A 113,198-nucleotide genomic window follows, 5' to 3' on the forward strand; every position below is an offset into this window, starting at 1 on the left:
GCCGCACGTCGCCTGACCCGCCATTTAGAACAGGCGCTGGTCCCCCAGAACAGGTAAGACGAAAACCGGTATGGATTCATTAATAAACGATATCAAACAGATGATTATCGACACGCTGAACCTTGAAGACCTTAGCCCCGATGACATAGACACCGACGCTGCGCTGTTTGGCGACGGGCTGGGACTGGACTCCATAGATGCACTGGAACTTGGTCTGGCCGTGAAAAATCGTTACGGCGTGGCGCTCTCTGCGGAGAGTGAAACCCTGCGCGCTCACTTCTTCTCTGTTGCGACGCTGGCAGCGTTCGTCAACCAACAGCGCGGCTGAAAGCGGAGACAACCTAATGATGAACAAACAAGAGATCTATCAGGAAGTGGCTTCGCTGCTCACCAGCCTGTTTGAAATTGCGCCAGAGGACATTCAGCCTGAGGCTCGTCTGTATGAAGACCTCGAACTCGACAGCATTGATGCCGTTGATATGGTGGTTCACCTGCAAAAACGCACCGGCCGCAAAATTAAGCCGGAAACCTTCCGTGCGGTGCGTACCGTGCAGGACGTGGTGGATGCCGTGGAACAACTGATGCGCGAAGACGCCTGATCCGTCGTGCCTGTTGCCACTCTTCGCCTGCTCAATCTGCTGACGCTGCTGGCCTGGCCGCTGCTGGTCTGGCTGGCACTGACCCAGCCACGCTGGCAGGGACTTTTCTGGCTGCTGGCGCTGCTGTTTGGCCTGCGCTGGCTGCAACTTCGGCGTCAGCAAAATGCCATGGGCGCGGTCATGGGCTGGCTGGCGCTGCTCGGCGCGCTGCTCTGTGTCAGCAGCCAGCTGTTACGCGCCCGGCACCTGCTGCTCTGGTATCCGGTGGCGGTCAATCTGGCGATGCTGCTGGTGTTTGGTGCCTCGCTCTGGAGCGCAATGCCGCTGGTGGAACGTCTCGCCCGGCTGCGTGAGCCGGACCTTCCTGCCGCCGCAGTGCCGTACACCCGCCGCGTCACCCAAATCTGGTGTCTGTTTTTTATCGGCAATGGCAGCATGGCGCTCTATACCTGTCTGAATGGCGATCTGCGGCTCTGGACGTTGTGGAACGGCGGCATCAGCTACCTGCTCATCGCCGCGCTGATGGGGGCCGAATGGGGAGTACGTCAGCGCATGAGGCGAAAAGGATGAGGGTGGCCGACTGGCTGACGGGAGACGACCGCGAGGTCGCCTGGCGCGGCAAACAACCGCTGATGCTCAGCGCGATGCATCGTCAGGTACGGGCGCTCAGCCAGCGCCTGATGGCACAGCCAGGCAGGCACTGGGCGCTCTGTTTTGATGACAGCTACCGTTTTTGTGTGGCGCTGCTGGCATGCTGGTACGCCGGTAAAACGCCGGTGATGCCGGGTCACAGCCGTGCCGCGCTGCTGGACGAGATGCAGCCGCGACTGGATGGCGTACTCTGCGATATACCGCTGGCGGTCACGCTGCCGCTGCTGGCATGGGATGACGCAGAAGCAGAAGGCCGGTTGCCGCCGCTGCCGGGAGCAGCAGAGCTGGTGCTCTTTACCTCGGGTTCCACCGGTACACCGCGTCAGGTGGTGAAGTCACTGGCGGTGATGGAGTTAGAGAGCCGCTGGCTAAGTGCGCTGTGGGGTGAACCGCTGCAGGGGTGCCGGATTATCGCCTCGGTCAGCCATCAGCATCTCTACGGTTTATCGTTTCGGGTTTTTCTGCCGATGATGCTCAGGCTGCCGTTTGCCGCCCAGCCGCTGTTTTACGGTGAACAGCTGGCCGGGCTTCCGCGCGACGGTCGTTATGCGTTTATCAGCAGCCCGGCCTTTTTATCGCGGCTGGACAATACGCCTGACGCCCCCGCCTGTGAACTGATTGTTTCGGCCGGTGGCGCACTGCGCGGGTCGGATGCGGACCAGGTCTGGCAGCGCTTTGGCTGTCAGGTCAGTGAAATTTACGGCAGCACCGAAACCGGCATTCTGGCCTGGCGCCAGCGCGATCGTGAGGCGACGCCGTGGCGCTGCTTCCCGGCAGTCAGGCTGGAGCAGGTGACACCCGGGCGCTGGCAGGTCTGGTCGCCGCTGATTGCCGATGACCGTGGCCTGCCACTCGACGATCGGCTGAATATGCAGCCGGACGGCGGATTTCAGCTGGCAGGACGTCACGACCGCATCGTGAAAATCGGCGATAAGCGCATCTCGTTAAGCGAGATCGAGCGCCGTCTGACTGATTTGCCGGAAATCGAGGATGCCGCAGCGCTGCTGGTGACGCGTCATGAGCGTCAGGCCATTGGCGTCGTGCTGTCGCTGAACAGCGCGCTGGATGACGCGGCGCTGCATCAGCGCAGGCAGCAGTGGAAGCGCCAGCTGCAGCGCTGGCTGGAACCGCTGGCGATACCGCGCTACTGGCGGGTTGTCGCCACCATTCCGGTCACCCCCCAAAGCAAACGCGCCTGGCCGCAAATAGAGGAACTTTTTCATGTTACCGATTGAACGCAGCCGGGTGCTGCAGGCTGACAGCGTCACGCTGACCCTGCAGATTGACGCCGGACTGTTCTGGTTCCGGGGCCATTTCCCGACCCTGCCGATTCTGCCCGGCGTGGCGCAGCTCGACTGGGTGATGCACTACGGGGTGTCACTGCTTGCACCCGGCAAACAGTTTGCCGCCATTGAAAACATTAAATTTCAGCAGCCGGTGACACCTGACTCGCTGTTACAGCTGCGTCTTGAGTGGGACGCGGCAAAATCGCGCCTGAGCTTTCGTTACAGCCTGCTGAGTGACGACGGTGAGCAGAGCGCGAGCAGCGGGAAGATCGCGCTGTGTTAAGCGCCGCGTTTTCACCCTGCGTGGTGATCCCCTGCTATAACCACGGTGCGATGATGGCGTCAGTGCTGGCGCGGCTGGCCCCCTTTAATCTGCCGGTGATCGTGGTCGATGACGGCAGCGATGCAGCCACCCGGCTTCAGCTGGCAACGCTCAACGCCCCGCAGCTCAGCCTGCTGCGGCTCGACAGCAATCAGGGCAAAGGCGCGGCGGTGATCCACGGCCTGCGGGCCGCAGCGGCACGCGGCTTCACCCATGCGGTACAGCTCGACGCGGACGGCCAGCATCAGGTGGAAGATCTGCCGCTGATGCTGGCGGAAGCGGCGCACTATCCCGAGGCGCTGATCTCCGGTCAGCCGCGCTATGACGATTCGATCCCCAAATCCCGCCTTTACGGTCGTTACATCACGCATTTCTGGGTCTGGATTGAAACGCTGTCGCTGTCCATCCGCGACAGCATGTGCGGTTTCCGGGTCTATCCGCTGGCCGCAACGTTAGCGCTGTGCGACCGACGGGCTATCGGGCAGCGCATGGATTTCGACACCGAGATCATGGTGCGGCTCTACTGGCAGGGCACCCGCAGTCGCTTTATCCCGACCCGCGTCACCTATCCCGCCAGCGGGCTGTCGCACTTTGATGCGCTCTATGACAACCTGCGTATCTCGTGGATGCACACCCGGCTCTTCTTCGGCATGCTGCCGCGCATTCCCCGTCTGCTGGCGATGCGCAAACCGCCAGCGCACTGGTCTGTGGAAACGGAGCGGCGCGGGCAGTGGGGATTACGCTTTATGCTGGCGGTCTATCGCTATGGCGGCCGGTTGCCTTTCACGCTGCTGCTCTGGCCGGTCGTGGCGGTTTACTGGCTGAGCGGTCAGCGCGCTCGCACTGCCTCCCGACAGTGGCTGGCGCAGGTGACAACCGCCGCGCAGCAGCGCCAGATTGCATTACCTCCGCGGCTGAACAGCTACCGCCATTTCCTGCGTTTCGCCGGGGCGATGCTGGATAAAGTCGCCAGCTGGCGCGGCGATCTGCGCTGGGGGCGGGATATCGATTTTGCGCCAGGGGCGGAAGCGGTGATCCGTGCGCCTGCGCCGCAGGGCAAACTGATTCTCGCTTCCCATCTTGGTGACATCGAAGCCTGTCGTGCGATGGCGCAGCAGGTCAGCGGGCTGGTGATTAATGCGCTGGTTTTTACCGACAATGCCCGGCGTTTTCGGGCCGTACTGGAAACCATCGCTCCGCAGGCGGGCGTGAATCTGATGCCGGTCAGCGATATCGGACCGGAGACGGCCATCCTGCTGCAACAGAAACTGGATGCAGGGGAATGGGTGGCGATTGTCGGCGATCGCACGGCGGTGAATCCGCAGCGCGGCGGCGAACGGCGGGTGATCTGGAGCGACTTTCTGGGCCGTGCCGCCCCCTTTCCGCAGGGACCGTTTGTGCTGGCGGCCGCGTTGCGCTGTCCGGTGCTGCTGATGTTTGCGCTGCAGCAACAGGGTAAACTGCGCATTCACTGTGAGCCGTTTGCCGATCCGCTGCTGTTGCCACGGGCGCAGCGTCAGCAGGCGCTGCAACAGGCGGTCGATCGTTACGCGGCGCGGCTGGCTCATTACGCGCTGCTGGCTCCGCTCGACTGGTTCAACTTTTTCGATTTCTGGACGCTGCCTGATCAACAGGCGCACCACAAGGAGTCTGACCATGACTGAACATCATGCTGAAGTCGTGCTGACCGTCTCATTCCACGACTGCGATCCCATGGGCGTGGTCTGGCACGGGAACTATTTCCGCTTTTTCGAAGTCGCGCGTGAAGCCCTGCTGCGCAACATTAACTACAGCTATGCCGAGATGGCCGCCAGCGGCTATGTCTGGCCGGTGGTGGACACGCGGGTCAAATATCGCCAGCCCCTGCGCTGCGAAGAGACGATTCGCGTCAGCGCACGGATTACGGAATATGAGAACCGCCTGCGCATCGACTATGAAGTGCGAAACGCAGCCGGTCAGATCACCACCAAAGCGCATACCCTGCAGGTGGCGGTTGAGCAGGAGAGTCAGGCGTTATGCTTTGTTTCGCCGGACATTTTACTGGAACGTTTAGGAGTGAAAGGATGCTGAAAATAGTGCTTACCAGCCTGCTGCTGTGGGCCAGTGCTGCCAGCGCGGTGACGCTGGATCAGCTGCAACAGCGTTTTGCCAGCCAGCCAGTCATCCGGGCAGACTTTACCCAGACGCGCACTATTGCGGGTATGCGTCAGCCGCTGGTGTCGCACGGGCAGATGCTGATCGCCCGCGAGCAGGGGTTGTGGTGGCATCAGCAGACGCCGTTTGTGATGACGCTGCTGCTGGATGACAAACGCATGGTGCAGAGCCTCAGCGGCCAGAAGCCACAGGTGATCACCGCCGACAGCAATCCGCAGATGTTCCAGTTCAACCATCTGCTGCGGGCGCTGTTTCAGGCCGATCAGAAGGTGCTGAACGAGAACTTTACGGTGGCCTTCAGCGATCGCGGCAACGGCGCCTGGACGCTGGATCTCACGCCGAAAGCTGCGCCGCTGAACAAAATTTTCAACCGTATTTCGCTGGCGGGCAATGCGTTTCTGGACAGCATTAAGCTTGATGATAAGCAGGGCGATAAAACGCTGATTCAGCTCAGCAACACCCGCATTGCGCCGCCGCAGTTAAGCGACGAGGAGCAGGCGCGTTTTGCCGGGCCGTAACGATCGGCTGCTGGCGTGGGTGTGGTTCGCGCTCTGTCTGCTGCTGGCGGTGGCGCTCGCCGTTCTGCTGCCGCGCAGCCAGCTCAACAGCAGCGTGCTGGCGCTGCTGCCGCAGCACAATCTGGGCGCGGCACCGCCTGCACTGCAGCAGGGCTTTATGCAGCGACTGGATCGCCAGATGGTGTGGCTGGTTTCACCCGGTCAGCAGGACGATCCGCAGGTCGCTGCCTGGTGGCTGGCTCAGCTGCGTGCGCTGCCTGAGCTGAAACAGGTGCAGGGCGATCTTGATGCGCAACAGCAGCAAAAGTGGGGCCGTTTTGCCTGGCAACACCGTAACGGGCTGATTGATGAGGCGACACGCAGCCGGTTGCAGAACGGCGGCGGGGCGCAGGCAGACTGGCTGCTGTCTCAGCTCTTTTCGGCCTTCTCGGGTGTCAGCAGCAAAGAGCTACAGGGCGATCCCCTGATGCTGGTGCGCGGTTCGCAGCTGGCGCTGGCCCGCAACGCCGGGCGCATGACGCTGCACGACGGCTGGCTCACCGTTAAGGATGAGCAGGGGCAGCAGTGGTATTTTCTGCATGGCGAACTGGCGAACAACGCCTTCAGCATGGCGCAAAGTCATGCGCTGGTGAAGCGGCTCAGTGCGCTGGAGCAGCAGCTTAAAAGCCGCTGGCCGCAGGCGAAACTGCTGACGCGGGGCACGGTACTGTTCAGCGACAACGCCAGCCAGCGCGCTCAGCATGACGTCAAAACGCTGGGCAGTGTGACGCTGGGTGGCGTTGTCCTGCTGGTGCTGCTGGTGTTCCGCTCACTGCGTCCGCTGTTGCTGACGGTCACGTCTGTGGCAACCGGCGCGATGGCGGGCACGGTGATGACGCTGCTTTGCTTCGGTGAACTGCATCTGATGACGCTGGTCATGAGTCTGAGTATTGTCGGCATCTCGGCAGACTACACCCTCTATTATCTCACCGAACGCATGGTTCACGGCGATCAGCAGACGGCCTGGCAAAGTCTGCGAAAAGTCCGCGGCACGCTGCTGCTGGCACTGGCGACCACCGCTATCGCCTGGCTACTGATGCTGCTGGCCCCCTTTCCGGGGCTGCGTCAGCTGGCGGTGTTTGCCGCCAGCGGCTTAACGGCTTCCTGCCTGACGGTCATTCTGATCTATCCGTGGCTGGTGCGCGGATTACCGGTGCGCCCGGTGCCGCTGATGGTGCCACTGGCACGCTGGATCGCCGCCTGGCGTCGCCAGCGCGGGCTGCGCATCGGATTACCCGTAGCGATGGCCCTGTTCGCACTGGCCGGTATCGCTCAGCTCAGGGTGGATGATGATATCGCGCATCTGCAAAGTGCGCCTGCGCAGCTGCTGGAGCAGGATCGCCAGCTGGCCACCCTGACCGGCCAGCGCGCCGATCAGACCTGGTTTGTGGTCTGGGGCGATGACGCACAGCAGACGCTGCAGCGGCTGGAAAAACTGACACCGGATCTGCATGAGGCACAGCAGCAGGGCTGGCTGCAACGCTATCGTCTGCTGCCGTTGCAGTCGCTGGCGCAGCAGCAGCAGGATCTGCAGCTGCTGAAACAGGCCACCCCGACGATTGCGGCCCGCCTGCAGCAGGCGGGCATTGCGCTTGCCGCGCCGGACCTGACTCCGATGCCGGTAACGCCGGAGGCCTGGCTGACAAGTCCGCTGAGTGAAGGGTGGCGGCTACTGTGGCTGACGCTGCCGGACGGGCGCAGTGGCGTATTGATCCCCACCAGCGGCGTAAAAAACAGTGCGGCACTTGCCGCGCTGGCTGAACGGCATCCGGGCGTCAGCTGGATCGATCGCAAAGCGAGCTACGATTCGCTGTTCAGCTTCTGGCGGAGCTTACTGAGCGGCTTACTGGCGCTGGCGCTGCTGCTGATTACCCTGAGTTTTGTGATACGGCTGGGGTTAACGGCGGGCCTGCGCAGCGCACTGCCGTCGGTGCTGTCGCTGGCGATGGCGCTGGCCACGCTGGGCTGGATCGGCGCGTCGCTGAACCTGTTTGCGCTGCTGGCGCTGATTCTGGTGCTGGGTATTGGCATCAACTACACGCTGTTTTTCAGTAACCCGCAGGGGACGCCGCTGACCTCAATGCTGGCGGTATCGCTGGCGATGATCACCACGTTACTGACGCTGGGTATGCTGGTATTCAGCAGCACCAGCGCAATCGCCAGTTTTGGCACTGTATTGTGCAGCGGCATTTTCAGCGCCTTCCTGCTGTCGCCGCTGGCGATGCGACCCACCCGATCAAGGAGTAAACGATGATCCGCGCCGCACTTATTCTGCTGACGGCTCTGCTGCTCAGCGCCTGTGCCGGACCGGCACCCGATAGCAGCCGTCCCACTGCCTGGCTGAAACCGGGTGTGAAAGTTACGCTGCCAGCGCCCGGCATCCGCCCCGCCTTTCAGCAGCAGCAGTTGCTGACCGGTCAGGTTAAAGGCCAGAGTCAGTCCCTGCTGGTGCTGCTTAGCGCCGATGAACAGCAAATCGATCTGGCCGGACTCTCCTCGGTGGGTATACGGCTGTTCAGCCTGCGCTACGACGCCAGCGGCATTCACACGCAGCAACTGATGCCGCTGCCGCAGATGCCGCCCGCCAGTCAGGTGCTGGCGGATATCATGCTCAGCTACTGGCCGCTGGCGGTGTGGCAAAAACAGCTGCCGCCAGGCTGGACGCTGCAGGATCGGGGATTAAAGCGACGTCTGATGGATGCCGATAACCAGCTGGTAACCGAAATTGATTATCTGCAACGCGGAAATCAGCGCCAGCCGATCAGCATTCAGCAGCATGCCTTTGGCTATCAGATCCGCATTCAACATCTGGACGCCTCATGATTTACATCTCTGCCATCGGCATGCTGAATGCCCTGGGTAACGACAATCAGCAGATTGTGGCGAGCCTGAAAAAGGGTGAGGCACCCGGCATGCAGCCGCGTCATGGCTGGCTGAGCGGCGATCGCACCTGCTGGCTTGGCCGGGTGGACGGCGAGCTGCCGCCGATTCCAGACGCACTGAGTGCGCACAACACCCGCAATAACCAGCTGCTGCTGGCGGCGCTGGCACAGATTCGCCCGGCGCTTGACGCGGCGATTACGCGCTATGGTGCCAGCAGAATCGCCATTGTGCTGGGGACCAGCACCTCGGGGGTGGACGAGGGCGATCAGCAGATTTGCGGCAGCCAGCCCGAATATCACTACCAGATGCAGGAGCTGGGCGATCCTTCCCGTTTTCTGGCTCACTATCTGCAGCTGGATGGCCCGGCCTATACCATCTCCACCGCCTGCTCCTCCAGCGCCCGCGCCATTATCAGCGGTGAACGGCTCATCGCGGCGGGACTGGCAGATGTGGCGCTGGTGGGCGGTGCGGACTCGCTGAGCCGGATGCCGATTAACGGCTTCGACAGTCTGGAGTCGCTCTCGGAACGCCGCTGTGCGCCATTCAGCCGCGATCGTGACGGCATCTCGATCGGCGAAGGGGCCGCGCTGATGCTGCTGACGCGCGAACCGCAGCCGCTGGCGCTGCTGGGCGTTGGCGAGTCCTCTGATGCCTGGCACATGTCCGCGCCTCACCCGCAGGGTGAGGGGGCTGAACGGGCGATGCGCATGGCGCTGCAGCAGGCGAACCTGTTGCCGCAGCAGATGGGTTATATCAATCTGCATGGCACAGCGACGCCGCTGAACGATCAGATGGAAGCCGCCGTGATAGCGCGTCTGTGCGGCAATGCGGTGCCGTGCAGCTCAACCAAACATCTGACCGGCCATACGCTCGGTGCAGCGGGGGTGTGTGAAGCCGCTCTCAGTGCGCTGATTCTGCAGGACAATCTGCCGCTGCCCGCGCAGGATTTCAGTGAGGCGGCGCAGGATGAGACGCTGCCAGATTGTGGCCTGCTGTTACAGCCGCAGCGGCTGCAACGGCCTGTCATCGCCTCTAATTCTTTCGCCTTTGGCGGTAATAACACCTGTCTGATTCTGGGACGGCCCGATCATGATTAATTCTCCCGCGGCGCTCTGGCTGCCGCACGCTACACCAATGCTGTTGCTCGATCAGCTGATCGCCGTTGATGACGAGCAGGTTCACTGTCAGGTATCGACCTGCGCCGGGGGCGTACTGACGCCATTCCTGACGCCACAGGGTGAACTGCCCGCCTGGTTTGGCGTTGAGATGATGGCGCAGACCGTAGGGGTCTGGTCGGGCTGGCATGCAAAGCAGGGCGGCGCAACTCTGATTCCGCCCGGTATGCTGCTGGGTGGGCGCGGCTGGCGGGCAGAGCAGCCCCTGTTTCCCGCCAATGCCACGCTGGATATCCGAATGACGCTGCTGGTGCGCGACGATCGCATGGGCAGCTTTGAGGGCGACATTCGTTACGGCACGCAGCGGCTTGCCAGCGGTCGCCTGAACACGTATCAACCCAATGGAGCAGAGTTACAGCAATTAATGTCACAAGGAAATCAGCCATGACAGATTCGGTATTGGTCACGGGCGCCAGTAAAGGCATAGGCCGCGCAATTGCGCTGCGTCTCGCCCAGGATGGCTATCAGGTTATTGTTCATTTCAATCGCGATCGCGCTGGCGCTGAGCAGTGCCTGCAGCAGATCGAAACCGCAGGGGGAAGCGGCCGTGTTCTGGGATTTGATGTCGCCGATCGCGCCGCAACCCGTGCGGCACTGGAGGCGGACATTGAGCAGCACGGCGCCTACTATGGCGTGGTCAGCAATGCCGGAATCACCCGTGATGCAGCGTTTCCAGCGCTGACGGATCAGGAGTGGGACAGCGTGATCCACACCAATCTCGACAGTTTTTACAACGTGATCCAGCCCTGTGTCATGCCCATGATCGGCCTGCGACGCGGCGGCCGCATCATTACCCTCTCCTCGGTCTCGGGAATAATGGGCAATCGCGGGCAGGTCAACTACAGCGCGGCAAAAGCGGGCATTATCGGTGCCACCAAAGCGCTGGCGATTGAACTGGCTAAGCGCAAAATCACCGTCAACTGCATTGCGCCAGGCCTGATTGATACCGGCATGGAAGGGCTGGAACCCCAGGTGGTCGAGGAAGCGATGAAGATCGTGCCAATGAAGCGCATGGGCGCGGCAGAAGAGGTCGCTGGCCTGGCGAGCTATCTGATGTCCGATATTGCTGGCTACGTGACGCGTCAGGTGATTTCGATTAATGGAGGCATGCTGTGATCCAGCGGGTAGTCGTAACCGGTATGGGGGGCGTGACCGCCTTTGGCGAATCCTGGGCTGAGATCTCGGCACGAATGCGTGCTGGCCGCAATGCGGTGCGCTTTATGCCGGAGTGGCAGGTTTATGACGGGCTGCACACGCTGCTGGGCGCACCCGTGGATGATTTTGTGCTGCCTGCGCACTACACCCGCAAGCGCATCCGCGCCATGGGCCGCGTGTCGCTGCTGGCAACGCGTGCGACCGAGCTGGCACTGATTCAGGCGGGCCTGATTGACCATCCGGTGCTGACCAGCGGAGAAACGGGTATCGCCTACGGTTCGTCGACCGGCAGCACCGGGCCGGTCAGCGAGTTCGCCACCATGCTGACCGAAAAGCACACCAATAATATTACCGGCACCACCTATGTGCAGATGATGCCGCACACCGCCGCTGTCAATGCCGGGCTGTTTTTTGGTCTGCGCGGGCGGGTGATCCCGACCTCCAGCGCCTGCACCTCTGGCAGTCAGGCGATTGGCTATGCCTGGGAAGCGATTCGTCATGGCTATCAGACGGTGATGGTGGCCGGGGGAGCCGAGGAACTCTGTCCGTCGGAAGCGGCAGTGTTCGATACCCTGTTTGCCACCAGCCAGCGTAACGACGCGCCGCACACCACGCCTGCCCCTTTTGATCAGCAGCGCGATGGGCTGGTGATTGGTGAAGGCGCAGGAACACTGATCCTTGAGTCGCTGGATCACGCCCTGGCGCGTGGCGCAACGATTTACGCGGAGCTCACCGGCTTCCACACCAACTGCGATGCGGCCCACATTACCCAGCCGCAGCAGGAAACGATGCAGATTTGTATCGAGCGGGCGTTGCAAAGTGCCGGTATTACGGCGTCAGAGGTCGGGTATGTGAATGCGCACGGCACGGCCACTGAGCGGGGGGACAGGGCCGAAAGCCTGGCGACGGCGGCGGTATTTGGCAACACGACGCCAGTCTCCTCGCTGAAGTCCTGGTTTGGTCATACGCTGGGGGCCTGCGGGGCGCTTGAAGCCTGGATGAGTATTGAGATGATGCGGGAAGGGTGGTTTGCACCCACGCTTAACCTGACGGAACCCGCCGCAGACGGGGGGCAGCTGGATCACATTATGGGTGAGCCGCGAGAGCTGGAGACTGACTATATCCAGAGCAATAACTTTGCGTTCGGCGGCATTAACACCTCACTGATCTTCAAACGCTGGCGCGGCGTCTGATCTCAGGCCCGTGCCGCGCGGGCACGGGTCAGTTTATTTTTCGGACGAAAGAACCGGACGATAACCCGCCTTTCCTCTACACTGTCACCTGCCGCATCCCGTCCGGCGACCCATGTTCTTCACAGGATAGTTATGTCTTTGCCCTTGCCGCCCGACGATCACGATCAGCCGATTCGCCAGTCACTTGATGATGCGCACTTTGCGATAGTAGTGCTTGCGGTGACCTCGGTAACGCTTATAATCTTTGTGCTTATGATTACGCTCTGGATGAGCTGACGCACACAGGGGATTCAACGGATTGAGTAAGGAGAAGGCGATGGACTCCGGAGATGATAAATTAATCGCAATCATTGGCTTACTGGCTGCCTGCCTGATCGGGGTGACGTTCCTGTTTACCATGGTCTGGCTCACCGACGTACGCCATCCAGCTGAACCCACACCCGACGTTCAGTCCTGTCACCCTAAAAAACCACCTTCTCAGCACGTCTGATTACGCGTCGCAAACTTGATCTGCTGACTGCGCAACACCAGCGCTAACGCTTCATGCAGGTTTCGGTTGCCATTAGGGTCGGCTAATCCCAGCAGCGGACCCGGCGAACGCCGGTCGTCGGCCCAGGCGGGATATTCCACCACCGGATAGAGCGAAATGCCCTCTACCGCAATGCCCTGATCCAGCGCCACCGCCACATTTTCACTGATCTCCTGCAGCCAGGGCGCACGTGCGTCACCCTCAGCTCCGGTTTCGGCAATCAGCATCGGGCGCTGGAAGCGCTGCCAGCACTGCGCCAGCAGAATATGCAGCGGCTCGCGCACCGGATCCTCCGGTGACATCGGCTGATCGGGGAAAAACCAGTGGTTGTCGGGGTAGTAATTCAGACCAAGGATATCCAGGCAATCTTCACTGCCGCCCAGCTCCTTATCCACGCGGCCCGCCAGCATATCCCAGGCTTCGAACTGCGCCTGATGCTGTGCATCAGCATAAGGCTTGCTGTCCGGGTTATCGGGATGATACGCGATCTGCACCAGCGGGTCGGTCAGCACAAAACGAGCTTCGGGATAGACTTCGCGAATGGCATGAATCGCCGCCAGCGAGGCGCGAACCAGCTGACGCTTCAGCTCTTTACCGCGATGTGCGGCATGGGGATTAAACCAGGCGACATCTGCCCCCGCCCATGACCAGAATGAGATTTGGTTCACCGGCGTAAAAAAGGGGCGCTCAATGCCCTGGTCGCGCATCAGTTGCGCCATTGCCCGGGCGAACCGGCTAAAATGATCAACAAATTCAGCTTTCCAGATATTCAGATGATCGGGATAACCAAAGTGCGCCAGCTCCCAGATGATCTCCATCTGCTGACGTCGTGCGGCCTCGACCATCGGCAGAAAGCTCTGCCAGTCATACTGGCCAGGCATCTTTTCAATCAGATGCCAGCGCGCACCGTCGCGGGCGGTGAGCAGGTGCTGCTCAGCCAGCGCGGCGTAATCTTTTTCCAGCAGCATATCGTGACCGCTGCTGATCACCATATCAAGCCGTTTTCCAGGCGTACGGCAGGCGGTAGAGCAGGGGAAACTGCCCTGGAAAAAGCTGCGAAACAGGCCGGGATGGTAGCGCTGGCGGGCATCTGTAAGGGATTGATGGGACATATTCCTCTCCTGCCGGACAAATGCCGGTCACAGATCGTCCGGTTAAGTCTAGACTAAAAAACGCCCGTGACGGCGCGCTCAATCGGAACAGGAGTATGGCGTCAGACGTCGGGCCGGGGAATAATAAAAATAACTGCATTTAACAGGGAATTGTCATGACCGAAGCGTTTGAGCTCTCGCAGCCATCCGAACAGACCAGCTGGCTGGAAACCCGGCTGACGCCGCAGTGTCAGCGCCATCCGGGGCTGAGCGGTGTTCATCAGCTGAGCGATGGGCTGGATGCTTTTGCTGCCCGCTATCTGCTGATGCAAAAAGCGGAACGTTCACTCGATATTCAGTATTACATCTGGCAAAACGACCTTTCCGGCCGGTTGCTGTTCAGTGCCGTACTGGAGGCTGCCCGGCGCGGCGTGAAGGTACGGCTGCTGCTGGATGACAACAATACACCCGGCCTGGACGACACGCTGGCCCAGCTCAACCGCCATCCCGGTATTGAGGTCCGGCTGTTTAACCCGTTCTCTTTTCGCACCCTGCGTGCGCTGGGCTATCTCACCGATTTTGCGCGTCTGAATCGCCGCATGCACAACAAAAGTTTTACGGTGGATGGCGTAACGACCGTGGTCGGTGGACGCAATATCGGCGACGAATATTTCGGCACCGGCAATGAACCGCTGTTTGCCGATCTCGACGTAATGGCGATTGGCCCGGTCGTGAAAGAGGTGGCCGAGGATTTTGAGCGCTACTGGCACAGTAAACCGGTATCAACGCTGCAGACGGTGCTGGATGAAGAGGCACCGGAAGAAGACAGCGTGAGTCTGCCAGCAGAATGGCGTCACAGTGAACCGGTGAAGCGCTATCTGCAACGGCTGGAACATTCATCGCTGTTGCAGGAGCTGGAAGAGGGCACGCTGGACCTGACCTGGGCAAAAGCGCGTCTGCTGAGTGATGATCCCCGCAAAGGACTGGGCAAAGCGCGTGCCAGGAGCCTGCTGCCGCAGCGGATGCTGGAGGTGATTGGCACGCCACAGCAGCAGTTCGACATCATTTCGGCCTACTTTGTCCCGACCCGCGCAGGCGTCGCCCAGCTGCTGGCGCTGAAGCGCAAAGGGGTAAAAATTGCCATTCTGACTAACTCGCTGGCGGCCAACGATGTGTCGATTGTCCATGCAGGCTATGCCAAATGGCGCAAAAAGTTGCTGCGCCACGGCATCGCGCTCTATGAGCTCAAACCGCAGGCAGGTGTGCCTGAAGCACCGCATGACCGGGGATTGACCGGTAATTCTGGCTCCAGCCTGCATGCCAAAACGTTTTCGGTTGACCAAAAGACGCTGTTTATCGGCTCGTTTAACTTCGATCCCCGTTCGGCGGTGCTGAATACCGAAATGGGGCTGGTCATTGAAAGTGCGGCGCTGGCCGGAGAAACGCATCAGCGCTTCAGCCAGTCGATGCGCGATCGGGCATGGACCCTGCGGCTGGATAAGTGGGGACGGGTCAACTGGCTGGAGTATCCGGATGAGCCGCAGCAGAAAGTGCACAAGCATGAACCCGGCTGCTCCTGGTGGCAGCGGCTGCAGGTGCGGTTAGTGTGGCGGCTGCCGATTGAGTGGCTGCTGTAAGTCTGGCGTGTTCACCGCAGCGGGCTCTCTGAGCCTGCTCGCTGGACGCAAAGCGATGAGAATGTGGTCCCATCGCCTTGAGTTGTCAGCGGTTTTCAGGCAACACCGTTAGTACGCTTATCCGGCCTGCTTGCGCTCAAACTTCCCGGAGAACAGGAACCGCAGCAGCGGAATGCGCAGGTGAATCTCATACAGCAGAAACGCAATGCCAAACACCATCAGCAGGCCAACAAAGAAGCCCAGCGTGTTGTTTTCAATGCGCGGCGTAACGTAAATGCCATACAGCAGCGTCAGCGGATGATGCACCAGATAGATAAACAGTGATGCATTGACCAGATACATGATGCGGGGCGAATGCGCGTTCAGCAGTTTGTGACCAAAGCAGAAGCAGACATTCAGCATGCAAAGTCCCATCAGCGTCGAGATAATGGCATCCAGCTCATATAACCAGCCCTCGCCACTGCTCAGACGCTGATTGGTACAGTAGGCAGCAAACAGCAGCAGTGCCCCTGTCCACATCACCGGGTTAAAACGCACAAACAGCTGCTTCAGCGGCGGATGTTTCCACGCCAGCGCCCCCAGCATAAAGAACGGCAGATAGAAAAGTGTCTGCATCACGATGATATTGAACAGACCATCCATCAGCCAGGCGGGCTGGAACATAAACACCAGACGGCGGAATACACACCAGACCAGCGCCCACGCCAGCACGCCAGCGGTAAGGGCACCCCAGCCCACCCGCGTGTAATCAATGGTGCGATGCTGATCGCGCAACCAGCGGAAGGTCACCATGCCCAGCGTCGTCAGCACCACCAGCACCACCAGGAACCACAGGTGTGAAATCAGCTCCCACATCAGGTTATTAAACTTCTGATAGGGGGTGAAACGGGGCCAGTCAGCCAGTTTATCGGTCCACGCTTTCAGCATGAAAAACTGCGGCAGCGTGATCAGCGGGACGGCGGTGAGAAGGGGGATCCCCACACGTTCCAGACGCACCTTCAGGAAGTGTCGCGGCTGGTAGCGCAGATAAAGCATGTAGGAAAAGTAGCCCGAGATGACAAAAAAGACCTGCATACGAAACGCATGAATAAAATCATTCAGCAACGTCAGCCATAACGAGGCCTCGTGGCTGTTTACTGCCCATTTCTGCGCTGAGTAAATGAGGGAAACGTGAAACGGGACCCCCAGTAACATCAGATAGGCGCGGATGGAGTCGAGGAAGTATTCACGTTCAGGTTTTACAGTACTCATAAAGTTCCAGTTCGTTTGTACGTTTGGCCAGTTTCACCCTGAAACCGGATTATGCTCAGACAAAATTCTACCTGGGATAAACCGGGTATACTATCAGTGGAATCCGTAGTGTCTAATTGTCCTAAAAGTAGCGTTAAGCCTGGCGAAATGCGGGAACAATGTTGCGCATAAGCTGTCGGAAAACCGAATAATCCTTTAAGATAAACGGGTTTGATTTAAGCACACGAAAGGGGGGGATGTGCTGACTAAAGAAAAAAATAAAGCCGGACTGATGAAGGTACGCTGGATTGGTACTGCGGTTCTGCTGGCGTTGTACGCTAATAACAGTTGGGCGTTTAACATCGATGATGTTGCAAAACAAGCCAAAGCGTTGGCAGGGAAAAGCTTCGAAGCGCCTAAAAGCAATTTACCCTCTCAATTTCGTGAAATGAAATTTGCTGATTATCAGCAGATCCAGTTTAACCACGATAAAGCGTATTGGGGAAAACTGCGCACGCCATTCAAGCTGGAGTTCTATCATCAGGGCATGTATTTCGATACCCCGGTGCAGATTAACGAAGTGACCGCCAGCGCGGTGCGCGAGATTAAATACAACCCCGATTATTTTAATTTCGGTAATGTAAAACATGACGCGGATGCAGTAAAAAACCTCGGTTTTGCCGGCTTCAAAGTGCTTTACCCTCTTAACAACAAGGGTAAAAACGATGAGATTGCCAGCTTCCTGGGGGCCAGCTACTTCCGTGTGATCGGTGCCGGTCAGGTGTATGGCCTGTCGGCGCGTGGGCTTGCTATCGATACGGCGCTGCCGTCCGGTGAAGAGTTCCCGCGTTTCAAAGAGTTCTGGATTGAACGTCCGAAGCCACAGGACAAACAGCTGGTGATCTATGCACTGCTCGATTCGCCGCGCGCGACGGGTGCGTATCGCTTTGTGCTGCATCCGGGTGAAGCGTCAACGGTTGATGTGCAGTCAAAAGTTTACCTGCGTGATAACGTCGGCAAACTGGGTATTGCACCGCTGACCAGTATGTTCCTGTTTGGTCAGAACCAGCCGTCCACCGTGAATAACTTCCGTCCGGCCCTGCACGACTCTGACGGTCTCTCCATCCACAATGGCAACGGGGAGTGGATTTGGCGTCCGCTGAATAACCCGCGTCATCTGGCGGTGAGCACTTACACCATTGAGAATCCAAAAGGGTTTGGTCTGCTGCAGCGTGGGCGTGACTTCAACAACTATCAGGATCTTGATGACCGCTACGACCTGCGTCCAAGCGGCTGGGTTGAGCCTGTCGGCGACTGGGGTAAAGGCCGGGTTGAACTGGTTGAAATCCCGACGGCAGATGAAACCAACGACAACATCGTTGCGTTCTGGACGCCAGAAACGCTGCCAGAACCTGGCAAAGAGATGAATTTCAAATATCGTCTGCACTTCTCGCGCGACGAAAACCAGCTGCACTCCAATGACACGGCCTGGGTCAAAAACACCCTGCGTTCAGCGGGTGACGTCAAGCAGTCAAATCTGGTGCGTCAGCCGGATGGCACCGTGGCCTTCACCATCGACTTCGTGGGTAAAGACATGAGCAAGATGGCGGAAAACAGTCAGGTGGCACCGCAGGTCAGCGTCGGTAAAAATGCTGATGTGGTTGAGCAGAGCGTACGTTATAACCCGGTCACCAAAGGCTGGCGTCTGGTGTTGCGTCTGCGTGTGAAAGACGCCAAACAGGCCACCGAAATGCGTGCAGCGCTGGTTAGCGGCGACAAGACATTGACGGAAACCTGGAGCTATCAGTTACCTGCCAATGAATAAATCGACTTTTACACCTCAACGTTATGTGGAATCTCTGCCGCTGGATGCGGCAGGGAAGGCCCGCCTGAGCGTCTCATTGCAGAATGCCGGCGAGTTCCACTTCATCCATGACGCGCTGGGCAGGGATGTCGCAGCCAGTGATCGCCCCGATGATGCGCCGTTAAAATCGGTCTCGTCGCGGGTCGAAATGGCCTGGCCCGATTCGCTGGCCGACGGTCAGCAGCTGGGTAAAGATTACCTCGACCGCACCACGCTGAAGGCGATGCCGAAGGTCAAACGCTCACTGATGTTCCCGGAAGCCTGGCGTACCAACCCGGTTGCCCGTGCCTGGGACTCACTGCGTGGACACAAATCGGTGCCGCGTTATGCCAATGCGGAAGAGCAGCGTGCCGAAGAGAAATGGCGTCATGTCGGTTCGATTCGCCGCTACATCCTGCTCATCCTGACCATTTTCCAGACCGTGGTCGCCACCTGGTACATGAAAAGCATTCTGCCCTATCAGGGCTGGACGCTGCTCGACCCGATGGAGATGATCAATCAGAACTGGCAGCAGTCCGTGATGCAGATCCTGCCTTATGTATTGCAGACCGGCATCCTGTTCCTGTTCGCCATCCTGTTCTGCTGGGTTTCGGCGGGTTTCTGGACCGCCCTGATGGGCTTCCTGCAACTGCTGATTGGCCGCGATAAGTACAGCATCTCCTACTCGACTGTCGGGGATGAGCCGCTGAATCCGGCCCATCGCACTGCGCTGATCATGCCAATCTGTAATGAAGACGTCGAACGTGTCTACGCGGGACTGCGTGCCACCTGGGAGTCTGTGGTGCGCACCGGTAACGCTGAACACTTCGACGTCTACATTCTCAGCGACAGTTACGACGCGGATATCGCCATTGCCGAGCAGAAAGCCTGGATGGAACTGGTGCGGGATGTTGGCGGGGCAGGCAAGATTTTCTATCGCCGTCGTCGTCGTCGCGTGAAGCGTAAAAGCGGTAACATCGATGACTTCTGCCGCCGCTGGGGCAGCAACTACAGCTATATGGTGGTGCTGGACGCCGACAGCGTCATGAGCGGAGAGTGTCTTACCGGTCTGGTGCGTATGATGGATGCGAACCCGAATGCCGGTATCATCCAGTCGTCGCCGAAAGCTTCGGGTATGGATACGCTCTATGCGCGCTGTCAGCAGTTTGCGACCCGCGTCTACGGTCCGCTGTTTACTGCCGGTCTGCACTTCTGGCAGCTGGGCGAGTCTCACTACTGGGGTCACAACGCCATTATCCGCGTGAAGCCCTTTATTGAGCACTGTGCGCTGGCACCGTTACCGGGTGAAGGCTCCTTTGCCGGTTCGATCATGTCGCATGACTTTGTTGAAGCCGCGCTGATGCGTCGTGCAGGCTGGGGCGTCTGGATTGCCTATGACCTGCCGGGTTCCTATGAAGAGCTGCCACCGAACCTGCTGGATGAGCTGAAGCGTGACCGCCGCTGGTGTCACGGTAACCTGATGAACTTCCGCCTGTTCCTGGTTAAAGGTATGCACCCGGTTCACCGTGCGGTGTTCCTGACCGGTGTCATGTCCTACCTGTCGGCACCGCTGTGGTTTATGTTCCTGGCGCTGTCTACTGCCTTGCAGGTGGTGCATACGCTGATGGAACCGACCTACTTCCTGCAACCACGGCAGCTGTTCCCGGTCTGGCCGCAGTGGCGTCCGGAGCTGGCCATCGCGCTCTTCTCAACCACGATGGTGCTGTTGTTCCTGCCGAAGATGCTGAGTGTGGTGTTGATCTGGTTTAAAGGATCAAAAGCCTACGGTGGTCCGCTGCGCCTGCTGGCTTCACTGGTGCTGGAAACGCTGTTCTCGGTGCTGCTGGCACCGGTACGTATGCTGTTCCACACGGTGTTTGTGGTCAGTGCTTTCCTTGGCTGGGAAGTGGTGTGGAACTCGCCACAGCGTGATGACGATGCGACCCCGTGGAGCGAGGCGTTCAAACGTCACGGTTCGCAGATGGCACTGGGTCTGGTGTGGGCAATTGGTATGGGACTGCTGGATCTCAACTTCCTGTGGTGGCTGGCACCGATTGTCTTCTCGCTGATCCTGTCGCCGTTTGTCTCGGTCATGTCGAGCCGGGCAACATTGGGTCTTAAGAGCAAGAAAGCGAAGCTGTTCCTGATCCCGGAAGAGTACGCACCGCCGCAGGAGCTGGTGGATACCGATCGCTATGTGCAGCTGAACCGCGAGCGTGCGCTGGAAAATGGCTTTATGCATGCCCTGTTCCATCCCGCTTTCAACGCACTGGCAACGGCCCTGGCAACATCGCGCCACAAGCAGAGTCAGTTACTGGACTATGCCCGTGACCGCCGTGTGGATCAGGCTCTGAGTGATGCCCCGGATAAACTGAACCGCGATCAGCGTCTGCAGTTAATCAGCGATCCGGTGGTGCTGGCCCGTGTTCACACCCGACTGTGGGAAAATGCGGACAAGTATCATCAGTGGGTAGAGAGTTATCAGAAACTCACGCTTAACCCTCACGCGCTGGCAAAAAACGCGTAATCTGAAAAAGCGGCAGCGATGCCGCTTTTTTTATCGGATTAAAACAGCAGCAGGATGATAAATTCAGAGCTGGCAGTCACCGCAGGCCGCGTGTGACGATTTCAACGGCTGTTCAGGGCGGGTATCAGTGGTGAAAGGGTTTTTAAAAGCAGGCGTTATGATGACGGCTGTGTTCTGTTTAAGCGGGTGCGGCAGTATTATCAGCCGTACCGTGCCCGGACAGGGGCACGGTAATCAGTATTATCCCGGCGTGCAGTGGGATGTGCGCGACAGCGGGTGGCGGGTGCTGACCATCCTTGATCTGCCCCTGTCGCTGGTGGTTGACACCCTCCTGTTACCAGTGGATGCCAGTCACGGTCCTTACGAGTAACTGCGATCGGAGTCGCTGTTATCATCCTCCCACTCTTGCGCCGCAGCTTCACCTTCTTCGGTGTCAAGCGGCGGCTCCAGCTGAAACTCGCCATCATCCCACTCATGCAGCGTATTTTCCGCTAACCACTCCTGACGCAGCTCCACTTCATCAAAGTCTGCATCAAAAATTGCCTGTGCGCCTTCACCGCTGCGGAAAGGCAGGCATTCACCCGCATCACCTTCCTCTGCCAGGAACTCAGCCTGCCACATGATATCGCCATCCTGCATCACATACTTCTGCAGGCCAAACTGGCCGATCGAGACGTCTTCTTCATCCACTTCAGGGTTGTTAGCGAGGAACTCCTCACGTGCAGCATCAATCGCTTCCTCTAACGTACTGTACATGCTCATCGCTCTTCTCCTTACGGGTTCATTGCCTACGGATTAATTTGATTTCAGTGAAGGATAGACGAAATCTGAGGGAGGGAAAGGGAAGGGCGGTGCAACTGGCGGGAAATACGTCATTTCCCGCCAGCCAGAGTCAGATCATCTTTTGCGGAAAGTGCAGAACGGGCTGAACGGACTCATGAATCACTGGTGCTGAGTAACGGATACAACATTTTATACAGGGCTTTACTTTCTTAAAATTAATTCTGGCGATCGACAGGGCCTGACTCAGATTATATAACGTGCCGATAAATATCAGATCTTCTTTATCGGGAAGACGTTTGCACCCTTTTTGATGAAGGAAATGATAATTTTCCTGATCGGTACCGATAGTAACGTAATAGTAGAGACCTTTGTTCATATAATATGTCCCGTTAGAGGTTGCTGTGTATTGTCTTTTTTATAATTTTGGCCAGAGCCGTTAAAAGCCTGACTGTTACAAACGAAATTACCGATAAGCCTGAACGACTTCAAATTCCATAACGGTCTATCAGTGCGTTAAAAAAAGCCAAAATGGAATATAAGCCCGATGAATGGACTAATTGATTGTAAAGTAAGTTGATTTTTATCAATTCATAAGCGCAGAAACACCATTAAGACCCGCTAAATAGGATTAGGCCTGGAATAAGCAATAAACAGCGCCATATAAAATTAAACACCGATTGCTGCAATATTAATTAATAAAACGCCGCAGTGAGAAAATACGGCTTCCCGCTCGGTTAATTGATTAGCGGCAGTAACGGTAAGCTGCAAGAAATAATATCCCGGACATGCTCCAGCATTAATAACTGGCCCTGCTGAAGTGCTGAAAGGATTCGTCTGTGATGAGCAACTGATTTATTAAACAGCGAGTCGGGAAAGAAAGCGCTAAATGACAGGCAGTCATTTAGCGCGAACTGATTAATAACGTGAAGGTTCACCTTCGGGACGTGTTTTAAAGCGACGGTGGAGCCACATGTACTGTTCCGGTGCCAGCAGCACGCCCTCCTCAACCACTTTATTCATCCTGGCTGCGGTTACTTCATCGCTCTCCAGCGTAAATTCACCGCTGATGTCAGGCAATATCATCAGTTCATAACCCCGGCCGCCAGGCAGACGACGCGGTACAAAAGGGATCACCGCCGGTTTACCTGTGCGGATCAGCAGATGCGTACCCACCGTCGTTGCCGCTTTTTCCACGGCAAAGAACGGCACAAAGACGCTGCTGCGGGGGCCATAATCGTGATCGGGTGCATACCAGATTATGTCGCCGTGCTTCAGGGCGCGGATCATGCCTTTGAGATCTTTACGGTCGATCATGCTTTTATTCGACCGCATCCGGCCTTTTACCTGCAGCCAGTCGATCAGTTTGTTGTCATTGGGGCGATAGACGCCAATGCCGGGATTATGGATACCAAACATGCGGGCGCCAATCTCCAGCGTCAGAAAGTGCATCCCGATGAGCAGCACGCCTCGCTGACTGTCGCGGGCCTGCTGGATATGCTCCAGACCCGAAGGCGTATGCCATTTGTTGATGCGCCAGTCCGGCCAGAACCACGCCATACCGGTTTCAATTAATCCCATGCCGACCGATTCGAAGTTGTGCTTAACCATCGCTTCCCGGTCGCTCGCCGGCATATCCGGAAACGTTAGTTCCAGATTACGCCGGGCAATATTGACGCGGCGCGTCATAAAACGCATCCCAATACGGCCAATATTGCAGCCGAGAACATAAAGCAGGGGATAGGGAAGTAGCACCAAAAGATAAAGAGAAGCGACACCCAGCCAGGTCAGCCAATAGCGCGGGTGAAGCAGTTCTCGTGAAAACTGAGGCAACTGGGTCATGTGAAGGTTAATTTTCCTGCGTCGCGCACCGTTCGGTGCTGATATCTCATTGATTTCCGCCATTGTGCCAGTTTTTATCGTGCGTATAAATATCACCGACAGAACAGGCAACGGCAGGCTGGCGTTAACCAGCCAGAGAGTGCGTAAAAAACCAGCAATCCAGAATCAATTCTGACGGTGGCCTTTGCATCCCGGTGAAATCAGGTATCATGTGCGCGCTAAATTTCTCCTATTGATAACAGGAAAGAACACCATGCCAGTGTTACATAACCTCGTTTCCAATAAAGAGCTGAAGGCGCGCATGCTGGCTGAAACCGAGCCGCGCACCACTGTCTCTTTTTATAAATATTTCCAGATTGCCGATCCCAAAGCTTTTCGTGACGCGCTCTACCTTGGCCTGACATCGCTTAAGGTCTTTGGCCGCGTCTATGTGGCGCACGAAGGGATCAATGCGCAGATCAGCGTGCCCGCCAGCCAGTATGAAAAAATGAAAGACTGGCTGTATGGCTTCGATCCGGCGCTGAACAACCTGCGAATGAATATTGCGCTTGATGATGATGGAAAATCATTCTGGGTGCTCCGTCTGAAAGTGCGCGATCGCATTGTCGCGGACGGCATCGACGACGCCAGTTTTGATGCCAGCGATGTAGGCCAATACCTGAAGGCGGCTGAAGTTAACGCCATGCTGGACGATCCTGACGCACTCTTCGTCGATATGCGTAACCATTACGAATATGAAGTGGGCCGCTTTGACAATGCGCTGGAAGTGCCTGCTGACACCTTCCGCGATCAGCTGCCGATGGCTGTTGATATGCTGCAGGATCAGAAAGGCAAAAAGATCGTGATGTACTGCACTGGCGGGATCCGCTGTGAAAAGGCCAGTGCCTGGATGCGGCATAACGGCTTCGAGGATGTTTACCACATTGAAGGCGGGATCATCGAGTATGCCCGACGTGCCCGCGAGCAGGGATTACCGGTACGCTTCAAAGGCAAAAACTTCGTCTTTGACGAGCGCATGGGTGAGCGAATCTCTGACGACGTGCTGTCGAACTGTCACCAGTGCGGTGAACCCTGCGATACCCACGTCAATTGCGTGAATGACGGCTGTCATCTGCTGTTTATTCAGTGCAAAAGCTGTGCAGAGAAGTTTGAGAACTGCTGTAGCCCGATCTGTCAGGAAGAGGCAAAACTCTCACCGGAAGAGCAGCGCGCTCGCCGGGCAGGACGTGAGAATGGCAACAAGATCTTTAACAAGTCGCGTGGCCTGTTGAACATGACCATTCCTTCGCCGCTGAAGAAATAAGCGTGGCCGCCTGAAGTCAGCTTCAGGCGGCTTGCTGTTTTACTGGCGCACACCTTCAACCGAGATCATCAGCTCAACCTTCTGCGAAGCGGGCCCCAGATCTTTAGTGATGTTGAAATCTTTCAGTGCAATTTCACCTTCTGCTTCAAAGCCTGCGCGGTAACCGCCCCACGGATCTTTTCCTTCACCCAGCATTTTCGCCTCCAGCGTCACCGGTTTAGTCACGCCATTCAGCGTGAGATCGCCGGTAATCTTCAGCTCATCACCCTCTTTCTTCACTGCAGTGGATTTGAACGTGGCCTGCGGATTTTTGCTGCTGTTCAGGAAGTCAGCGCTGCGCAGGTGCTTGTCACGTTCCGCATGATTGGTATCAACGCTGCTGGTGTTAATGGTCACGTCGACTTTATCTGCAGCTGGGTTCTTCTCATCAAAGGTGAAGCTGCCATCAAAATCTTTAAAAGTACCGTAGAGCCAGCTGTAACCCAGATGCTGAATGCGGAACTGAATAAAAGCGTGCTGGCCTTCTTTATCGATTTTGTAGTCCGCAGCGCTGGCGGTCATTGCGCCGAGCAGCAGGCTGGCACCGGTCATCGCCAGCAGGGTCTTCTTGAACATATTATTTATCCTTTTCAGAGGGTAAGGGGAATCGTAAACCTGACATCCGTTTTAAAGTGGTATCGCGATCGATAACGTGATGTTTTATGGCAGCCAGACCATGCAGCACCGACAGGAGCACCACCGTCCAGGCCAGCCAGAGATGGATGTCGCCTGCCAGGTCAGCCTGTTCGCCTGCACCGCTTAACAGCGCGGGCAGGGTAAACCAGTTAAATACGGAGATGGGTTTGCCATCGGCAGTGGAGATCAGATAGCCGCTGATTAAAATAGCCAGCAGCAGGGTATAAAGCAGCAGATGTGCCACTGCCGAACTGATGCGCACCAGTGGGGAATAACTGCTCAGCGGTTTTGGCGGCGGTGAAATAACGCGCCACAGCAGGCGAACAACCAGCGTCAGCAACAGGATGACGCCGATGCTTTTATGGATTTCCGGCGCGTCGTGATACCAGCTGTCGTAGTAACCGAGGCCGACCATCCATAATCCCAGCGCAAACATGGCATAGATTGCCAGCGCCATGGACCAGTGCAGCAGCACGGCAACCCGTCCATATTGATGAGGTGTATTACGTAACAACATGATGTGGTTTCATAAAGAAATAATATGAAATAAGCATCCACATTATGAAATATAAAAGCAATCATCCTTACGCTTCTATAAATTTAAATTTCAGGCGTGAAAAGGTTGAATAAAATGGCGGTGAGATGACCAGTATTACTGAATGAGATATTTCTGGTGGAGCATTCGTCAACGCAGAATGGCGGGAATTAACCTTACGGGCGAATTAAAATGGCATCGTTACTTCAGGAATGGTCAGATTTTGTCAGATTATGTCAGCAGGGCGGCACCAGTCTGATGCCACCCGTTATCAGAGTCAGAAACGTGAGAGACGGAAGGGGGTCAGATCAAAGGAGAACGGTTTTTGCTGCGCAAATTCCGCAGCCAGCTCGCCTAAGACGCTGGCAAATTTAAAGCCGTGTCCGCTAAGGCCGGTTATCAGCAAACGATTGGGTTCACCCGGCAGCGTATCAATAATAAAGTCTTCGTCCGGGCTGAAATCGTAGCTGCAGGCTTCGCCATGCAGACAGACGCCGACGCCGGGTAGGAACTGACGGAGGAAGCCAAAGGCTTCACTGCCATCGGCTGCCACCGCGCCAAACGGTTTACGGTCAGCTGGCTGCTGCATGACCTGCCCGCCATCATGGCGACCCACCTTCAGCGCGTTGTTATCCGCCGGGAAGCCATAGAACTGACTGCCATCTGCCATTTCAACCGTGAAGCCAGGAAACTTGTTATTCTCGCTGTAGCGGCCATCTGCCTGATACCAGGCAAAGACCTTGCGGGTAGGGGTGACCGGCAGGTCAGGGACTAACTTTCCGACCCAGGTGCCAGCGCTTATCAGCATTTTGCGGCCCCGGTAGATGCCATCCAGGGTTGTGACCTGTTGCAGGTCACCATCACGACCAATCTCTGAAACCGGGCAGTTAAACAGCTGCGCACAGCCCGCCTGCTCCGCGAGCTGGATCCAGCTGCGAACCGCCTGTTCACATTTCAGAAAACCTGACTGTGGCTCAAAGACGCCCAGATAACCCTCCGGGACGTTGATTTGCGGCCAGCGCTTACGCACTTCATTGGGCTGCATCACGTCGATATTGAGCTGCCAGCGGGTCGCGCTGTCAATAACGTTGCGGATAAAGGGAGAGTGATTCGGGGCAAGGTTAAGCACGCCGCTGCGATGCATGATGCGCTCCCCGGCGCGCTGTTCAAGCTCATCCCACAGCGTCTGCGCCCGCAGAACCAGCGGAACATAACGTTCGCCTTCACCGTAAGCGTGACGAATCAGCCGGCTCTCGCCATGGTGCGTACCCTGATTGTGGGGAGGATGGGCGCTGTCGATCATCAGTACCGATAAACCCGCCTGGGTGGCATAGTAGCCTGCCGCCGCGCCGACTGAGCCGCTGCCGACGACGATAAGATCATAAATCATGGTAACCAAGCTCTATAAGAGACAGATAATCAAAAGCATACCAGAAACAGAAACGAAAAAGGCACCCCTGAGGGCGCCTCTTTGATGCGGCAGACGTTAGTGCTTGTTAAGGTGTCGTTCTGGTTGCTCGGCTGATTCTATCTTGGCGATGCCCGCTTCGAGGATCGAGATAAACTGCCTTGCCACATCCGTTGTCAGCCAGTAGGTCGGGCCAACATCCGCTTCTTCTTCTTTTTGATCCTGCGACGACAGCGAGTGCAGGCGGATCATCATGGCGTCATAGCTATCAACGGTACTGATATCCCAGCCCACCAGTGGGTGAGTCTGTATAACATCTTTTCTTCTGTCCATTATAACCTCCTTATTACTCGTTAAACGAAGTGCATGATGAGGTTCAATGCGGCTTTTTTATTCCAATAGCGAAACAATTATAACAGTAAACCTGGATATCACTGTTTAAAAAAGGCCGTGAGTCAGCTTCTCACAGAATATTCGCGTTTGAAAGGAGGGCGTTGAAAAATAAAATGCCTGACGGGCAGGCATTTTTATCACTATTCAATGAGCAGGCAAAAAGCGGGTTGAGCCGTATAAGCGGGCTTACAGCGTCGGGGTCTCCGGCACGATGCCGCCGCCGCGCTTTTGCAGTGTATCTGCCAGACGGGCAAAGTGCTGCTGAAGCTGTTCATCATGGTTTTGATTTTGGGCTTCCAGCGACAGATTGTGCACCAGCAGCTGACTGGCACGATCGTCAAGACAGAAAATCAGACTGGAAAAGGCCGTTTCCAGCACCGTTAAACGACGCTGCTGATCACCAATCAGTGCTAACAACTCACCAAAGGTCATCGCCTCTTCCGGTTTATCAGTAGTCATGGTGTCGCACCTCCTGTTATGCGTGACGAGCGCAAGGATAGGGCATTGATCATTAAGAGTCTAGATGCAGGAGGGGGGAAGTGCGAGAGGGGAGAAAAGATAAAAAAACCGGGTGGCGACACCCGGAAAAAAAGCACAGTGGCGGTTAATCAGTAATGAACCAGTCGTCAGCGCTTTCCCACGTTTGCTGCAGGATCTCGCTGATCTGGTCGCGCGTCTCTTTTCCACCGCCCAGCACGCTGAGATTGTTGGCACTGGCATAACGAACCTTGACGTGATTGGTCGAGTCAGGGAACTGTTCATCAATGCGGCGCGATAATTCATCGCTGAGTGCTTCTATCGCACCAGCAGGAAGAGGTCGGGTATTGGATACGGTAATTTCAACGCGCATAATAGCCTCCGGTTAAGATACTGTATATATTTACAGTATTCATTTGCCGGAGGCAAGTAAAATTATGCGATACGCCAGTTCAGCGTTTCACCGGCCAGGAACGGCACCAGCGAGTGGCTGCCGAGCGCAATGGACTCTGGCACCTGCCACGGCTCACGGACCAGCGTGATCGTTCCCTCATTCAGCGGCAGACCGTAAAAACGCGGGCCATTTTCAGAGCAGAAGGCTTCAAAATGTTCCAGCGCATTCAGCTCTTCAAAAACGGTGGCGTAGGCGGGCAATGACGTCGGCGCATTGAACACCCCGGCGCAACCGCAGCTGGCCTCTTTGAGATGACGCAGATGCGGCGCGGTGTCGGTGCCTAAGAAGAAGCGCGGATGACCGCTCGCCACAACGCGGCGCAGCGCCTCCTGGTGCACATTACGCTTGAGGATCGGCAGGCAGTAAAGGTGCGGACGAATGCCGCCCACCAGCATGTGGTTACGGTTAAACATCAGATGCTGCGGGGTAATGGTCGCGCCCAGTGTCTCATCGGCACTGGCAACATACTCAGCGGCGTCCTGCGTGGTGATGTGCTCCATGACCACTTTCAGTGCCGGAAACTGGCTGCGCAGCGGCACCATCACCGTTTCGATAAACCGGGCTTCACGATCAAAGATGTCGACATGCGCATCGGTCACTTCGCCATGAATCAGCAGTGGCATACCGAGCTTCTGCATCCGCTCCAGCACGCGGGCAATCGAAGCGATGTTGGTCACGCCATGACTGGAGTTGGTGGTAGCGTGCGCCGGGTAGAGTTTGGCTGCGGTGAACAGGCCGGAAGTGAAACCGCGCTCAAGCTCATCGGGATCCAGCGAGTCGGTCAGATAGCAGGTCATCAGCGGCGTAAACGCGTGATCGGCGGGCAGTACCGCCAGAATGCGATCGCGGTACGCTTCACCTGCCGCCACGCTGGTTACCGGGGGCACAAGGTTGGGCATCACAATGGCACGACCATTCACCGCGCTGGTATAGGGCAGGACCGTTTTGAGCATCTCATCGTCACGCAGATGAATATGCCAGTCGTCAGGGCGACGCAGGGTAAGTTGCTGAGGTTGTGCTGTCATCAGTGAAGCTCCGGCAGAAGGAAAACAAAAGGCGTGTTTTGGCCGGGGTCTAAGCATAAGGATTCAGGCAACCGTTTGCACCTGCTTTTTATGCAGGCCGTGAAAATCCGCGCCGGGTGGCGCGGAAATCGGGATTATTGCGTAAAGGGGATAACCAGTTCGCCAGGCTTCACTTCCAGGCCTTTGGCGAATTTCTTCGCCAGCGATTCGCCTTTGCTGCGGTCAGCGCTGAGCATATAGGCGGGTTTTTGATCAAAGTAGCTTTTCAGCGACTGATTCAGGTAAGGTGTCAGCGTCTTCATGATGGCGGCCATTTTATCCGGGGCCACCTGGGCATCAACAATCTCCAGATCGCGCAGATAAATGGCGCCCTGCTGCGGGTCATAGACCGGCTGGGCACGCATCTTCAGCTGCATATCGGCCTGCTGCGGGCCAAACAGCGAGGTCACGTTGATTTTTGCGTTACCGGAGAGCGTCACTTTACCCGGCTCTTCACGGCCAATCTGGCTGGTCAGGTTGTTCAGCACGATGTGCGCGTTAACCAGCCCGGACACCCCAATGTCTTTCTCGTAGTTGTTGTGCTTCTGCAGCGCCTGGTTTACTTCCTGTTCGCTGATGGTGTATTGCGTCAGTTGATTACAGCCACTTAGCAGCAGCGCCATCAGCAGGGCAGTCAGCCCGAAAAAAGCCTTTTTCATCACTCTTATCCTGAATATCAGAGCCCATTACCAGGCCATAGCCTGCCTGAATGCGTGCCGGGTGTCATCAGGAAAGGGATGAGAAACGCCGCTGCGTCTCTCATCGGAGGGGGGACTAATGGGCTATGGAAGAAAGCAGATTGACCTGGGTCTGTTTAGCCATGTTATCGCGGTAGTCCGCGACCCGGCTTGGCCAGTCGATACCGGCGACCAGCGTCAGCGAGCGCAGCAGCGGGAAAAGATTAAAATCATCTTCCGACAGCTCGCCGTTGACCGCATTGGGCTGAACGATGCATTTGTCCAGCTTGCGCAAATCTTCACTGACATTTTTAATCAGGCCTGCCGAGTGACTTTTCAGCGTATCGAAATCACCGATGCTCTTTTTTTTGCTGCGGAAATAGGCCCGTGCCTCAGGGGTAGCGAATTCGGCAAATGACGCTTCAGCAATGCGTGGCAGCAGCAGTTTATTGACATAGCTGTTCATGTGACGCAACCAGTCGCTGATGGCCGGATTCAGCGCACCGGTGATCAGTGGCGCGCCATCCTGCTGATCGACGTAATGCACAATCTCCATGCTCTCAGGCATCGCGCTGCCATCCTGCTTTTGCAGAATCGGCGCCATTTTCTGCCCAATCAGCCGTTTTGGCGTCTCTTCATCGTCGTTGAGCATCACCACCAGCTCAACCGGCTTATTTTTCAGACCAAAAATCATTCGCGCTTTAACGCAGAAAGGACAGTGGTCATAGATATAAAGTTTCATCCTGATCTCCCGGACTTTACAGGTTTGATGTTTAACAGAGTGAATCAATTCATCCTGTTTTCGGGCGCGTTAAAAAGTATGGAAGAGATTACCCTGCAGGGCAAACCAGCCGGTCCGACGCGCGACCAGGGCAGGGCGAACTGACGGTTTTCGCTGCGATAACAGAGTAAAATCAACCTCTTTATGGCTAAACCGCTGTAACGTTTTACCGCAGCTCAGGCGGCGGTTATAGTGAAAGCCGGGTAATGACGGCTTTCACTAACAGCCATTGATTTCAGGAGTCAGGATGTTTGGCTATCGTTCTGCCGCGCCCAGGGTGCGATTAACGACCGATCGTCTGGTGGTCCGTCTGGTTCACGAACGTGATGCCTGGCGAATGGCAGATTACTATTCGGAAAACCGCCTGTTTTTAAAACCGTGGGAGCCGGTGCGCGACGACAGCCACTGCTACCCGTCGGGCTGGCAGGCGCGCCTCGGGCTGATTTCCGACATGCATAAGCAGGGTTCGGCCTTTTATTTCATTTTAATGGACAGCGATGAAACCGAAGTGCGGGGCGTGGCGAACTTCAGCAATGTGCTGCGCGGTTCCTTCCACGCCTGCTATCTCGGCTATTCACTGGGTGAAAAGTGGCAGGGGCAGGGGCTGATGTTCGAAGCGTTGCAGTCGGCTATCCGCTATATGCAGCGCCAGCAGCATATTCACCGCATTATGGCGAACTACATGCCGCACAATCAGCGCAGCGGCGATCTGCTGGCGCGACTCGGTTTTGAGAAAGAGGGGTACGCGAAAGACTATCTGCTGATTGACGGACGCTGGCAGGATCACGTGCTGACCGCCTTAACCCTGCGGGAATGGACGCCTGACCGGCGTGGACAATAATGAGGATGTGAGCATGAAGATGGCTTTATCGGCGCAGGCGTTGCGCGTGCTGGGCTGCCTGCTGGAGAAGCAGGTCACCACGCCGGAGCAGTATCCCCTGTCACTGAATGGCGTCGTGGTCGCCTGTAATCAGAAATCGAATCGCGAGCCGGTGATGGAGCTGAGTGAAAGCGAGGTTCAGAATCAGCTCGATCAGCTGGAAAAACGGCATCTGATCACCGGCAGCAGCGCCGCCGGACAGCGGGTGGTGAAATATGAGCAGCGTTTCTGTAACTCGGCTTTTGGCACCCTGAAGCTGAGCAGCGCAGAAGTTGCCCTGCTGACCCTGCTGCTGCTGCGCGGCCCCCAGACGCCGGGCGAACTGCGTACCCGCAGCGGGCGTCTGCACGAATTCAGTGACGTCAGCGACGTTGAGCAGACGCTGGAGGGGTTGCTGCAGCGTGACGACAGTGCCCGGGTCATCCGTCTGGTGCGTGAGCCGGGCAAGCGTGAAAGCCGTTTCATGCATCTGCTGGGTGATGAAAGCGATCAGCCACAGGCCGCTGACGCGCCGGACGAGCAGCGCGATCTGGCAGCGCGCGTCACCACGCTGGAGCAGCAGGTCGCCGCGCTTCAGGCACAACTGACTCATTTGCTGCAACCGGAGAGCTGAAATGACATTACGGATTGGCGTGGTGGGATTAGGCGGTATCGCGCAGAAAGCCTGGCTGCCGGTGCTGTCGGCGGCGACGGACTGGACGCTGGTGGGCGCATTTTCCCCGAATCAGGCCAAAGCCCGCCCGATCTGCGACAGCTATCGCATGCAATGCTTTGGCTCGCTGGATGCCTTAGCCGCAGCCTGCGACGCGGTCTTTGTCCACAGCAGCACCGCCACGCACTATGACGTGGTCAGGGCGCTGCTGCTGGCAGGAAAAGATGTCTGCGTCGACAAGCCGCTGGCTGAAACCCTGGAGCAGGCTGAGGCGCTGGTGGCGCTGGCAGAAAAGCATCAGCGTAAACTGATGGTGGCGTTTAACCGCCGCTTTGCCCCGCGCTATCAGCAGCTGCGGGCAGAGATGGCTGACGCCGCCTCTTTGCGGATCGAAAAACACCGCAGCGACAGCGTCGGGCCGCGGGATCTTCGCTTTACTCTGCTCGATGACTACCTGCATGTGGTGGACACCGCCCTCTGGCTGGGCGGCAAGCCTGTTCGCCAGATTCAGGGACGTATTGAGACCAACGAGCAGGGGCAAATGCGCTATGCCGAACACCATTTCGCTGCTGAAGGCTTAACGATCACCACCAGTATGCACCGGCGCGCAGGCAGCCAGCGTGAACGGGTGAGCGCGGTGTGTGACGGTAAGTGCATCGACATCAGCGAGATGCGCGACTGGCAGGAAGAGCGCAGTGACGGCCTGCTGATTACGCCACCCCCCGCCTGGCAGAGCCATCTGGCCCAGCGCGGTTTCAGCGGTGCGGCACGCCATTTTATCGACTGCGTGCAAAATCAGACGAAGCCTGAAACCAGCGGTGAGCAGGCCCTGATGGCGCAGCGTGTGGTGGAAAAACTGTGGCGTGAGGCGACGCAGGAATAACGCCTTGTAACACTCCGTGCTGGTCATTTCCCTCCGTGGCAGTAGACTGTCGCCGGGCACCTCGGGTGCCCGCGCTAATTCTCCTTTTTTGCCGATTCTTTTCAGGATGCGCCGTCAATTATGAATTTGTTGAAATCGCTGGCAGCGGTCAGTTCGATGACCCTGTTTTCCCGCGTACTGGGCTTTGCCCGTGATGCCATTGTGGCGCGGGTGTTTGGTGCCGGAATGGCGACCGATGCCTTCTTTGTTGCGTTTAAACTGCCCAATCTGCTACGCCGTATTTTTGCGGAAGGCGCATTTTCTCAGGCGTTTGTGCCGATTCTGGCTGAATATAAAAGCAAGCAGGGTGAAGAGGCGACGAAACTGTTTCTGGCTTACGTCTCTGGTCTGCTGACGCTGGCCCTGGCGCTGGTCACGGTAGCCGGGATGATCGCTGCGCCCTGGGTCATCATGGTCACGGCCCCGGGATTTGCCGACAGTGCCGATAAGTTTGCGCTGACCAGCTCGCTGCTGCGGGTGACGTTCCCTTACATTATGCTGATTTCGCTGGCCTCGCTGGCGGGGGCCGTACTGAACACCTGGAATCGCTTCTCGGTTCCGGCGTTTGCGCCAACCCTGCTGAATGTCAGCATGATTGGCTTTGCGCTGTTTGCTGCGCCGCACTTCCATCCCCCGGTGATGGCGCTGGCCTGGGCGGTAGTCGCGGGCGGTGTGCTGCAACTCGGCTATCAGCTTCCTCACCTGAAGAAGCTGGGAATGCTGGTGCTGCCGCGCCTGAATCTGCGTGACGCAGGCGTGTGGCGGGTCATGCGCCAGATGGGACCCGCTATTCTGGGCGTTTCCGTCAGTCAGATCTCACTGATCATCAACACCATCTTCGCCTCGTTTCTGGTTTCGGGTTCGGTTTCCTGGATGTACTACGCGGATCGCCTGATGGAGTTTCCCTCCGGTGTGCTGGGCGTGGCGCTGGGCACCATTCTGCTGCCGTCGCTGGCGAAAAGTTTTGCCAGCGGCAACCATGACGAATATTCCCGACTGATGGACTGGGGGCTGCGCCTCTGCTTCCTGCTGGCGCTGCCGAGTGCCGTGGCGCTGGGTATGCTCTCCGGCCCGCTGACCGTGGCGCTGTTCCAGTACGGTAAATTCACCGCGTTTGATGCACTGATGACGCAGCGTGCGCTGATCGCCTACTCTGTCGGACTGATGGGACTGATTGTGGTCAAGGTGCTGGCACCGGGCTTCTATTCCCGCCAGGACATTAAAACGCCGGTTAAAATTGCGATGGTCACGCTGGTTATGACGCAGCTCATGAACCTGGCGTTTATTGGTCCGCTGAAACATGCCGGTCTGTCTCTGTCGATTGGCCTGGCGGCCTGTCTGAATGCGTCGCTGCTCTACTGGCAACTGCGTAAGAAGAATATCTTTATGCCGCAGCCGGGCTGGAGCAGCTTCCTGCTCCGCCTGCTGATCGCCGTGCTGGCGATGGCCGGGGCGCTGTTTGCCATGCTGCAGTGGATGCCAGCCTGGGAACAGGGCTCAATGCTGTGGCGACTGCTGCGTCTGGCGGCGGTCTGTGCCATTGGCGGCGGGGCCTATTTCCTGGCGCTGGGGCTGCTGGGCTTCCGGCTGCGCGACTATGCGCGGCGCACGGTGGTCTGAGGCTGGTCATAAAACAAGACAATAAAAAATCCCGCGCCTGGCGGGATTTTTTTTCGCTATTTTTCGGCTCAGGCTTTACGGCTTAACGTTGCCTGACCTTTACCCATTCCATCCGGGCCATAAAAGGCCTGAGTCTGATGCGGCTTCAGCACTTCAAGTGCATTTTCGGTGTAGCGAATCTGATGCTGCAGCAGCATGCCATTATGCACATTGGCATCCTGCAGACGACGGGTATGCTGCTGAATGCTGTCCCAGCGGCGCGCCATGTCGTTCTGACCACGATAAGGTGCCGATGTCGCCTGACTCTGTTCAGCGGTGCGGCGCATCTCATCCAGATAGTTCAGCGTGCTGAGCAGCGCACTTTTATCTTCGGTGATACGCTGCAGCAGGTTGCTGTTAATGCTGCCTGCTGACAGTTGCTGCTGCTCTTCTTCCAGCACCGCTGAAAGCGACGCCAGTACGTCCTGCATCTTATCTAATGTGGTCTGCAAATTACTCATGGGAATTAATTACCCTCTAAATACGCCTTAGTGTCGGCAATCAGCGCATCGGCGATTTTGCCGGTATCCATCTTCAGTTCGCCATTGCGAATGGCGGTTTTCAGTTGTTCAACGCGTTCGACGTTAATATCTTTGCTGCTCGGTTGCATCAGCTGCGACTGTGCGCTGCTCAGGCTGACCTGGGCTGCAGCCGGGGTCGTCGCGGCTACCGGGCTGGCACTCTGACGCACTTTGGTGCTGCCAGACTCACTGCTGTCGCGGCTCTGTACGGTGCTGGCGGGTTTCAGTGGTTGCGTTCTGTCAATGCTCATATTCGGGCTCCTGTACGGTCAGGGGAAGTCTGCCACCTGAATCATAATAGCGTTATCGCTTTGTTGATTCTTCTATCGGCAACACAACGGGCTTCTTTAACACTTTACAGCGTTATAAGAATATTCCCATCCTCGCGCACTTTACCGCTGACAATCTGGCCATTTCCCATCCTTACCCGAACCGACTGCGAGCGGGCGGCGTTGTTCAGCGCTTTGCCCTCTCCGCTGGCGTCAAAGCCGTCGCCGCTGGCAATCACCATCACATTCTGACCGGCCCTGACACGCCACGGCTGACGCAGCGTGGAGGGATTAATGGGCTGTCCTGGCTGGATATCACGCAGCACCACGGCGTCGGCGACCGAGTCTGCATTCAGCAGGGCGCGGGCAGGCAGGGTATCAAGGCGACCGGTCTGCAGCGTGAAGTCACTTTCGCTGACGCTGCTGCCCTGGCTCAGCAACCGGTTCGCCACCAGATAAGAACCGGTGACCTGAACCTGTACCTGAAGATAACGGCGATTCTCATCGCAGTTTGCTGCCACGCTCATGTTACCCCATAACCGGCTGTTGCCGGGCAGGGTGAACTTCGGTGCCTCACAGGCTGGCCACTGCTCTTTGGGTGTGCGTATCACCACCACCATGCCTTCAGCATGCTGAGCATCACGGGCTTTAAAAAACTGGTTCAGTTGTGCATTCAGATCCCCGGCAGACACGGGCAGGGCGATCGCGACCAGCACGCTGGTCAGCAGGGTCAGATATCGACGCATGGTGCATTTCCTCACTGATGATGGCGACGAGTGTACCCGTTAAGAAAAATCCTCAATTGTCAAAATAGCGGTCATTTAAGGCGTTATTCAGACGATGAGCTCTTGCTTTTTCAAATTAAGCTGCGAGCTCGAAATTCTCATACGCGGAGGAAACATGCTCGACAAACTGGATGCGGCGCTGAAATTTGGTACCGAGGCCCTCAACCTGCGTGCTCAACGTCAGGAGATCCTGGCGTCAAATATTGCCAACGCCGATACCCCTGGTTATCAGGCCCGGGATATCGACTTTGCCAGCGAGCTGAGTCGGGTGATGTCCAATGGTCGTGCGGAAGGCAGCAGCATGGCGTTAAAAGTTACGTCAGCTCGCCACATTGAAGCACAGACAAACGGGGCGCCATCAATGGATATGCTTTATCGCATTCCCGATCAGCCTTCTGCCGACGGCAACACCGTAGATATGGACCGTGAGCGTACGCAGTTCGCGGATAACAGCCTGAAATATCAAACCGACCTCACCCTCATCAGTAGCCAGATCAAAGGCATGATGAGCGTGTTACAAGGGCAATAATTATGGCCTTGCTGAATATTTTTGACATTGCCGGTTCAGCGATGACCGCGCAATCACAGCGATTAAACGTCAGTGCCAGTAACCTGGCAAACGCCGACAGCGTCACCGGCCCCGATGGCAAGCCTTACGTGGCAAAGCAGGTGGTCTTCCAGACCGATGCGGCACCCGGTTCCGCCACCGGCGGCGTAAAAGTCGCACGGGTCGTGGATGATCCCACGCCTGCGAAGCTGGTCTATGACCCGGGCAACCCGATGGCCGATGCCAAAGGCTACGTGAAGATGCTGAACGTGGATGTGGTTTCTGAAAGCGTCAACACCATGTCGGCGTCACGCAGTTATCAGGCCAACGTCGAAGTGCTCAACACCGTGAAGTCGATGATGATGAAAACCCTGACGATCGGGCAATAACGGAGAAAAATTATGGCTATCGCGGTAGGCGTTAACGAAAAGCTGGACCCCACGGTCCTTAGCTCATCCAGCACCAGTGGCACCGGCAACAATGCGCAGGATCTGCAGAACCAGTTCCTGACCATGCTGGTGACGCAGTTAAAGAACCAGGATCCGACGAATCCAATGGATAACAGCCAGCTCACTACGCAGCTGGCACAGATCAATACCCTGAGCGGCATTGAGAAACTGAATACCACGCTGGGATCGATCTCCGGCCAGATCAGCACCAGCCAGTCGCTGCAAAGCTCCACGCTGATTGGGCATGGCGTCATGGTCAATGGCGGACAGATTCTGGTGGGCAACGGCACCACAACGCCATTCGGTGTTGAGCTGGCCTCAGCCTCCACCGGCGCAACCGCCACCATTAAAGATGTTAATGGCACGGTGATCGACACCGTCGATCTGGGTGCGCTGAGCGCTGGCGTGCACACCTTCTCGTGGGACGGCAAGCTGACGGATGGCTCTGTTGCACCGGATGGCAAATACAGCGTTGCGATTGCCGCAAGCAATGGCAACACACAACTGGTGGCACAACCGCTTAACTACGCCTACGTCAATGGGGTGAGTACTGCGAACAACACCACAAAACTGGATCTCGGCACCATGGGCTCCGCCACCCTTGACGACGTACGTCAGATTCTCTGATTAACCTGTAGACAGGAAACACACACATGTCATTTTCCCAAGCGGTCAGCGGCCTTGGTGCTGCTTCAAGTAACCTTGATGTCATTGGTAACAACATCGCCAACTCCGCCACGGCGGGTTTTAAATCCAGCACCATCGCGTTTGCCGATATGTTTGCCGGTTCTAACGTCGGTCTCGGCACCAAAGTTGCTGCGGTGATCCAGAACTTTAACGATGGCGCGACCACCACCACCAGTCGTGGCCTGGACGTTGCGCTGAGCGGTAACGGTTTCTTCCGTATGACCGACAGCAGCGGCGGCGTGTTCTATTCACGTAATGGCCAGTTGACCCTTGATGCCAACCGTAACCTGGTCAACACCCAGGGTCTGAACGTGACCGGTTATCCGGCCAGCGGTTCACCGGCGACCATCCAGGCGGGTGCGAACCCGGTAGCGCTGCGTATTCCTACCGAGCAGATGTCAGCCCGTGCGACCACTACTGCCGGTCTGGTGGCCAACCTGAACTCAACGGATACGTCACCTTCCGTGACCACCTTCTCGACGGCTAACGCAGACAGCTACAACAAAAAAACCACGGCAACCGTGTTCGACTCGCAGGGTAATGACCATGCGCTCGACATGTATTTCGTGAAAGACACCACCAGCAACAGCTGGACCGTGCATACCATTGATGCCAACACCGGCAGCTCAGCGGGTGACTTCAGAATGGCGTTTGACACCAGCGGTAAGCTGACCAGCGTCTCTAAACTGGCTGCAAACGGAACGGTAGCGAGCACCACGACTGACGGCACCGTCGGCCTGACGCTGAACGTGGGCGGAGCCAATGGCGCGGTAGCGAATCAGCCCATCACCCTGAGCATGCTGGGCAGCCTGCAGCAGAACACCGGCAGCACCACCTTTGGCAGCCCGACGCAGGATGGCTATGCGCCAGGCGATCTGACCAGCTACGCAATCAATGATGACGGCACCATTACCGGTACCTACTCAAACCAGAAAACCCAGCTGCTGGGTCAGATTGTCCTGGCGAGCTTCTCTAACCCTGAAGGCCTGCAGTCACAGGGCGATAACGTCTGGTCTGCATCAAGTGCATCAGGACAGGCAGCGGTCGGTCTGGCTAACACCGGTACCTTTGGTTCACTGACGGCGGGCGCACTGGAATCGTCTAACGTCGACATGAGTAAAGAGCTGGTGAACATGATCGTGGCGCAGCGTAACTATCAGGCGAATGCGCAGACCATCAAAACTCAGGACCAGATTCTCAACACGCTGGTTAACTTACGTTAATTCGCTAACAGGATTGCCATATGGATCACGCGATATATACCGCGATGGGCGCGGCCAGCCAGACGCTGGATCAGCAGGCGGTTACCGCCAGCAACCTCGCCAACGCCTCAACACCCGGTTTTCGTGCGCAGCTGAACGCGCTGCGCGCCGTGCCGGTGAGCGGCTGGTCACTGCCAACCCGTACGCTGGTCGCCGCCTCTACACCTGGTGCCGACATGAGTCAGGGTGCGATGGATTACACCGAGCGTCCGCTGGATGTGGCAGTGCAGCAGGATGGCTGGCTGGCGGTGCGTACCGCTGACGGCAGCGAAGCTTATACCCGCAACGGCAATATGCAAATCAGTCCGACCGGTACGCTGACGGTTCAGGGCAATCCTGTGATGGGCGATGGCGGTCCGATTGTGATTCCGCAGGGCACTGAAATCACCATTGCCGCTGACGGCTCGATTACCGGGCTGAATGCCGGTGATTCACCGAACGCGACGGTTCAGCTGGGCAAGCTGAAGCTGGTCAGGGCAACCGGGCAGGAGATGCAGCGCAGTGATGACGGCATGTTCCGTCCCACCGCCGCGACGCAGGCGACCCGGGGTGCCGCACTGCAGGCTGACGCCACCATGCAGGTCATGCCCGGCGTGCTGGAAGGCAGCAACGTCAAACCGGTAGAAACCATGGTCGATATGATCGCCAACGCCCGACGTTTTGAGATGCAGATGAAAGTCATCACCAACGTCGACGAAAATGAACAAAAAGCCAATCAGCTCCTGAACATGAGCTAAGGCGCGAGGATAACAACATGATTCGTTCTTTATGGATCGCTAAGACCGGTCTTGATGCGCAGCAGATGAACATGGACGTCATTGCCAACAACCTGGCAAACGTCAGCACCAACGGCTTTAAACGTTCACGTGCCGTGTTTGAAGATCTGATGTACCAGACCATGCGCCAGCCGGGCACCCAGTCATCAGAACAGACGACGCTGCCGTCGGGCCTGCAGATTGGTACCGGTGTGCGTCCGGTGACCACCGAGCGTCTGCACACCCAGGGCAACCTGTCCCAGACCAGCAACTCAAAAGATATCGCCATTAACGGCCAGGGTTATTTTCAGATTCAGATGCCGGACGGCACTTCTGCTTATACCCGTGATGGCGCGTTTCAGGTTGATCAGAACGGCCAGCTGGTGACCAACTCCGGTTTCCCGGTGCAGCCAGGCATTACCATTCCGGCCAACGCCACCAGCATTACGGTGTCGCGTGACGGTGTGGTCAGCGTGACGCAGCAGGGGCAGGCCCAGGCCGCACAGGTCGGTCAGTTAACCCTGAGCACCTTTATGAACGATGCCGGTCTCGATAGCGTGGGTGAAAACCTCTACAAGGAAACCCAGGCGTCGGGCGCACCGACAGACAGCACGCCAGGCCAGAACGGCGCGGGTCTGCTCTATCAGGGCTATACCGAAACCTCGAACGTTAACGTGGCGGAAGAGCTGGTGACCATGATCCAGACGCAGCGCGCTTACGAAATCAACAGCAAGGCGATCAGCACCTCTGATCAGATGCTGGCGAAATTAACCCAGATTTAATCCCGAACAGGGCCAGCCCGCGCTGGCCTGAGATACAGACATTAATAAGGTCGTGACACCGTGGCGAAGCAACAGATTCTCAAGCCTGGACATTGGTTAGTCGCCTCGCTGCTGCTAACTCTTAACGGATGTGCCCTGGTCCCGCGTACCCCGCTGGTCGAAGGTGCAACCACGGCGCAGCCGATGCCGTCCGCGCCACCGGTGGTAAACGGCTCTATCTTCCAGGGCGTCGCGCCACTGAACTACGGCTATCAGCCGCTGTTTGAAGATCGCCGTCCACGCAATATTGGCGATACCCTGACCATCACGCTGCAGGAAAACGTCAGCGCCAGCAAAAGCTCCTCAGCCAGTGCCAGCCGCGATGGCAGCAACAGCTTTGGTGTGAGCGGGGTGCCGACAGGTCTGGCAGGCCTGGTGGGTGCAGGTGGCGAAAAAGCCAATCTCAGCGCCGAAGGCAAAAATGATTTCGCAGGTAAAGGAGGCGCATCCGCCAATAACACCTTTACCGGCACCATTACCGTCACCGTGGATCAGGTGTTGTCAAACGGCAACCTGCACGTGGTCGGTGAAAAACAGATCGCCATTAATCAGGGCACGGAGTTCATTCGCTTCTCGGGTGTGGTCAACCCACGCACCATCAGCGCCAGTAACGCCGTGTTATCTACCGCTGTCGCCGATGCACGTATTGAGTACGTCGGAAATGGTTACATCAATGAGGCGCAGACCATGGGCTGGTTCCAGCGTTTCTTCCTGAACATCTCGCCGATGTAAGAGGTTTCAATGAAAAAGTTAACGCTGTTACGCGCCGGGCTGGCGCTGCTGCTGGGCGTCAGCCTGCTGGCAAAAGCCGATTTGATTCGTGATTTAACCACGGTACAGGGCGTACGTGATAACCAGCTGCTGGGCTACGGCCTGGTGGTGGGTCTGGACGGCACCGGTGACCAGACCACCCAGACGCCTTTTACCACGCAGACAGTGAGCAACATGCTGTCACAGCTTGGCATCACGGTTCCTGCGGGAACCAACATGCAGCTGAAAAACGTGGCGGCCGTCATGGTTACTGCCAGACTGCCCTCGTTTGCCCGTCAGGGACAGACGCTGGATGTGGTGGTCTCATCACTGGGCAACGCCAAAAGCCTGCGCGGCGGTACGCTGTTAATGACGCCGATGAAAGGGGTGGATAACCAGGTTTACGCGCTGGCGCAGGGCAACATCCTGGTAGGCGGCGCGGGCGCTTCTGCGGGCGGCAGCAGTGTTCAGGTTAACCAGCTGAACGGTGGCCGCATCACCGGCGGTGCAACGGTTGAACGTGAACTGCAGAGCAACTTTGGTTCGCAGAACACCCTCAACCTGCAGCTGAACAACGAAGATTTTTCAATGGCGCAGCGTATTGCTGATGCGATTAACGCGCGTGGCGGTTATGGCGCAGCGCAGCCGCTGGATGCCCGCACCGTGCAGATCCGCGTGTCACCAAATAATGGTGCGCAGGTGCGTCTGCTGGCTGAAATCCAGAACATTGATGTCTCGATTCCGGTTGAAGATGCCAAAGTGATCATCAACTCCCGCACCGGCTCGGTAGTCATGAACCGTGAAGTGACGCTGAACCAGTGTGCTGTGGCGCAGGGCAACCTGTCAGTGACGGTTAACCAGCAGCAGAACGTCAGCCAGCCGGATACCCCTCTGGCCGGTGGTCAGACCGTGGCGACAACGCAGACGCAGATCGATCTGCGCCAGAGCGGCGGTGCGCTGCAGCGTGTGAATGCCAGCGCTAACCTGAACAACGTCGTGCGTGCGCTGAATGCCCTGGGTGCATCACCGATTGAACTGATGTCGATTCTGCAGTCGATGCAGAGTGCCGGCTGTCTGCGTGCCAAACTGGAAATTATCTGATGGCTGATATGCAATCTGTGATGAGTGCGGCTTATGACAGCCGCTCCCTGAATGAACTGAAACACCAGGCCAGCAACGATCCGAAAGGACATGCGTTGCAGGTGGCGCGTCAGGTGGAAGGGATGTTTGTACAGATGATGCTGAAGAGTATGCGTGAGGCGTTGCCGCAGGACGGCATTATGAGCAACGAGCAGACCAAACTCTTTACCTCTATGTATGACCAGCAGATTGCGCAGGAGATGGGTAAGCGCGGCCTTGGCCTGGCGGAAACCATTGTCAAACAGATGCAGCCCGCCATCGCGCCGGATGAAAAAGCCGGTACGGTGCCGATGAAGCTGGACAACAGCTTCATCCTCAGCACCAGCGGGGCAACACCTCTGCCTGCACAGCAGCTGGAGCAGATGGTGCGTAAGGCCATGCCGCGTCTGCCGCCGGTCGCGTCACCGACCGGACTGCCGGGTGACAGCCGCGAGTTTATCGCCCAGCTGACGCAGCCAGCACAGGCGGCCAGTCAGCAGAGTGGGATTCCACATCACCTGATTCTGGCGCAGGCGGCGCTGGAGTCGGGCTGGGGCCAGCGTCAGATCCTGACCCGCGACGGCAAGCCGAGTTACAACGTGTTCGGCATTAAAGCCAGCGGCGACTGGAAAGGTGACACCACCGATATCATGACCACCGAATATGAGCAGGGTGAAGCGAAGAAAGTCCGTGCCAGCTTCAGGGTCTACAACTCCTATTTCGAGGCGCTGACCGACTACGTCAAACTCCTGACTAAAAACCCACGTTATGCGGCGGTGACGAACGCCTCCAGCGCAGAGCAGGGCGCGCAGGCGTTACAGGCGGCAGGCTATGCCACCGATCCGAAATATGCGCAAAAGCTGGTGGGAATGATTCAGCAATTCAAAAGCATGGGCGACAAAGTCGTCAAAGCGTACAGCCAGGATATTGGCGACCTGTTCTGATCATTTCGCCTCAAGTTTCACTTAAGCAAGCCGATAACATCCCTATAGCCAGAAGCGTTTTCGCCTGCTGGCGCCCACTTTGATGTCTGCCAGCCCGGTTGACGGGGAACGTAAGGAACCGAGATGTCCAGCATAATTAACTCCGCGATGAGCGGACTGAGTGCCGCGCAGGCCGCTCTGAGCACCACCAGTAACAACATTTCTAACTACACCGTGGCGGGCTATTCACGTCAGACCACGGTACTGGCGCAGGCGAACAGTACCCTTCAGGGTAATAGCTATTATGGTAATGGCGTGAATATCACCGGTGTACAACGTGAATATGATGCATTCATAGCCACACAGCTGCGGGGTGCCAGCGCGAGCTACAGTGCAGTCGACACCCAGCATACGCAGATTTCTAACATTGACGATCTGCTGTCGACCGCCACGACCAGTCTGTCGACCTCGCTGCAGGGCTTCTTTACCAACCTGCAGAACGTCGTGAGCAACGCCAACGACCCGTCAGCGCGTCAGTCGATGCTGAGCAATGCACAGGGTCTGGTTAACCAGTTCCAGACCTCCGCGCAGTACCTGAATAATATGCAGAACAGCGTCAATTCTGATGTCAGTTCCAGTGTTAAACAGATCAACACCCTCACCAGCCAGATTGCCGATCTTAACCAGCAGATTGGCAAACTGACCAACGGCAACGGTGCTACACCTAACGATCTGCTCGATAAGCGCGATCAGCTGGTCAGTACCCTGAATAACGTGGTGGGCGTCACGGTTTCTCAGCAGGATGGCGGCTATACGGTCTCGATGGCGAATGGCCTGACGCTGGTCAACGGCAACAAATCTCACGATCTGGTGGCGATGAGCGCCAGCAGCGATCCGACGCGCACCACTATTGGCTATGTCGATAAGCAGGCGGGCAACGTTGAGATCCCGGAAAAACTGATCACCACCGGCTCGCTGGGCGGTCTGCTGGCGTTCCGCACCCAGGATCTGGATCTGGCTCAGAACCAGCTGGGTCAGCTGGCGGCGGCGTTTACCACCAGCTTCAATGATGTCCATAAGCAGGGCTTTGACAGCAACGGCGACCAGGGCGTCGATTTCTTTAAAATCGGCAGCCCAACGGTGGTGAGCAACAATAAAAACAGCACCACTGCTTCTGTGACCGCTGAATGGACCGATACCAGCGCGCTGAAAGCGTCCAACTACACCGTGAGTTATGACGGCAATAACTGGACCGCAACGCGTGCCTCAGACGGTGCAGCAGTCACAATCACACAGGCTCAGGACAGCAATAATAATACTACCCTGAGCTTCGAAGGCCTGAAACTGACCGTCAGTGCTTCGCCTGCACCTGCCGCCAAAGACAGCTTCCTGGTGAAGCCGGTCCAGAATGTGATTAATGACATGTCTGTGGCCATCACCAGTGAATCGCAGGTGGCCGCTGCCAGCGCGGCTGGCGGTGAAAGTGATAACCGTAACGCGCAGAAACTGCTGAATCTGCAGGATGTGAAGCTGGTCGGCGGCAACGCCACGCTGTCACAGGCCTATGCCGCCATCGTCAGCACCGTGGGTAACAAAACCAGTTCACTGGAAACCACCGGGACCACGCAGAAAAGCGTGGTCAGTCAGCTGACCGAACGCCAGCAATCGGTCTCGGGTGTAAACCTCGATGAGGAGTACGCCAACCTGACCAAATACCAGCAATATTACATGGCAAATGCGCAGGTGCTGCAGACTGCCAGCACCGTGTTTAACGCATTGATCAATATTCGCTAAGGGCAGGAGATAACATGCGAATCAGTACAAACATGATTTTTGAACAGCAGGTGCGCGGCATTACTGACTCGCAAGCCTCCTGGCTGAAAGTGGGCGAACAGCTCTCCAGCGGTCGTCGTGTCACCAATCCTTCGGATGATCCGATTGCCGCGTCGCGCGCTGTGATATTGACCCAGACTCAGCAGCAGGGTGAACAGTATGCGCTGGCGCGCACCTTTGCCGAGCAGGGTCTGTCACTGGAAGATAATACGCTGAAGGGCGTAACCAACGGGATCATTGCGGCGCAGGGGCTGATCGTCAATGGTTCCACCGGGACGCTGAGCGACGACGACCGTGGTTCGATTGCTACCCAGCTGGAGGGTATCCGCGCCCAGTTGCTTAACCTGGCAAACAGCAAAGATGCCAACGGCCGCTATATTTTTGCCGGTTATAAAACCGACAGTGCGCCCTTTGTTGATACTGCGGGCACCGGCGTAAGCTACACAGGCGGCAACGATGCGATTACCCAGAAGGTTGACACCAGCCGTACCATGACCGTGGCGCATACCGGTGACAGCATCTTTATGTCTATCACCAGCAATGCCACTAAAGAGCCGGATGGCAGCGCCAGCGAAACCAGCGTGTTTAAGATGCTGGATAGCGCCATTGCTGCTCTGAAAGTCCCGCAGGATGATGCAGATGCCGCGACGAAAGAGACCTTCGAGGCGGCCATGGATAAAACCAACCGCGGGCTGGGCAATGCGCTGAATAATGTCTCAACCGTGGTCTCTGAGATTGGTACTCAGCTGGGTGAGATCGATACGCTGAATGCCCAGGGCGATGACCGTAAAGTGATCTACAACTCGCAGATGAGCGATCTGGTTAACGTGGATTTAACGCAGGCAGCGTCCAGCTACACCATGCAGCAGACGGCACTTCAGGCGTCTTATAAGACCTTTAGTGACATGTCGAAGATGTCACTGTTCCAGATGAATTCGTAGTCTGACCTGAAATTTTGAGCGTACTTTAACCGGATGCGCTTACTTTTTCCCACCCTCCTGCTACAGGAGGGTGGGATTTTTTTGCCTGTGATTCAGCCGCTGGCAGGGGCATATGCCATCAGGCCGGGTCGCTGCTCGCGAGAGGCTGCCCGCATGGCTTTGTTGCTTCGCCATCCTCGCTTCCCCATCACGCTATCCCGCCTTCATGCCTTCATGCCTCCGCGCTTCAGCTGCCCGGCGCTGTCATTGCGGATAGCTGACAGTTTCACGGGGGAGGCGGGTTGTTTGTCTGGCTGGAGAGAATTTCAGCCATAAAAAAACCCCGGCTTTGCCGGGGTTCCGTTCACAACAGCGTATGCGTTACGGCTTTGTTGCCGGAGCAGTCGCCTGATGCGTGGCGCTATGACCGCCCGCAGAACCGCGACCGTCGAAGGCATACGGTTCACGCACCCAGTCACTGTGCGGAGCGGGTTCAGACTGCCAGACCGGCGCAGGCGCTTTGGTCATCGGTGCAGAGGCATAATGCTTCCAGCGCGTTCCGTCATTCGGCACCGCTTCAGCAGCAGGCGCTGATGCAGCAGGCGCTGCCGCCGCTACCGGTGCTTCAGGCGCGATATCACGAGCGGCAACCGGCGCATGAGGCTCAGTGACGGGCGCTGTTTCAGCGTGGGCCGCAACCGGCGCGTTCAGCACTTCTTCGACCTCCGCTGCGATATCTTCGCTGACATCCGTGGCTGACTGCTCAGCAACCTCAGCAACGTCAGCAGGCTGTACTGTCTCAGCCGCAGGGGTCGCAGCCGGGGTTTCAGCCACTGGCTCAGCAGGAACAGCCTCAGCCGCTACAGCTTCCGCTTTCACTTCATCAGCAGCCGGAACAACGGAAGGCTGCTCGTCAACCGGGGCGTCGATAGCGCGGGTGTCGTCAGTGTTGACTACCGGCACCGGCGTGTCTGCCAGAGGCTCGGCCTGTTGCACGGGCGCTTCCTGAGCCACTGATTCAACGGCGGCAGCAACCGGCAGCGCATGGGTAGCGTCTGCGGTCTCTTCGCTGTTAAAAGCCGGTGTCTCGTGTGTCACATTCTGAACCTGCTCTTCGCTGGCCTGGCTTACCGGATAGCGAATCCAGACTTTACCGGATGCCATTTCTGGTGAGGCAGCCGCAGCGGGCAGCGGCATGGCTGACTGCGTCGGATAACGCTCATCACGGTAACGGCGACGACGCTGACCGCTGACGCGCAGATGACGTGGCGAACGGCGTGAACGACGCGGCATATTCGCGGTATCACGGTTATCTTTGTCATCCTGCTCGTCACTCTGTGAAGCCTGGAACTCAGGCTGTGGCTGAGACGCCTCAGTGAGCTGAGGCTGACGCACGTCGGCAGGCTGGGCGATATCGCTGGCGTCGGCTGACAGAGGCTGACGGTTATCATCCACACGTACCTTCTGGTTCAGCTGACGCGGCTTACGACGCGGCATGACCTGAACGCGCTCATCGTCCTGCGCCTCGATAACGTCAGTGGCCTCCGTAGCGACTGCGGTCTGCTCAGCCGCTTTGGCCGCCTCTTCACCGGTACGTTTCTCTTCCTGGCGACGACGCTGACGTTCAGCACGCTGCTCGCGGCGCTGTTGCTGCTGCTCATCACGTTGCTGACGCGCTTCTTCGCTCAGTACCGGACGCTCTTCGCGCACTTCACCAGCCTGAGACTGACGCTTGTTGCGGCGGTTATCGTTGCCATCGCGCGGCTCGCGGCTTTCACGTGGCTCGCGGCTTTCACGCGGTTCACGCGGCTCACGACTTTCGCGAGGTTCACGGCCTTCACGCGCCTGTGAATTGTCACCGTTACGCGGCGTACGCTCACGACGATTGTTGTTACGACGGTTGTTATTGTTACTGCGGCGCTCGCCACGGCTATTGCCGCTTTCCTGCTCGCTTTCAGGGGCTTTCTTCGGTTCAGCAACCTCCGCAGCCACTGGCGCAGCAGCAGGCGCTTCTTCGCCCGCGAACATTTTTTTCAGGCCACCCAGCAGACGCCCGAAGAAGCCGGTGCTGACGGTTGCAGGCGCAGCGACAGCCGGTGCAGATTTTGCTGCTGGCCGAGCGTCAGTGCGCTTCGCTTCAGGCTCAACTTCTACCGGTGCCGGAGGCGCATCAGGCATGACAAACGCGGCCAGAGCAGGCTGCTCAGGACGACGGCGCTCGGCATGTTCCTCTTCGGACGGCATGGCCATTTCAGCTTCATGCAGCTTCGGCAGGTGATAACTCAGGGTCTGCGTTTCTTCGCCTTTGCGCACGCGCAGCACGGAGTAGTGCGGGGTCTGCATCTTGTCATCAGGAACGATGATTGCCCGCACGCCGCCCTGGCGTTTTTCAATGGCGTTAACCGCTTCACGTTTTTCATTCAGCAGGTAAGAAGCAACCTGAACCGGAACAATCGCGTGAACTTCTTTGGTGTTGTCTTTCAGCGCTTCTTCTTCAATCAGACGCAGGATCGACAGCGCCAGTGACTCGTTATCACGGATGGTGCCGGTGCCGCTACAGCGTGGGCAAACGTGATGACTGGATTCACCTAACGACGGGCTAAGGCGCTGACGGGACATCTCCAGCAGACCGAAACGTGAAATGTGGCTGATCTGAATACGGGCGCGGTCCTGACGGACAGCTTCGCGCAGACGATTCTCCACGGCACGCTGATGGCGTACCGGGGTCATATCGATGTAATCGATAACGATCAGGCCGCCCAGATCGCGCAGACGCAGCTGACGTGCAATCTCATCGGCTGCTTCCAGGTTCGTGTTGAACGCCGTCTCTTCGATGTCACCGCCGCGCGTGGCGCGTGCTGAGTTGATGTCGATAGCGGTCAGCGCTTCGGTACTGTCGATAACAATCGAGCCACCGGAAGGCAGGCGGACTTCACGCTGGAAAGCGGATTCGATTTGCGATTCGATCTGGTAATGGCTGAACAGCGGGATTTCACCGGTGTAGAGCTTGATTTTGCTGCTGAAGTCCGGACGGCCCAGCGCAGCGATATGCTGACGCGCCAGTTCCAGAACTTTCGGGTTATCGATAAGGATTTCACCGATGTCCTGACGCAGATAATCGCGGAAGGCACGCACGATTACGTTGCTTTCCTGATGGATCAGGAACGGAGCAGGGCGGTTTTCAGCGGCTTTCTTGATCGCTTCCCAGTGCTTGAGGCGGAAGCTTAAGTCCCACTGCAGCGATTCGGCGGATTTGCCGACGCCCGCAGTGCGGACAATCAGGCCCATGCCTTCCGGCAGATCCAGCGCCGACAGCGCTTCTTTCAGTTCGGTACGATCGTCACCTTCGATGCGGCGAGAGATACCGCCTGCACGCGGGTTGTTCGGCATCAGCACCAGGTAGCTGCCCGCCAGAGAGATAAAGGTTGTCAGCGCAGCGCCTTTGTTGCCGCGTTCTTCTTTATCGATCTGAACAATGACTTCCTGGCCTTCACGCAGCACGTCTTTAATATTCGGACGACCATGTGCGTTGTAGCTGGAGGGGAAATATTCGCGGGAAATTTCTTTTAACGGGAGGAAACCGTGACGCTCTGCGCCATAATCGACAAACGCAGCTTCAAGGCTGGGCTCAATGCGGGTGATTTTACCTTTGTAGATGTTGGCTTTTTTCTGTTCGTGTCCAGGACTTTCGATATCCAGATCGTACAGACGCTGACCGTCAACCAGGGCAACGCGCAACTCCTCCTGCTGAGTTGCGTTTATTAACATTCTTTTCATCGTGACTTACTCGTTATTCTTTCATGAGTGATTACAGCTGCGGGCATAGTTACCCTGGACGAGTATCAACCGATGGCCCCGTGACTTTGTGCAATGTCGTCAGCCTCACGGTTGTCGACCGCGCGAGGGGCGCAAATAACGTCGGTGGCCTGTTTTTCATAAGGGAAAACAGCACCAGATAGTGGAAATGCCTGAGAGAATAAAGAAAACCCGTGCATCCCATACTGTTGTCCAGGCCGCAACCCGCAGCCCGCTAAGTGCCTGATTTCGCATTACGTCTTACGCCATTGCTGCGTGTCTGCTCAATCCGGCAAAATGACAATTTCGCTCGGTTTCTGCCCTGAAATGCTTCAGTTAAGAAACTCAGGCATTATTCCATTGCTAACCTTCATATAGCAAGGCGACTTTAGCCAGCTTGTGAAGTTTCTTTACATTTAACTTGCTAATGTGTCGGACAAAGCAGCGCTTTGCTGAAAAAGCCAGCAGAGAAGCGACCTGCCGTTACATCAGCCCCAGAGTTAAGCACAGAAAAAGGGGTGGCGCTATCAGGGGACACTAATTAGAATCGCCGCCATGAAAACAGAGAATCCCGGCGTACAGTTTGTCGCCATCACGGCTGAAAATGCCGGACAACGCATTGATAACTTTTTGCGCACCCAACTCAAGGGTGTGCCGAAAAGCATGATTTATCGCATCGTACGTAAAGGTGAGGTGCGAGTGAATAAAAAGCGCATCAAGCCCGAGTACAAGCTGGAGGAGGGGGATGAGGTTCGCATTCCGCCGGTGCGGGTCGCAGAACGTGACGAAGATGCCGTGTCACCTAAGCTGGCGAAGGTGGCTTCGCTGGCGGACGCTATCCTCTTTGAGGATGATTCTCTGCTGGTGATGAACAAGCCCTCAGGCACTGCCGTACATGGCGGCAGCGGACTCAGTTTCGGGGTGATTGAAGGGTTGCGTGCGCTGCGACCGGAAGCGCGTTTCCTGGAGCTGGTGCATCGCCTGGATCGCGATACCTCTGGCATTCTGCTGGTCGCGAAAAAGCGCTCGGCGCTGCGCTCCCTGCATGAGCAACTGCGTGAAAAGGGGATGCAGAAAGATTATCTGGCCCTGGTGCGTGGCAACTGGCCGTCACATCTGAAGGTCGTACAGGCTCCGCTGCTGAAAAATATCCTTCAGAGCGGAGAGCGTGTCGTGCGCGTCAGCAGCGAAGGTAAAGCCTCTGAAACCCGCTTCAAAGTGGAAGAGCGGTTTGAGTTTGCCACGCTGGTGAAAGCGAGTCCGGTCACCGGGCGCACCCATCAGATTCGCGTGCATACGCTGCATGCCGGGCATCCCATCGCCTTTGACGATCGTTACGGCGAACGTGACTTTGACAGTCAGCTGGCCCCAACCGGCCTGAAACGCCTGTTCCTGCACGCGGCGGCACTGACCTTTACCCATCCCGGCACCGGCGAAGTCATGCGTGTCGAAGCACCGCTGGATGATGGCCTGAAGCAGTGCCTGAATAAGCTCCGTCAGCTCAAAGCATAATGGTACTCCGGCATCAGTCCGTTAAAGGATTGATGCCGGCTTGCTGCAACATCCCGTTGAGTGCAATCAGCGGCAGCCCGACCAGCGTATTGGGATCGCGCCCCTCCAGCCGATCAAACAGACAAATCCCCAGACCTTCACTTTTGAAACTGCCTGCACACTGCAGCGGCTGCTCCTTTTCCACATACCCGGCGATTTCAGCGTCCGTTAAGGTGCGGAAATGCACCACAAAAGGCTCACAGCACTGCAGCAGTCTGCCACTGGCCGGATGGAAAAGGGCCAGGCCGGTGTAAAAGGTAATGGCCTTACCGCTGGCGGCACGCAGTTGCGCCCGCGCCTTCTCCGCCGTGTGGGGCTTACCGGTGATTGCGCCATCCAGCACGCAGACCTGATCGGAGCCAATTATCCAGTGGTCAGGCCAGGTCGTTGCCAGCGCCTGTGCTTTCGCCACGGCCAGACGCGTTACCAGCGCTTCTGCACTCTCATCGGGCTGAGGTGACTCATCAACCTCAGGTGCGGCGGTCATAAAAGGCAGGCCCAGTTTGTGCAGTAATGCCTGCCGAAAGGGCGAGGTCGAAGCTAAAAGGATCGTTGGCGTCATTTTTTTTCAATAGTGATAGCGAATTGGTGACAGTCATTTTAAACTGTGCGCCGCACTGGATGCGAATAGTGGTTGAAAGATGCTGTTTAACGGCCTTTTTCTTTGACTCTATGACATTACAAAGTTAATATGCGCGCCCTATGCAAAAGGTAAAATTACCCCTAACGCTGGACCCTGTCCGCACTGCTCAGAAGCGCCTTGATTATCAGGGTGTCTACACATCTGTACAGGTGGAGCGTGTGGCCGAGTCGGTCGTTAGTGTGGACAGTGATGTGGATTGTGCCATGTCGTTTGCGGTTGATAACCAGCGTCTGGCAGTACTGACGGGTACTGCTGAAGTACAGGTGACGTTGCGTTGTCAGCGCTGCAACCAGACCTTTCCCCATCACGTAAAAGTGAGTTATTGCTTCAGTCCTGTCTCTTCTGAAGAGCAGGCCGAGGCATTACCGGAAGCGTACGAGCCGGTCGATGTTAACGAGTTTGGTGAGATCGATCTGCTGGCGGTTGTCGAGGATGAACTGATTCTCGCGCTGCCGGTCGTTCCGGTGCACGATTCTGAACACTGTGAAGTGTCCGAGGCGGACATGGTCTTTGGCAAACTGCCTGCAGAGGCGGAGAAACCAAATCCATTTGCCGTATTAGCCAGTTTAAAGCGTAAGTAATAGGAGTAAGGTCCATGGCCGTACAACAGAATAAACCCACCCGTTCTAAGCGTGGTATGCGTCGTTCGCACGATGCGCTGACCACTGCTGCTCTGTCAGTAGATAAAGTTTCTGGCGAAACTCATCTGCGTCACCACATCACTGCGGACGGTTACTACCGCGGTCGCAAGGTTATCGTTAAGTAAGTTTCTTGCTTAGCAAGGCGATACCTTGACACGTTTGACCCTGGCGATTGATGCCATGGGCGGGGACTTCGGTCCCTGCGTGACAGTGCCTGCAGCATTGCAGGCACTGGCCTCTCATTCGGAACTATTCCTTCTTCTTGTCGGACATCCCGACACCCTCACGCCATTGCTTGCCAAAGCGGATTCCTCCCTGACGGGGCGTTTGCAGGTTATCCCTGCCGAATCGGTTATTGCAAGTGATGCGCGGCCCGCTCAGGCCATCCGGAACAGTCGCGGCAGCTCAATGCGCGTGGCACTGGAGATGGTCAAAGAGGGGCGTGCGCAGGCCTGCATCAGCGCCGGAAATACCGGTGCGCTGATGGGGCTGTCGACACTCTTATTAAAACCGCTGGATGGCATTAAACGTCCGGCGCTGATGTCTGTTTTACCGCATCAGCAACAGGGTAAAACCGTGGTGCTGGATCTGGGCGCGAATGTGGACTCAGACAGTGCAATGCTGGTGCAGTTTGCTGTGATGGGGTCGGTGATGGCTGAGCATGTGCTTGGTATTCCACGGCCCCGCGTTGCGTTGCTCAATATTGGTCATGAAGAGACCAAAGGGCTGGAAAGCATCCGCGACGCTGCGGTAATGCTGCGAGAATCACCGCAAATCAACTATATTGGTTACCTCGAAGGTAACGAGTTGCTCACCGGTAAAACGGATGTGATGGTCTGTGACGGTTTTGTCGGAAACGTCACGCTGAAGACCATGGAAGGCGTGGTAAGAATGTTTCTTTCTCTGCTGAAGTCATCAGGGGAAGCGAAAAAACGGTCATGGTGGCTGAGGTTGCTGGGGCGCTGGATTCAGAAACGTCTGGCGAAACGCTTCGGGCAACTCAACCCAGACCAGTACAATGGCGCTTGTCTGTTAGGATTGCGCGGAACAGTGATCAAAAGTCACGGCGCAGCAAATCAGCACGCCTTCGCCGTGGCGATAGAACAGGCAGAGCAGGCGGTGAGGCAGCAAATTCCCGAACGAATTGCTGCGCGCCTTGATGCTGTATTAGCCAGGAGTGACAAAGCCTAGATGTATACCAAAATTATCGGTACGGGCAGTTATCTGCCCAGCCAGGTTCGCACCAATGCCGATCTGGAAAAAATGGTGGAGACGTCGGACGAGTGGATTGTTACCCGTACCGGCATCCGTGAGCGTCGTATTGCAGCGCCTGACGAAACCGTCGCCACCATGGGATTCAGCGCGGCGCAACGCGCGCTTGAAATGGCAGGCATTGAAGCGAACGATGTTGGGCTGATTATTGTCGCCACAACCTCTTCCAGCCATGCCTTCCCCAGCTCCGCCTGCATGATCCAGCAAATGCTGGAGATCAAAGATTGCGCGGCGTTTGACCTCGCTGCTGCCTGTGCAGGTTTCACCTATGCACTGAGCGTGGCCGATCAATACATCAAAAATGGCGCGGTTAAGCATGCTCTGGTTATCGGCGCTGATGTCCTGGCGCGTGCGCTGGATCCGGAAGATCGCGGCACCATCATCCTGTTTGGTGATGGCGCGGGTGCGGTCGTGCTGGGCCAGAGTGAAGAGCAGGGCATTATCTCTACCCACCTTCATGCTGATGGTCGCTATGCGCAGCTACTGACGCTCCCGTATCAGGATCGTGCCCATCAGGATCAGCCTGCCTACGTCACCATGGCTGGCAACGAAGTCTTCAAGGTCGCCGTTACCGAACTGGCCCACATCGTTGATGAAACGCTGCAGGCAAACAATCTCGATCGTGAAATGCTGGACTGGCTGGTGCCGCATCAGGCAAACCTGCGCATTATCAGCGCTACCGCGAAAAAACTCGGCATGACCATGGATAAAGTGGTCGTCACACTGGATCGCCATGGCAATACCTCTGCGGCATCGGTGCCAAGCGCACTGGATGAAGCGGTTCGTGATGGCCGCATCAAACCCGGACACCTTATTCTGCTGGAAGCCTTTGGTGGTGGATTCACCTGGGGTTCTGCGCTGGTTCGCTTTTGATTGACAGGAACGTAAGATGACGCAATTTGCATTTGTTTTTCCGGGTCAGGGTTCACAGACCGTGGGCATGCTGACTGAATTAGCGGCGACGTATCCGCTGGTAGAAGAGACCTTCCGTGAAGCCTCTGATGCGCTGGGCTATGACCTGTGGCAGTTAGTGAGTCAGGGTCCGGCTGAAGAGCTGAACAAAACCTGGCAGACCCAGCCTGCACTGTTAGCCGCGTCAGTGGCTATTTACCGTGTCTGGCAGCAGCAGGGCGGTGAACAGCCAGCCGTAATGGCCGGTCACAGCCTGGGCGAATATTCTGCGCTGGTTTGTGCGGGTGTGATTAACTTTGCGGATGCCGTGAAGCTGGTTGAACTGCGCGGCAAACTGATGCAGGAAGCGGTGCCAGAAGGCACCGGCGCGATGCAGGCGATTATTGGCCTGGATGACGCGGCTATCCGTAAAGCCTGTGAAGAAAGTGCACAGGGCCAGGTTGTTTCACCGGTTAACTTCAACTCGCCAGGCCAGGTGGTCATTGCGGGAAACAAAGAAGCCGTTGAACGTGCAGGTGCTGCCTGCAAAGCTGCGGGCGCTAAGCGTGCGCTGCCGCTGCCGGTCAGCGTGCCTTCTCACTGCGCACTGATGAAACCCGCTGCGGATAAACTGGCGGTTGCCCTGGAGAGCATTACCTTTAATGCGCCTGCGGTGCCGGTGATCAATAACGTCGATGTGAAAGCGGAAACTGACGCTGCGGCTATCCGGCATGCGCTGGTTCGTCAGCTCTACAGCCCGGTTCGCTGGACCGAGAGCGTGGAAGCGATGGCGGCACAGGGCGTGACGCAACTGCTGGAGATGGGACCAGGCAAAGTCCTGACCGGTCTGACCAAACGTATTGTGGATAGCCTGACTGCGGCTGCCGTTAACGATACTGCATCCCTGACGGCTGCACTCGGTAAGGAATAAGAGGAAAATCATGAGCTTTGAAGGTAAAGTTGCGCTGGTTACCGGCGCGAGTCGCGGCATTGGTCGTGCGATTGCAGAAACACTGGCGGCACGGGGTGCCAAAGTGGTGGGTACTGCAACCAGCCAGAGTGGTGCCGACGCCATCAGCGCTTACCTTGGCGACAAGGGTAAAGGCCTGTTACTGAACGTGACTGACGCTGACTCAATTAACAGCGTTTTAGAGAATATTCGCGCTGAATTTGGCGAAGTGGATATTTTAGTCAATAATGCAGGCATTACGCGTGATAATCTTCTCATGCGCATGAAGGACGATGAGTGGGAGGATATCCTGGATACTAACCTCACATCGGTATTCCGTCTTTCAAAGGCGGTCCTGCGTGCCATGATGAAAAAGCGCGTGGGCCGTATCATCACCATTGGTTCCGTTGTTGGCACCATGGGTAACGCGGGTCAGGCAAACTACGCCGCAGCAAAAGCGGGTTTGATTGGCTTTAGCAAATCACTGGCGCGCGAAATCGCGTCACGTGGCATTACCGTCAACGTCGTGGCTCCAGGCTTTATTGAGACTGACATGACGCGGGCACTGAACGAAGATCAACGTTCCGGTATTTTGGCGGAAGTCCCTGCGGGTCGCTTAGGCGAAGCACAGGAAATCGCCAATGCTGTCGCATTTTTAGCCTCTGACGAAGCAGCCTACATCACAGGTGAAACGCTGCACGTCAATGGCGGAATGTACATGGTCTGATAAATCACGAAATCATTTGCTTTATTTGCGGTTAAAACCGCAAAATAACGCAAAATCGTGGTTCGACCAGCCGGGATTTTGTTGCATCTTTTTCACCATTTTATACACTACGAAAACCATCGCGAAAGCGAGTTTTGATAGGAAATTAAATAGTATGAGCGATATCGAACAACGCGTTAAGAAAATCATCAGTGAGCAGCTGGGTGTGAAAGAGGAAGAAGTCACCAACTCTGCATCTTTCGTAGAAGACCTGGGTGCCGATTCTCTTGATACCGTTGAGCTGGTGATGGCTCTGGAAGAAGAGTTTGATACTGAGATTCCAGACGAAGAAGCTGAGAAAATCACTACCGTTCAGGCAGCGATCGACTACATCAATAGCCATAAAGGCTAATGAATATCTTCAGGCGGTCGCTCGACCGCCTGATTTTTTTGTTTGTCCCACATAGTTCCCTATTTCCCCTCCCTGGAGGACGAACGTGTCTAAGCGTCGTGTAGTTGTGACTGGTCTTGGCATGTTGTCTCCTGTCGGCAATACCGTAGAGTCTACCTGGAGTGCTCTCCTTGCCGGTCAGAGCGGCATTACCCTGATCGACCATTTTGATACCAGTGCTTATGCAACCCGTTTTGCAGGTCTGGTAAGAGATTTTAATTGTGATGACTACATCTCGCGCAAAGATCAGCGCAAGATGGATGAGTTCATCCAATACGGCATTGTGGCTGGTATTCAGGCCATGCAGGACAGCGGTCTGGTTGTGACCGAGGAAAATGCAGGCCGTATGGGTGCAGCGATTGGTTCCGGCATTGGCGGTTTAGGTCTGATTGAAGAGAATCATACTTCGCTGGTCAACGGCGGTCCGCGCAAAATCAGCCCATTCTTTGTGCCTTCAACCATCGTTAACATGGTGGCGGGTCATCTGACCATCATGTATGGCCTGAAAGGCCCAAGCATCTCTATTGCGACAGCCTGTACCTCTGGCGTCCATAACATCGGTCATGCTGCACGTATCATCGCCTATAACGATGCTGACGTGATGCTGGCGGGTGGTACAGAGAAAGCCAGTACGCCATTAGGCGTCGGTGGTTTTGGTGCTGCACGTGCGCTCTCAACCCGTAACGAAAACCCGCAGGCGGCAAGCCGTCCGTGGGACAAAGATCGTGACGGTTTTGTGCTGGGCGACGGTGCCGGTATCGTGGTGCTGGAAGAGTACGAACACGCGAAAAAACGTGGCGCGAAAATTTATGCAGAAATCGTTGGTTTCGGCATGAGCAGCGACGCTTACCACATGACATCACCACCGGAAAACGGTTCAGGTGCGGCGGCAGCGATGGTTAACGCGCTGCGTGACGCTCAGCTGGATCCGGCGCAGATCGGCTATGTCAACGCACACGGCACCTCAACGCCGGCGGGTGATAAAGCAGAAGCGCAGGCGGTGAAATCAGTGTTTGGTGCGGCAGCACAAAGCGTGATGGTCAGCTCGACCAAGTCGATGACCGGTCACCTGCTGGGTGCAGCAGGCGCAGTTGAATCGATCTACTCGATTCTGGCGCTGCGCGATCAGGCCGTTCCACCGACCATTAACCTCGACAATCCGGATGAGGGCTGCGATCTCGACTTCGTGCCGCACACCGCACGTCAGGTTTCCGGCCTGGAGTATACCCTGTGTAACTCCTTCGGTTTCGGCGGTACCAACGGTTCATTGATCTTCCGTAAAGTGTAATCGTTGTTGATTGCTAAAAAGGCCCGCGATGCGGGCCTTTTTTTATCCTGCAGAATGCGCTGAAATCACAAGTCACGCGCAGGAGAGAACCATGTGGATTAACGGAATGAAACACCCGACGCTGCCCGCCAGCGATCGTGGCCTGCAGTTCGGCGACGGGTGCTTTACCACCGCCGCCGTGCATCAGGGTAAAATTGCATTGCTGAAGAGCCATATCCAGCGCCTCAAAGAGGGGTGTGAGCCGTTATGGATTAGCGGCGTTGACTGGAATCAGCTTGAGGCTGAGATGAAACAGGCTGCGCATGACCAGGCGCAGGCGGTGCTGAAAGTGATTATCAGTGCGGGCAGCGGCGGACGGGGTTATAGCCGCTCAGGCTGCGGTGAGCCGACGCGGATCGTCTCATTAGCGCCATGGCCGCAGCACTACGCCGGGTTACAGCAGCGTGGCGCTTCCCTCCGGATCAGCCCGATTCGTCTGGCGCGCAACCCGCAGTTTGCCGGTATCAAGCACCTCAATCGTCTTGAGCAGGTGATGATCCGGGCTCATCTTGACCAGACAGACGCCGACGAGGCGCTGGTGCTTGACACTGAAGGTTGGGTGGTGGAATGCTGTGCGGCCAATTTATTCTGGCGGCAGGGCAGTCACATTTTTACGCCCGATGTATCCGCCTCAGGCGTGGATGGCATTATGCGGCGAAGTCTGATGGCGCAACTTGCAACAGCAGGTCAGGCTTGTCAGGTGATAAAAAGCGAACCGGCACAGCTGCTGGCCGCCGATGAAGTGGTGATATGTAACGCGCTGATGCCGGTTCTGCCGGTCCGACAGATAGAGGCCGTACAGTTTACTGAGCGCTCGCTGTTTAATCAGTTGCACGCAAGCTGTAAAATGATAATGGATGCATCATGATTCGAAGCAAAAAAATTCTCGTCAGCCTGCTGGCGATTGTGGGTCTCGCGGCTGTGCTGAGTTACTGGCAGGTTAAGCAGTTTGCAGCTACCCCGTTGGCCATTAAGCAGGAAACAATCTACACATTGCCAGCCGGCACGGGCCGGGTCGCGCTTCAGGCGCAACTGGAAGAGAAGAAGATTATCCCACGCAGCATCTGGTTTGATGCGCTGCTGCGTCTTGAGCCGGAACTGGCAACCTTTAAAGCGGGCACCTATCGCCTGGAGCCAGCCATGACGGTGCGTTCGCTGTTACAGCTTCTGGCCAGCGGTAAAGAGGCGCAGTTCCCGGTGCGGTTTGTAGAAGGCCAGCGGCTGAAGGAGTGGCTGAGCGAGCTGCGGAAAGCGCCCTATATCCGGCATACCCTGAAAGATGATCAGTTCGCCACCCTTGCCAGCGCACTGAAAATCGGCCCTGAGCAGCTGGAGGGCAACTTTTTCCCGGACACCTACCTCTACACGGCTAATACGACCGATATGGCGCTGCTGCAGCGCGCACATGATCGGATGAAGAAAACCATCGATGAGGTGTGGCAGGGACGAGCGGATAATCTGCCCTATAAAACGCCACAGGATCTGGTGACGATGGCCTCCATCATAGAGAAGGAGACCGGCGTCAGCGAAGAGCGCGCGCGCGTTGCCTCGGTGTTTATCAATCGCCTTCGCACGGGCATGCGTTTGCAGACCGATCCCACGGTGATCTATGGCATGGGCGACAGCTATAACGGCACGCTGACCCGCAAAGATCTTGAAACGGCCAGCACTTACAATACGTATATGATTAACGGCCTGCCGCCGGGTCCGATTGCGATGCCAGGCAAAGCCTCACTGCAGGCCGCGGCCCATCCCGAGAAAACGAACTATCTCTACTTTGTTGCAGACGGCAAGGGCGGGCATACTTTTACGACCAACCTCGCCAGCCATAACAAGGCGGTGCAGGTCTACCGGCAGACGCTGAAGGAAAAAAATGCACAGTAAGTTTATCGTCATTGAAGGCCTGGAAGGCGCCGGAAAAACCACCGCGCGCGAGGCCATTGTCGCGACGCTGCGCGCCCGTGGTATCAGCGATCTGGTCTTTACCCGGGAGCCTGGCGGTACGCCGCTGGCAGAACAGTTGCGGGTGCTGGTCAAGCAGGGCATTGAGGGTGAGCAGGTCACGGATAAAGCCGAACTGCTGATGCTCTATGCGGCGCGGGTTCAGCTGGTTGAAACGGTGATTAAACCGGCACTGGCTCGTGGTGCCTGGGTCATCGGCGATCGTCACGATCTCTCCTCCCAGGCTTATCAGGGTGGCGGCCGGGGTCTGGACAGCGAGCTGATGCAAACGCTGCGCGATACGGTGTTAGGCGACTTCCGTCCCGATCTGACGCTCTATCTTGATGTCACCCCTGAGATCGGTTTGCAGCGCGCCCGTGCGCGTGGCGAGCTGGACCGTATCGAGCAGGAGTCGCTGCGCTTCTTTGAGCGCACCCGCGCCCGCTATCTGGCACTGGCCGCAGACGATCCCACCATTCTCACCATTGATGCAACCCAGTCGCTGGCAGATGTGACAGCGTCACTTCACGCGGCGCTGGACCGCTGGCTGGCGGAGCAGGCGTGATGAACTGGTATCCGTGGCTGAATCAGCCTTATCGCCAGGTGATTGGCCAGCATCAGGAGAATCGTGCGCATCATGCGCTGTTGATCCAGGCGATGCCGGGCATGGGTGATGAAGCGCTGGTCTGGGGGATGAGCCGCTGGCTGATGTGTCAGCAGCCGGATGGCCTGAAAAGTTGCGGAGAGTGCCACGGATGCCAGCTGATGCAGGCCAGCACCCATCCTGACTGGTATCGGTTAGAGGCGGAGAAGGGCAAAAGTACCCTGGGTATCGATGCGGTGCGGCAGGTGACAGAAAAAATGTATCACTTTGGTCAGCAGGGCGGCGCAAAAGTAGTCTGGCTGCCGGATGCCGCGCAGCTTTCAGAAGCGGCAGCTAACGCCCTGCTAAAAACGCTGGAAGAGCCGCCAGCCAACAGCTGGTTTTTCCTCAGCAGCCGCGATCCATCACGTCTGCTGGCCACACTGCGCAGTCGCTGCATGACGCTGCATCTGACGCCGCCCGATGAAGGACAGAGTCTGCTCTGGCTGAAGAAACACGCTTCGCACGATGAACAGATGCTGCTGGCGGCGCTGCGCCTGAGTGCGGGTGCGCCTGGGGCGGCGCTTAGCCTGCTGGAGAACGGGCCGTGGCAGGCACGGCAAAAGCTTTGCGACGCACTGCCCGCTGCGTTGCAGCAGGACATCCTGCAACTGCTGCCTGTGCTGAATGCTGACGATGCGGCAGCACGTATCGGCTGGCTGCTCTCTTTGCTGCTGGATGCGATGAAATGGCAGCAAAATGCAGGTCAGTGGCTGAGTAATATTGACCGTCAGGACGTGGTGCGGTTGCTGGCCGGATACTTTTCCGCCAGTGCCCTCAACAACAGCACCCAGGCGTGGATGCACTGCCGCGAGCAGTTACTGCATGTGGCGTCAGTAAATCGCGAATTATTGCTGACCGATCAGCTTCTGAGCTGGGCGGACAAACGCAAGCCCGCGCAGGTGAGCTAAACCTATCTGAGAGTAATTATGTTTATTGTGGATTCCCATTGCCATCTTGATGGCCTGGATTATGAAAAGAACCATCGTGACCTCGATGATGTGATCGCTAAAGCAGCGGCACGTGATGTGAAATTTATGCTGGCCATTGCCACCACGCTGCCGGGTTTCCATACCCTTAAGCGTCTGGTCGGCGATCGGAAAAATATTGCGCTCTCCTGTGGTGTGCATCCGCTGAATCAGGAAGAAGCCTATGACGTTGAGGCGTTTCGTCGGCTCTCTGCCGATCCTCAGGTGGTGGCGCTGGGTGAAACCGGCCTGGATTATCACTATCAGCCAGAGACGAAGGATCAGCAACAACGCTCGTTCCGGGAACATATTCGTACCGGTATCGCGCTGAACAAGCCGATCATCGTTCACACCCGTGATGCACGTGACGATACGCTGGCGATTCTGCGTGAAGAGCAGGTTGAACGCTGCGGCGGCGTGCTGCACTGCTTCACTGAGGATCAGCCCACCGCAGCAAAACTGCTGGATATGGGCTTTTATATCTCCTTTTCCGGTATCGTAACGTTCCGTAATGCTGAACAGTTACGTGAAGCGGCGCGTTATGTGCCGCTGGACCGGATGCTGGTGGAAACAGATTCACCTTATCTGGCCCCTGTGCCGTACCGTGGCAAAGAGAATCAGCCTGCTTATACGCGCGATGTTGCCGACTACCTGGCCGTGCTGAAAGGTGTCGATGTGGAAACGCTGGCCGCTGCCACTACGCAAAACTTCTCTACGCTGTTTCACATCCCCATGAGCCAGCTGGGCGCGTAACCGGCTTTTATTTCAGTCTCTGTAATTAATCTGTAACCTGCCTGTATGCCCCTGTTTTTTCAGACAGGGGCAGCTTTTTATTGTCAATTACCGGTGCGGATCAGTAAGAAATTTCGTAAAGTGCGCACGTGCGATTGTCGAAACGTGATAGCCATCAAAGTAACAAAACGGGATTTATTTTACCCTTCGTAATAAATCAAAAGGCGGTCACCGCCACCCCGGCAAAGAATCCTCCCTCTTTGCCACGCGCACTGCGCAAATATGCACTCATACTCAGGAGCTTCACGCTATGTTCAAAAATGCTTTTGCCAACCTTCAAAAGGTCGGTAAATCGCTGATGCTGCCGGTATCGGTTCTGCCGATTGCCGGGATTTTGTTAGGGGTCGGTTCAGCCAATTTCAGCTGGTTACCTGCGGTGGTCTCGCATGTGATGGCAGAAGCGGGCGGATCGGTGTTCGCCAACATGCCGCTGATTTTTGCAATTGGTGTGGCGCTGGGCTTTACCAACAATGACGGCGTTTCGGCGCTGGCAGCGGTAGTTGCCTATGGCATCATGGTGAAAACCATGGCGGTGGTTGCCCCGCTGGTTCTGCATTTACCGGCAGCGGAAATCGAGGCTAAACACCTTGCCGACACCGGGGTTCTGGGCGGCATTATCGCGGGCTCTATTGCCGCTTACATGTTTAACCGCTTCTATCGCATCAAGCTGCCGGAATATCTGGGCTTCTTTGCCGGTAAACGTTTTGTGCCGATTATCTCTGGCCTGGCGGCAATTGTACTGGGCGTGCTGCTCTCCTTTATCTGGCCACCAGTGGGTGCTGCCATTCAGGAGTTCTCACAGTGGGCTGCTTATCAGAACCCGGTAGTTGCCTTTGGTATTTATGGCGTCGTTGAACGCGCTCTGGTGCCGTTTGGTCTGCATCACATCTGGAACGTTCCTTTCCAGATGCAGATTGGTGAATACACCAATGCAGCCGGTCAGGTGTTCCACGGCGATATTCCACGCTATATGGCGGGTGATCCGACGGCGGGTAAACTTTCTGGCGGCTTCCTGTTCAAAATGTATGGCCTGCCAGCGGCAGCGATTGCTATCTGGCATTCAGCGAAACCTGAAAACCGTGCCAAAGTCGGCGGCATCATGATCTCAGCTGCGCTGACCTCATTCCTGACCGGTATCACCGAACCGATTGAATTCTCATTCATGTTCGTGGCCCCAATCCTGTATGTGATCCATGCACTGCTGGCAGGTCTGGCGTTCCCAATCTGTATTCTGCTCGGAATGCGTGATGGCACCAGCTTCTCACACGGTCTGATCGACTTTATCGTACTGAGTGGCAACAGCAGCAAAATCTGGCTGTTCCCGATTATCGGTATCATCTACGGTCTGGTTTACTACACCGTATTCCGTGTTCTGATCGCGAAACTGAATCTGAAAACCCCTGGCCGTGAAGAGACCAGCAGCAGCGAGCAATCTTCTGCGACCGGTACAGAGATGGCGGGCAAGCTGGTGGCCGCGTTTGGTGGTAAAGAGAACATCACTAACCTGGATGCCTGTATTACCCGTTTACGCGTTAGCGTCGCCGATGTGGCGAAAGTGGATCAGAGTGAACTGAAAAACCTCGGCGCCCGTGGCGTGGTGGTTGCCGGTTCCGGCGTTCAGGCCATCTTCGGCACCAAATCCGATAACCTGAAAACCGATATGGATGATTACATCCGCAGTATGTAATTCTTCAGCGAAATGAAAAAGCCCCGCTAAGCGGGGCTTTTTTTTTGGCTGGTGTTACAGGTAAACACGCAGATACTCAGTCAGGCAGAGCAGCGCCATCGCCTGACCATAGGGCATTGAGGTGAGAGGTACCGTGCGGTAGTAGTCCAGGTCACTGCCCATCGCAGTACCGAAGGAGACCTGTTTCAGCTCGCCATCGTCATCGATATTAGCCATCACGCCGCGCAATGCTTTTTCTGCCACTTCACGGTACTCAGCAGGCAGATAGCGCTTACGAACCCCTTTCAGAATGCCATAGGCAAACCCTGCAGTGGCAGAGGCTTCCGGGTAACTGTCAGGATCATCAAGCAGGGTGTGCCACAATCCGCTGCTGTGCTGACAGTCCTTCAGCGCTTTAACCTGCGTCTCCAGCACCTGCTGCAGGAAGCGGCGGGTAGCGTGATGCTCAGGCCAGTCCATCATCTCCAGAAAGTCGGGAATAACAATCGTTACCCAGCTGTTGCCGCGCGCCCAGCGGGCGTCAGCAAAATTATGGCGGCCGTCGAAGTTCCAGCCGTGGAACCATAAGCCGGTTTCGCGATCCATCAGATACTGCGTGTGCAGCAGGAACTGATAGCTCGCTTCCTCCACCCACTCATCGCGTTTCAGCAGCTGGCCGATTTTGGCCAGCGCCATTACGCTCATCATCAGGGTATCGTCCCAGAGCTGCTGTGTGTTTTCGTTGTTGTAGACGATGTGCTGAAGGCCGCCCTGTTCGGTGCGCGGCATCTCGTACATAACCCATTCAGCCCAGCGTTCAAGCACCGGCACCCAGGCCGGGTTACCGGTCTCTTCATAGCGGTAAGCCAGCGTCAGAAAAGGACACACGGTATTCACATTTTTGGTCGGTGTGCCTTCTGCCAGACGCTCAGTGAACCACTCATCGATGATTGCCAGTGTCTGCTGATCGCCGGTTTGCTGATAATAGTGTAACATGCCATACAGACCGATGCCATGTGTCCATTCCCAACCCGCCCAGCCTTTGGTATCAATCACCCGGCCATCGTCCAGCCGCAATAAAAATTCGCCTGTCTCATCAGTGATGTTAACCAGATTTTGTGTCAGCTTTTGAATCAGCTGTACCAGGTGGCTGCGTGGCAGCAGATGCTCAGGCTGGCACAATAATTTGCTGTGTTTAACGGGAAATACAGTCATGGTTTATTCCTGTCGTTTTAAGGTCGAGTTTAAAGAAGTGGGTAAAGAGGGATGCGCGGACAATTTTTCCGGCGCTGGCTTATTACGGTTAAGAAAGCCAATGTTGTTGTTGCCCCAGAGATTTTCGTAAGGCATGCCAGCCAGTGTTTCAACGACACCGCGCGCTTCGGGGGTGATGCTTTCCGGCACGATGCGATCTGCTTCGCGCATTTTCAGCGTCTCCTCGCGCAGGACGGTGTGGGTCTGCAGATTAAGTTTAAAGCGCAGTGATACGATAAAACCGCAGGACAGCACGGCCACTGTGCCGATGCTCAGGATCGCCAGGATAGTGTGGCTGACACCGGGGACCTGGGTTGACTGGCCAGAGACAAAGCCGGAGAGCTGCAGCACGATACCGACCAGCATGACTGCGCCAGCCTGCGATGCTTTTCGCGTCAGAGTCATGATGCCGGCAAAAATACCTTCACGACGCTGACCGGTGATGGCCTCATCGACATCTGCGATATAGGTGTAGGTGTTCCATGGCACATAGTTAATGCCGCCACGTCCCAGACCTGCCAGAGCAGAGATAACCAACAGCAGGGACATGTTGTCGTTCATACCGGCATACCACAATCCGGCATAGGAGAGCGCTGCCAGGCCAAACAGGATGGCCACCAGACGGTAGGCGGGAGCAGGCCCCATGCGGATACAGAGCGGGATCATCGCCATCACAGCAATAAACTGCAGCACGGCCATGGTGCCCATCAGGCTGGAGGCAACCTGCGCACTCTGCATCAGCACAAACACCACATACCAGGTGAAGACCGCATTAAAGACGTCCTGAGCAATATAGCCGCCGAGGTACATGCCAAGGTGCTGGCGGAAGATGCGGATACGCAAGGTTGAGGCCAGCTCAACATAGAGCCGTTGCAGATTCTGCATCAGCGTCAGCTGCTGTTTTTCCTGCTCAGCACGCCGCGACTCGGCAGAAAAATCATCGGGGTGACGTTCCCAGGTAAAGCACCACACCAGCGTGAGCACCAGTGCGCAGATCACAGAGAACACCAGGCTTGCGTAGAAAAAGGAGTCGGCATTATCTTTGCCCAGCATACCCAGTAAAATGCCGGGTAAAAATGCGGCCAGAATGGCTGACAGCTGAGCCAGACCAATACGCGCACCAGAGAACCGGGTTTTTTGTTTGAAATCGTCAGTCATTTCCGGGACCAGCGTTTCATAAGGCACCAGGATCATGGTGTAGACGATATCAAACAGCAGGTAAGTGCCGAGATACCACCAGAAATTCATGTCGCTGACCCACATCAGGCTATAACTGAATACGCAGGGTATGCCTAACAGGATGAAGAATTTGCGGCGGCCAAAGCGTTTGCCCAGCCAGGTCGAGCCAAAGTTGTCGGTAAGAAAACCCATTAGCGGGCTGACCACGGCATCCAGCACGCGGGCAGCAGCAAATATTAAGGTGGCCTGAATCGGGGTTAATCCACAGAAGGTGGTATAAAAATAGAGCAACCAGGCGGCTGTGAGCGCCGTGGTGCCTGCTCCGAGAAAATCTCCGGAACCATAGGCCAGATAGTGGCCAAGACCAATTTTACGTGAGCGCATGGCTAATGCTCCTTGATGTTATATGGCGGTATATCCCTGGTGACGCCGGACTGCTCACCCGGACTGGTTAGCAAAGTAGAGCTGACGGGGCGGTTAAACCTTCGCAATTTGGCTAACGCTGGGCCTGTAGTGGCAATCACATAAAGAAAAGGATGGCGAAATTCTAATTTATAAAACAGCGTTTCATTTTACCGGTATAGCAGAGGTTTCGCGAGCATCAGGAAAGGTGTTCTGGTGAAGAAGGAGAGGTGCTGCTGCAAAGGCAGGCGAACAATGCAAGAAAAGTGGTACTGAGGTTGAAAGAAAACAAATTTCTCCCGCATACTGATTGATTACGACTCAGGCTAAAGGAATTGCACCATGGCTGAAGAAACCATTTTTAGTAAAATTATCCGCCGCGAAATCCCCGCTGATGTGGTGTATCAGGACGAGCTGGTCACGGCCTTCCGCGACATTTCGCCCAAAGCGCCAACGCACATTTTAATCGTGCCGAATGTACTGATCCCCACGGTCAACGAGGCGGAAGCGGCGCATGAGCACGCGCTGGGACGCATGTTTACGACGGCGGCGAAAATCGCCCGGCAGGAAGGCATCGATCAAAATGGTTATCGTCTGATTGTGAACTGCAATCAACATGGTGGGCAGGAGGTTTATCACATTCATATGCATCTGCTGGGCGGCGAACCGCTGGGTCCGATGCTCTCTAACTGATAACGGAAACGTGTTATGCGATCCTGGCTCACTGGCCTGCCGATCCTGCTCTGCCTGACGGCCTGTAGCAGTGATAAACCGATGATTAATACGTCACAGTCTCTGGTGATGGAGTCCTCTGTGTTGTCGGCAGGGATCATTACCGATGAGCCGACGCTGGATGAGAACGATGGACTGAAGCGTGCCACCAGCGTGCTCTATAATCAGCGCGAAACACCGGTGATTGTGCACTATCGTTATTACTGGTATGACGACAAAGGCCTGGAAATCACCCCGCAGGAACCGGCGCAGACCGTTACCGTTCCGGCGCAGGGCAGTATTGTCGCCACATCGCAGTTGGGTAACCTGACGGCCAGCAAGGTTCGTCTTTATCTCTATCTTTAAGGATTCTCTACGTGATACGCAGTGTTAATCGTACCGGAGCGCTCCTGATGGCGCTCATTCTGACCGGCTGTGTAGTGAAACAGCAGCAGCCCGCAACGGTTGAACCGACCCAGCCAGCAGAGCCAGTGCAGCCTGTTCCGCAACCTGAACCGGTGCCGCAACCGCAGCCCCAGCCTGTACCTCAGCCACCGAAGCTGGTCACCATCAACTGGGATGCCAGCGTACAGCCGCTGGTGGCGCAGATGTTGCAGGCCGCCAGCGCCGAGCCGGGCAGCGTGCTGCTGGTTGATCGGATCAAAAACAGCACCAACGGCGCGCTGCAAAGTGAGAAAGCCACGGCGGCTATCCAGAATGCGCTGAACAACAACGGCAAATTCACGCTGGTTTCTGCCGAACAACTGGCCCAGGCCAAACAGACGCTGGGATTATCACCGGATGACAGCCTGAACTCGCGCAGTAAAGCGATTGGCCTGGCTCGCAACGTGAATGCCCAGTATGTGCTCTACAGCAACGCGCGCGGCGATGTCAAAGCACCGACTCTGCAGATGCAGCTGATGCTGGTTCAGACCGGCGAGATCATCTGGTCTGGCAACGGCATTGCACAGAATTAATCCTGCGTTCAGGCGGATGATTCAGCAGGTCACCGGCGAGCCAGAGAACGTATCGCTTACCTCGCTTGCCGGTCTGACCGGACACAGCCAGAAGATTGTCAGCCCGCGCGGCACCTTTATTGCGCGGGCGGCACCACAAACGGCTATTCCGTTTGTGGATCGGCAGCGCGAATTCCGGCTGTTACGAAAAATGCGAGACAGCGGACTGGCACCGCGGCCCGTCGCGGGCCATCGTCAGGGCATTGTGCTGACCTGGTGCGCAGGCGACGCGCTGGATGAACAATCTTTCAGCCAGCAGCGTCCGCAAATAGTGGCACTGCTGCAGCAGCTGCATCGGCAGCCGTTAACCGGCTATCGGCTGCCGTTGTTGCCGCTGTTATGGCGCTACTGGCAGCTCACGCCACAGCGGCATCACCGCTGGCTGCGGGCGCTCAGGCGTCTGACACAGCAGGGCGAACCCCGGCCACTGCGGCTTGCCCCGCTGCACATGGATCTGCATGCCGGAAATGTGATACGTGGCCCCGAAGGTCTTCGTCTGATCGACTGGGAATATGCCGCTGATGGTGATGTGGCGCTGGAGCTGGCGGCAGTTTGTGCCAGCGATCCACAGCATCAGAGCGACTGGCTGGCTGAGTACGCTGCGGCAATGCAGCTGCCGCTTCCCGCGCTGAAGCAGCAGGTCAGACGCTGGCAACCCTGGCTGCGGTTACTGATGGCCAGCTGGTATCAGCTTCGTGCAGGACAGGGTGACGATGAAACATTACACCAGCTGGCTCGACAGAGCTGGGAACAGATTTAATCGCGTTATGCAGGTGCGTAACGCTACAGGATTCAGGTCATGAGAACACATTTACCCGGCCCCCTGATGCTTGATGTCGAGGGCTATGAACTGGATGGCGAAGAGCGCGACATCCTGCAGCACCCGCTGGTAGGCGGTTTAATTTTATTTGCCCGAAACTATCACGATCCAGCCCAGCTGGCAGAACTGGTGCGGCAGATCCGCGCCGCTTCTCATACCCGGCTGGTGGTGGCGGTCGATCAGGAGGGCGGTCGCGTGCAGCGTTTCCGTGACGGTTTCACCCAACTGCCCGCGATGCAATCTTTTGCCGCTCTGCATGATGCAGAGACAGCAGGTGAAATGGCGCAGCAGGCAGGCTGGCAGATGGCGGCTGAGATGATCGCGATGGACATCGATATCAGCTTCGCGCCAGTGCTCGACATTGGTCATATCAGCGCCGCCATTGGCGACCGTTCTTTCCACGCCGATCCGGCCATCGCGCTTGCCATTGCCCGCCGCTTTATTGCGGGGATGCATGAGGCTGGCATGAAGACCACCGGCAAACATTTTCCAGGCCATGGCGCGGTCAGCGCCGATTCACATAAAGAGACGCCACGCGATCCGCGCGACGAAAAGACGCTGCGTGAGCACGACATGGCGATCTTCAGCAGGCTGATTACCGAGCAGGCGCTGGATGCCATTATGCCTGCCCATGTGATCTACACCGACGTTGACCCGCTGCCCGCCAGTGGCTCGCCATACTGGCTGAAAACCGTGTTGCGCGAGCAACTGGGCTTTGACGGCGTGATTTTCTCCGACGATCTGTCGATGGAAGGTGCCGCCGTGATGGGCAGCTATCCTGAGCGGGCGCAGCAGTCTCTTTCTGCCGGGTGTGACATGATTCTGGTTTGCAATCAGCGTCAGGGAGCCATCAGTGTGCTGGATAACCTGATCCCGGTCGGGTCCGGGCGGGTTACACAGCTGTATCATCAGGGCAGATTTACCCGCGATGAGCTGCAGGCTACGCATCGCTGGAAAAACAATGCCCAGCAACTGAGTGCACTTCAGGAACGCTGGCTGGCTCACAAAGCGTCGTGGTAGCAGTGACTGCCCGGCGCTATCACTACCCTGAGGATTATCATGATCATCTATCTGCACGGTTTTGATTCAAGTAGTCCGGGCAATCACGAAAAGGTGCTGCAACTGCAATTTATCGACCCTGATGTCAGGTTGATCAGCTACAGCACCCGTCATCCTAAACATGACATGCAGTTTCTGCTGAAAGAGACCGATAAAATGCTCACGCTGTCCGACGACGACCGTCCGCTGATCTGCGGCGTCGGGCTGGGGGGCTTCTGGTCAGAGCGTATCGGTTTTTTGTGCGGCATCCGGCAGGCGATTTTCAATCCTAACCTCTTTCCGCAGGAGAACATGGAAGGGAAGATCGACCGGCCAGAAGAGTATCAGGACATCGCCACCAAATGCGTCAGCGATTTCCGCGAGCGCAATCGCGATCGCTGTCTGACCTTTCTCTCCCGTCATGATGAGGCGCTGGACAGCCAGCGCACCGCTGATCAGCTGCATCCATTTTATGAAATCGTCTGGGACGAGACCGAAGGGCATAAATTCAAAAATATATCCCCACATCTTCAGCGGATAAAAGCTTTTAAAACATTAGGTTAAGCAGGAAAGGCATCGCAAGGTGCCTGTTTTCATTACGTAATTATCTGAGTTTTATTTTCCCGCTTTGATGTATATCAATATTCTTATGTTCTCCTTATCCCGCCATGCTATTCTGCCAGCAGATTGCGATTTTAACTTCGCCAACCCTATGTTTCTTAAGGTTTAATTTAACCTTTGGTTAACTTTTGGTTCACAATTTGAGGGGGTCTTTGTTGACTACGTCTGTTAAGAAAATTGTTATTGTCGGAGGGGGAGCGGGCGGCCTGGAAATGGCGACGCAGCTGGGCCATAAACTGGGTCGCAAAAAGAAGGCCGAGATTATCCTGGTGGATCGTAACCACAGCCATTTGTGGAAGCCGCTGCTGCATGAAGTGGCCACGGGGTCTATGGATGAAGGCATCGATGCGCTGAGCTATCTGGCTCATGCCCGCAATCACGGGTTTGAGTTCCAGCTCGGTTCGCTTACCGATATCGATCGCAGCCGCAAAGTGATCCGTCTGGCCGAAGTGCTGAATGCGCAGGGCGAAGTGCTGGTGCCAGAGCGTGAAGTGGCCTACGACCAGCTGGTCATGGCGCTGGGCAGCACCTCAAATGATTTCGGAACGCCGGGCGTCAAGGATCACTGCATCTTCCTGGATAACCCGCATCAGGCGCGTCGGTTCCACAACGAAATGCTGAACCTGTTCCTGAAATTCTCTGCCAGCGAAGGCAGGGTCGAAAAAGTTAACATCGCCATCGTGGGCGGCGGTGCAACGGGCGTTGAGCTGTCAGCGGAGTTGCACAACGCGGTGAAACAGCTGCATAGCTACGGATTCAAAGGGCTGGGCCGTGAAGCGCTGAACGTAACGCTGGTTGAAGCGGGCGAACGTATTTTGCCTGCACTGCCACCGCGTATCTCTGCGGCGGCGCACCAGGAGCTGACCAGGCTGGGCGTGCGCGTGCTGACGCAGACGATGGTCACCAGTGCTGAGCAGAACGGCCTGAACACCAAAGGCGGCGAGTTTATCGAAGCCGATCTGATGGTCTGGGCGGCGGGGATTAAAGCGCCGGACTTCCTGAAAGAGATCGGCGGGCTGGAAACCAACCGCATCAATCAGCTGGTGGTCAAAGATACGCTGCAGACCACGCTGGACGATGACATCTATGCTATTGGCGACTGCGCCTCCTGTGCCCTGCCGGGCGGGGGATTTGTGCCACCGCGTGCCCAGTCAGCACACCAGATGGCCTCACGCGCGATGGACAATATCCTGGCGCAGCGTCAAGGCAAACCGCTGAAGGCCTATGTTTATAAAGATCATGGCTCGCTGGTGTCGCTCTCCCGCTTCAGCACGGTCGGCAGCCTGATGGGTAACCTGATGCGCGGTTCGATGATGGTGGAAGGGCGCATTGCGCGTTTTGTTTACATCTCGCTCTATCGTATGCACCAGATCGCACTACACGGTTATTTTAAAACCGGCCTGATGATGCTGGTCGGCAGCATCAACCGGGTTATTCGCCCACGGCTTAAGCTGCACTAAGCCACAGCCGCTAATCGGGCAAAGTCTGAGCCTCCTCATTACTGAGGGGGCTTTTTTTTTGCACAAGACGTAAAAACAAACGCAGCTGGCGGCAGGATTCTTACCTGTTAAAACCCCCATCCGGGCAGGCTCATATTCAGTGCTTGCGGCTTCAGGTGAACGCTGACGGGTTGTCTGATTACAGACCGGTTTGTTTCGGGCCGCTACGCACGCGAATCGGGTCATTTCATCAGGTCCGGCACCACAAACGCATCAGTGAAAGCGGGCGCACAAAGCCGAATGCTTACTTTGTTTAATCTTCTGAATAATAATGAATTTATGACAGGGAGGCAGCCTGGCACCCCAGTTTGTCCGCACCTCAGAACTCTCCTAAAAACTGGCCCTGATAGCAAAGTGACCGATTTCCTCCATTTATCTGATGTTGCAATTTCGGTCCATCTGTAAAACTTCATCCCAACAAACACGGCGCGTCGCGCACGCCGGTTATACCTCACTAAACGAGGATGCTTTAGCGGCAGGAATGCGCGGTAACACTTTTCAGGAGGAACTTCCTGTGAATAAATCAATGTTAGCGGGTATCGGTATTGGTGTGGCAGCAGCGCTGGGTGTTGCTGCTGTGGCAGGCATGAACGTGTTTGATCGCGGTCCTCAATACGCTCAGGTACTGGCTGCAACGCCAATCAAAGAGAGCATCAGACAGCCCCGTCAGGAGTGCCGCAATGTCACCCTGACTCACCGTCGGGCTGTTCAGGATGAAAACCGTCTTGCTGGCTCTGTATTAGGTGCAGTGGCAGGTGGTGTGCTGGGTCACCAGTTTGGTGGCGGTCGCGGCAAGGATGTCGCGACAGTGGCAGGTGCGTTAGCGGGTGGTTATGCCGGTAATCAGGTCCAGGGCGGACTGCAGGATCGTGATACCTACACCACAACCGAACAGCGCTGCAAAACAGTTTATGACAAACAAGAGAAAAAACTGGGATATGACGTGACCTATAAAATAGGCGATCAGCAGGGCAAAATCCGTATGGAAAACGACCCCGGCACACGTATTCCACTGGATCGCAATGGTCAGCTGATTCTTAACGGCGACCAGGCGTAATTGGGCAAAGCTTTGCCGCACTGGCGGCCACACAGCACGACGTAATGAAAAAGGCGCATCTCAGGATGCGCCTTTTTTGTCACTTTTCCGCGCGTTACCAATCAACTCAGCACCGCGCGGGCAGGGCATTACGCCTGATGCTCGGCCAGTTGTGACACGAAGCCCTGCACCCAATCCATACGAATTTTTCTTTCCGACAGCTCGCGGGTAAATCGCAGGCGTGTTGGCCCATCCAGTTTCCACTGCTGCGGCTCTTTCTGCAGCAGACTGATCAGCCATGCCGGATCGACCCTGTTCTGCGGCGCAAAATCGAAATAGCCGCCTTTGTCGCTGGCTTCGATCTTACGCAGCCCCACCGCACGGGCTTTCAGGCGGATAATCGCCACGTCCAGCAGGTTACGCGCCGCGTCAGGCAGCAGGCCGAAGCGGTCAATCATCTCAACCTTCAGCTCCTGCAGCTCCTCTTCAGCCTCCGCGCTGGCAATGCGCTTGTAGAGTGAAAGACGGGTGCTGACATCCGGAATAAAGGTTTCGGGGAGCAGCGCGGGCATCCGCAGCTCTACTTCGGTCTGGTTGCTGGTGAGATCTTCGAGTGAAGGCTCGCGACCCGCTTTCAGCGCATCAACAGCATTCTCAAGCAGCTCCATGTAAAGTGTGAAGCCCAGCGTCTCCATCTGTCCGCTCTGCTCATCACCCAGCAACTCGCCAGCGCCGCGAATCTCCAGATCGTGGGTTGCCAGCGCAAAACCGGCACCCAGATCTTCCAGTGAGGCGATCGCCTCCAGGCGCTTATGTGCATCGGCGGTCATTGCCTTTGGATGTGGTGTCAACAGCCAGGCATACGCCTGATGATGCGAACGGCCGACGCGACCGCGCAGCTGATGCAGCTGCGCCAGGCCAAAGTGATCGGCCCGCTCAATGATGATGGTGTTAGCGGTCGGAATGTCGATTCCGGTTTCGATGATGGTGGTACAGACCAGCACGTTGAAACGCTGATGATGGAAATCGTTCATCACCCGTTCCAGCTCGCGCTCGCGCATCTGGCCATGACCAATCGCCACCCGCGCTTCCGGCACCAGTTCGCTGAGACGCTGCGCCGCTTTTTCAATATTTTCAACGTCGTTGTAGAGATAGTAGACCTGTCCGCCACGCAGAACCTCACGCAGGATCGCCTCACGGATCACCAGATCGTCATATTCACGGACAAAGGTTTTAACCGCTAAACGACGGGCAGGCGGCGTGGCGATTATAGACAGATCGCGCATACCGCTCATGGCCATATTCAGGGTGCGCGGGATCGGCGTAGCCGTCAGGGTAAGGATGTCCACATCGGCACGCATCGCCTTGATGCGCTCTTTGTGACGTACCCCGAACCGGTGTTCTTCATCGACAATCAGCAAACCGAGGTCGTGCCATTTCAGATCGCTCATCAGCAGCTTATGGGTGCCGATCAGGATGTCGATCTTGCCCTCGCTGGCCTGTTCCAGCACCTGCGCCTGCTCTTTGGCGGTACGGAAACGGGAAAGCATCTCAATGCGAACCGGCCAGTTGGCAAAGCGATCGCGGAAGTTATCGTAATGCTGCTGTGCCAGCAGGGTCGTCGGCACCAGCACGGCCACCTGTTTGTGGTTCTCAATGGCGAGAAACGCAGCGCGCATCGCAACTTCCGTTTTACCAAAGCCCACGTCGCCGCACACCAGGCGATCCATTGCCAGCGGCTGACACATATCGCTCAGCACGGCGTTAATTGCCTGCGCCTGATCCGGCGTGGTCTCAAACGGGAAACTTTCGCAGAACAGCTGATACTGCTCACGGTCATGCTTAAAGGCAAAACCGGTTTTTGCCGCGCGCTGGGCATAAATATCCAGCAGTTCAGCCGCCACATCACGCACTTTCTCCGCCGCTTTCTGCCGCGCACGAGACCAGGCATCGCTGCCCAGTTTGTGCAGCGGGGCGTTATCGTCGGCCCCTCCGGCATAGCGGCTGATCAGGTGCAGCGACGAAACCGGCACATACAGTTTGGCGTCGTTGGCGTATGAGAGCATCAGGTATTCCGCCTCAATGCCGCCCGCTTCGAGCGTGGTCAGGCCGATATAGCGGCCCACACCGTGCTCCAGATGCACCACCGGCTGGCCGGGATGCAGCTCCGCCAGGTTACGGATCAGGATGTCCGGGTTAATGGTGCGACGGGTATCCTGACGGCGACGGCTGACGCGCTCGCCCAGCAGATCGCTTTCGCAAATCAGCGCCCGGTTGCCCTGGGTATCAATAAAACCGCGCTCGCTGGCACCGATCATCAGACTGAAGCGATCGTCGACGGTTTCATCGAAGCGGTGCACCGGCTGAGGACGCAGTTTGATGCGCGCCAGCAGTTCCTGCAGGCTCTCGCGGCGGCCTTCACTTTCCACCGAGAAGACCACCGCCCCGCTGAAGGTCTCAATAAACTGACGCAGATGGTCGAGCGGCGCTTTCGCCTGCGCCTGAACGGTCAGGTCAGGCAGAGGGGTATAACCGAGATTGGTATTGGCGGCTTTGGCGGGCAGCACCTCATTGGTCATCTGGATACGCGGCCAGGCTTTCAGCTCGCCCATTAAGGCATCCGGACGCAGCCACAGCGTAACCGGCTCCAGCAGCGGGCGCATCGGGTCAACACGGCGGTTTTCATAACGAGCTTCGGCATCCTGCCAGAAACGGCTGGCGCTGCCTTCAAGATCGCCGCAGTTCACGATCAGGGTATTGTCAGGCAGATAGCTGAACAGGCTGGGTAACGGCTGCTCAAAAAACAGCGGCTGCCAGTATTCGATGCCCGCAGGCAGCGTGCCTTTACTGACCTGCTGATAGACGTGCTCCGACTCGCGGCGCACATCAAAAATTTCGCGCCAGCGGCTGCGGAACAGCTCAATGGCGGCTTTGTCGCTGGGAAACTCATGCGCAGGCAGCAGGTTAATCTCTGCAACCGCTTCCAGCGTACGCTGGTTATCGACGTCGAACAGGCGCAGGCTGTCGATCTCATCATCGAAAAAGTCGATGCGGTAGGGTTGCTCGCTGCCCATCGGGAACAGGTCGAGCAGGGCACCGCGCGTGGCGTATTCACCGTGCTCCATGACCTGATCAACATGACGGTAACCGGCCTGCTCAAGCTGATCGCGCAACCGGTCGCGTGACAGTTTTTGTCCCTGCTTCATCACCAGCGCATGGCCGTGCAGGAAGCTGTGCGGACAGACGCGCTGCATCAGGGTGTTCACCGGCATGATCAGCATACCGCGCTGCATCACCGGCAGCTGGTAGAGGGTCGACAGGCGCGAGGAGATAATATCCTGATGTGGTGAGAAGCTGTCATAGGGCAGCGTTTCCCAGTCGGCGAGGTGTGCTACCGGCAGATCGGTAAACTGGCGGATTTCGTCCAGCAGGCGCAGGGCGGTTTGGGTATCGGGGGTAATCATCAATACCGGACCAGCATGGCGTTCAGTAATGCTGGCACACTCTACCGCATGCGCAGCGCCGATGAGCTGACCGAGCTGACGGTGATCGCCGGATTTAACGGGCAGGGTATAACGAGTCTGTTCGGGCATGGGATCTCGGGGTTGCTCCATTTTTCCAGGACGTAATCATTCCATATTATGTCAGGGGGATCACCTTTGCGGCACAATTTTCCTGCCGCGCCGCGCTGAACCCGGAGATCGGTCAGCCATTACCGGGCGTCGGCGGTAATACAGCGGATAGAGAGAGGATAGACGGAGTCTGGCAAGGGAGCAGAGAAAACCGCCGTCGCTCTGCAGCGACGGGGTTAAACGGGCAGTTTATTTTATGGATTGCTGTGTGTAATGCATGCGCGGGCGGTCGATATTTGCCCAGGATAACTCCTGCTCAGGATGATAGCTGAGGTTACCGTCGTCCCACTTTACGTAGTAGCCGGCTGGTGCGCTTCCCTGCTCAAAGACGTTGATGATTTCGCCTCTGATTTCCCCGGATTGATGTTTAACGATACTGCCTTTGGGAAATTTCAACATGGTCGCTACCTCTATCGCTGCGCGATAAATCACCTCTTATCCTGTTACAGAGTGTAGTCTACGCGCCTGGGCGCTGGATAATCAGCCAATAAGCGATGGCTTTATCGGCTATTCCGCGGCTTTGGTCGCCAGGATAACGTCGCCTGATACAACTTTGCCGCCGACTCAGCGGGTTAGAGGTTTCATAAAGCGAGCCGCTCCTTTATCATCCCACTATCTATTTTCAGACAACGGCTTACTGGATTCCATGTATCAACCTGTCGCGCTATTTATCGGACTGCGTTACATGCGCGGACGCGCATCGGATCGCTTCGGTCGCTTTGTCTCCTGGCTCTCAACGATTGGCATTACGCTTGGCGTGCTGGCGATGGTCACCGTGTTATCGGTGATGAACGGTTTTGAGCGTGAACTCGAAGGCAATATTCTTGGCCTGATGCCACAGGCGCTGATCACCAGCGACAAAGGCAGCATTAATCCGCAACAGCAACCCGCCGATTCTCTCAACCTTAAAGGCGTCAGCCGCACCGCGCCGTTGACCACCGCCAATGTGGTGCTGCAAAGCCCTCACAGCGTCTCCGTTGGCGTCATGCTGGGCATTGAGCCGGATGAAAACGATCCGCTGACGCCGTTCCTGGTGAATACCCCGCAGAGCGTGCTGCAGGCCGGACAGTACAATGTGATCCTCGGCGAACAGCTGGCGTCGCAGCTGGGCGTAAAACGGGGCGATCAGCTGCGTCTGATGGTGCCCTCGGTCAGCCAGTTCACGCCAATGGGACGTGTGCCGAGCCAGCGTCTGTTTACCGTGGCGGGCACCTATGCCGCGAACAGTGAAGTGGATGGTTATCAGATTCTGGTCAATCTTCAGGATGCGTCGCGCGTGATGCGCTATCCGGCCGGAAATATTACCGGCTGGCGACTCTGGCTCGACAAACCGCTGTCGGTTGATAGCCTCAGTCAGCAGACATTGCCTGCGGGTCTGGTCTGGAAAGACTGGCGTGAGCGCAAAGGCGATCTCTTCCAGGCTGTGCGCATGGAGAAGAACATGATGGGCCTGCTGCTGAGCCTGATCATCGCCGTGGCCGCCTTTAACATCATCACTTCGCTGGGCCTGCTGATCATGGAGAAGCAGGGCGAAGTGGCGATTCTGCAAACCCAGGGCCTGACGCGCCGGCAGATTGTCGCGGTGTTTATGGTGCAGGGTGCCAGTGCCGGGATTATCGGCACGCTGCTCGGCACGCTGCTGGGTGTTCTGCTTGCCAGCCAGCTCAACAACTTAATGCCGGTGATCGGGCTGTTCCTTGATGGGGCCGCGTTGCCGGTTGATATTAATGTGTGGCAGGTCGTCACCATCGCCCTCAGCGCGATGATTGTGGCGCTGTTGTCTACGCTCTATCCTTCGTGGCGCGCTGCCGCCGTTCAACCTGCTGAGGCTTTACGTTATGAGTAACACTCCTTTGTTGCAGTGCCGCGACCTGTGCAAACGCTATCAGGAAGGCAGCGTGCAGACCGATGTGCTGCGCAATGTGGCTTTCAGCCTCCAGCCCGGTGAACTGACGGCGATTGTCGGCAGTTCCGGTTCCGGTAAAAGTACGCTGCTGCATCTGCTCGGCGGTCTGGATGCGCCGACGTCGGGCGACGTGGTGTTTGATGGTCAGTCACTCAATGCCATGTCTTCGTCAGCCAAAGCGGAGCTGCGTAATCGCGAGCTGGGCTTTATCTATCAGTTCCACCATCTGCTGCCAGACTTCAGCGCGCTGGAAAACGTCGCGATGCCGCTGCTGATTGGCAAAATCGCTAAAGCGGAAGTGCAGGATCGCGCCCGTGAGATGCTGGCTGCAGTCGGGCTGGACCATCGCGCCGCGCACCGGCCTTCTGAACTGTCAGGCGGCGAACGCCAGCGTGTGGCGATTGCCCGTGCGCTGGTGAACCGTCCACGTCTGGTGATGGCGGATGAGCCAACCGGTAATCTGGATGCGCGTAACGCCGACGCCATTTTTGAATTGCTGGGCGAACTGAATGTTCGTCAGGGCACCGCGTTTCTGGTCGTGACGCACGATCTGATGCTGGCAAAGCGGATGACGCGTCAGATGGAAATGCGTGATGGTCAGTTAAGCGATCAGCTCACCCTGGCAGGAGCGCTGTAATGGGTTCGTCGTTATCCCTGTTGCTGGGCCTGCGCTTTAGCCGTGGCCGCCGTCGTGGCGGCATGGTTTCGCTGATTTCGGTGATCTCCACCATCGGGATTGCGCTGGGTGTGGCGGTGCTGATTATCGGCCTCAGCGCCATGAACGGTTTTGAGCGTGAGCTGAACAACCGCATTCTGGCGGTGGTGCCGCACGGCGAGATCGAAGCCGTCAATCAGCCGTTCCAGAACTGGCAGGCAATGATTGCTCCGATTGAAAAGGTGCCCGGCATTGCGGCGGCGGCACCGTATGTGAATTTCACCGGCCTGATTGAGAGTGGAGCACGGCTGGAAGCGTTGCAGGTCAAGGGCGTTGATCCGGCCCAGGAGCCGCGCCTCAGCGCACTGCCACAGTTTGTGGCTGATAACGCCTGGTCCTCTTTTACCGCGGGTAAGCAGCAGATCATCCTGGGCGGTGGCATTGCTAAATCGCTCAATGTGAAGCAGGGCGACTGGATCACCATCATGATCCCGAACAACGAGGGTGGGAACAAACTGCTGCAGCCGAAACGTATCCGGCTGCAGGTCAGCGGTATTCTGCAACTGAGCGGCATGCTCGATCACAGCCTGGCGCTGGTGCCGCTGGCCGATGCGCAGCACTATCTGGATATGGGAGAGAGCGTGTCCGGCATCGCCCTGAAGATGACTGACCCGTTCCAGGCGGTGAAGCTGGTGCGGGATGCCGGTGAAGCCACCCGCTCCTACGTCTCCATCAGGAGCTGGATTGGCACCTACGGCTACATGTACCGCGACATTCAGATGATCCGCGCCATCATGTATCTGGCGATGGTGCTGGTGATTGGCGTCGCCTGCTTTAATATCGTCTCAACGCTGGTGATGGCGGTTAAAGATAAGAGCAGCGACATTGCGGTGCTGCGCACCCTCGGCGCGAAAGACCGGCTGATCCGCGCCATCTTTATCTGGTACGGTTTGCTGGCTGGCCTGATGGGCAGCGTCAGCGGCGTGGTTGCTGGCGTGCTGGTGGCGCTGAACCTGACCTCACTGGTGCGCGGGCTGGAATCCATTACCGGACATCATCTGCTGGCAGGCGACATCTACTTTATTGATTTTCTGCCATCGGAACTGCACTGGATTGACGTGTTCTCAGTACTGATTACCGCGATTCTGCTGAGTCTGCTGGCGAGCTGGTATCCCGCCAGACGCGCCAGCCGCATTGACCCGGCTCGGGTACTTAGCGGTCAGTGACAAAATGCGGCGCGAATCATCTTCGCGCCGCATCTGTTTAAGACCTTTGCTGTTGGGTCGTCCCCTCAGCAACCGTTACTATCGGGTGATGTTGACCCGGAATCTGTTTAGAGCGGCTCGCCGCAGCTGCTACGCCAGGAGATTTTATGCGTACACCACGTCGCCGCATACGACTTGCCCGCCTGAAGAAAACCCGGAGAAAAGTGCATCAGCGCTTTCGCCAGCGCATTTTTGAGCGCGATCGTCAGGCCGAACTGGCTGCCCATCCTCTGCCACATGTTGTGGTGCTGACCGGTGCAGGCATCTCAGCGGAGTCCGGCATCCGGACTCTCCGTGCGGCTGACGGCCTGTGGGAAGAGCACCACGTTGAAGATGTTGCCACGCCTGAAGGTTTTCAGCGCGATCCCGCGCTGGTGCAGCGCTTCTACAATGCGCGCCGTCAGCAGCTGCAGGAGGCAGAGATTCAGCCCAATGCGGCCCATCTGGCGCTGGCGGAGCTGGAGCAGGTGTTAGGCGATAATTTTCTGCTGGTCACGCAAAACATCGACAATCTGCACGAGCGTGCCGGGAACAGCCGTGTGCTGCATATGCACGGTGAACTGTTAAAAGTACGCTGTGTCACCAGCGGTCAGGTAATTGAGTGGACCGGCGATATTACCCCAGACGATCGCTGCACCTGCTGCCAGTTCCCGTCGGCGCTGCGGCCGCACGTGGTCTGGTTTGGTGAGATGCCGCTGGGCATGGAGCAAATTTATCAGGCGCTGGAACAGGCCGACTACTTTATCGCCATAGGCACCTCAGGCCATGTTTACCCGGCGGCGGGCTTTGTTCATGAAGCAAAACTGCAGGGCGCACACACCGTTGAACTCAATCTGGAGCCGAGCCAGGTGGGTAACGAATTTGCCGAACGGCATTACGGCCTGGCGAGCGAAGTCGTGCCAGCGTTTGTTCACACTCTGCTGCGCGGGCTTTACAAGTAGACGGGACGGCTATTGCCGCCCGCAGAGCGTGACCACGGCTGACCCGATTCGCTGTGAGATCAGGTATTCACAGGGAAGACGGTCAGTTCGGAAGGGGGCTTTCGCCAATCCCTTCCACCCGGTCCACACCCTTACGCACCTCATCCCTGAGGTGCGCCCGCCCGAATGCCAGCGTGTTGCGTTGTTCAGAAACCCTTTTGGCGTTTTTTTCAGGCTTATGACTTTCCTAAAGGTCATCGACAGCGCTAACCTGTCTGCCAATGATTTTACGCAACGTTGTGGCTGTCGGGTTTGTGAATAATACCGGACGGCACTTTTAAAGGATGGGATATGGAACAGTTACTTGAGCGCTTTTTAAGTTATGTGGCAGTTGAGACACAGGCTAAGCCGCTGGCGCGCCATGTGCCCAGCAGTGAAGGGCAGTGGACGCTGGCCCGTCAGTTGCAGGAAGAGCTGCTGGCACTGGGTTTTGTCGATGTCACCCTGAGCGATCACTGTTGCGTCATGGGCACGCTGCCCGCCAATGTTGACTGGCCGACGCCGGTAATCGGTTTCATCTCCCACATGGATACTTCGCCTGATTTCACAGCGAAACATGTGAATCCGCAGATCATCGAAAACTATCGCGGTGGAGATATTGCGCTGGGTAATGGCAATGAGGTTCTGTCGCCGGTCATGTTCCCGGTGCTGCACAAGCTGATTGGGCATACGCTGATTACCACCGATGGCAAAACCCTGCTGGGCGCGGATGATAAAGCGGGCATCGCTGAGATCATGACAGCGATGGCACAACTGGCTAAGAGCGATACGCCACACGGTGCGATCCGCGTCGCCTTTACCCCCGATGAAGAGATCGGTCGCGGCACCTCACACTTTGATGTGGAAGCGTTTGCCGCCGACTGGGCTTACACCATTGATGGCAGCGATCTGGGTGAGTTCGAGTATGAGAACTTCAATGCCGCCTCGGCGACGGTCAAAATTGTCGGCAATAATGTGCATCCGGGCTCTGCCAAAGGCGTGATGGTTAATGCGCTGGAGCTGGCCAACCAGTTTCATGCGGCCGTACCGGCCAGCGAAAAACCGCAGTACACCGACGGCTATCAGGGCTTCTACCATCTGCATCAGATCAAAGGCAGCGTCGAGCACGCCGAGATGCTCTATATCATTCGTGACTTTGAAACGGAGAGTTTCGAACAGCGCAAACAAACGCTGCTGCAGATTGCCGGGGAGATCAACAAAACCCTGCACCCGGACTGCTCCGTTACCGTTGAGATCACCAACAGCTATCGCAACATGCGTGAAAAGGTCGAGCCGTTCCCGCACATTATTGAACTGCCTTTGCAGGCGATGCGTGACTGCGGCATTGAACCGGTGGTGAAGCCGATTCGTGGCGGCACTGATGGTTCAGCGCTGTCGTGGAAAGGATTGCCTTGCCCGAACATCTTTACCGGTGGCTATAACTATCACGGCAAGCATGAGTTCGCGTCGCTGAATATTATGGTGAAATCCGTGGAAGTGATTGTGCGCATGTCAGAACTGGCGGCGCAGAAGAAGAATTAATGAAAAAAGGCTCTCTGCCAGCGCGGCAAGAGAGCCTGATTCAGCAACAGTGCGGCTTATTACTCTTCGCCGAAGTACCAGTAACCGGCATTGACCAGACCGGCAATCTGCGCCAGCACGGCCGGATCATCCAGCGCATCACCCAGGTCGTCAAGCGTGATGCGATAGTGACTGGCCAGCACGGCCATGACATCGGGGCGTGAACACTCAACCCGCTCACCATTAATGTAAACGGCATCACCAATCGTCAGGACGCGCAGGCCACCTAACCGGCTCAGGGCATCACCCTGTTGCAGCGCATCATAAATTTCATCAGGCTGATAAGGCGGTTCCGGTGGTGCGACATCGAGTTCGTGACGTGACTGCGAGATAAATTCCCCGAACCACTGAGTGAAATGTTCAGGCTGATTGACCACATCCAGCATCAGCTGGCGCACGCCTTCAATCTCCTGCGGCAGAATCTGCGACGGGCAATCACGTGAAGGGACATCCGGGTCGCTGAAGCGCAGACTGCCCAGCTCGTTGGCCAGGGCGTAATCCGCAAAGCCGCTGATTAACTCGCGTCCGCTGGGCGCGCGGAAACCGACGGAATAGTTCAGGGCATTTTCCAGCGAGTAGCCTTCGTGCGGGAATCCTGGTGGAATGTAGAGAATATCGCCCGGCTCCAGCTCTTCATCGATGATGGCATCGAACGGTTCAACCTGCAGCAGGTCCGGGTGCGGGCAGTGCTGCTTCAGCGGCACTTTCTCACCGACGCGCCAGCGACGGCGACCCGTACCCTGAATAATAAAGACATCATACTGATCGAAATGGGGGCCGACGCCACCGCCAGGCACGGCAAACGACACCATCAGGTCGTCGACAAGCCAGTCAGGCAGGAAGCGGAAAGGGCGCATCAGCGCGGCAGAGGGTTCATGCCAGTGATTGACCGCCTGGACCAGCAGAGACCAGTTGCTCTCTCCCAGATGATCGTAGCTCTCAAACGGGCCGTGGCTGACCTGCCATTTACCGTCCTGATGACTGACCAGGCGGCTGTCCACCTCGTTTTCCATTGCCAGTCCGGCCAGTTCATCCGGTGAAAGAGGGTCAACGAAGTTTTTAAAACCACGCTTCAGCACTACCGGGCGTTTCTGCCAGTAACGCTGAATAAAATCGGGCCAGTTAATATCGAGCTGATAGTCCATACAAGGGTTCCGCTTAGGGCTGTAAATGCCAGCTAGTATAACAGCCCGGACGGTTTTCTACTCGCGGCGATGTTCGACTTCCTGGCGCTGGAAAATCACTTCCATACGCGTGCCGCCAAGCGTGCTGCTGGTGGCGATGACGTTGCCATCGTACTGTTCCAGAATATCGCGAACCACCGCCAGACCTAATCCCTGGCCGGGGCGCAGCGTATCGACACGCTGGCCCCGCACAAACACTAAATCGCGCTTGCTCTCGGGGATACCCGGACCGTCGTCGTCAATATAAAGATGCAGCGCCTTTTCGCTCTGAAAAGCGCTGACTTCGATAAATTCCAGGCAATATTTGCAGGCATTATCCAGTACGTTGCCCAGCACTTCCATAAAGTCATTCTGGTCGCCTACAAAGGTCAGCTCTGGTGAAATATCCAGCGTTATCGCCACGCCTTTGCGCTGATAGACTTTATTGAGTGCCGAACAAAGACTGTCGAGCAGACCGGAAACGGAATGGAGATCGCGCTGCAGTGGATTGTGATCGGCCTGCATACTGGCACGGTGCAGGTAATACCCCACCTGCTGTGAGATTCGGCTGATCTGCTCCAGCATCACCGGCTCCGCCTGTTCCACCGTCAGCTCTTTACCATTGCGCAGCGATCGCAGGGTGCTCTGCAACACGGCCAGCGGCGTTTTCAGGCTGTGAGTGAGATCAGAAAGGGTGGTGCGATAGCGGGTATAACGCTGCCGCTCATTGGTCAGCAGCAGATTGAGGTTGCGCACCAGACTGCGCAACTCCTGCGGCGGATTATCCGCCAGATTCTCACGCTGACTGGTTTCAAGTTCACGCACCTGCTGTGTCAGCGCACCAATTGGTCGCAGACTCCAGTGGGCGGCCAGCCACAGCAACGGGATAATCAGTATCAGGTTAGCCGCCAGCACATAGCTGAACCACGACCAGACCACATCGGAGTGCTGCAATTCCTGCGGGATCGAGTCGACCACCACAATGGTGAGCGCGGGCAGATTGGTCGTTGCATCGTATCGGTTAACGGCGACCGAGTGGGTAAACGTATCGTTGCTGTCGTCGTCCCAGTCGTTGAGTTGTCGCTGGGCATTAAGGTTGTTGCCCATCGCCACCATGCTGGTGCGATTGCTGGTATCGATCTCGTAGAAGTCGGGCTTCAGCAGCCATTCGCGATGGATCTTTTTGCGGATCTCCGGCACGTCGCGTTGCTGCCACAGCAGCTTGCCGTGTTCATCGTAAATGAACACCAGCGTCGGGAAGTTGAGCGTCATGCGTTCCGGCTGAGCGATGGTGAGCGTGTTGTCATGCCATTGCGCTAGGGTAAAGAACAGATTGCTCTCGCCGCGCATCACCCGGTAGGTGTTTTTATCAAAACTCACGACATAGCCAATCACTGCGACCATGCCGTAAGAGAGTGAGAGGAAAAGTACTATCGCTGCGGAGGCCAGCAGAAAGCGGGCGCGCAGCGAAATAGGGCGGTAACGGTTAAACCGGGACATGGTCAGAGATCAAAGCGGTAACCCTGGCCACGCACGGTGGCGATCACGTCAGTCGGGTGCAACGCCAGAATCTTTTTGCGCAGACGGCCCATCAGTACGTCAATGGTGTGGCTTTCGCGCAGTTCAGCGTCAGGATAGAGCTGCAGCATCAGCGAATCTTTACTTACCACTTTGCCCGCGTTGCGGATCAGCGTTTCGACAATGGTGTACTCAAAGGCGGTCAGCTTCACCGGCGCTTCATTGACCGTCAGTTCACGGCGGGAAAGGTCCACCTGAAACGGGGCCATATCAATGATTTGCGAAGCATGACCGCTGTTGCGGCGCATCAGCGCCTGCAGGCGTGCCGCAACTTCTTCAATGTGAAACGGCTTGGTAACGTAGTCATCCGCACCGGCTTCCAGCGCTTCAACTTTGGCCTGCCAGCCTTCGCGGGCGGTCAGTACCAGAATCGGCTGACGCACGGCATCGCTGCGCCAGCGGCGAATCAGCGACATGCCATCTTCATCCGGCAGGCCGAGATCCACCAGCGCGATATCGGGCAGATGTTCGCGAAGAAAATAGTCGGCTTCTTTGGCGTCTTCGGCGGCATCGACCTGATGGCCCATGTCACGTAACTGGACGGCGAGATGATGGCGCAGCAGGGCATTGTCTTCAACAACCAGAACACGCATAGAAATTCCTTACACTCAGTTTGAGTCAACCTGCAGAAAGTATACGCGAAATGTATTAAACAAGATGTTAACGCAGACCGGACTGGGCCGGTCTGCGGCGGGCATTATTTCAGATCGTCAACCATCTGGATAGCGTGACCAATATAGTTTGCCGGCGTCATCTGCTTCAGACGCACTTTTTCCTCTTCCGGCAGCGCCAGGCTGTCGATAAAGGCCTGCATCCCGGCCGCATCCACACGTTTACCGCGCGTCAGCTCTTTCAGCTTCTCGTAAGGCTTCTCAATGCCATAACGGCGCATCACCGTCTGGATCGGTTCCGCCAGGACTTCCCAGTTCTGATCCAGCTCGTCCAGCAGACGGTCACGGTTCACTTCCAGCTTTGAGATGCCTTTCAGCGTCGCCTGGTAGGCGATCAGCGCATAACCCACGCCCACGCCGAGGTTACGCAGCACGGTAGAGTCGGTCAGGTCACGCTGCCAGCGTGAGACCGGCAGCTTGCTCGCCAGATGCTGCATCACTGCATTCGCCAGGCCCAGGTTGCCTTCGGAGTTTTCGAAGTCGATCGGGTTGACCTTGTGCGGCATGGTCGATGAACCAATTTCGCCCGCGATGGTTTTCTGTTTGAAATGGTTCAGCGCCACATAACCCCAGATATCGCGATCGAAATCGATCAGGATGGTGTTGAAGCGGGCGATACAGTCGAACATCTCAGCGATATAGTCGTGTGGCTCAATCTGCGTGGTGTAGGGGTTCCAGGTGATCCCCAGTGAGGTCACAAAGTTCTCGCTCAGTGCATGCCAGTCCACTTCAGGGTAGGCGGCAAGGTGGGCATTGTAGTTGCCTACTGCGCCGTTGATTTTGCCCAGCACCTCAATCTGCTTCAGCTGACGTAACTGACGTTCCAGGCGATAGGCGACGTTAGCCATCTCTTTACCCATGGTCGACGGCGTTGCTGGCTGGCCGTGGGTGCGGGAGAGCAGTGGAATGTCACGGTATTCGCTTGCCAGACCTTTCACGGCGCTGATCAACTGCTGCCAGTAAGGCAGAATGACGTCACGGCGGGCCGTTTCCAGCATCAGGGCGTGCGACAGATTGTTGATATCTTCAGAGGTGCAGGCGAAGTGAATAAATTCAGAGACGGCGTGCAGGGCAGGAATATCGGCCACTTTCTCTTTCAGGAAGTACTCAACCGCTTTGACATCATGGTTGGTGGTGCGCTCAATCGTTTTGATGCGAGCGGCATCTTCTTCTGAAAAACCGGCGACAATCGCATCAAGGAAAGCGTTTGCGTCAGCATCAAATGCAGGAACTTCCTTGATCTCTGCGATCGCGGCCAGTTTTTGTAACCAGCGAACTTCAACCTCAACGCGGAATTTCAGCAAACCGAATTCGCTGAAAATCGCACGCAGTGGGCTGACTTTATCGCCGTAACGACCATCGACAGGTGAGACGGCGGTCAGAGAGGATAATTCCATCAGTGCAACTCCTGAATCATTTAGCAGTGTTTTGCCGCACCAACTTAGTAAGTCAGTGGCAGCCGGGATAAGAGGGTTTTTGCTTCACGCAGCAAACGCTGACGCGAGAACATCAGTTGCAGTCGGCCACCACCGACCTGCTGCCACAATACGGCAGCGCGGATACCGGCTAACAGAGTGGCACGTACTTTACTCTGTACCTGCGTATTCTGCAGCACCGCAGGCGAACCGGTAACCTGAATACGCGGGCCAAGCGGGCTGATCACATCCACATAGATGGCCGCCATCGCACTGAGGATGGTGTCTGACTCCAGCTCATAATGTGCCAGCTGACGATCAAGCTGGGTGATGCGCTGCGCCAGTGTGGTCATGGCAGACTTACTGGCACTGAGCTTGCGCTCCAGCACCATCATGCTGAGCGTATAACGCGTCAGTTCGGCACCTGCACCCTGACGACTGCTGCTATTCAGCACCGCCATCAGGGTTTCGAGTCCGAGGCGCAGGTTGGCTTCATTGTTGCCAAACACCGCCAGCGTAGAGCCAGGATTAAGGTCCAGCACGCTGCGCAGTGATACCGTCAGCGCCTCGGGCTGGCAGTGACCCTGCTGAGCCAGCTGCTGCACCAGATGGGCAGACTGACAGATGCCCGCCAGCGCCAGCGTGATTTCCTGATAATTTTTCGCCACGGTTACTCCTGTTTACGCGTCATCAACGCGGGCTGAACCCGCTTACTCCGCCACGAATGGCAGGCGTTGTTCGATAATACCGCCACCGAGGCAGACGTCGCCAAGGTAAAACACCGCTGACTGGCCCGGCGTGACCGCGGCAACCGGCTCATCGAAACGCACTTCAATCCGATCGTCGCCGTGTGGAATAATCTCACAGGGAATGTCGGTCTGACGATAGCGGGTTTTCACGGTGCAGCGAAGCGGGGCGGTGACAGGCTGACGATCAACCCAGTGCAGCTGCTGCGCTATCAGGCCAACTGACATCAGGCGCGGATGATCGCCGCCCTGGGCGACAATCAGGCGGTTACGCGCCACATCTTTGTCAACCACATACCAGGGATCATCTTTGCTCTCTTTCAGGCCACCAATGCCCAGGCCTTTGCGCTGTCCCAGAGTATGGTACATCAGCCCCTGATGTTCACCGACAATCTGGCCTTCCGTTGTTTCAATTTCGCCAGGCTGAGCCGGGAGATAGCGCGCCAGGAAATCGCGGAATTTGCGCTCGCCGATAAAGCAGATGCCGGTCGAGTCTTTTTTCTTCGCGGTGATCAGGTCCAGCTGTTCGGCAATGCGGCGCACTTCCGGTTTTTCCAGTTCGCCGACCGGGAACAGACTTTGTGCAATCTGCTGATGGCTCAGGGTATAGAGGAAGTAGCTCTGGTCTTTGTTGCCATCCAGTCCGCGTAGCAGCTGGCTCTGGCCTGCCACATCGTGACGACGCACATAGTGACCGGTGGCGATGAAATCTGCGCCGAGGTCTTCAGCCGCAAACTCCAGGAACGCTTTGAATTTGATCTCTTTGTTGCAGAGGATATCGGGATTAGGCGTGCGGCCCGCTTTGTACTCTTCGAGGAAATGCTCAAAGACGTTATCCCAGTATTCCGCAGCAAAGTTAACTTTGTGCAGCTTGATACCGAGCTTGTCGCACACTGCTTGCGCATCCGCCAGATCGTCCGCGGCGGTACAATACTCCTCGCCATCGTCCTCCTCCCAGTTCTTCATGAACAGGCCTTCAACCTGATAGCCCTGCTGTTGCAGTAACCAGGCGGAAACGGAAGAATCGACGCCGCCGGACATACCGACGATCACTTTTTTCTGGCTGTTGTCAGACATGACACGCTCGCATTACGATAAAAAAACAGGCGGCGCATTCTATCATGCAGAAGGCAGGCGCGCACCCTCGTGAAACGGCCACTGGAACGGGCTGACCAGATGTAACGGGTAGCGCGTGCCCTGTTGCCACAGGCGTACGCTTTCAGCGACCAGGGGCGAACGCAGGTTAGAAGCAGTGAGAATCCGGGCTGGCGGTAACCACCAGCAGCAATCAATGTCGCTGTCCTGTGGCTGAGTGGGTGCTTTTTCCGCCAGATCCAGACCAAACAGAAAACGCACAAAAGGCGTACTGTCGGGCGCGATCCACTGATTGATGGCGAGGAAATATTGCATGGGTGCCGCAATGCCGGTCTCTTCATAGAGTTCCCGCTCTGCGGCTTCCAGCAGGGTTTCATCCGCTTCAAGATGTCCGGCAGGCTGATTCCACAACGCGCGACCGTTGATCGTCTCTTCCACCACCAGTAATTCCCCTTCAGCCTGAACCAGACAGGCGACAGTAACATGAGGTTTAAACATCACTTCTCCGCAATTGTTAACCTGAGGTTATAAAAAATCGATTTTCAGGTGGAGGCGTCGCTGAGTTCACGCCACGTACCCGGAGCCAGATCGTCAAGCGAATACGCCCCCATGGCGTAGCGAATTAAGCGCAATGTGGGAAAGCCAATATGGGCGGTCATCCGTCGCACCTGACGATTACGGCCTTCATATAACGTAATCTTCAGCCACTGCGTCGGAATGTTTTTGCGCTCACGGATGGGCGGCTGACGCGGCCACAGCCAATCGGGCTCGTCCACTTTTTCCACGCCAGCGGGCAGCGTCATGCCATCTTTCAGATTAACCCCATCCCGTAAAGGCTGCAGATCCGATGCCTGCGGCTCGCCTTCCACCTGCACATAATAAACCTTACCGGTGCGTTTACCGGGCTGCGTCAGGGCGGCCTGCAGTGCGCCATCGTTGGTCAGCACCATCAATCCTTCACTGTCGCGGTCAAGGCGACCGGCGGCATAGACTTCAGCGACGCTGACAAAATCCTTCAGGGTGCGGCGGCCCGCTTCATCGGTGAACTGAGGCAGAACGTCGAACGGTTTATTGAACAGAATGACACGGCGAGGTGTCGCTGGGCGGGCAGGGGCACGTCGCGCATCACGCGTCGGGCGGCTGAATCGTTTATCCTGGTGAATTCGTTGAGTTGTTTTTCGCATGGGCTTTGCAGTCAGAAACATTCGGCGCATTATAACGTGAAATTGCGGTGATTGGCGTGACGGAAATATTCAAGTAGTATTGACGCGCATCTTACAAATCATTAACAAACGCCCAGGAGAGGTTAATGGAAAGCAAAGTAGTAGTTCCGGCGGAAGGTCAGAAAATCACCCTGAATCAGGGCAAGCTCACAGTGCCAAACAATCCGGTCATTCCTTACATTGAGGGTGACGGTATTGGTGTTGATGTTTCCCCGGTCATGCTGAAAGTTGTCGACGCGGCGGTGAAGAAGGCCTACAACGGCGAGCGTAAGATCTCCTGGATGGAGATTTACACCGGTGAGAAGTCAGTTGAACTCTACGGTCAGGATGTCTGGCTGCCACAGGAAACGCTCGACCTTATCAAAGAGTATCGCGTAGCCATCAAAGGCCCACTGACCACGCCGGTCGGCGGCGGTATTCGTTCACTGAACGTGGCACTGCGTCAGGAGCTTGACCTTTACGTCTGCCTGCGTCCGGTACGTTACTACAAAGGCACGCCAAGCCCGGTTAAACGCCCTGAAGAGACCGACATGGTGATCTTCCGTGAAAACTCCGAAGATATCTACGCAGGTATCGAGTGGAAAGCGGGCTCTGCCGAAGCAGACAAAGTGATCAAGTTCCTGCGCGAAGAGATGGGCGTGAAGAAAATTCGCTTCCCGGAGCAGTGTGGCATCGGCGTTAAGCCGTGTTCAGAAGCGGGTACCAAACGTCTGGTGCGTGCGGCAGTGGAATACACCATCACCAACGATCGTGATTCACTGACCCTGGTTCACAAAGGCAACATCATGAAGTTCACCGAAGGCTCTTTCAAAGACTGGGGATACCAGTTAGTGAAAGACGAGTTCGGCGGCGAACTGATCGACGGCGGCCCGTGGATGAAGTTCAAAAACCCGAACACCGGCAAAGAGATCATCGTAAAAGATGTGATTGCTGATGCGTTCCTGCAACAGATCCTGCTGCGTCCGGCAGAATATGACGTTATCGCCTGTATGAACCTGAACGGCGACTACATCTCTGATGCCCTGGCGGCACAGGTTGGCGGTATCGGTATCGCACCAGGCGCTAACATCGGTGACGAGTGTGCGCTGTTCGAAGCCACCCACGGTACAGCTCCTAAGTATGCCGGTCAGGATAAAGTGAACCCAGGTTCAGTGATTCTGTCTGCAGAAATGATGCTGCGTCATCTGGAGTGGTTCGAAGCGGCTGACCTGATTGTTAAAGGTGTTGAAGGCGCTATCGCTAACAAGACCGTGACGTACGATTTCGAACGCCTGATGGATGGCGCTAAACTGCTGAAATGTTCAGAGTTTGGTGACGCGATCATCGAAAATATGTAATGTCTGCTGAGGCCAGCATAGCGTTAAACGCGATGCTGGCTTTTTTGTGCCCGCTTTTTACACTGCTTCCTTCTCACCGCGTCCTCACTCAAGTCGTGGCGTATTCAACACGACGTTCTGCTGATTCAGCAAAATACCGTGTTGCCTCTGTCCCGAATTACTCCCTCTTTTTCCTTGTAAATATTCTGCTAAATTCCTGCTCGCGACTAAGCATTTTAATATTCCTGCGAATTGCATTATCCGATGCCACGACACAAACACCGCAACCGCCTGACTGGCAGCAAAAATAACGTTACCTGATGCGCAGCCTGCACTGACTCACAATGTCGCCGTTGATCTGCTCTGCGACATGGCCTGTTAATTCCTTTTTTCGTTAGTGGCCCGGCATGTCATGTGTCTGTCCTGACGCGCTGTGTGATGCAGAAAATTCATTTTTGTAACCTGTGCCGCAAAAAAAAGAGTTACGCATGATTCGTTCATCACAGACGTGTACGCTTCTGCCCGTACACAGGGAGCGTATTATGGATGATGAAGCACTGAGTGATGCCATTGCGGCATGTCGCCTGCTGTTTGGGCAGGCTGTAATGGAAATGGTGGCTGAGGATAAGCTGGTGAACCGCGAAACTCTTTCTGAAAAAATTCAACAAATGTTTACCGACATTCACCCGGAACCGGAACCCATTATGACACTGGCTCTTAGCCTGCTCGCCACGCGCGCCGGTTGACAGTTCGCGGCGCGCGTGGCGGCGCGTTGCTGGCCCGCACCAGGGCAGCCGCCTTACAACACCATCGCGATAGTTGAACCAACCTCAATCTGCGCTGACTAATTTGCTGACTTATGCCGTTGCGTTATGGCGCCCGGAACGTTAACCGGGCGAGTCTCACTTTTTTCAGCCGGAACGGCGTAGCCTGTACACAGAGGATGTCAGAGATGCGGGTTTTAATTATTTGTCGGGATAATATTGGTGACACGTTACTGACCACGCCGCTGATCAGTGCGCTGGCGGAGTCGGGGCAGCATCAGGTTGATGTGCTGACTAACAATTATGCTGCGCCAGTGCTGCAGCATAATCCCTCTGTCCGGCAGCTCTTCTATTACACGAAATTGCATCACCGCGAGGCAGGGCAGGGACGGCTGGCCTGCGTGTTACAGCGGCTGAAGCTGATGCTGACCCTGAAAAAACAACGTTACGATGTGGTGATTCTGGCAAAAAGTCGCTGGGATCAGCATGGTCTGAAGTGGGTTAAAATCGTCCGGCCCGCCAGAGTGATTGCGCTGGGTGAGCAGTCGCATCCGCTGATAACCGATCTTTTGCCGCCGCCCAGCCAGACACCCTGTCATATCAGTGAAACCCTGTTCAGTCTGGGACGGCAGCTCAATCTCAGTGCCACCGCGCCAGGCAAACTGACACTGCGGCCGGATGCTGCGATTGCCGCCAGCCTGCGTGACACCCACGCGATTGATGCCAGCGTGCCGGTTTATGCGTTGCAAATCAGCGCCCGCAAGCCGAGCCAGCAGTGGGAGGCCGCACGGTTTGCCGGGCTGGCTGAGAAAATTGCGGCGGGTCATCCCTGCCAGATTATGCTGCTCTGGTCACCCGGCAGCCGCGATAATCCGCGTCATCCTGGCGATGATGAAAAAGCACGTGAAATCATGGCGCTCTGCCCGCACCTGCCGATTAAGGCGGTATCAACCACCAGCCTGCCGCAGCTGATTGCGGCTATGTCGTTGTGTCAGGGGCTGATAAGCAGTGATGGCGGCGCAATGCACATTGGTGCTGCGCTGGGATTACCTGTAGTGGCGCTGTTTGGCGACAGCGACCCGGCATGCTGGCATCCGTGGGGGGTAAATCATCAGGTGCTGCAACCGGCGTCGCGCAACGTCAACGCGCTGAGCAGCCGCGAGGTATATGACGCGTTCGCCCAAACCCTTATTCAGTAATCCGCTTCAGGCCAGCGTCCCCGGCTGGCTGCTTCACACAGCATGGCGACCGTCACGGGACGATACCCGCGTGGTGTAAACCACCCCGCCAGTGTAAAACCTCGCGGGTGCGCGGCCGGAAAATAGCGGGCATCATCATAATGCTCAGAGCAGACATTGAAAGTGTCAAAAAAATCGCTCATCAGAATCGCGAACTCCACCTCATTCAGCGGAAGCTGCTGCAGATGAAACCCCGCCCGATCCACTTTCCTGAACCAGCCGAGTGCGTTTGGCTGATTGTGGTATTCAATCAGCGCAATAATCGCGTGAGAAAGGTCGTTCATTACCCCACCAGTTTCGCCACGGCCTGCTCAACTTCTTCAGCCTTAATCGACGCCATCGGATGCTGTGACGCCGTTTTATCCGGACGATGGATAATAATGTGGCGATCGCTGTCCTGACAGGGTCCGGTGTAGCGCGGATTGGCGGTAGAGAACAGGCTGACCGTTGGCGTCTGTGCCGCCACGGCGATGTGCAGCGGACCGGTATCGCCGGTAACCAGCAGGTCCAGCGTGCGGATCAGGGTAATCAGGCCGCTGAGATTCGTTTTACCCGCCATCGGCGTCACACGCTGACGGTAGTGCAGCGGCAGGCTTTCGAGAAAGGCTTTCTCAAGGGGCTGTTCAGCCGCGGTACCGGTCACGATAATTTCCGCATCAGGCCAGCGGTCAAGCAAGGCGGTTGCCAGCTGGCTGAAAGAGGCCAGCGGCCAGCGGCGAATATCTTTAGAGGCGCCCAGCTGAAAACCGATGCGGCGATGGGTAGCCGTTGCAGTGGAAACGCTATTTATCTCGGGCAGATGCATGCGGGTCTGCTCTGTCTCTGCACCCAGCGCTTCAATCAGTTTCAGCTTGCGTTTGATGGTGTGGTCGTCGAAATAGCCTGAATAGTGATCAAGATATTTATTCAGCACAGGTGACTCACTGCCGTAATGATCGCGCACAATCGCCTTACTGCCGGTCAGTACCGAACTCATAATATCGTAGGGAAAATGGGCATGTAATATCACGGACAGATCAGGTTTCTGGCGACGCAGTTTGAAAAACAGCGGCAGGAAATTAGCCACTTTGTTATCCCAGATATAGATCTTATCGAACCAGTTATAACGGCTGACGAGATCCTTATTTTTCTTGCTGGAAACCAGAATAAATTTGCTGGTGGGAAAGCGATTCTTCAGACTCCAGATAGCCGGGGTATTCATCAGAAAATCGCCCAAAGCCGTGGTGGAATAAATCACCACGGTGCCGGGTGTCAGCGCTTGCAGGGCCTGCGGTTGAGTTCTGCCTGAAAATCGAGAATAAAGCGTTAAAAGTCGGTCTATCAGATAAATCTTTTTTTTCTTCACGTCTGAATTCTCTTAAACATATCAAAAATATTAACCAAAAGGTGTTGTGCATTATTAGAGAATAACCTTACGGCTAAAGTTCAATAAGGAAAATTATTTTTTATTGATTGTAGAATATTTGTTTAACCTGTTTCCACAATTTTAGTGTTGTTTATTCAGGGTATATATACAGGATTGTGTAAAAAAGGCAGGCAATCATCGAAAAGAGTGGGGAGGATTCTTATAATAATAAGATACCGGGCTTTTAATTACGGTCTTAATTACTAGCAGGTTAACGATGAGGGGGTTTATTTTACGGGCGCTATTTAATATGAAGATAACAGAAGCAAACCCCGGCACGCGGGCCGGGGCAGGGTATTACGACTGCGGCTGACCCACCGGACCTGAACCCAGGGTGCCGCCCGGTGAAGACTGGCCACTCGGTGCATGTGGACGGCCATCTGCTTTGATCGCATCACTCTTGTGCGAGCAGCCCGCCAGAGAGGTTAATGTCGCTGCAACCAGCAGCAGGGCAGGAATTGTTTTCATAAGATCACCTTGATGTTGTCAAAAGAGAACGTAATTAAGCACGGAGACTCACCGTGTGCTGGCCGGTAAGGGCTTATCTTTCAGATGTTTCTCAGCATGCGGTCAATCAACGCCAAAAAAAACGGAAGCCCGTGGCTCCCGTTCTGTTGACGTTCAGACGTATTATTTACGGCCCAGCAGGAAGCCGATGAATACGCCGACGCCTGCAGCAATGGCCAGACCGGCAACAGGATTGGACTGAACCTGATCCTTGATGCACTCAGCAGCGTCACGTGCAGCGTAGCTTGCCTGGTTGGTATAGCGACGTGCTGCGCCTTTAGCCTGATGCTCAGATGAACCGGTTGCAGCGCCCCATTGTTCCTGAACTGCGCCAGCGGCTTCTTTTACTTTATCTTCGATTTTTCCTGACATTTAATTGCTCCTTGGATTTGAGTAAGACTCTCAAAGCGTAGCAAAGATAGTGAATTCTGCACCGCCAGCGCTGAATAAGGGGCTAAAAAATCATTTCTGGCTGTTAACGGCGCTGCGTTTGCGGGCCAGCCATTTCCTGTCTAGCCTTTTGGGAAGAGAGTCACAGCCGGAGGAGAAACGATGAAACGTGATGCACTGAATGATGATGACTATGATGAAGTCTGCCGCGTGATTGGCGATGCAGTTATTGTGCTGATGGAGCGCGGTCATGACACCCGGCGTGGCGAAATCTATGACCTGCTTAAACGCACCCGCCAGCAGCGCGCCCACAGTGAACGGGATGAGCAGCGGATGCTGGATCACGCTATCCGTCTGGTTAAATCTGACGTGTAGCGAAGTGTGGAAACAGAGCGCTATTGCAGCAGCACGCCCTGAATCAGACTGGCCTCAACAATGGTAACTTCATCCATTTTCAGCGCCTGCATATACCCTTCCACCAGTAACAGGTTGCTCACGTCAGTGGCGCGGTAGTCACCCTGCAGTTCGCTGTCGCCTTTCCAGACCTGCTGCTGCGAAAGCTGACTCAAGGCCGCCAGCGTATAGCGATGAGGTTTACCCGGTAACTGATTGCGGATCGAAAAACCGTGTACGCCACCGATGCCAATTATCCTGCGATCCTTCACATCCTGTTTGATCTGAGGACTGACTTCATTGGCAGCATAAAACTGCACAAAGCGCAGCACTGACTGCCGCCAGGAGCCAATCGGATTGGGCGATTTTGCCTCCGGGCTGTTCTTCAGCACCGTCAGGATAAAGTTTTTCAGCGTCACCGAGGCCAGCCTGCCCTGATAGATATCCGCAACCGGCTTGCCCGCCTGCTGTCGCCAGGCGGTCATCTGCATGGATCCCCCTCCGATGTCCCAGACCAGCAACTGATCATCACGGATCGCCGGATCGTTAAGCGCGGCTTTCGCAGAAAGAAACCCGAGTTTCGCCTCCTGTTGCTGCGAGATAATGCTGATTTGCGCACCGCTCTGGCGCTGTAACTGTTCAATCACAGCCTGACCGTTACTGGCGTTGCGGAACACCGCCGTGGCAACCCCGCTGATTCGCTGTGGATGAAAGCGCTGTGCGTTCGCCACGAGCTGCTGCAGTGCGGCAGCACCTTCGTGGGTTATCGCCGGACTCAGCTGGTTATCCGTGGAGTGGGCTAATGCGTCGTTCCAGGCCACGGCACGCTGATCCTGATACAGCATTTTTTCGATGCGCAGCTGGCAGACATTGACGCGTGCTACCGCAATTTTGGTGGTGCCGGAACCGATATCCAGACCGGCGCGGATTTGCTGACAGCGATCGGCCTGGGCGGCAGCGGCAAAAAACAGCGAGCAGAACAGCGTAAAAACAGACAGCGCAGCAGAACGCATAGCAACTCCGGGGCAGAGGGGATCAGAGTGAACGGGCGGCGACGCAGGCCGGATAGACGCTCACCAGGAAATGGCGCAGATGATCAAAACACCATTCGGCGTCATCGGCCTGCGGACAGTAGAACTGGATGGTCATCTTCTCGTAATCGCGCTGACGCTGGCGCAGCGGCGACCAGCTCCAGTCAAGAACCGATCGGGCGTAGTTCACCAGTGTCTCTGCGGGCAGCTGGTGCTGCTGCTCCTGGCCGGTGAGGTAGCGGTAAAAGTGCGTTTCCAGCTGCAGCGCCTCCTCGTGGCCGTGCTGGGGCAGATCGGGACGAAAGGCCACATCAATGAAGCCACAGACCGCGTCTTCGCGCTGCTGCCAGTCGCAGGCCAGGGTCATAAAAAGCCCCTCCTGCAGATTGACCTCTTCGACCAGTCGGCGCAGATTCGTTGAACGGTTCAGCACCCGAATCTCTTCAAGGCGACCGGTTTCCAGCGTCAGATCAAAGCCACAGGGATTAACCGAGCCATCCGCATTGCGGGTAGCGGGGAAGGGGAAGTCGATATAACCGTTGTTATCCAGACGTTTTTCCATCGGGGAGACCTGCTGCTTGACGTTTCCTGACAATAAACCATCTGGCAGCAGGATTCATCCCTTATGGACAGGTCCAGGTGATTTGGGTGTCCTGATAAGGATTAATCAGACGGAACTGCTTATCTGACAGACGCTGCGCGTAGTAGCCTTCACGCGTCACGGAGGACGGAACATACTGAAACCGATCCAGCGACTGCAGCAGGCCGCTGTTAACGCTGACATTATCCTTGGTCACGGTGAAGCTGTTGACCAGATCAAAAATTACGCCCTGAGTCTGCCCCATCGACTGACCATAAATTGTCGAGACCTCACCCGGGCATTCCACCCCTTTCGGGCCAGATGAACATCCAGTCACCATCGCGATGAGGATAAAAATGCTGAGTCGCATCATGATTTTCTACCTGCTTCAATCCCTGGGCGTGTTGTGGCGCAGAGTCTATCCTGTTACACCCACAATATCTTAATTATAGCGGTTTCCGCTATGCTTCCTGTTTGTGATTTGTTTAATCGTTAAGCAACAGGAATGTAAAGGGGTGACTTTGCTTATCAATAAACGGTATTCTTGGCTCCTTTGCGCACCACTTAGGCAAATCCAGGGATAAATGATGAAAGAAGAAGAAGCAGGTCTAATGATTATTCGCCACGCGATTGACGTGCTGGAAGCCGATAAGAAGCAACAGGTGCTCGCCTGCTCCGCAGATATTCGTGCCGCAATGCAGGCCTACGATAGCGAAAATGCCGGGCTGGCGCTGATGTTAGTGGCCGCTGAAGTGGCAGCCGAATAATCCCTGTCCGGTCAGGCTGGCAGTCTGTCAGCCTGGCCCGATTACTTTATCTTTTCTCAACTTTCAGCTTTTTTCGCACGCCCATTCCATCTTTCAATGGTCTTAGTGACCTTTGCCTTACACCTCTCCTCGCTTATTTTCTATGTTAAGCTAAGAAAATTCTCAATGAAATCAGTGGAGACACCGCATGAAGGCAGCGTTTATTGCTTTGGGCCTGCTGGCCTGCCACGTCGCACCTGCCTGGAGCGAAACCGAATTTCAGCTTAACTGTCCCGGTCGGGCGACCATGACGGTCTCGCGTGCCGAATATGGTTTAACCACCCTGATGTGGCCGCAGGGACACTTTCAGATAGCGGCCGGTCAGCAGCGTACCCGTTTAGAGGGGGGCGATCGGGTGGCGATCACCCGTTTTCGCAATGGCGATCAGCTGATTGTGAACCAGCGCAGCCAGGCGACCTTCTTTGTTTACCGCGACAGCGATACACTGCTGCCCTGCAGCCGCAGTGAAAAACGCGATGTGGATGCGTTGAGCCTGGAGCGTTACGACGATCGTCAGCGCTCCGACACCTAGCCCCGGGAGCCACTATGCAACCTGAGATTACCGACAACGTTACCGCACTGGATCTGGATGAGGTCCGGCTGGGTCTGACAGCTTATAACAGCAAATTTGTTGAGGCGGATGAGATCAGGGCAATTGGCGTATTTATCCGGGATGAGCAGGGCAAAAAGCTGGCCGGACTGACCGGCTCGACCGCCGGTAACTGGCTGCGGATTGATATGTTGTGGGTAAGTGAGGCGCTGCGCGGGCAGGGGGCTGGCACGAAGCTGATACAGGCCGCCGAGCAGGCGGCCCGCGAGCGCGGCTGCCGCTATGCGCAGGTGGATACTGCCAGTTTTCAGGCGCGTCCGTTTTATGAAAAACTCGGCTACACCCTGCGGCTCACGCTGGGGAACTATCTGCGTCATCACCAGCGTCACTATCTGACCAAAATAATGTAATCAGAACAGCGGATTTTCACGCAAATCCAGTGGATGCTGTTCAGCTTCATCAATTGCGGCCAGCCAGCTTTGCAGCGTCACTTTTTTCCAGGAAAGATGTCCGCGCGTGGTACTCATCAGCACCACGTCGGGACGCAGCGATCGATAAAACTCCAGCGTCTGACTCAGCTCAGCGGGATTACTGTCCGGCACCAGCACGGTGATCCAGCGGTCATGCGAGCGGGTCACGGTGTCGCCAGCAAACAGATAAGTCAGCCCCAGCGGCGAAGTGTAGAGATAGCTGCAGCTGCCCGGCGTGTGGCCTGGCGTCGGCAACAGATAAAAATCCCCGAAGTGCGTTTCCTGCTGTGAAAAGGTATCGTCAGGCTCCGCAAAACGGCTGACAGGGCCTAATGACCGGCTGTGGCAATAGAGCGCGCTGCTGAAGCGCTGCTGGATCACCGCCGCACCGGGCGCGGATTCGTGCCAGTGGGTCAGATAGTGACGAATGACGCCGCCGGTATCGGCCAGCACCTCGTGATCGAGCGGATTTTCTACGCGGCCAATCAGCAGATTGCCGCGCGGATGACGCAGCATAAAGCCATGCATCATCAGGTCATTAACGGCATCTTCCACCGGAAATTCCGGGGTTGAGATCCACAAATCGTCATACAACGGCTTCAATGTCGATCTCCTGAAACGCTCTCTATTCCCGCAGGACGGGATGCCCGGTCGCCTGCAAATGGGCGTTGCCCTGGCTGACCGCTAATCGCGCGCTGGCACCCAGCGGCAGTGTTACCGTGTCAGCGGCATGACCAAAATCTAATCCACATATCACCGGCAGACCGGTGGTGTCACGCACGCGCTGCCAGACAGTACTGAAATCAAACCCATTATCATATTCCGACAGGGCCGTGCTGGTGAAGCTGCCGGTGACAATCGCCCGCTGTCGCGCCAGAATGCCGCTCTGCTGCAGCTGAATCAGCATGCGTTCAATGCGGAACGGATGCTCATTCACGTCTTCTATCACCAGAATACCGTTCTCAATCTGCGGCATCCACGGCGTGCCGATCAGTGAGCAGATCATCGCCAGATTTCCGCCCCACAGCGTCCCCTGCCACTCGCCCTGATCGGACGTTTCGCTCTGCCAGTTCACCTCTACTGTAGGTGATGTCAGTGCCTGCCAGAAGTGGTGAAGGGTAAATTCAGATAAGGTCGCGGCACCGAAATTCCCGGCCAGCATCGGCGCACTAAAGGTAATCAGGCCGACCTGCGCCAGCAGGGCCAGCTGAATGGCGGTAAAGTCGCTGTGGCCGCACAGCGCCAGCGGCTGATTCAGCAGACGACGCTGCAGACCGATGTAGTCGATAGCGTCCAGTAACCGGCTGGCCCCATAACCGCCCCGAACCGCCAGCACCACGTCGGGCAGGGTACGGAGGCTGGCAAGCTGGTTGATATCCGCCAGGCGTTCAGCATCTGTTCCGGCGAAACGCTGAAAACGGCGGGTGATCACCTGCTCGTTCTCCACCTGATGGCCCGCCGCACGCAGTCGCGCAATGCCCTGCAGCGCCGCAGGCTGATTGTGACAGTAACCGGAGGGGGAGATAAGACGAACTGAACGTGAAATCATCATACTTTCCTGCTGTTAGCGCTCATGACTGACGGCGATGATGGCGAAAACCTCTGCTGAAGTCACGGTACGCGCCACATATTCGTGTATTTAGGATAAACGGTAATTTTGCTGACAGGCTGCCTGGGTATGATAGCATTCGCCACAACCGCTACGAGACGAAAAATTGCTGAAAATCCGACACCTTATACTCTCGGCGTTACTCCTGACTGGCTGTGCCAGCGAGCCACCGCACCATGCCGTTAAGCAGCGCAACACGCCGCTAACGCAGGCACCGCCGTCCAGCGTCAATGGAACCTGGGCCATGTTTACCGAAGATGCCGCCAGTCATTATGGCGTTGATGAGAAGTTGATCAGCGCCATTATCAGTGTCGAATCGGGTGGAAATCCGGGCGTAGTGAGCCGTTCCAATGCGGTGGGGCTGATGCAGATTAAAGCCTCAACCGCCGGGCGAGAAGTCTATCGTACGCTGGGCCGTCGTGGTCAGCCGTCGAATGCCGAGTTGCGCGATCCGGCCAAAAATATTGATATCGGTACGGCCTACATCCGCATCCTGCAGAACTCCGCGCTGTCGGGCATCCGCGATCCGCTGACCCTGCGCTACGCCACCATCGTCTCCTATGCCAACGGTGCCGGTGCGCTGCTGCGAACATTTTCCCGCGACCGCGATCGGGCCATTGCGATGATCAATGCGATGTCACCGGATGAGTTCTATCAGCATGTGCAGAACAAACATCCGGCGGCGCAGGCACCGCGCTATCTGTGGAAAGTCACCACCGCTTACCGCACCATCTGACCGGATCTGATTAGGCCTGCGGCGTGAGAAGCAGTCGCGCCGTGGGATAGTCGATAATCAGCACCTTGATGTAACCGCCCAATAGCGCACCGCGAATCGCCTGCGCTTTTTCCCGTCCGCCTGCCAGCCCGACAACCTGCGGACACTGTTTCACCTGCGCCAGCTCCATTCCAATCACCGGATCTTCTTCCGCTTTCAGCACAGGCTGCCCGCAGGCGTCAAAATAGTGCAGGCAGATATCACCTACTGCGCCGCGCGCCGCCAGCGTCTGCAGCATTTTGCCATCGTAATAGTTACCAGAATTGCGCAGCAGCGCTGACGGCTCCAGATCGCCGATGCCGACAATCGCCAGATCCACCTGCTCAAATTTGCTCAGCACCTCAGCCACCTCTGCGTTGGCCGACAGGCGCTTGCGATCGCTGACCGAATGTTCAATTGACTGCGACGGCAGCAGCCAGGCGGGGCAGTTCAGCAGCGCCGCCAGATTCTGAGTCAGAATAGTGGCCTGCACGTTGCCGTTAGCCCCGACACCGCCCAGCAGCTGGATCACACCCTTGCAGGCGCTGTTAAGCGGATGCAGTGCATCTACCATCGCCCGGATCGTGCCGCTCCACGACGAAATGCCGATCAGCTCATCGTTACGCAGCCGGGTCTCCAGATAGTGCGCGGCTGCCGAACCAATCGCCTGCTTAATCTGCAATGCCGACGCCTGATCCGGGACATCCACCACAATCGCCTGCGGCAGGTTATAGGTCTGCTCAATCGCCTTTTCCAGTTCAGGGTAGACGTTGGCCGGTGGCACCACGCTGATCTTGACCACACCCTCTTTCACGCTGCGATTAAGAATGCGTGAGACAAACGACTGCGATAGGGTGAGCGACTGCGCAATCTCTGACTGCTTCAGCCCTTCGACATAGTAGAGCGTCGCAATCTTCACCATCAGTCGCTGTTCATCCTGTTTTGCCATCGGTTTTTCCCTCTCTGAATCTGCCCGGTATTGTTAACCAGGATGATCAAAATCACAACGCGGGCTAATTTGTGATCGTTTTCGCTTTTTGACGATCGCGCATTGGACGACGTATCCGCGCAGGCGCATAGTCATTATGCATATAAAATCGCGTGTGAATATATATTCAAGCGGAGAAAAATAGATGACTCGTCCTCTGATCAAACTGACCCTGCTGGCTTCGATGATCGCTTTTTCTGCCACGGCGCTTGCCGCAGAGCAGGGCCTGCTGGCGATTATCACCCCTTCCCATGACAACCCGTTTTTTAAAGCCGAGGCGGAAGGCGCGTTAGCCAAAGCCAAAGAGCTGGGTTACGCCACGCTGGTGGCCTCGCATGACGATGACGTTAACAAACAAAACCAGCTGATTGAGACCGCGATTGCGCGCAAAGCGAAAGCGATCATTCTTGATAACGCTGGCGCAGATGCCACGGTCGGGCCGGTACAGAAAGCCAAAGATGCCGGTATTCCTGCCTTCCTGATTGACCGCGAGATCAACAAAACCGGCATCGCCGTGGCGCAGATCGTCTCCAACAACTATCAGGGCGCGCAGCTGGGTGCAGAGAAATTTGCAAAGTTGCTGGGCGGTAAAGGTGAGTACGTTGAACTGCTGGGTAAAGAGTCTGACACCAACGCCGGTGTGCGATCGCAGGGCTATCACGACGTGCTGGATGATTACCCCGGCCTGAAAATGGTGGCGCAGCAGAGCGCCAACTGGAGCCAGACCGAAGCCTTCAGCCGCATGGAAACGCTGCTGCAGAAACACCCCAACATCGTGGGCGTGATCTCCGGTAATGACACCATGGCGCTGGGCGCGGAGGCCGCGCTGAAAGCCGCCGGGAAAACCTCGGTGATTGTCGTGGGATTTGACGGCAGCGATTACACCCGCGATTCCATCCTGAACAAAGGCAACATTAAAGCGACGGTGCTGCAGCCGGGCTGGGATCAGGCGCAGATGGCGGTCACGCAGGCGGACTACTACCTCAGGAACGGAAAAGCGCAGAAACAGGAGAAGCAGCTGATGGACTGCGTCCTGATTGACGACAGCAACGCCGCTAAGCTGAAAAACTTCAACCTGGCGAAATAACGATGAAACGGATGCTGGCGGTATTGATCGGTGTGGCGTTGCTCAGCGCCTGCACCGTGGTGGATCTGGATGCAGACGGTAACCCGATTCTGCCGAAAGATCCGCACGCGAAACCCAGCTATACCAACCAGACGCCGCAGCAGATTGCGGAGGAGACCTGGCAGCCGCGGGTAATAACCGCCGCGAACGGCCACGCACTGAGCTGGGCCGACATGGAGGCGAAAAGTCAGACGGTCAAACCCGGCGGGCGTGAAAGCGTCTTTGTGCGGGCCAGCGGGAAAGCCAGCGCCTTTGATGCGCAAAATCCGCGTGAACGCACGCTGACGCTGACCATCAACGGCAAACCGGTGGTAATCAACGTCGGGCCGGTGCTGCGCAGTAACGCTATCCGGGATGCCGCCGGTTTTCGTTTCGAGGAGTTCACTAATCAGGTGCAGTACGCCCAGCTGACGCGGGCGCTGAACCGTCACGCGGTGAAGCAGCTACCGCCGCTGGACGCCAGCTGGGTCAATCAACCGGTTCAGGCGCTGCTGGCGGTGAGCATCGGTCACAACAGCATTGATGATGTGGTGGCGGTTGAACTCCGGCGGGGGACGCCCTGATGAAGGATGAGATCATTCTGCGGGCCGAGCAGATATCGATGCTGTTTCCCGGCACGCTGGCGCTGGATCGCGTGGACTACCGGGTCTGGCGCGGCAAAGTTAACGTCATCATCGGTGAAAACGGGGCGGGAAAATCGACCCTGATGAAAATCCTGGCCGGGGTACAGCAGCCTACCGCCGGTTCGCTGTTCCTGAATGGCGCGCCGCTGACGCTGAGCAGCACCCGCGATGCCGCCCGGCACGGCATCGGCATGGTGCATCAGGAGCTGAACCTGTTTGAAAACCTCACGGTGGCGGAAAACCTGTTTCTGGGCCGGGAGATCCAGCGTGGGCTGGCACCCATCAATGAGGCGGAGCAGGCTCGCCGTACTGCCGCACTGATGGCGCGACTCGACCAGCCGATTTCGCCCACTGAGCGGGTCGGAAATCTCAAAGTGGGTCAGCAGCAGCTGGTGGAGATCGCGAAAGCGCTGGCGGAAGATGCAGACATCCTGATCCTCGACGAGCCGACGTCGGCGCTCAGCAAAACCGAAGTGGAGATCCTGTTCCGGGTGATCCGCGACCTGACGCAGCAGGGCGTTACCCTTATCTACATCTCCCACCGGCTGGAAGAGCTGATGGCGATTGGTGACGTCATTACCATTCTGCGCGACGGACGCTTTCAGGCGGAAGCCCCGGTCAGCACCATTGATGTGCCGTGGATCGTGCGTGAGATGCTGGGCAGTGAGCCGGTCACCACTTTCCTGCCGGATGCGCGTGAGTATGGCGCACCGGTGCTGGAAGCGCAGCATATTACCTGCATCAGCCCCAACGGCAATACGCTGGTGGATGACGTCAGTTTTCAGGTGCGTGCCGGGGAAATCGTCGGGATCTACGGACTGATGGGCGCGGGACGTACCGAGCTGTTTGAATGTCTGCTCGGCAGCCAGCGCGACTACCTCGGCAGGCTGTGGCTCGACAGCAAACCGCTGCCAGCCCGTCTGCCGACCGCCGATCGCATCCGGATGGGCATGAGCCTGGTGCCGGAAGATCGCAAACGCGCCGGGATTTTCCCGGTCTCGTCGGTGGCCAGTAATCTCACCATCGCCAGCCTGTGGCGGCGACTGTCGCACCGTTTTGCCATTGCGCATCAGGCAGAGCAGCAGGCGGTGAACCAGACGGTGGGCAAGCTGGCGATCAAAATTTCCTCGCCGGACGTCGCCATCAGCGCACTCAGCGGCGGCAATCAGCAGAAAGTGGTGATAGGCCGTGCGCTGCTGACCAATCCGCGTCTGCTGCTGCTGGATGAGCCAAGCCGCGGCATTGATGTCGGGGCCAAAGCCGAGGTGTTTCGCACTATGGTGGCGCTGTCGCAGCAGGGCATAGCCGTGCTGTTCTCCACCTCAGACCTGAAAGAGATTATGGCGGTAGCCGATCGCATCCTGGTGATGTCGGGCGGCAAACTTACGGCTGATCTTCCCCGCGACCAGGCGGAAGAGGCAGCGCTGGTGAAAGCAAGTGCGCAGGGGTTCTGAGCATGAAAAGCAATGACAGCGTCGCGCTGAACACACGTCCGGTTAAAGCGTTCAGTTCACGCGAAAGCATTCTGCTGCTGCTTCTGAAGCTGCGCACGTTTATTGCGCTGATTCTGATTGTCGGCTTCTTTGCCATCACCGTGCCGGATTTTCTTGCTACCGGCAGCCTGGTGATCATGGTGAAACATATCGCCATTAACGCCTTTCTGGCGCTGGGCATCACCTTTGTCATTATCACTGCGGGCATTGACCTGTCGATTGGGGCGACGCTGGGGCTGTGCGGCATGATCGCGGGCTGGCTGATTACCAAAGGCATTGTGCTGCCGATGTTTGGCATCGCTATTTTCCCCAGTGTCTGGGTGATTGTGCCGGTGGTGCTGTTAGTCGGCGCGCTGATTGGCGCAGGTAACGGCTGGATCATTACCCGCTACAACGTGGCCCCCTTTATCTGCACCCTTGGCACCATGTACATCCTGCGCGGCGCGGCGATGCTCACCTCCGGCGGCGAAACCTTTCCCGGTTTGCAGGGCAACCCACTGCTGGGCAACACCGGTTTCGATCGCATTGGTGCGGGAACCTTGCTCGGACTGCCGTATGCCATCTTGATGATGGTGCTGCTGGCGCTGGTGATCGCCTATATTGCGCGCCGCCTGCCGTTTGGCCGTCAGGTCTATGCCATCGGTGACAACGAGCGGGCCGCTGAACTGTCAGGCGTAAAAACCCGGCAGGTGAAAATTCTGGTCTACACCCTGTCGGGGTTCTGCGCGGCCATTGCCGGCATCGTGGTCTCCTCGCAGCTGGTCGCCAGCCATCCGGCGAACGGCACCGCGTTTGAGATGAACGCGATTGCCGCCGTGGTGCTGGGCGGCACCTCGCTGGCGGGCGGACGCGGCACGATTGTCGGCACGCTGATCGGGGCGTTTGTCATCGGCTTTCTGGCGGATGGCCTGATCATGATGGGCGTCAGTGAATTCTGGCAGATGGTGATTAAAGGGATTGTCATCATCATTGCTGTGATCATCGACCAGACGCAGAGCCGGATGCAGCAGAAGGCGGCGGTGGTGGCACAGAAAGCATTAATTGAGGAGGGCAAACCGGCGAAACCCTGATCGCGGCGGGACGTGCAGGCCGTGTTGCTGCGTGTCTCCGCACCCGGCGATGGCCTGGTGGTCAGAGTGGCAAACAGCGGGGAGTGCCTGCATATGGCACTAATTTCTGGCAGAAATTTTTTTAACTGATGTGAATATATATTCATAACCGATTTAAAATTCAGAGGTAGTGTATGAATCCTTTCAATCTTCCGGTCGAAGACCTTGAGCGTCGGGCGCGTGCTATCCGCCGCCGCATCATCCAGCTAAATGCAGGCAGCCCGGCGGGCGGTCATACCGGCGCTGACCTGTCGCAGGTGGAGATCCTCACCGCGCTCTACTTCCGCATTCTGAACTGCGCCCCGGATCGCACCGATGACGCTCAGCGTGACATTTACATCCAGTCCAAAGGACACGCGGTGGGCGGCTATTACTGCGTGCTGGCGGAGGCAGGCTATTTCCCCACCGACTGGCTGGCAACGTATCAGCATGCCGACTCCCATCTGCCCGGCCATCCGGTGCGGCAAAAAACGCCGGGCATCGAACTGAACACCGGCGCGCTGGGGCACGGGCTGCCGGTGGCGGTGGGCATCGCTATCGCGGCGAAAAAAGATAACAGTTCGCGCCGCATCTTTGTGGTCACCGGCGACGGGGAGCTGGCCGAAGGCAGCAACTGGGAGGCGGCCCTGGTCGCGGCGCATTACGGGCTCGACAACCTGATCATCATTAATGACAAGAACAAGCTGCAACTGGCGGGTGCGACCCGCGACATTATGAACACCGATCCGCTGCCGGAAAAATGGCGTGCGTTCGGGCTGGAGGTCACCGAATGCAACGGAAACGAGATGGCGGCGGTGGTCGACACCCTTGAAAACCTGCCAAAGAACGGCAAGCCGCAGGTGATCGTGGCGCATACCGAAAAGGGATTTGGTGTCTCCTTTATTCAGAGCAAAGCCGAATGGCATCACCGGGTGCCGAAAGGCGAAGAGATTGCGCTGGCACTGGAGGAACTGAAAGATGAGTAATGCACAACATTTAGCAAGCGTTATGGTCACGGCCTTTATTGACGCGGTGAATCGCGGCGTGGATCTGGTGCCGGTGGTGGCCGATTCCACCTCAACCGCCAAGATCGCCCCCTTTATCAAGGCGTTTCCCGACCGGCTGATCAATGTCGGCATCGCCGAGCAGACGCTGGTGGGCACAGCGGCCGGGCTGGCGCTGGGCGGCAAAGTTGCGGTGACCTGTAACGCCGCGCCGTTTCTGGTGTCCCGCGCCAATGAACAGGTGAAAGTTGATGTCTGTTACAACAACACCAACGTCAAACTGTTCGGGCTGAATGCCGGAGCCAGCTATGGCCCGTTAGCCAGCACCCACCACAGCATTGACGACATCGCGGTGATGCGCGGTTTCGGCAACATTGAGATCTATGCTCCTTCCTGTCCGCTGGAGTGCCGCCAGATCATTGACTATGCCCTGGAGCACGTCGGGCCGGTCTATATCCGTCTGGATGGCAAAGATCTGCCGCAGCTGCACGACGAAAGCTACCGGTTCCAGCCGGGCGCAATCGATCTGTTGCGGGAAGGCAGCGACATCGCGCTGGTGGCGATGGGCTCAACGGTTCACGAGGTGGTTCACGCTGCTGAGCAACTGGCTGAAAAGGGCATTTCAGCCGGTGTGATCGCGGTTCCATCGATTCGTCCCTGTGATACCCGACAGCTGCGCGATCTGTTAAATCACTACCCAGCGGTGATTACCGTGGAGGAGCACAACGTCAACGGCGGTGTCGGCAGTCTGGTGGCTGAAGTGCTGGCGGAAGGCGGCTGCGGCATTCCGCTGTTACGGCTCGGCATTATGGATGGCGAATATGCCATTGCAGGCGATCGCGCCTCGACCCGTGCCCATCACGGCATTGATGCCAGCAGCGTAGTTAACCGTGCAGCGCGCATCTGCGCAGGAGCATAAACATGGCGGGACCCCTGATTCTGGCGATCGACGAAGGCACCACCAACGCCAAGGCGATAGCGGTTGATCGCAGCGGCTGCGTAGTGGCACGTGGTAGCCAGAGTTTAACCTTGCAACATCCGCAGCCCGGACTGGCTGAGCAGGATCCGCTGGCGATCTGGCAGGCGGTAAAACAGGCCATGACCCACTGTCTGTCAGCCTGTGATGGGGCACCGGTTGCTGCCGTGGCAATCAGTAATCAGCGCGAGTCGGTGCTGATCTGGCAGCGGCGTGATGGTCAGCCGCTGACGCCGCTGGTGAGCTGGCAGGATCGACGCTCCGAAGCATTCTGTCGCGAGTTGCACCAGGCGGGTAAAGCGCCCCGTATCACCGGCTTAACCGGTCTGGCCGTTGATCCGATGTTCCCGGCCGCCAAGCTGACCGGGATGCTGGCCGCCATCCCTGACGGCGCAGCGCGTGCCGCCGCCGGTGAGCTCTGCATCGGCACGGTCGACAGCTGGCTCAGCTGGCAGCTCAGCGCGGGCGAGATATTTGTGACCGATCATGCCAACGCCGCCCGCACTCAGCTTTACAGCCTGCATCTTAATGACTGGGACGACGAGCTGCTGGCGCTGTTTCAGCTGCCGCGTGCCGCACTGCCGCGAATTACCGCCTCAGCCAGTGAACAGGGCGTGGTCGCGGTGAATGACATTCCCGGCTTAGCGCCCGGTACGCCGATTCTGGCCCGCATCGGTGACTCACATGCTGCGTTGCAGGCGCAGCGGCGCGGTGCGTCAGAAGTGGTGAAAGCCACCTACGGCACCGGATCGTCGCTGATGATGTCTATGGCGACGCCGCTGCTGACGGAAAATGGTCTCAGCACCACCGTGGCCTGGCATGACGGCACGCTGCGCTACGCCTTTGAAGGCAACATCACCCACACGGGTTCCGGTGCCGCCTGGCTGGGCAAACTGCTCGGCGTGCAGGATCCGCGCGAGCTGACCGCCATGGCACAGCGCTGCAACGACAATCAGGGCATCTATTTTGTTCCGGCACTCTCAGGCCTGGGCGCGCCCTGGTGGGATCTGCAGGCGCGCGGCATGGTGTGTGGACTGACGGACGCCGCCACGCCCGACGTGCTGGCGCGGGTGGCGCTGGAGTCTGTCGTCTGGCAAATCGCCGACGTCTTTTTTGCGATGGAGCAGGCCAGTGGCCAGCAGCTCCCGGCGCTCTGCGTGGATGGCAGCGCCACTGAAAATAGCTGGCTGATGCAGTTACAGGCGGATGTGTTACAGCGGCCGCTGCAGCGGGTGCCGACCGCCGAGGTCTCCGCGCTGGGCGCGGCGCTGCTGGCGGGCAAAGTGCTGGGATGGTGGCAGCAGGGCAGTGATATGCAGGCACTGCAGGGCGGCAGCATCATCATGCCGCGTGAAGAGAATGCCCAGCGTATGCAGGAAAACTATAAAGGCTGGATCGACGCGGTTGCACG

At 56.7% G+C, this 113,198-nt stretch carries 121 protein-coding genes (2 of these 121 only partly in view); 80 read left to right on the plus strand and 41 right to left on the minus strand.

The window, feature by feature from the left end:
- The 17 genes from N5J69_RS15310 to N5J69_RS15390 form a co-directional block, all read left to right on the plus strand.
- A protein-coding gene (locus tag N5J69_RS15310; protein ID WP_279771437.1) for a lysophospholipid acyltransferase family protein crosses the window boundary here: on the plus strand, positions 1-57 show its 3' portion. The gene continues 744 nt to the left of window position 1, outside the view; the window shows 57 of its 801 coding nt (coding positions 745-801); its start codon lies beyond the left edge, outside the window; it ends in the stop codon at positions 55-57.
- Positions 58-70: 13 nt separating this feature from the next.
- Positions 71-328 (plus strand): phosphopantetheine-binding protein, encoded by a 258-nt coding sequence (locus N5J69_RS15315; RefSeq protein ID WP_279771439.1) that lies wholly within the window; start codon positions 71-73, stop codon positions 326-328.
- A 16-nt stretch (positions 329-344) separates the two neighbouring features.
- On the plus strand, positions 345-599 hold the full coding sequence (locus N5J69_RS15320) for an acyl carrier protein (RefSeq protein ID WP_279771441.1): 255 nt from the start codon (positions 345-347) through the stop codon (positions 597-599).
- Positions 600-605: 6 nt separating this feature from the next.
- Positions 606-1,169: a hypothetical protein gene (locus N5J69_RS15325; RefSeq protein WP_279771442.1), complete on the plus strand. Its 564-nt coding sequence runs from the start codon at positions 606-608 to the stop codon at positions 1,167-1,169.
- Positions 1,166-2,485, plus strand: a complete 1,320-nt coding sequence (locus N5J69_RS15330) for an AMP-binding protein (protein WP_279771443.1) — start codon at positions 1,166-1,168, stop codon at positions 2,483-2,485. Before N5J69_RS15325 ends, N5J69_RS15330 begins: the two co-directional genes overlap by 4 nt.
- Positions 2,472-2,819, plus strand: coding sequence for a hydroxymyristoyl-ACP dehydratase (locus tag N5J69_RS15335; RefSeq protein WP_279771445.1), 348 nt, complete (start codon positions 2,472-2,474; stop codon positions 2,817-2,819). The genes N5J69_RS15330 and N5J69_RS15335 overlap by 14 nt, the downstream gene beginning before the upstream one ends.
- The gene (locus N5J69_RS15340) at positions 2,813-4,522 is read left to right on the plus strand and encodes a glycosyltransferase family 2 protein (protein WP_279771449.1); all 1,710 of its coding nucleotides are present in this window, start codon (positions 2,813-2,815) and stop codon (positions 4,520-4,522) included. The genes N5J69_RS15335 and N5J69_RS15340 overlap by 7 nt, the downstream gene beginning before the upstream one ends.
- On the plus strand, positions 4,515-4,928 hold the full coding sequence (locus N5J69_RS15345) for a thioesterase family protein (RefSeq protein ID WP_279771451.1): 414 nt from the start codon (positions 4,515-4,517) through the stop codon (positions 4,926-4,928). Before N5J69_RS15340 ends, N5J69_RS15345 begins: the two co-directional genes overlap by 8 nt.
- Positions 4,922-5,530, plus strand: a complete 609-nt coding sequence (locus N5J69_RS15350; protein ID WP_279771452.1) for an outer membrane lipoprotein carrier protein LolA — start codon at positions 4,922-4,924, stop codon at positions 5,528-5,530. Before N5J69_RS15345 ends, N5J69_RS15350 begins: the two co-directional genes overlap by 7 nt.
- Positions 5,517-7,823, plus strand: coding sequence for an MMPL family transporter (locus tag N5J69_RS15355; protein WP_279771453.1), 2,307 nt, complete (start codon positions 5,517-5,519; stop codon positions 7,821-7,823). The genes N5J69_RS15350 and N5J69_RS15355 overlap by 14 nt, the downstream gene beginning before the upstream one ends.
- Complete coding sequence (locus N5J69_RS15360; protein ID WP_279771454.1) at positions 7,820-8,392, plus strand: DUF3261 domain-containing protein; 573 nt, start codon at positions 7,820-7,822, stop codon at positions 8,390-8,392. Before N5J69_RS15355 ends, N5J69_RS15360 begins: the two co-directional genes overlap by 4 nt.
- On the plus strand, positions 8,389-9,549 hold the full coding sequence (locus N5J69_RS15365; RefSeq protein ID WP_279771455.1) for a beta-ketoacyl-[acyl-carrier-protein] synthase family protein: 1,161 nt from the start codon (positions 8,389-8,391) through the stop codon (positions 9,547-9,549). The genes N5J69_RS15360 and N5J69_RS15365 overlap by 4 nt, the downstream gene beginning before the upstream one ends.
- Positions 9,539-10,015, plus strand: a complete 477-nt coding sequence (locus N5J69_RS15370) for a 3-hydroxy-fatty acyl-ACP dehydratase (RefSeq protein WP_279771620.1) — start codon at positions 9,539-9,541, stop codon at positions 10,013-10,015. Before N5J69_RS15365 ends, N5J69_RS15370 begins: the two co-directional genes overlap by 11 nt.
- Positions 10,012-10,743 carry a 3-ketoacyl-ACP reductase FabG2 gene (locus N5J69_RS15375; protein WP_279771457.1) on the plus strand — a complete coding sequence of 244 codons (732 nt, stop codon included), beginning with the start codon at positions 10,012-10,014 and terminating at the stop codon, positions 10,741-10,743. Before N5J69_RS15370 ends, N5J69_RS15375 begins: the two co-directional genes overlap by 4 nt.
- Positions 10,740-11,975, plus strand: coding sequence for a beta-ketoacyl-ACP synthase (locus N5J69_RS15380; protein WP_279771459.1), 1,236 nt, complete (start codon positions 10,740-10,742; stop codon positions 11,973-11,975). Before N5J69_RS15375 ends, N5J69_RS15380 begins: the two co-directional genes overlap by 4 nt.
- Positions 11,976-12,107: 132 nt before the next feature.
- On the plus strand, positions 12,108-12,251 hold the full coding sequence (locus N5J69_RS15385; protein WP_279771461.1) for a hypothetical protein: 144 nt from the start codon (positions 12,108-12,110) through the stop codon (positions 12,249-12,251).
- A gap of 40 nt (positions 12,252-12,291) precedes the next feature.
- On the plus strand, positions 12,292-12,465 hold the full coding sequence (locus N5J69_RS15390) for a hypothetical protein (protein WP_279771463.1): 174 nt from the start codon (positions 12,292-12,294) through the stop codon (positions 12,463-12,465).
- Here N5J69_RS15390 and N5J69_RS15395 read toward each other — a convergent pair.
- The gene (locus N5J69_RS15395) at positions 12,453-13,616 is read right to left on the minus strand and encodes a beta-glucosidase (protein WP_279771464.1); all 1,164 of its coding nucleotides are present in this window, start codon (positions 13,614-13,616) and stop codon (positions 12,453-12,455) included. The two genes, N5J69_RS15390 and N5J69_RS15395, sit on opposite strands and share 13 nt — an antisense overlap.
- Before the next feature lie 155 nt (positions 13,617-13,771).
- Between N5J69_RS15395 and N5J69_RS15400 the strand changes: the two genes are divergently transcribed.
- Positions 13,772-15,232, plus strand: a complete 1,461-nt coding sequence (locus tag N5J69_RS15400; RefSeq protein WP_279771465.1) for a phospholipase D family protein — start codon at positions 13,772-13,774, stop codon at positions 15,230-15,232.
- 117 nt (positions 15,233-15,349) lie between these two features.
- Here the strand turns inward: N5J69_RS15400 and mdoC are convergent, their stop codons facing one another.
- Positions 15,350-16,483 carry a glucans biosynthesis protein MdoC gene (gene mdoC, locus N5J69_RS15405; protein WP_279771467.1) on the minus strand — a complete coding sequence of 378 codons (1,134 nt, stop codon included), beginning with the start codon at positions 16,481-16,483 and terminating at the stop codon, positions 15,350-15,352.
- A gap of 268 nt (positions 16,484-16,751) precedes the next feature.
- Between mdoC and N5J69_RS15410 the strand changes: the two genes are divergently transcribed.
- The 3 genes from N5J69_RS15410 (at position 16,752) to N5J69_RS15420 (ending at position 21,202) form a co-directional block, all read left to right on the plus strand.
- On the plus strand, positions 16,752-18,287 hold the full coding sequence (locus tag N5J69_RS15410; protein WP_279771621.1) for a glucan biosynthesis protein G: 1,536 nt from the start codon (positions 16,752-16,754) through the stop codon (positions 18,285-18,287).
- On the plus strand, positions 18,280-20,832 hold the full coding sequence (mdoH, locus tag N5J69_RS15415; protein ID WP_279771468.1) for a glucans biosynthesis glucosyltransferase MdoH: 2,553 nt from the start codon (positions 18,280-18,282) through the stop codon (positions 20,830-20,832). Before N5J69_RS15410 ends, mdoH begins: the two co-directional genes overlap by 8 nt.
- A gap of 157 nt (positions 20,833-20,989) precedes the next feature.
- Positions 20,990-21,202 (plus strand): YceK/YidQ family lipoprotein, encoded by a 213-nt coding sequence (locus tag N5J69_RS15420; protein WP_279771469.1) that lies wholly within the window; start codon positions 20,990-20,992, stop codon positions 21,200-21,202.
- Here the strand turns inward: N5J69_RS15420 and N5J69_RS15425 are convergent.
- The 3 genes from N5J69_RS15425 to N5J69_RS15435 all read right to left on the minus strand — a co-directional run bounded on the left by N5J69_RS15425 (position 21,193) and on the right by N5J69_RS15435 (position 23,454).
- Complete coding sequence (locus tag N5J69_RS15425; protein ID WP_279771470.1) at positions 21,193-21,594, minus strand: MysB family protein; 402 nt, start codon at positions 21,592-21,594, stop codon at positions 21,193-21,195. The two genes, N5J69_RS15420 and N5J69_RS15425, sit on opposite strands and share 10 nt — an antisense overlap.
- Before the next feature lie 130 nt (positions 21,595-21,724).
- Positions 21,725-21,991: a hypothetical protein gene (locus N5J69_RS15430; RefSeq protein WP_279771472.1), complete on the minus strand. Its 267-nt coding sequence runs from the start codon at positions 21,989-21,991 to the stop codon at positions 21,725-21,727.
- 539 nt (positions 21,992-22,530) lie between these two features.
- Positions 22,531-23,454, minus strand: coding sequence for a Kdo(2)-lipid IV(A) acyltransferase (locus N5J69_RS15435; RefSeq protein WP_279771474.1), 924 nt, complete (start codon positions 23,452-23,454; stop codon positions 22,531-22,533).
- Positions 23,455-23,707: 253 nt separating this feature from the next.
- Between N5J69_RS15435 and N5J69_RS15440 the strand changes: the two genes are divergently transcribed.
- Positions 23,708-24,757, plus strand: coding sequence for a rhodanese-related sulfurtransferase (locus tag N5J69_RS15440; RefSeq protein WP_279771475.1), 1,050 nt, complete (start codon positions 23,708-23,710; stop codon positions 24,755-24,757).
- Positions 24,758-24,796: 39 nt separating this feature from the next.
- Here the strand turns inward: N5J69_RS15440 and N5J69_RS15445 are convergent, their stop codons facing one another.
- The 9 genes from N5J69_RS15445 to grxB all read right to left on the minus strand — a co-directional run bounded on the left by N5J69_RS15445 (position 24,797) and on the right by grxB (position 31,182).
- Positions 24,797-25,372, minus strand: a complete 576-nt coding sequence (locus N5J69_RS15445; protein WP_279771476.1) for a YceI family protein — start codon at positions 25,370-25,372, stop codon at positions 24,797-24,799.
- Between the two features lies 1 nt (position 25,373).
- Positions 25,374-25,949 (minus strand): cytochrome b, encoded by a 576-nt coding sequence (locus tag N5J69_RS15450; RefSeq protein ID WP_279771477.1) that lies wholly within the window; start codon positions 25,947-25,949, stop codon positions 25,374-25,376.
- 295 nt (positions 25,950-26,244) lie between these two features.
- Positions 26,245-27,357 (minus strand): N-methyl-L-tryptophan oxidase, encoded by a 1,113-nt coding sequence (gene solA / locus N5J69_RS15455; RefSeq protein WP_279771478.1) that lies wholly within the window; start codon positions 27,355-27,357, stop codon positions 26,245-26,247.
- A 96-nt stretch (positions 27,358-27,453) separates the two neighbouring features.
- Entirely contained in the window at positions 27,454-27,708 is a 255-nt protein-coding gene (bssS, locus tag N5J69_RS15460) for a biofilm formation regulator BssS (RefSeq protein WP_279771479.1), read from the minus strand.
- A 246-nt stretch (positions 27,709-27,954) separates the two neighbouring features.
- On the minus strand, positions 27,955-28,227 hold the full coding sequence (locus N5J69_RS15465; RefSeq protein ID WP_279771480.1) for a hypothetical protein: 273 nt from the start codon (positions 28,225-28,227) through the stop codon (positions 27,955-27,957).
- A gap of 145 nt (positions 28,228-28,372) precedes the next feature.
- A complete protein-coding gene (gene dinI / locus N5J69_RS15470; protein ID WP_003849907.1) occupies positions 28,373-28,618 on the minus strand; it encodes a DNA damage-inducible protein I in 246 nt (81 codons plus the stop codon).
- Between the two features lie 62 nt (positions 28,619-28,680).
- On the minus strand, positions 28,681-29,724 hold the full coding sequence (pyrC, locus tag N5J69_RS15475) for a dihydroorotase (protein ID WP_279771481.1): 1,044 nt from the start codon (positions 29,722-29,724) through the stop codon (positions 28,681-28,683).
- 134 nt (positions 29,725-29,858) lie between these two features.
- Positions 29,859-30,422: a lipoprotein gene (locus tag N5J69_RS15480; RefSeq protein WP_279771482.1), complete on the minus strand. Its 564-nt coding sequence runs from the start codon at positions 30,420-30,422 to the stop codon at positions 29,859-29,861.
- 115 nt (positions 30,423-30,537) lie between these two features.
- Entirely contained in the window at positions 30,538-31,182 is a 645-nt protein-coding gene (gene grxB / locus N5J69_RS15485; protein ID WP_279771483.1) for a glutaredoxin 2, read from the minus strand.
- 286 nt (positions 31,183-31,468) lie between these two features.
- On the opposite strand from grxB, the gene rimJ reads away from it, so the two are divergent.
- The 4 genes from rimJ to murJ all read left to right on the plus strand — a co-directional run bounded on the left by rimJ (position 31,469) and on the right by murJ (position 35,295).
- Positions 31,469-32,062, plus strand: a complete 594-nt coding sequence (rimJ, locus tag N5J69_RS15490) for a ribosomal protein S5-alanine N-acetyltransferase (RefSeq protein WP_013357432.1) — start codon at positions 31,469-31,471, stop codon at positions 32,060-32,062.
- A gap of 13 nt (positions 32,063-32,075) precedes the next feature.
- A complete protein-coding gene (locus N5J69_RS15495) occupies positions 32,076-32,714 on the plus strand; it encodes a DUF480 domain-containing protein (protein WP_279771485.1) in 639 nt (212 codons plus the stop codon).
- Between the two features lies 1 nt (position 32,715).
- On the plus strand, positions 32,716-33,636 hold the full coding sequence (locus tag N5J69_RS15500) for a Gfo/Idh/MocA family oxidoreductase (RefSeq protein ID WP_279771486.1): 921 nt from the start codon (positions 32,716-32,718) through the stop codon (positions 33,634-33,636).
- 120 nt (positions 33,637-33,756) lie between these two features.
- On the plus strand, positions 33,757-35,295 hold the full coding sequence (gene murJ, locus N5J69_RS15505; protein WP_279771487.1) for a murein biosynthesis integral membrane protein MurJ: 1,539 nt from the start codon (positions 33,757-33,759) through the stop codon (positions 35,293-35,295).
- A gap of 68 nt (positions 35,296-35,363) precedes the next feature.
- On the opposite strand, the gene flgN is transcribed toward murJ, so the two are convergent.
- The 3 genes from flgN to flgA form a co-directional block, all read right to left on the minus strand.
- Complete coding sequence (gene flgN / locus N5J69_RS15510; RefSeq protein WP_279771488.1) at positions 35,364-35,795, minus strand: flagellar export chaperone FlgN; 432 nt, start codon at positions 35,793-35,795, stop codon at positions 35,364-35,366.
- Positions 35,796-35,800: 5 nt separating this feature from the next.
- Positions 35,801-36,106, minus strand: a complete 306-nt coding sequence (gene flgM, locus N5J69_RS15515) for a flagellar biosynthesis anti-sigma factor FlgM (protein WP_279771489.1) — start codon at positions 36,104-36,106, stop codon at positions 35,801-35,803.
- Between the two features lie 104 nt (positions 36,107-36,210).
- Positions 36,211-36,870, minus strand: a complete 660-nt coding sequence (gene flgA, locus N5J69_RS15520) for a flagellar basal body P-ring formation chaperone FlgA (RefSeq protein ID WP_279771490.1) — start codon at positions 36,868-36,870, stop codon at positions 36,211-36,213.
- Positions 36,871-37,024: 154 nt separating this feature from the next.
- Here flgA and flgB point away from each other — a divergent pair, with 154 nt between their 5' ends.
- The 11 genes from flgB to flgL all read left to right on the plus strand — a co-directional run bounded on the left by flgB (position 37,025) and on the right by flgL (position 46,996).
- Positions 37,025-37,438, plus strand: a complete 414-nt coding sequence (gene flgB / locus N5J69_RS15525; RefSeq protein WP_003849889.1) for a flagellar basal body rod protein FlgB — start codon at positions 37,025-37,027, stop codon at positions 37,436-37,438.
- A 2-nt stretch (positions 37,439-37,440) separates the two neighbouring features.
- Entirely contained in the window at positions 37,441-37,845 is a 405-nt protein-coding gene (gene flgC, locus N5J69_RS15530) for a flagellar basal body rod protein FlgC (protein ID WP_279771491.1), read from the plus strand.
- A 12-nt stretch (positions 37,846-37,857) separates the two neighbouring features.
- Positions 37,858-38,532 (plus strand): flagellar hook assembly protein FlgD, encoded by a 675-nt coding sequence (gene flgD / locus N5J69_RS15535; RefSeq protein ID WP_279771492.1) that lies wholly within the window; start codon positions 37,858-37,860, stop codon positions 38,530-38,532.
- 26 nt (positions 38,533-38,558) lie between these two features.
- Positions 38,559-39,815 carry a flagellar hook protein FlgE gene (flgE, locus tag N5J69_RS15540; RefSeq protein WP_279771493.1) on the plus strand — a complete coding sequence of 419 codons (1,257 nt, stop codon included), beginning with the start codon at positions 38,559-38,561 and terminating at the stop codon, positions 39,813-39,815.
- Positions 39,816-39,835: 20 nt separating this feature from the next.
- Positions 39,836-40,591 carry a flagellar basal body rod protein FlgF gene (locus N5J69_RS15545; protein WP_279771494.1) on the plus strand — a complete coding sequence of 252 codons (756 nt, stop codon included), beginning with the start codon at positions 39,836-39,838 and terminating at the stop codon, positions 40,589-40,591.
- A gap of 17 nt (positions 40,592-40,608) precedes the next feature.
- On the plus strand, positions 40,609-41,391 hold the full coding sequence (flgG, locus tag N5J69_RS15550; protein ID WP_009090877.1) for a flagellar basal-body rod protein FlgG: 783 nt from the start codon (positions 40,609-40,611) through the stop codon (positions 41,389-41,391).
- 60 nt (positions 41,392-41,451) lie between these two features.
- Entirely contained in the window at positions 41,452-42,162 is a 711-nt protein-coding gene (locus tag N5J69_RS15555; RefSeq protein WP_033732242.1) for a flagellar basal body L-ring protein FlgH, read from the plus strand.
- 9 nt (positions 42,163-42,171) lie between these two features.
- Entirely contained in the window at positions 42,172-43,281 is a 1,110-nt protein-coding gene (locus tag N5J69_RS15560; protein WP_279771496.1) for a flagellar basal body P-ring protein FlgI, read from the plus strand.
- Complete coding sequence (gene flgJ, locus N5J69_RS15565) at positions 43,281-44,243, plus strand: flagellar assembly peptidoglycan hydrolase FlgJ (protein ID WP_279771497.1); 963 nt, start codon at positions 43,281-43,283, stop codon at positions 44,241-44,243. Before N5J69_RS15560 ends, flgJ begins: the two co-directional genes overlap by 1 nt.
- A gap of 123 nt (positions 44,244-44,366) precedes the next feature.
- The gene (gene flgK, locus N5J69_RS15570; RefSeq protein ID WP_279771498.1) at positions 44,367-46,016 is read left to right on the plus strand and encodes a flagellar hook-associated protein FlgK; all 1,650 of its coding nucleotides are present in this window, start codon (positions 44,367-44,369) and stop codon (positions 46,014-46,016) included.
- A 14-nt stretch (positions 46,017-46,030) separates the two neighbouring features.
- A complete protein-coding gene (flgL, locus tag N5J69_RS15575) occupies positions 46,031-46,996 on the plus strand; it encodes a flagellar hook-associated protein FlgL (protein ID WP_279771499.1) in 966 nt (321 codons plus the stop codon).
- A gap of 360 nt (positions 46,997-47,356) precedes the next feature.
- Here the strand turns inward: flgL and rne are convergent, their stop codons facing one another.
- On the minus strand, positions 47,357-50,752 hold the full coding sequence (gene rne / locus N5J69_RS15580) for a ribonuclease E (RefSeq protein ID WP_279771500.1): 3,396 nt from the start codon (positions 50,750-50,752) through the stop codon (positions 47,357-47,359).
- Positions 50,753-51,325: 573 nt separating this feature from the next.
- Between rne and rluC the strand changes: the two genes are divergently transcribed.
- Entirely contained in the window at positions 51,326-52,282 is a 957-nt protein-coding gene (gene rluC / locus N5J69_RS15585; RefSeq protein WP_279771501.1) for a 23S rRNA pseudouridine(955/2504/2580) synthase RluC, read from the plus strand.
- Between the two features lie 13 nt (positions 52,283-52,295).
- On the opposite strand, the gene N5J69_RS15590 is transcribed toward rluC, so the two are convergent.
- Positions 52,296-52,883, minus strand: a complete 588-nt coding sequence (locus N5J69_RS15590; protein WP_279771502.1) for a nucleoside triphosphate pyrophosphatase — start codon at positions 52,881-52,883, stop codon at positions 52,296-52,298.
- A gap of 140 nt (positions 52,884-53,023) precedes the next feature.
- On the opposite strand from N5J69_RS15590, the gene yceD reads away from it, so the two are divergent.
- The 14 genes from yceD (at position 53,024) to ptsG (ending at position 65,232) form a co-directional block, all read left to right on the plus strand.
- Complete coding sequence (yceD, locus tag N5J69_RS15595; protein ID WP_008925931.1) at positions 53,024-53,545, plus strand: 23S rRNA accumulation protein YceD; 522 nt, start codon at positions 53,024-53,026, stop codon at positions 53,543-53,545.
- Positions 53,546-53,559: 14 nt separating this feature from the next.
- Positions 53,560-53,730, plus strand: a complete 171-nt coding sequence (gene rpmF, locus N5J69_RS15600; RefSeq protein ID WP_003849870.1) for a 50S ribosomal protein L32 — start codon at positions 53,560-53,562, stop codon at positions 53,728-53,730.
- 25 nt (positions 53,731-53,755) lie between these two features.
- Positions 53,756-54,796: a phosphate acyltransferase PlsX gene (plsX, locus tag N5J69_RS15605; protein ID WP_279771503.1), complete on the plus strand. Its 1,041-nt coding sequence runs from the start codon at positions 53,756-53,758 to the stop codon at positions 54,794-54,796.
- Positions 54,797-55,750: a beta-ketoacyl-ACP synthase III gene (locus tag N5J69_RS15610; protein WP_031376570.1), complete on the plus strand. Its 954-nt coding sequence runs from the start codon at positions 54,797-54,799 to the stop codon at positions 55,748-55,750.
- 16 nt (positions 55,751-55,766) lie between these two features.
- Positions 55,767-56,699: an ACP S-malonyltransferase gene (gene fabD / locus N5J69_RS15615; protein ID WP_279771505.1), complete on the plus strand. Its 933-nt coding sequence runs from the start codon at positions 55,767-55,769 to the stop codon at positions 56,697-56,699.
- A 10-nt stretch (positions 56,700-56,709) separates the two neighbouring features.
- Positions 56,710-57,444, plus strand: coding sequence for a 3-oxoacyl-ACP reductase FabG (gene fabG / locus N5J69_RS15620; protein WP_279771507.1), 735 nt, complete (start codon positions 56,710-56,712; stop codon positions 57,442-57,444).
- Between the two features lie 154 nt (positions 57,445-57,598).
- Positions 57,599-57,835 carry an acyl carrier protein gene (gene acpP / locus N5J69_RS15625; RefSeq protein WP_003849865.1) on the plus strand — a complete coding sequence of 79 codons (237 nt, stop codon included), beginning with the start codon at positions 57,599-57,601 and terminating at the stop codon, positions 57,833-57,835.
- 85 nt (positions 57,836-57,920) lie between these two features.
- Entirely contained in the window at positions 57,921-59,162 is a 1,242-nt protein-coding gene (gene fabF, locus N5J69_RS15630; protein WP_279771508.1) for a beta-ketoacyl-ACP synthase II, read from the plus strand.
- 91 nt (positions 59,163-59,253) lie between these two features.
- The gene (gene pabC, locus N5J69_RS15635; protein WP_279771509.1) at positions 59,254-60,069 is read left to right on the plus strand and encodes an aminodeoxychorismate lyase; all 816 of its coding nucleotides are present in this window, start codon (positions 59,254-59,256) and stop codon (positions 60,067-60,069) included.
- Complete coding sequence (gene yceG, locus N5J69_RS15640) at positions 60,066-61,085, plus strand: cell division protein YceG (RefSeq protein ID WP_279771510.1); 1,020 nt, start codon at positions 60,066-60,068, stop codon at positions 61,083-61,085. The genes pabC and yceG overlap by 4 nt, the downstream gene beginning before the upstream one ends.
- Positions 61,075-61,707, plus strand: coding sequence for a dTMP kinase (gene tmk, locus N5J69_RS15645; RefSeq protein ID WP_279771511.1), 633 nt, complete (start codon positions 61,075-61,077; stop codon positions 61,705-61,707). Before yceG ends, tmk begins: the two co-directional genes overlap by 11 nt.
- Positions 61,707-62,696, plus strand: coding sequence for a DNA polymerase III subunit delta' (gene holB, locus N5J69_RS15650; RefSeq protein ID WP_279771622.1), 990 nt, complete (start codon positions 61,707-61,709; stop codon positions 62,694-62,696). Before tmk ends, holB begins: the two co-directional genes overlap by 1 nt.
- An 18-nt stretch (positions 62,697-62,714) precedes the next feature.
- Entirely contained in the window at positions 62,715-63,506 is a 792-nt protein-coding gene (locus N5J69_RS15655; RefSeq protein WP_279771512.1) for a metal-dependent hydrolase, read from the plus strand.
- A gap of 289 nt (positions 63,507-63,795) precedes the next feature.
- On the plus strand, positions 63,796-65,232 hold the full coding sequence (ptsG, locus tag N5J69_RS15660) for a PTS glucose transporter subunit IIBC (RefSeq protein ID WP_279771513.1): 1,437 nt from the start codon (positions 63,796-63,798) through the stop codon (positions 65,230-65,232).
- A 54-nt stretch (positions 65,233-65,286) separates the two neighbouring features.
- Here ptsG and N5J69_RS15665 read toward each other — a convergent pair whose 3' ends face one another.
- Both N5J69_RS15665 and N5J69_RS15670 read right to left on the minus strand, forming a co-directional pair.
- Positions 65,287-66,426, minus strand: coding sequence for a glycoside hydrolase family 88 protein (locus N5J69_RS15665; protein WP_279771514.1), 1,140 nt, complete (start codon positions 66,424-66,426; stop codon positions 65,287-65,289).
- 3 nt (positions 66,427-66,429) lie between these two features.
- Positions 66,430-68,028: an MFS transporter gene (locus N5J69_RS15670; RefSeq protein WP_279771515.1), complete on the minus strand. Its 1,599-nt coding sequence runs from the start codon at positions 68,026-68,028 to the stop codon at positions 66,430-66,432.
- A 360-nt stretch (positions 68,029-68,388) separates the two neighbouring features.
- Between N5J69_RS15670 and hinT the strand changes: the two genes are divergently transcribed.
- From hinT to N5J69_RS15710, 8 genes are all read left to right on the plus strand, one after another.
- Complete coding sequence (gene hinT, locus N5J69_RS15675; RefSeq protein WP_009090851.1) at positions 68,389-68,739, plus strand: purine nucleoside phosphoramidase; 351 nt, start codon at positions 68,389-68,391, stop codon at positions 68,737-68,739.
- A gap of 15 nt (positions 68,740-68,754) precedes the next feature.
- Positions 68,755-69,123 carry a DUF1425 domain-containing protein gene (locus N5J69_RS15680; RefSeq protein WP_009090849.1) on the plus strand — a complete coding sequence of 123 codons (369 nt, stop codon included), beginning with the start codon at positions 68,755-68,757 and terminating at the stop codon, positions 69,121-69,123.
- Between the two features lie 11 nt (positions 69,124-69,134).
- Entirely contained in the window at positions 69,135-69,734 is a 600-nt protein-coding gene (gene lpoB / locus N5J69_RS15685) for a penicillin-binding protein activator LpoB (RefSeq protein ID WP_279771516.1), read from the plus strand.
- Between the two features lie 16 nt (positions 69,735-69,750).
- Entirely contained in the window at positions 69,751-70,533 is a 783-nt protein-coding gene (gene thiK, locus N5J69_RS15690) for a thiamine kinase (RefSeq protein ID WP_279771517.1), read from the plus strand.
- A 39-nt stretch (positions 70,534-70,572) separates the two neighbouring features.
- Positions 70,573-71,613 carry a beta-N-acetylhexosaminidase gene (nagZ, locus tag N5J69_RS15695; protein WP_279771518.1) on the plus strand — a complete coding sequence of 347 codons (1,041 nt, stop codon included), beginning with the start codon at positions 70,573-70,575 and terminating at the stop codon, positions 71,611-71,613.
- 39 nt (positions 71,614-71,652) lie between these two features.
- A complete protein-coding gene (gene ycfP / locus N5J69_RS15700; protein WP_279771519.1) occupies positions 71,653-72,195 on the plus strand; it encodes an alpha/beta hydrolase YcfP in 543 nt (180 codons plus the stop codon).
- A gap of 212 nt (positions 72,196-72,407) precedes the next feature.
- A complete protein-coding gene (locus tag N5J69_RS15705; RefSeq protein WP_279771520.1) occupies positions 72,408-73,712 on the plus strand; it encodes an NAD(P)/FAD-dependent oxidoreductase in 1,305 nt (434 codons plus the stop codon).
- A gap of 553 nt (positions 73,713-74,265) precedes the next feature.
- A complete protein-coding gene (locus N5J69_RS15710) occupies positions 74,266-74,808 on the plus strand; it encodes a glycine zipper 2TM domain-containing protein (RefSeq protein ID WP_033732285.1) in 543 nt (180 codons plus the stop codon).
- 128 nt (positions 74,809-74,936) lie between these two features.
- Here N5J69_RS15710 and mfd read toward each other — a convergent pair whose 3' ends face one another.
- On the minus strand, positions 74,937-78,380 hold the full coding sequence (mfd, locus tag N5J69_RS15715; protein WP_279771521.1) for a transcription-repair coupling factor: 3,444 nt from the start codon (positions 78,378-78,380) through the stop codon (positions 74,937-74,939).
- Positions 78,381-78,608: 228 nt separating this feature from the next.
- On the minus strand, positions 78,609-78,818 hold the full coding sequence (locus N5J69_RS15720) for a hypothetical protein (RefSeq protein ID WP_279771623.1): 210 nt from the start codon (positions 78,816-78,818) through the stop codon (positions 78,609-78,611).
- 247 nt (positions 78,819-79,065) lie between these two features.
- Here N5J69_RS15720 and lolC point away from each other — a divergent pair, with 247 nt between their 5' ends.
- The 5 genes from lolC (at position 79,066) to pepT (ending at position 84,746) form a co-directional block, all read left to right on the plus strand.
- Positions 79,066-80,265 (plus strand): lipoprotein-releasing ABC transporter permease subunit LolC, encoded by a 1,200-nt coding sequence (lolC, locus tag N5J69_RS15725; protein ID WP_279771522.1) that lies wholly within the window; start codon positions 79,066-79,068, stop codon positions 80,263-80,265.
- Positions 80,258-80,962, plus strand: a complete 705-nt coding sequence (gene lolD, locus N5J69_RS15730) for a lipoprotein-releasing ABC transporter ATP-binding protein LolD (protein ID WP_279771523.1) — start codon at positions 80,258-80,260, stop codon at positions 80,960-80,962. The genes lolC and lolD overlap by 8 nt, the downstream gene beginning before the upstream one ends.
- The gene (gene lolE / locus N5J69_RS15735; RefSeq protein WP_279771524.1) at positions 80,962-82,206 is read left to right on the plus strand and encodes a lipoprotein-releasing ABC transporter permease subunit LolE; all 1,245 of its coding nucleotides are present in this window, start codon (positions 80,962-80,964) and stop codon (positions 82,204-82,206) included. The genes lolD and lolE overlap by 1 nt, the downstream gene beginning before the upstream one ends.
- A gap of 146 nt (positions 82,207-82,352) precedes the next feature.
- Positions 82,353-83,186, plus strand: a complete 834-nt coding sequence (cobB, locus tag N5J69_RS15740) for a Sir2 family NAD+-dependent deacetylase (protein ID WP_279771525.1) — start codon at positions 82,353-82,355, stop codon at positions 83,184-83,186.
- 330 nt (positions 83,187-83,516) lie between these two features.
- Entirely contained in the window at positions 83,517-84,746 is a 1,230-nt protein-coding gene (gene pepT / locus N5J69_RS15745) for a peptidase T (RefSeq protein WP_279771526.1), read from the plus strand.
- Between the two features lie 59 nt (positions 84,747-84,805).
- Here pepT and N5J69_RS15750 read toward each other — a convergent pair whose 3' ends face one another.
- The 8 genes from N5J69_RS15750 to rluE all read right to left on the minus strand — a co-directional run bounded on the left by N5J69_RS15750 (position 84,806) and on the right by rluE (position 92,658).
- On the minus strand, positions 84,806-85,930 hold the full coding sequence (locus tag N5J69_RS15750; RefSeq protein WP_279771527.1) for a cupin domain-containing protein: 1,125 nt from the start codon (positions 85,928-85,930) through the stop codon (positions 84,806-84,808).
- A gap of 57 nt (positions 85,931-85,987) precedes the next feature.
- Complete coding sequence (gene phoQ, locus N5J69_RS15755) at positions 85,988-87,448, minus strand: two-component system sensor histidine kinase PhoQ (RefSeq protein WP_279771528.1); 1,461 nt, start codon at positions 87,446-87,448, stop codon at positions 85,988-85,990.
- 2 nt (positions 87,449-87,450) lie between these two features.
- On the minus strand, positions 87,451-88,119 hold the full coding sequence (phoP, locus tag N5J69_RS15760; protein WP_279771529.1) for a two-component system response regulator PhoP: 669 nt from the start codon (positions 88,117-88,119) through the stop codon (positions 87,451-87,453).
- Between the two features lie 104 nt (positions 88,120-88,223).
- Positions 88,224-89,594 (minus strand): adenylosuccinate lyase, encoded by a 1,371-nt coding sequence (gene purB / locus N5J69_RS15765; RefSeq protein ID WP_279771530.1) that lies wholly within the window; start codon positions 89,592-89,594, stop codon positions 88,224-88,226.
- A gap of 44 nt (positions 89,595-89,638) precedes the next feature.
- The gene (gene hflD / locus N5J69_RS15770) at positions 89,639-90,280 is read right to left on the minus strand and encodes a high frequency lysogenization protein HflD (RefSeq protein ID WP_279771531.1); all 642 of its coding nucleotides are present in this window, start codon (positions 90,278-90,280) and stop codon (positions 89,639-89,641) included.
- A gap of 42 nt (positions 90,281-90,322) precedes the next feature.
- Positions 90,323-91,435: a tRNA 2-thiouridine(34) synthase MnmA gene (mnmA, locus tag N5J69_RS15775; RefSeq protein WP_279771532.1), complete on the minus strand. Its 1,113-nt coding sequence runs from the start codon at positions 91,433-91,435 to the stop codon at positions 90,323-90,325.
- Positions 91,436-91,477: 42 nt separating this feature from the next.
- Positions 91,478-91,951 carry an NUDIX domain-containing protein gene (locus tag N5J69_RS15780; RefSeq protein WP_279771533.1) on the minus strand — a complete coding sequence of 158 codons (474 nt, stop codon included), beginning with the start codon at positions 91,949-91,951 and terminating at the stop codon, positions 91,478-91,480.
- 44 nt (positions 91,952-91,995) lie between these two features.
- Positions 91,996-92,658: a 23S rRNA pseudouridine(2457) synthase RluE gene (rluE, locus tag N5J69_RS15785; RefSeq protein WP_279771534.1), complete on the minus strand. Its 663-nt coding sequence runs from the start codon at positions 92,656-92,658 to the stop codon at positions 91,996-91,998.
- 104 nt (positions 92,659-92,762) lie between these two features.
- On the opposite strand from rluE, the gene icd reads away from it, so the two are divergent.
- From icd to N5J69_RS15800, 3 genes are all read left to right on the plus strand, one after another.
- Entirely contained in the window at positions 92,763-94,013 is a 1,251-nt protein-coding gene (icd, locus tag N5J69_RS15790) for an NADP-dependent isocitrate dehydrogenase (protein WP_013357495.1), read from the plus strand.
- Between the two features lie 521 nt (positions 94,014-94,534).
- Positions 94,535-94,738 carry a hypothetical protein gene (locus N5J69_RS15795; protein ID WP_279771535.1) on the plus strand — a complete coding sequence of 68 codons (204 nt, stop codon included), beginning with the start codon at positions 94,535-94,537 and terminating at the stop codon, positions 94,736-94,738.
- 206 nt (positions 94,739-94,944) lie between these two features.
- Positions 94,945-95,955 carry a glycosyltransferase family 9 protein gene (locus N5J69_RS15800; protein WP_279771536.1) on the plus strand — a complete coding sequence of 337 codons (1,011 nt, stop codon included), beginning with the start codon at positions 94,945-94,947 and terminating at the stop codon, positions 95,953-95,955.
- Here N5J69_RS15800 and N5J69_RS15805 read toward each other — a convergent pair.
- The 4 genes from N5J69_RS15805 to N5J69_RS15820 all read right to left on the minus strand — a co-directional run bounded on the left by N5J69_RS15805 (position 95,949) and on the right by N5J69_RS15820 (position 98,278).
- Positions 95,949-96,278, minus strand: a complete 330-nt coding sequence (locus N5J69_RS15805) for a DUF1493 family protein (RefSeq protein ID WP_279771537.1) — start codon at positions 96,276-96,278, stop codon at positions 95,949-95,951. The genes N5J69_RS15800 and N5J69_RS15805 overlap by 7 nt on opposite strands.
- Positions 96,278-97,339, minus strand: a complete 1,062-nt coding sequence (locus N5J69_RS15810) for a glycosyltransferase family 9 protein (protein WP_279771539.1) — start codon at positions 97,337-97,339, stop codon at positions 96,278-96,280. Before N5J69_RS15810 ends, N5J69_RS15805 begins: the two co-directional genes overlap by 1 nt.
- Positions 97,340-97,696: 357 nt before the next feature.
- A complete protein-coding gene (locus N5J69_RS15815; RefSeq protein WP_279771540.1) occupies positions 97,697-97,867 on the minus strand; it encodes a hypothetical protein in 171 nt (56 codons plus the stop codon).
- 162 nt (positions 97,868-98,029) lie between these two features.
- A complete protein-coding gene (locus tag N5J69_RS15820) occupies positions 98,030-98,278 on the minus strand; it encodes a CsbD family protein (protein ID WP_279771541.1) in 249 nt (82 codons plus the stop codon).
- 180 nt (positions 98,279-98,458) lie between these two features.
- On the opposite strand from N5J69_RS15820, the gene N5J69_RS15825 reads away from it, so the two are divergent.
- Positions 98,459-98,671, plus strand: a complete 213-nt coding sequence (locus N5J69_RS15825; RefSeq protein WP_150009627.1) for a DUF2767 family protein — start codon at positions 98,459-98,461, stop codon at positions 98,669-98,671.
- A 20-nt stretch (positions 98,672-98,691) separates the two neighbouring features.
- Here the strand turns inward: N5J69_RS15825 and N5J69_RS15830 are convergent, their stop codons facing one another.
- The 3 genes from N5J69_RS15830 to N5J69_RS15840 all read right to left on the minus strand — a co-directional run bounded on the left by N5J69_RS15830 (position 98,692) and on the right by N5J69_RS15840 (position 100,673).
- A complete protein-coding gene (locus tag N5J69_RS15830) occupies positions 98,692-99,702 on the minus strand; it encodes a phosphatase (protein WP_279771542.1) in 1,011 nt (336 codons plus the stop codon).
- 22 nt (positions 99,703-99,724) lie between these two features.
- The gene (locus N5J69_RS15835; RefSeq protein WP_279771543.1) at positions 99,725-100,282 is read right to left on the minus strand and encodes a hypothetical protein; all 558 of its coding nucleotides are present in this window, start codon (positions 100,280-100,282) and stop codon (positions 99,725-99,727) included.
- Positions 100,283-100,343: 61 nt separating this feature from the next.
- Positions 100,344-100,673: a hypothetical protein gene (locus N5J69_RS15840; protein ID WP_279771544.1), complete on the minus strand. Its 330-nt coding sequence runs from the start codon at positions 100,671-100,673 to the stop codon at positions 100,344-100,346.
- A gap of 214 nt (positions 100,674-100,887) precedes the next feature.
- Between N5J69_RS15840 and N5J69_RS15845 the strand changes: the two genes are divergently transcribed.
- The 3 genes from N5J69_RS15845 to N5J69_RS15855 all read left to right on the plus strand — a co-directional run bounded on the left by N5J69_RS15845 (position 100,888) and on the right by N5J69_RS15855 (position 102,066).
- Positions 100,888-101,067 (plus strand): hypothetical protein, encoded by a 180-nt coding sequence (locus N5J69_RS15845; RefSeq protein WP_279771545.1) that lies wholly within the window; start codon positions 100,888-100,890, stop codon positions 101,065-101,067.
- Between the two features lie 187 nt (positions 101,068-101,254).
- A complete protein-coding gene (locus tag N5J69_RS15850; RefSeq protein WP_279771546.1) occupies positions 101,255-101,638 on the plus strand; it encodes a hypothetical protein in 384 nt (127 codons plus the stop codon).
- 14 nt (positions 101,639-101,652) lie between these two features.
- On the plus strand, positions 101,653-102,066 hold the full coding sequence (locus N5J69_RS15855) for a GNAT family N-acetyltransferase (protein ID WP_279771547.1): 414 nt from the start codon (positions 101,653-101,655) through the stop codon (positions 102,064-102,066).
- Here the strand turns inward: N5J69_RS15855 and N5J69_RS15860 are convergent, their stop codons facing one another.
- Positions 102,067-102,729 (minus strand): MBL fold metallo-hydrolase, encoded by a 663-nt coding sequence (locus tag N5J69_RS15860; protein ID WP_279771548.1) that lies wholly within the window; start codon positions 102,727-102,729, stop codon positions 102,067-102,069.
- 22 nt (positions 102,730-102,751) lie between these two features.
- Entirely contained in the window at positions 102,752-103,675 is a 924-nt protein-coding gene (gene ldcA, locus N5J69_RS15865) for a muramoyltetrapeptide carboxypeptidase (RefSeq protein ID WP_279771550.1), read from the minus strand.
- Positions 103,676-103,841: 166 nt separating this feature from the next.
- Here ldcA and emtA point away from each other — a divergent pair, with 166 nt between their 5' ends.
- Positions 103,842-104,471 carry a membrane-bound lytic murein transglycosylase EmtA gene (gene emtA, locus N5J69_RS15870; protein WP_086905610.1) on the plus strand — a complete coding sequence of 210 codons (630 nt, stop codon included), beginning with the start codon at positions 103,842-103,844 and terminating at the stop codon, positions 104,469-104,471.
- A 10-nt stretch (positions 104,472-104,481) separates the two neighbouring features.
- Here the strand turns inward: emtA and N5J69_RS15875 are convergent, their stop codons facing one another.
- Positions 104,482-105,438 (minus strand): sugar-binding transcriptional regulator, encoded by a 957-nt coding sequence (locus N5J69_RS15875; RefSeq protein ID WP_279771552.1) that lies wholly within the window; start codon positions 105,436-105,438, stop codon positions 104,482-104,484.
- 184 nt (positions 105,439-105,622) lie between these two features.
- Between N5J69_RS15875 and N5J69_RS15880 the strand changes: the two genes are divergently transcribed.
- The 7 genes from N5J69_RS15880 to N5J69_RS15910 all read left to right on the plus strand — a co-directional run.
- Positions 105,623-106,564: a D-ribose ABC transporter substrate-binding protein gene (locus N5J69_RS15880; RefSeq protein WP_279771553.1), complete on the plus strand. Its 942-nt coding sequence runs from the start codon at positions 105,623-105,625 to the stop codon at positions 106,562-106,564.
- A gap of 2 nt (positions 106,565-106,566) precedes the next feature.
- Entirely contained in the window at positions 106,567-107,166 is a 600-nt protein-coding gene (locus N5J69_RS15885) for a DUF2291 family protein (protein WP_279771554.1), read from the plus strand.
- Positions 107,166-108,680: a sugar ABC transporter ATP-binding protein gene (locus N5J69_RS15890; protein WP_279771555.1), complete on the plus strand. Its 1,515-nt coding sequence runs from the start codon at positions 107,166-107,168 to the stop codon at positions 108,678-108,680. Before N5J69_RS15885 ends, N5J69_RS15890 begins: the two co-directional genes overlap by 1 nt.
- 2 nt (positions 108,681-108,682) lie before the next feature.
- Complete coding sequence (locus N5J69_RS15895) at positions 108,683-109,789, plus strand: ABC transporter permease (RefSeq protein ID WP_279771556.1); 1,107 nt, start codon at positions 108,683-108,685, stop codon at positions 109,787-109,789.
- Positions 109,790-109,962: 173 nt separating this feature from the next.
- On the plus strand, positions 109,963-110,793 hold the full coding sequence (locus N5J69_RS15900; protein WP_279771557.1) for a transketolase: 831 nt from the start codon (positions 109,963-109,965) through the stop codon (positions 110,791-110,793).
- On the plus strand, positions 110,786-111,730 hold the full coding sequence (locus N5J69_RS15905; protein ID WP_279771558.1) for a transketolase C-terminal domain-containing protein: 945 nt from the start codon (positions 110,786-110,788) through the stop codon (positions 111,728-111,730). The genes N5J69_RS15900 and N5J69_RS15905 overlap by 8 nt, the downstream gene beginning before the upstream one ends.
- Positions 111,731-111,732: 2 nt before the next feature.
- Positions 111,733-113,198, plus strand: the 5' portion of a protein-coding gene (locus tag N5J69_RS15910) for an FGGY-family carbohydrate kinase (RefSeq protein WP_279771559.1). 22 nt of this gene lie beyond the right edge of the window; 1,466 of the gene's 1,488 nt are visible here — the first part of the coding sequence; its start codon is at positions 111,733-111,735; the stop codon falls past the right edge of the window.

This window comes from Pantoea sp. GD03673, from assembly GCF_029844725.1.
Taxonomy (GTDB): domain Bacteria; phylum Pseudomonadota; class Gammaproteobacteria; order Enterobacterales; family Enterobacteriaceae; genus Pantoea.

Coding starts and splice junctions, on each gene's coding strand:
- N5J69_RS15385 (WP_279771461.1), top strand. CDS start 12,108: ATGTCTTTGCCCTTGCCGCCCGACGATCACGATCAGCCGATTCGCCAG.
- N5J69_RS15390 (WP_279771463.1), top strand. CDS start 12,292: ATGGACTCCGGAGATGATAAATTAATCGCAATCATTGGCTTACTGGCT.
- rne (WP_279771500.1), bottom strand. CDS start 50,752: ATGAAAAGAATGTTAATAAACGCAACTCAGCAGGAGGAGTTGCGCGTT.
- N5J69_RS15655 (WP_279771512.1), top strand. CDS start 62,715: ATGTTTATTGTGGATTCCCATTGCCATCTTGATGGCCTGGATTATGAA.
- purB (WP_279771530.1), bottom strand. CDS start 89,594: ATGGAATTATCCTCTCTGACCGCCGTCTCACCTGTCGATGGTCGTTAC.
- rimJ (WP_013357432.1), top strand. CDS start 31,469: ATGTTTGGCTATCGTTCTGCCGCGCCCAGGGTGCGATTAACGACCGAT.
- N5J69_RS15330 (WP_279771443.1), top strand. CDS start 1,166: ATGAGGGTGGCCGACTGGCTGACGGGAGACGACCGCGAGGTCGCCTGG.
- N5J69_RS15375 (WP_279771457.1), top strand. CDS start 10,012: ATGACAGATTCGGTATTGGTCACGGGCGCCAGTAAAGGCATAGGCCGC.
- holB (WP_279771622.1), top strand. CDS start 61,707: ATGAACTGGTATCCGTGGCTGAATCAGCCTTATCGCCAGGTGATTGGC.
- flgN (WP_279771488.1), bottom strand. CDS start 35,795: ATGAGTAATTTGCAGACCACATTAGATAAGATGCAGGACGTACTGGCG.
- ldcA (WP_279771550.1), bottom strand. CDS start 103,675: ATGATTTCACGTTCAGTTCGTCTTATCTCCCCCTCCGGTTACTGTCAC.
- grxB (WP_279771483.1), bottom strand. CDS start 31,182: ATGAAACTTTATATCTATGACCACTGTCCTTTCTGCGTTAAAGCGCGA.
- ptsG (WP_279771513.1), top strand. CDS start 63,796: ATGTTCAAAAATGCTTTTGCCAACCTTCAAAAGGTCGGTAAATCGCTG.
- N5J69_RS15805 (WP_279771537.1), bottom strand. CDS start 96,278: ATGAACGACCTTTCTCACGCGATTATTGCGCTGATTGAATACCACAAT.
- N5J69_RS15820 (WP_279771541.1), bottom strand. CDS start 98,278: ATGTCAGGAAAAATCGAAGATAAAGTAAAAGAAGCCGCTGGCGCAGTT.
- flgE (WP_279771493.1), top strand. CDS start 38,559: ATGTCATTTTCCCAAGCGGTCAGCGGCCTTGGTGCTGCTTCAAGTAAC.
- N5J69_RS15480 (WP_279771482.1), bottom strand. CDS start 30,422: ATGAAAAAGGCTTTTTTCGGGCTGACTGCCCTGCTGATGGCGCTGCTG.
- N5J69_RS15465 (WP_279771480.1), bottom strand. CDS start 28,227: ATGACTACTGATAAACCGGAAGAGGCGATGACCTTTGGTGAGTTGTTA.
- N5J69_RS15900 (WP_279771557.1), top strand. CDS start 109,963: ATGAATCCTTTCAATCTTCCGGTCGAAGACCTTGAGCGTCGGGCGCGT.
- fabD (WP_279771505.1), top strand. CDS start 55,767: ATGACGCAATTTGCATTTGTTTTTCCGGGTCAGGGTTCACAGACCGTG.
- N5J69_RS15420 (WP_279771469.1), top strand. CDS start 20,990: ATGATGACGGCTGTGTTCTGTTTAAGCGGGTGCGGCAGTATTATCAGC.
- N5J69_RS15845 (WP_279771545.1), top strand. CDS start 100,888: ATGAAAGAAGAAGAAGCAGGTCTAATGATTATTCGCCACGCGATTGAC.
- N5J69_RS15435 (WP_279771474.1), bottom strand. CDS start 23,454: ATGACCCAGTTGCCTCAGTTTTCACGAGAACTGCTTCACCCGCGCTAT.
- N5J69_RS15750 (WP_279771527.1), bottom strand. CDS start 85,930: ATGGACTATCAGCTCGATATTAACTGGCCCGATTTTATTCAGCGTTAC.
- N5J69_RS15315 (WP_279771439.1), top strand. CDS start 71: ATGGATTCATTAATAAACGATATCAAACAGATGATTATCGACACGCTG.
- N5J69_RS15665 (WP_279771514.1), bottom strand. CDS start 66,426: ATGACTGTATTTCCCGTTAAACACAGCAAATTATTGTGCCAGCCTGAG.
- ycfP (WP_279771519.1), top strand. CDS start 71,653: ATGATCATCTATCTGCACGGTTTTGATTCAAGTAGTCCGGGCAATCAC.
- mdoH (WP_279771468.1), top strand. CDS start 18,280: ATGAATAAATCGACTTTTACACCTCAACGTTATGTGGAATCTCTGCCG.
- N5J69_RS15495 (WP_279771485.1), top strand. CDS start 32,076: ATGAAGATGGCTTTATCGGCGCAGGCGTTGCGCGTGCTGGGCTGCCTG.
- N5J69_RS15890 (WP_279771555.1), top strand. CDS start 107,166: ATGAAGGATGAGATCATTCTGCGGGCCGAGCAGATATCGATGCTGTTT.
- N5J69_RS15440 (WP_279771475.1), top strand. CDS start 23,708: ATGCCAGTGTTACATAACCTCGTTTCCAATAAAGAGCTGAAGGCGCGC.
- flgK (WP_279771498.1), top strand. CDS start 44,367: ATGTCCAGCATAATTAACTCCGCGATGAGCGGACTGAGTGCCGCGCAG.
- N5J69_RS15795 (WP_279771535.1), top strand. CDS start 94,535: ATGGATGATGAAGCACTGAGTGATGCCATTGCGGCATGTCGCCTGCTG.
- N5J69_RS15365 (WP_279771455.1), top strand. CDS start 8,389: ATGATTTACATCTCTGCCATCGGCATGCTGAATGCCCTGGGTAACGAC.
- N5J69_RS15880 (WP_279771553.1), top strand. CDS start 105,623: ATGACTCGTCCTCTGATCAAACTGACCCTGCTGGCTTCGATGATCGCT.
- N5J69_RS15450 (WP_279771477.1), bottom strand. CDS start 25,949: ATGTTGTTACGTAATACACCTCATCAATATGGACGGGTTGCCGTGCTG.
- N5J69_RS15670 (WP_279771515.1), bottom strand. CDS start 68,028: ATGCGCTCACGTAAAATTGGTCTTGGCCACTATCTGGCCTATGGTTCC.
- murJ (WP_279771487.1), top strand. CDS start 33,757: ATGAATTTGTTGAAATCGCTGGCAGCGGTCAGTTCGATGACCCTGTTT.
- flgA (WP_279771490.1), bottom strand. CDS start 36,870: ATGCGTCGATATCTGACCCTGCTGACCAGCGTGCTGGTCGCGATCGCC.
- N5J69_RS15850 (WP_279771546.1), top strand. CDS start 101,255: ATGAAGGCAGCGTTTATTGCTTTGGGCCTGCTGGCCTGCCACGTCGCA.
- tmk (WP_279771511.1), top strand. CDS start 61,075: ATGCACAGTAAGTTTATCGTCATTGAAGGCCTGGAAGGCGCCGGAAAA.
- flgM (WP_279771489.1), bottom strand. CDS start 36,106: ATGAGCATTGACAGAACGCAACCACTGAAACCCGCCAGCACCGTACAG.
- pyrC (WP_279771481.1), bottom strand. CDS start 29,724: ATGACAGCACAACCTCAGCAACTTACCCTGCGTCGCCCTGACGACTGG.
- N5J69_RS15430 (WP_279771472.1), bottom strand. CDS start 21,991: ATGAACAAAGGTCTCTACTATTACGTTACTATCGGTACCGATCAGGAA.
- mnmA (WP_279771532.1), bottom strand. CDS start 91,435: ATGTCTGACAACAGCCAGAAAAAAGTGATCGTCGGTATGTCCGGCGGC.
- N5J69_RS15720 (WP_279771623.1), bottom strand. CDS start 78,818: ATGTTGAAATTTCCCAAAGGCAGTATCGTTAAACATCAATCCGGGGAA.
- N5J69_RS15610 (WP_031376570.1), top strand. CDS start 54,797: ATGTATACCAAAATTATCGGTACGGGCAGTTATCTGCCCAGCCAGGTT.
- fabG (WP_279771507.1), top strand. CDS start 56,710: ATGAGCTTTGAAGGTAAAGTTGCGCTGGTTACCGGCGCGAGTCGCGGC.
- flgD (WP_279771492.1), top strand. CDS start 37,858: ATGGCTATCGCGGTAGGCGTTAACGAAAAGCTGGACCCCACGGTCCTT.
- N5J69_RS15680 (WP_009090849.1), top strand. CDS start 68,755: ATGCGATCCTGGCTCACTGGCCTGCCGATCCTGCTCTGCCTGACGGCC.
- hinT (WP_009090851.1), top strand. CDS start 68,389: ATGGCTGAAGAAACCATTTTTAGTAAAATTATCCGCCGCGAAATCCCC.
- N5J69_RS15345 (WP_279771451.1), top strand. CDS start 4,515: ATGACTGAACATCATGCTGAAGTCGTGCTGACCGTCTCATTCCACGAC.
- N5J69_RS15875 (WP_279771552.1), bottom strand. CDS start 105,438: ATGGCAAAACAGGATGAACAGCGACTGATGGTGAAGATTGCGACGCTC.
- yceG (WP_279771510.1), top strand. CDS start 60,066: ATGATTCGAAGCAAAAAAATTCTCGTCAGCCTGCTGGCGATTGTGGGT.
- N5J69_RS15360 (WP_279771454.1), top strand. CDS start 7,820: ATGATCCGCGCCGCACTTATTCTGCTGACGGCTCTGCTGCTCAGCGCC.
- N5J69_RS15780 (WP_279771533.1), bottom strand. CDS start 91,951: ATGTTTAAACCTCATGTTACTGTCGCCTGTCTGGTTCAGGCTGAAGGG.
- N5J69_RS15885 (WP_279771554.1), top strand. CDS start 106,567: ATGAAACGGATGCTGGCGGTATTGATCGGTGTGGCGTTGCTCAGCGCC.
- N5J69_RS15445 (WP_279771476.1), bottom strand. CDS start 25,372: ATGTTCAAGAAGACCCTGCTGGCGATGACCGGTGCCAGCCTGCTGCTC.
- dinI (WP_003849907.1), bottom strand. CDS start 28,618: ATGCGCGTTGAAATTACCGTATCCAATACCCGACCTCTTCCTGCTGGT.
- N5J69_RS15395 (WP_279771464.1), bottom strand. CDS start 13,616: ATGTCCCATCAATCCCTTACAGATGCCCGCCAGCGCTACCATCCCGGC.
- mfd (WP_279771521.1), bottom strand. CDS start 78,380: ATGCCCGAACAGACTCGTTATACCCTGCCCGTTAAATCCGGCGATCAC.
- lolE (WP_279771524.1), top strand. CDS start 80,962: ATGGGTTCGTCGTTATCCCTGTTGCTGGGCCTGCGCTTTAGCCGTGGC.
- mdoC (WP_279771467.1), bottom strand. CDS start 16,483: ATGAGTACTGTAAAACCTGAACGTGAATACTTCCTCGACTCCATCCGC.
- N5J69_RS15590 (WP_279771502.1), bottom strand. CDS start 52,883: ATGACGCCAACGATCCTTTTAGCTTCGACCTCGCCCTTTCGGCAGGCA.
- bssS (WP_279771479.1), bottom strand. CDS start 27,708: ATGGACAGAAGAAAAGATGTTATACAGACTCACCCACTGGTGGGCTGG.
- cobB (WP_279771525.1), top strand. CDS start 82,353: ATGCGTACACCACGTCGCCGCATACGACTTGCCCGCCTGAAGAAAACC.
- N5J69_RS15400 (WP_279771465.1), top strand. CDS start 13,772: ATGACCGAAGCGTTTGAGCTCTCGCAGCCATCCGAACAGACCAGCTGG.
- pabC (WP_279771509.1), top strand. CDS start 59,254: ATGTGGATTAACGGAATGAAACACCCGACGCTGCCCGCCAGCGATCGT.
- phoQ (WP_279771528.1), bottom strand. CDS start 87,448: ATGTCCCGGTTTAACCGTTACCGCCCTATTTCGCTGCGCGCCCGCTTT.
- pepT (WP_279771526.1), top strand. CDS start 83,517: ATGGAACAGTTACTTGAGCGCTTTTTAAGTTATGTGGCAGTTGAGACA.
- nagZ (WP_279771518.1), top strand. CDS start 70,573: ATGAGAACACATTTACCCGGCCCCCTGATGCTTGATGTCGAGGGCTAT.
- N5J69_RS15825 (WP_150009627.1), top strand. CDS start 98,459: ATGAAACGTGATGCACTGAATGATGATGACTATGATGAAGTCTGCCGC.
- N5J69_RS15815 (WP_279771540.1), bottom strand. CDS start 97,867: ATGAAAACAATTCCTGCCCTGCTGCTGGTTGCAGCGACATTAACCTCT.
- N5J69_RS15350 (WP_279771452.1), top strand. CDS start 4,922: ATGCTGAAAATAGTGCTTACCAGCCTGCTGCTGTGGGCCAGTGCTGCC.
- icd (WP_013357495.1), top strand. CDS start 92,763: ATGGAAAGCAAAGTAGTAGTTCCGGCGGAAGGTCAGAAAATCACCCTG.
- rluC (WP_279771501.1), top strand. CDS start 51,326: ATGAAAACAGAGAATCCCGGCGTACAGTTTGTCGCCATCACGGCTGAA.
- yceD (WP_008925931.1), top strand. CDS start 53,024: ATGCAAAAGGTAAAATTACCCCTAACGCTGGACCCTGTCCGCACTGCT.
- lolC (WP_279771522.1), top strand. CDS start 79,066: ATGTATCAACCTGTCGCGCTATTTATCGGACTGCGTTACATGCGCGGA.
- N5J69_RS15800 (WP_279771536.1), top strand. CDS start 94,945: ATGCGGGTTTTAATTATTTGTCGGGATAATATTGGTGACACGTTACTG.
- N5J69_RS15545 (WP_279771494.1), top strand. CDS start 39,836: ATGGATCACGCGATATATACCGCGATGGGCGCGGCCAGCCAGACGCTG.
- N5J69_RS15830 (WP_279771542.1), bottom strand. CDS start 99,702: ATGCGTTCTGCTGCGCTGTCTGTTTTTACGCTGTTCTGCTCGCTGTTT.
- N5J69_RS15425 (WP_279771470.1), bottom strand. CDS start 21,594: ATGAGCATGTACAGTACGTTAGAGGAAGCGATTGATGCTGCACGTGAG.
- lolD (WP_279771523.1), top strand. CDS start 80,258: ATGAGTAACACTCCTTTGTTGCAGTGCCGCGACCTGTGCAAACGCTAT.
- N5J69_RS15835 (WP_279771543.1), bottom strand. CDS start 100,282: ATGGAAAAACGTCTGGATAACAACGGTTATATCGACTTCCCCTTCCCC.
- N5J69_RS15320 (WP_279771441.1), top strand. CDS start 345: ATGATGAACAAACAAGAGATCTATCAGGAAGTGGCTTCGCTGCTCACC.
- solA (WP_279771478.1), bottom strand. CDS start 27,357: ATGATTTATGATCTTATCGTCGTCGGCAGCGGCTCAGTCGGCGCGGCG.
- flgL (WP_279771499.1), top strand. CDS start 46,031: ATGCGAATCAGTACAAACATGATTTTTGAACAGCAGGTGCGCGGCATT.
- acpP (WP_003849865.1), top strand. CDS start 57,599: ATGAGCGATATCGAACAACGCGTTAAGAAAATCATCAGTGAGCAGCTG.
- flgG (WP_009090877.1), top strand. CDS start 40,609: ATGATTCGTTCTTTATGGATCGCTAAGACCGGTCTTGATGCGCAGCAG.
- rpmF (WP_003849870.1), top strand. CDS start 53,560: ATGGCCGTACAACAGAATAAACCCACCCGTTCTAAGCGTGGTATGCGT.
- rluE (WP_279771534.1), bottom strand. CDS start 92,658: ATGTTTCTGACTGCAAAGCCCATGCGAAAAACAACTCAACGAATTCAC.
- N5J69_RS15500 (WP_279771486.1), top strand. CDS start 32,716: ATGACATTACGGATTGGCGTGGTGGGATTAGGCGGTATCGCGCAGAAA.
- phoP (WP_279771529.1), bottom strand. CDS start 88,119: ATGCGTGTTCTGGTTGTTGAAGACAATGCCCTGCTGCGCCATCATCTC.
- N5J69_RS15840 (WP_279771544.1), bottom strand. CDS start 100,673: ATGATGCGACTCAGCATTTTTATCCTCATCGCGATGGTGACTGGATGT.
- N5J69_RS15905 (WP_279771558.1), top strand. CDS start 110,786: ATGAGTAATGCACAACATTTAGCAAGCGTTATGGTCACGGCCTTTATT.
- N5J69_RS15560 (WP_279771496.1), top strand. CDS start 42,172: ATGAAAAAGTTAACGCTGTTACGCGCCGGGCTGGCGCTGCTGCTGGGC.
- flgC (WP_279771491.1), top strand. CDS start 37,441: ATGGCCTTGCTGAATATTTTTGACATTGCCGGTTCAGCGATGACCGCG.
- N5J69_RS15855 (WP_279771547.1), top strand. CDS start 101,653: ATGCAACCTGAGATTACCGACAACGTTACCGCACTGGATCTGGATGAG.
- flgJ (WP_279771497.1), top strand. CDS start 43,281: ATGGCTGATATGCAATCTGTGATGAGTGCGGCTTATGACAGCCGCTCC.
- N5J69_RS15895 (WP_279771556.1), top strand. CDS start 108,683: ATGAAAAGCAATGACAGCGTCGCGCTGAACACACGTCCGGTTAAAGCG.
- flgB (WP_003849889.1), top strand. CDS start 37,025: ATGCTCGACAAACTGGATGCGGCGCTGAAATTTGGTACCGAGGCCCTC.
- thiK (WP_279771517.1), top strand. CDS start 69,751: ATGATTCAGCAGGTCACCGGCGAGCCAGAGAACGTATCGCTTACCTCG.
- N5J69_RS15335 (WP_279771445.1), top strand. CDS start 2,472: ATGTTACCGATTGAACGCAGCCGGGTGCTGCAGGCTGACAGCGTCACG.